Annotated in this window: 71 protein-coding genes, 1 tRNA gene, 2 rRNA genes and 5 pseudogenes (2 of these 79 running past the window's edge); 39 read left to right on the forward strand and 40 right to left on the reverse strand. The window is 59.2% G+C overall.

The window, feature by feature from the left end; genetic code table 11:
* Positions 1–769: the 3' portion of an ABC transporter permease gene (locus tag N1937_RS17500; RefSeq protein WP_222295764.1), read on the forward strand. The gene continues 230 nt to the left of window position 1, outside the view; only the last 769 of its 999 coding nucleotides appear in the window; its start codon lies beyond the left edge, outside the window; the stop codon is at positions 767–769.
* A 60-nt stretch (positions 770–829) separates the two neighbouring features.
* Here N1937_RS17500 and N1937_RS17505 read toward each other — a convergent pair whose 3' ends face one another.
* A complete protein-coding gene (locus tag N1937_RS17505; RefSeq protein WP_222295765.1) occupies positions 830–1,879 on the reverse strand; it encodes an ABC transporter ATP-binding protein in 1,050 nt (349 codons plus the stop codon).
* A gap of 13 nt (positions 1,880–1,892) precedes the next feature.
* Positions 1,893–2,057, reverse strand: a pseudogene (locus N1937_RS17510) (carbohydrate ABC transporter permease); the annotation flags it as partial.
* Here N1937_RS17510 and N1937_RS17515 point away from each other — a divergent pair.
* A pseudogene (locus N1937_RS17515) lies at positions 2,048–3,136 on the forward strand (MFS transporter); the annotation flags it as partial. The pseudogenes N1937_RS17510 and N1937_RS17515 overlap by 10 nt on opposite strands.
* Here N1937_RS17515 and N1937_RS17520 read toward each other — a convergent pair.
* From N1937_RS17520 to N1937_RS17530, 3 genes are all read right to left on the reverse strand, one after another.
* Positions 3,103–4,049 (reverse strand): IS630 family transposase gene (locus N1937_RS17520; RefSeq protein WP_222282285.1). Its coding sequence is split into 2 segments (ribosomal slippage): positions 3,103–3,708 and positions 3,711–4,049, totalling 945 coding nucleotides; the frame shifts between segments, so codons are not numbered across the junction. The pseudogene N1937_RS17515 and the gene N1937_RS17520 sit on opposite strands and share 34 nt — an antisense overlap.
* A gap of 409 nt (positions 4,050–4,458) precedes the next feature.
* A complete protein-coding gene (locus N1937_RS17525; protein WP_260056627.1) occupies positions 4,459–5,634 on the reverse strand; it encodes an IS91 family transposase in 1,176 nt (391 codons plus the stop codon).
* Between the two features lie 13 nt (positions 5,635–5,647).
* A complete protein-coding gene (locus N1937_RS17530) occupies positions 5,648–6,511 on the reverse strand; it encodes a tyrosine-type recombinase/integrase (protein WP_260056628.1) in 864 nt (287 codons plus the stop codon).
* Positions 6,512–7,143: 632 nt separating this feature from the next.
* On the opposite strand from N1937_RS17530, the gene N1937_RS17535 reads away from it, so the two are divergent.
* Complete coding sequence (locus N1937_RS17535; RefSeq protein WP_222386950.1) at positions 7,144–7,752, forward strand: J domain-containing protein; 609 nt, start codon at positions 7,144–7,146, stop codon at positions 7,750–7,752.
* A gap of 178 nt (positions 7,753–7,930) precedes the next feature.
* On the opposite strand, the gene N1937_RS17540 is transcribed toward N1937_RS17535, so the two are convergent.
* Together N1937_RS17540 and N1937_RS17545 are read right to left on the reverse strand one after the other, a co-directional pair.
* Positions 7,931–10,222, reverse strand: a complete 2,292-nt coding sequence (locus N1937_RS17540) for a PBP1A family penicillin-binding protein (protein ID WP_260056629.1) — start codon at positions 10,220–10,222, stop codon at positions 7,931–7,933.
* 147 nt (positions 10,223–10,369) lie between these two features.
* Positions 10,370–10,576, reverse strand: a complete 207-nt coding sequence (locus tag N1937_RS17545) for a hypothetical protein (RefSeq protein ID WP_026154474.1) — start codon at positions 10,574–10,576, stop codon at positions 10,370–10,372.
* Between the two features lie 523 nt (positions 10,577–11,099).
* On the opposite strand from N1937_RS17545, the gene N1937_RS17550 reads away from it, so the two are divergent.
* Positions 11,100–11,651 carry an ABATE domain-containing protein gene (locus tag N1937_RS17550; RefSeq protein ID WP_260056630.1) on the forward strand — a complete coding sequence of 184 codons (552 nt, stop codon included), beginning with the start codon at positions 11,100–11,102 and terminating at the stop codon, positions 11,649–11,651.
* Positions 11,652–11,673: 22 nt separating this feature from the next.
* On the opposite strand, the gene N1937_RS17555 is transcribed toward N1937_RS17550, so the two are convergent.
* On the reverse strand, positions 11,674–12,069 hold the full coding sequence (locus N1937_RS17555; RefSeq protein ID WP_170258925.1) for a response regulator transcription factor: 396 nt from the start codon (positions 12,067–12,069) through the stop codon (positions 11,674–11,676).
* A gap of 414 nt (positions 12,070–12,483) precedes the next feature.
* Between N1937_RS17555 and N1937_RS17560 the strand changes: the two genes are divergently transcribed.
* The 3 genes from N1937_RS17560 to N1937_RS17570 all read left to right on the forward strand — a co-directional run bounded on the left by N1937_RS17560 (position 12,484) and on the right by N1937_RS17570 (position 20,968).
* Positions 12,484–13,122, forward strand: coding sequence for a response regulator transcription factor (locus N1937_RS17560; protein ID WP_170258927.1), 639 nt, complete (start codon positions 12,484–12,486; stop codon positions 13,120–13,122).
* Positions 13,123–13,957: 835 nt separating this feature from the next.
* Positions 13,958–19,498 carry a trifunctional serine/threonine-protein kinase/ATP-binding protein/sensor histidine kinase gene (locus tag N1937_RS17565; RefSeq protein WP_260056631.1) on the forward strand — a complete coding sequence of 1,847 codons (5,541 nt, stop codon included), beginning with the start codon at positions 13,958–13,960 and terminating at the stop codon, positions 19,496–19,498.
* Between the two features lie 1,251 nt (positions 19,499–20,749).
* Positions 20,750–20,968, forward strand: coding sequence for a hypothetical protein (locus N1937_RS17570; protein WP_017967289.1), 219 nt, complete (start codon positions 20,750–20,752; stop codon positions 20,966–20,968).
* A 362-nt stretch (positions 20,969–21,330) separates the two neighbouring features.
* On the opposite strand, the gene N1937_RS17575 is transcribed toward N1937_RS17570, so the two are convergent.
* Positions 21,331–21,525 (reverse strand): hypothetical protein, encoded by a 195-nt coding sequence (locus N1937_RS17575; RefSeq protein WP_017967288.1) that lies wholly within the window; start codon positions 21,523–21,525, stop codon positions 21,331–21,333.
* Positions 21,526–22,031: 506 nt separating this feature from the next.
* On the opposite strand from N1937_RS17575, the pseudogene N1937_RS17580 reads away from it, so the two are divergent.
* Both N1937_RS17580 and N1937_RS17585 read left to right on the forward strand, forming a co-directional pair.
* A pseudogene (locus N1937_RS17580) lies at positions 22,032–22,319 on the forward strand (hypothetical protein).
* A pseudogene (locus N1937_RS17585) lies at positions 22,312–22,473 on the forward strand (type II toxin-antitoxin system HipA family toxin); the annotation flags it as partial. The pseudogenes N1937_RS17580 and N1937_RS17585, both read left to right, overlap by 8 nt.
* Positions 22,474–22,661: 188 nt before the next feature.
* On the opposite strand, the gene N1937_RS17590 reads toward N1937_RS17585, so the two are convergent.
* From N1937_RS17590 to htpG, 4 genes are all read right to left on the reverse strand, one after another.
* Positions 22,662–23,732: a lipocalin-like domain-containing protein gene (locus tag N1937_RS17590; RefSeq protein WP_222296007.1), complete on the reverse strand. Its 1,071-nt coding sequence runs from the start codon at positions 23,730–23,732 to the stop codon at positions 22,662–22,664.
* The gene (locus N1937_RS17595; RefSeq protein WP_260056632.1) at positions 23,722–26,124 is read right to left on the reverse strand and encodes an ABC transporter permease; all 2,403 of its coding nucleotides are present in this window, start codon (positions 26,122–26,124) and stop codon (positions 23,722–23,724) included. The genes N1937_RS17590 and N1937_RS17595 overlap by 11 nt, the downstream gene beginning before the upstream one ends.
* Positions 26,121–26,780 carry an ABC transporter ATP-binding protein gene (locus tag N1937_RS17600; RefSeq protein ID WP_260056633.1) on the reverse strand — a complete coding sequence of 220 codons (660 nt, stop codon included), beginning with the start codon at positions 26,778–26,780 and terminating at the stop codon, positions 26,121–26,123. Before N1937_RS17600 ends, N1937_RS17595 begins: the two co-directional genes overlap by 4 nt.
* A gap of 373 nt (positions 26,781–27,153) precedes the next feature.
* Positions 27,154–29,043 carry a molecular chaperone HtpG gene (gene htpG, locus N1937_RS17605; RefSeq protein WP_222296009.1) on the reverse strand — a complete coding sequence of 630 codons (1,890 nt, stop codon included), beginning with the start codon at positions 29,041–29,043 and terminating at the stop codon, positions 27,154–27,156.
* Positions 29,044–29,304: 261 nt separating this feature from the next.
* Here htpG and N1937_RS17610 point away from each other — a divergent pair, with 261 nt between their 5' ends.
* Both N1937_RS17610 and N1937_RS17615 read left to right on the forward strand, forming a co-directional pair.
* Complete coding sequence (locus N1937_RS17610) at positions 29,305–30,294, forward strand: AraC family transcriptional regulator (RefSeq protein WP_017967282.1); 990 nt, start codon at positions 29,305–29,307, stop codon at positions 30,292–30,294.
* Positions 30,295–30,351: 57 nt separating this feature from the next.
* Entirely contained in the window at positions 30,352–31,560 is a 1,209-nt protein-coding gene (locus tag N1937_RS17615) for an MFS transporter (protein ID WP_170258587.1), read from the forward strand.
* A 240-nt stretch (positions 31,561–31,800) separates the two neighbouring features.
* On the opposite strand, the gene N1937_RS17620 is transcribed toward N1937_RS17615, so the two are convergent.
* Positions 31,801–32,838 carry an HWE histidine kinase domain-containing protein gene (locus N1937_RS17620; protein WP_017967280.1) on the reverse strand — a complete coding sequence of 346 codons (1,038 nt, stop codon included), beginning with the start codon at positions 32,836–32,838 and terminating at the stop codon, positions 31,801–31,803.
* A 207-nt stretch (positions 32,839–33,045) separates the two neighbouring features.
* Between N1937_RS17620 and N1937_RS17625 the strand changes: the two genes are divergently transcribed.
* On the forward strand, positions 33,046–34,071 hold the full coding sequence (locus N1937_RS17625) for a sensor histidine kinase (RefSeq protein WP_017967278.1): 1,026 nt from the start codon (positions 33,046–33,048) through the stop codon (positions 34,069–34,071).
* Between the two features lie 54 nt (positions 34,072–34,125).
* Here N1937_RS17625 and N1937_RS17630 read toward each other — a convergent pair whose 3' ends face one another.
* Entirely contained in the window at positions 34,126–34,629 is a 504-nt protein-coding gene (locus N1937_RS17630) for a gamma-glutamylcyclotransferase family protein (protein WP_260056634.1), read from the reverse strand.
* A 323-nt stretch (positions 34,630–34,952) separates the two neighbouring features.
* Positions 34,953–36,122, reverse strand: coding sequence for a zinc-dependent alcohol dehydrogenase (locus N1937_RS17635; protein ID WP_026154471.1), 1,170 nt, complete (start codon positions 36,120–36,122; stop codon positions 34,953–34,955).
* A gap of 203 nt (positions 36,123–36,325) precedes the next feature.
* Between N1937_RS17635 and N1937_RS17640 the strand changes: the two genes are divergently transcribed.
* The 4 genes from N1937_RS17640 to N1937_RS17655 all read left to right on the forward strand — a co-directional run bounded on the left by N1937_RS17640 (position 36,326) and on the right by N1937_RS17655 (position 38,517).
* Positions 36,326–37,102 (forward strand): cytochrome c oxidase assembly protein, encoded by a 777-nt coding sequence (locus N1937_RS17640; protein WP_222296010.1) that lies wholly within the window; start codon positions 36,326–36,328, stop codon positions 37,100–37,102.
* A 190-nt stretch (positions 37,103–37,292) separates the two neighbouring features.
* The gene (locus tag N1937_RS17645; RefSeq protein ID WP_017967272.1) at positions 37,293–37,820 is read left to right on the forward strand and encodes a DUF4142 domain-containing protein; all 528 of its coding nucleotides are present in this window, start codon (positions 37,293–37,295) and stop codon (positions 37,818–37,820) included.
* A gap of 114 nt (positions 37,821–37,934) precedes the next feature.
* Positions 37,935–38,195, forward strand: coding sequence for a hypothetical protein (locus tag N1937_RS17650; RefSeq protein WP_026154469.1), 261 nt, complete (start codon positions 37,935–37,937; stop codon positions 38,193–38,195).
* A 73-nt stretch (positions 38,196–38,268) separates the two neighbouring features.
* A complete protein-coding gene (locus tag N1937_RS17655) occupies positions 38,269–38,517 on the forward strand; it encodes a hypothetical protein (RefSeq protein WP_409995803.1) in 249 nt (82 codons plus the stop codon).
* A 23-nt stretch (positions 38,518–38,540) separates the two neighbouring features.
* Here the strand turns inward: N1937_RS17655 and N1937_RS17660 are convergent, their stop codons facing one another.
* Positions 38,541–39,683 (reverse strand): Crp/Fnr family transcriptional regulator, encoded by a 1,143-nt coding sequence (locus N1937_RS17660; protein WP_260056635.1) that lies wholly within the window; start codon positions 39,681–39,683, stop codon positions 38,541–38,543.
* A 411-nt stretch (positions 39,684–40,094) separates the two neighbouring features.
* Between N1937_RS17660 and N1937_RS17665 the strand changes: the two genes are divergently transcribed.
* Positions 40,095–40,835 (forward strand): Crp/Fnr family transcriptional regulator, encoded by a 741-nt coding sequence (locus N1937_RS17665; protein ID WP_017967266.1) that lies wholly within the window; start codon positions 40,095–40,097, stop codon positions 40,833–40,835.
* On the opposite strand, the gene N1937_RS31580 is transcribed toward N1937_RS17665, so the two are convergent.
* The 3 genes from N1937_RS31580 to N1937_RS17675 all read right to left on the reverse strand — a co-directional run bounded on the left by N1937_RS31580 (position 40,819) and on the right by N1937_RS17675 (position 41,794).
* Entirely contained in the window at positions 40,819–41,070 is a 252-nt protein-coding gene (locus N1937_RS31580; protein ID WP_409518522.1) for a DUF6894 family protein, read from the reverse strand. The genes N1937_RS17665 and N1937_RS31580 overlap by 17 nt on opposite strands.
* Positions 41,071–41,189: 119 nt before the next feature.
* On the reverse strand, positions 41,190–41,546 hold the full coding sequence (locus N1937_RS17670; protein WP_260056636.1) for a hypothetical protein: 357 nt from the start codon (positions 41,544–41,546) through the stop codon (positions 41,190–41,192).
* Entirely contained in the window at positions 41,495–41,794 is a 300-nt protein-coding gene (locus N1937_RS17675; protein ID WP_017967263.1) for a hypothetical protein, read from the reverse strand. Before N1937_RS17675 ends, N1937_RS17670 begins: the two co-directional genes overlap by 52 nt.
* Before the next feature lie 256 nt (positions 41,795–42,050).
* On the opposite strand from N1937_RS17675, the gene N1937_RS17680 reads away from it, so the two are divergent.
* Together N1937_RS17680 and N1937_RS17685 are read left to right on the forward strand one after the other, a co-directional pair.
* Entirely contained in the window at positions 42,051–42,422 is a 372-nt protein-coding gene (locus N1937_RS17680; RefSeq protein WP_017967262.1) for a hypothetical protein, read from the forward strand.
* Between the two features lie 95 nt (positions 42,423–42,517).
* The gene (locus N1937_RS17685) at positions 42,518–42,745 is read left to right on the forward strand and encodes a hypothetical protein (protein ID WP_162115700.1); all 228 of its coding nucleotides are present in this window, start codon (positions 42,518–42,520) and stop codon (positions 42,743–42,745) included.
* 34 nt (positions 42,746–42,779) lie between these two features.
* Here N1937_RS17685 and N1937_RS17690 read toward each other — a convergent pair whose 3' ends face one another.
* Positions 42,780–43,499, reverse strand: coding sequence for a Crp/Fnr family transcriptional regulator (locus N1937_RS17690; protein ID WP_162115701.1), 720 nt, complete (start codon positions 43,497–43,499; stop codon positions 42,780–42,782).
* Between the two features lie 565 nt (positions 43,500–44,064).
* On the opposite strand from N1937_RS17690, the gene N1937_RS17695 reads away from it, so the two are divergent.
* Together N1937_RS17695 and N1937_RS17700 are read left to right on the forward strand one after the other, a co-directional pair.
* The gene (locus N1937_RS17695; protein WP_246709597.1) at positions 44,065–44,511 is read left to right on the forward strand and encodes a DUF2231 domain-containing protein; all 447 of its coding nucleotides are present in this window, start codon (positions 44,065–44,067) and stop codon (positions 44,509–44,511) included.
* Positions 44,511–45,857: a PQQ-dependent sugar dehydrogenase gene (locus N1937_RS17700; RefSeq protein ID WP_260056637.1), complete on the forward strand. Its 1,347-nt coding sequence runs from the start codon at positions 44,511–44,513 to the stop codon at positions 45,855–45,857. Before N1937_RS17695 ends, N1937_RS17700 begins: the two co-directional genes overlap by 1 nt.
* 52 nt (positions 45,858–45,909) lie before the next feature.
* Here the strand turns inward: N1937_RS17700 and N1937_RS17705 are convergent, their stop codons facing one another.
* On the reverse strand, positions 45,910–46,170 hold the full coding sequence (locus tag N1937_RS17705) for a hypothetical protein (protein ID WP_017967256.1): 261 nt from the start codon (positions 46,168–46,170) through the stop codon (positions 45,910–45,912).
* Positions 46,171–46,522: 352 nt separating this feature from the next.
* Between N1937_RS17705 and N1937_RS17710 the strand changes: the two genes are divergently transcribed.
* From N1937_RS17710 to N1937_RS17730, 5 genes are all read left to right on the forward strand, one after another.
* Positions 46,523–46,942, forward strand: a complete 420-nt coding sequence (locus tag N1937_RS17710) for a response regulator (RefSeq protein ID WP_017967255.1) — start codon at positions 46,523–46,525, stop codon at positions 46,940–46,942.
* Between the two features lie 59 nt (positions 46,943–47,001).
* Positions 47,002–47,154 carry a hypothetical protein gene (locus N1937_RS17715; protein WP_168724662.1) on the forward strand — a complete coding sequence of 51 codons (153 nt, stop codon included), beginning with the start codon at positions 47,002–47,004 and terminating at the stop codon, positions 47,152–47,154.
* Entirely contained in the window at positions 47,154–47,324 is a 171-nt protein-coding gene (locus N1937_RS17720) for a hypothetical protein (RefSeq protein WP_168724663.1), read from the forward strand. The genes N1937_RS17715 and N1937_RS17720 overlap by 1 nt, the downstream gene beginning before the upstream one ends.
* A gap of 114 nt (positions 47,325–47,438) precedes the next feature.
* Positions 47,439–49,241 (forward strand): thiamine pyrophosphate-binding protein, encoded by a 1,803-nt coding sequence (locus N1937_RS17725; RefSeq protein WP_170258594.1) that lies wholly within the window; start codon positions 47,439–47,441, stop codon positions 49,239–49,241.
* Positions 49,242–49,383: 142 nt separating this feature from the next.
* Positions 49,384–50,244 (forward strand): c-type cytochrome, encoded by an 861-nt coding sequence (locus tag N1937_RS17730; RefSeq protein WP_017967251.1) that lies wholly within the window; start codon positions 49,384–49,386, stop codon positions 50,242–50,244.
* Between the two features lies 1 nt (position 50,245).
* On the opposite strand, the gene N1937_RS17735 is transcribed toward N1937_RS17730, so the two are convergent.
* The 7 genes from N1937_RS17735 to N1937_RS17765 all read right to left on the reverse strand — a co-directional run bounded on the left by N1937_RS17735 (position 50,246) and on the right by N1937_RS17765 (position 58,473).
* Positions 50,246–50,653: a c-type cytochrome gene (locus N1937_RS17735; protein ID WP_017967250.1), complete on the reverse strand. Its 408-nt coding sequence runs from the start codon at positions 50,651–50,653 to the stop codon at positions 50,246–50,248.
* Positions 50,654–51,044: 391 nt separating this feature from the next.
* A complete protein-coding gene (locus N1937_RS17740; protein ID WP_162115705.1) occupies positions 51,045–51,647 on the reverse strand; it encodes a cytochrome c oxidase subunit 3 in 603 nt (200 codons plus the stop codon).
* Positions 51,644–53,557: a cytochrome c oxidase subunit I gene (gene ctaD / locus N1937_RS17745; RefSeq protein WP_170258596.1), complete on the reverse strand. Its 1,914-nt coding sequence runs from the start codon at positions 53,555–53,557 to the stop codon at positions 51,644–51,646. The genes N1937_RS17740 and ctaD overlap by 4 nt, the downstream gene beginning before the upstream one ends.
* Positions 53,554–54,546 carry a cytochrome c oxidase subunit II gene (gene coxB, locus N1937_RS17750; RefSeq protein WP_260056638.1) on the reverse strand — a complete coding sequence of 331 codons (993 nt, stop codon included), beginning with the start codon at positions 54,544–54,546 and terminating at the stop codon, positions 53,554–53,556. Before coxB ends, ctaD begins: the two co-directional genes overlap by 4 nt.
* A complete protein-coding gene (locus N1937_RS17755) occupies positions 54,543–55,148 on the reverse strand; it encodes a c-type cytochrome (RefSeq protein WP_162115708.1) in 606 nt (201 codons plus the stop codon). Before N1937_RS17755 ends, coxB begins: the two co-directional genes overlap by 4 nt.
* Before the next feature lie 134 nt (positions 55,149–55,282).
* On the reverse strand, positions 55,283–57,682 hold the full coding sequence (locus tag N1937_RS17760) for an FdhF/YdeP family oxidoreductase (RefSeq protein ID WP_222296020.1): 2,400 nt from the start codon (positions 57,680–57,682) through the stop codon (positions 55,283–55,285).
* A gap of 233 nt (positions 57,683–57,915) precedes the next feature.
* Entirely contained in the window at positions 57,916–58,473 is a 558-nt protein-coding gene (locus tag N1937_RS17765; RefSeq protein ID WP_170282042.1) for a DUF1003 domain-containing protein, read from the reverse strand.
* 205 nt (positions 58,474–58,678) lie between these two features.
* Between N1937_RS17765 and N1937_RS17770 the strand changes: the two genes are divergently transcribed.
* A complete protein-coding gene (locus N1937_RS17770) occupies positions 58,679–58,891 on the forward strand; it encodes a hypothetical protein (protein WP_170282043.1) in 213 nt (70 codons plus the stop codon).
* Positions 58,892–58,930: 39 nt separating this feature from the next.
* Here the strand turns inward: N1937_RS17770 and N1937_RS17775 are convergent, their stop codons facing one another.
* Both N1937_RS17775 and N1937_RS17780 read right to left on the reverse strand, forming a co-directional pair.
* Positions 58,931–59,953, reverse strand: coding sequence for a Gfo/Idh/MocA family protein (locus N1937_RS17775; protein ID WP_222296021.1), 1,023 nt, complete (start codon positions 59,951–59,953; stop codon positions 58,931–58,933).
* Positions 59,953–60,939 (reverse strand): MDR/zinc-dependent alcohol dehydrogenase-like family protein, encoded by a 987-nt coding sequence (locus tag N1937_RS17780; protein WP_222296022.1) that lies wholly within the window; start codon positions 60,937–60,939, stop codon positions 59,953–59,955. Before N1937_RS17780 ends, N1937_RS17775 begins: the two co-directional genes overlap by 1 nt.
* Positions 60,940–61,212: 273 nt before the next feature.
* On the opposite strand from N1937_RS17780, the gene N1937_RS17785 reads away from it, so the two are divergent.
* Genes N1937_RS17785 through N1937_RS17820 form a run of 8 tightly spaced genes read left to right on the forward strand, consistent with a single transcriptional unit; the run spans position 61,213 to position 70,649 of the window.
* Positions 61,213–62,319 carry an NAD-dependent epimerase/dehydratase family protein gene (locus tag N1937_RS17785; RefSeq protein WP_222296023.1) on the forward strand — a complete coding sequence of 369 codons (1,107 nt, stop codon included), beginning with the start codon at positions 61,213–61,215 and terminating at the stop codon, positions 62,317–62,319.
* Entirely contained in the window at positions 62,316–64,358 is a 2,043-nt protein-coding gene (locus N1937_RS17790) for an NAD-dependent epimerase/dehydratase family protein (RefSeq protein ID WP_162115714.1), read from the forward strand. Before N1937_RS17785 ends, N1937_RS17790 begins: the two co-directional genes overlap by 4 nt.
* 23 nt (positions 64,359–64,381) lie before the next feature.
* Positions 64,382–65,461, forward strand: a complete 1,080-nt coding sequence (locus N1937_RS17795) for a glycosyltransferase family 4 protein (protein WP_222296033.1) — start codon at positions 64,382–64,384, stop codon at positions 65,459–65,461.
* Positions 65,458–66,588 carry a CgeB family protein gene (locus tag N1937_RS17800; RefSeq protein WP_222296024.1) on the forward strand — a complete coding sequence of 377 codons (1,131 nt, stop codon included), beginning with the start codon at positions 65,458–65,460 and terminating at the stop codon, positions 66,586–66,588. Before N1937_RS17795 ends, N1937_RS17800 begins: the two co-directional genes overlap by 4 nt.
* Positions 66,585–67,673 (forward strand): CgeB family protein, encoded by a 1,089-nt coding sequence (locus N1937_RS17805; RefSeq protein WP_222280633.1) that lies wholly within the window; start codon positions 66,585–66,587, stop codon positions 67,671–67,673. The genes N1937_RS17800 and N1937_RS17805 overlap by 4 nt, the downstream gene beginning before the upstream one ends.
* Positions 67,670–68,788 carry a CgeB family protein gene (locus N1937_RS17810; RefSeq protein WP_260056639.1) on the forward strand — a complete coding sequence of 373 codons (1,119 nt, stop codon included), beginning with the start codon at positions 67,670–67,672 and terminating at the stop codon, positions 68,786–68,788. The genes N1937_RS17805 and N1937_RS17810 overlap by 4 nt, the downstream gene beginning before the upstream one ends.
* A gap of 10 nt (positions 68,789–68,798) precedes the next feature.
* On the forward strand, positions 68,799–69,854 hold the full coding sequence (locus N1937_RS17815; protein ID WP_162115715.1) for a UDP-glucuronic acid decarboxylase family protein: 1,056 nt from the start codon (positions 68,799–68,801) through the stop codon (positions 69,852–69,854).
* 33 nt (positions 69,855–69,887) lie between these two features.
* Positions 69,888–70,649: a TIGR04290 family methyltransferase gene (locus tag N1937_RS17820; RefSeq protein ID WP_162115716.1), complete on the forward strand. Its 762-nt coding sequence runs from the start codon at positions 69,888–69,890 to the stop codon at positions 70,647–70,649.
* Positions 70,650–70,693: 44 nt separating this feature from the next.
* On the opposite strand, the gene N1937_RS17825 is transcribed toward N1937_RS17820, so the two are convergent.
* Positions 70,694–72,091 (reverse strand): cytochrome P450, encoded by a 1,398-nt coding sequence (locus N1937_RS17825; RefSeq protein ID WP_260056640.1) that lies wholly within the window; start codon positions 72,089–72,091, stop codon positions 70,694–70,696.
* 175 nt (positions 72,092–72,266) lie between these two features.
* Here N1937_RS17825 and N1937_RS17830 point away from each other — a divergent pair, with 175 nt between their 5' ends.
* Positions 72,267–73,367, forward strand: coding sequence for a flavodoxin family protein (locus N1937_RS17830; RefSeq protein WP_170258604.1), 1,101 nt, complete (start codon positions 72,267–72,269; stop codon positions 73,365–73,367).
* A gap of 58 nt (positions 73,368–73,425) precedes the next feature.
* Here the strand turns inward: N1937_RS17830 and N1937_RS17835 are convergent, their stop codons facing one another.
* Complete coding sequence (locus N1937_RS17835) at positions 73,426–74,226, reverse strand: SDR family NAD(P)-dependent oxidoreductase (protein WP_017967229.1); 801 nt, start codon at positions 74,224–74,226, stop codon at positions 73,426–73,428.
* Between the two features lie 195 nt (positions 74,227–74,421).
* Positions 74,422–74,949 (reverse strand): sigma-70 family RNA polymerase sigma factor, encoded by a 528-nt coding sequence (locus tag N1937_RS17840; RefSeq protein WP_017967228.1) that lies wholly within the window; start codon positions 74,947–74,949, stop codon positions 74,422–74,424.
* 471 nt (positions 74,950–75,420) lie between these two features.
* Between N1937_RS17840 and N1937_RS17845 the strand changes: the two genes are divergently transcribed.
* A complete protein-coding gene (locus N1937_RS17845; RefSeq protein ID WP_017967227.1) occupies positions 75,421–75,921 on the forward strand; it encodes a YciE/YciF ferroxidase family protein in 501 nt (166 codons plus the stop codon).
* A 668-nt stretch (positions 75,922–76,589) separates the two neighbouring features.
* On the opposite strand, the pseudogene N1937_RS17850 reads toward N1937_RS17845, so the two are convergent.
* The 3 genes and pseudogenes from N1937_RS17850 to N1937_RS17860 form a co-directional block, all read right to left on the reverse strand.
* Positions 76,590–76,742 (reverse strand): annotated as a pseudogene (locus N1937_RS17850) (NADP-dependent oxidoreductase); the annotation flags it as partial.
* A 654-nt stretch (positions 76,743–77,396) separates the two neighbouring features.
* Positions 77,397–78,197: an ATP-dependent Zn protease gene (locus N1937_RS17855; RefSeq protein WP_260056641.1), complete on the reverse strand. Its 801-nt coding sequence runs from the start codon at positions 78,195–78,197 to the stop codon at positions 77,397–77,399.
* Entirely contained in the window at positions 78,194–79,645 is a 1,452-nt protein-coding gene (locus N1937_RS17860; RefSeq protein WP_260056642.1) for an AAA family ATPase, read from the reverse strand. The genes N1937_RS17855 and N1937_RS17860 overlap by 4 nt, the downstream gene beginning before the upstream one ends.
* A gap of 201 nt (positions 79,646–79,846) precedes the next feature.
* Between N1937_RS17860 and N1937_RS17865 the strand changes: the two genes are divergently transcribed.
* Positions 79,847–80,125 (forward strand): hypothetical protein, encoded by a 279-nt coding sequence (locus tag N1937_RS17865; RefSeq protein ID WP_260056643.1) that lies wholly within the window; start codon positions 79,847–79,849, stop codon positions 80,123–80,125.
* 57 nt (positions 80,126–80,182) lie between these two features.
* The gene (locus N1937_RS17870) at positions 80,183–80,872 is read left to right on the forward strand and encodes a hypothetical protein (protein ID WP_260056644.1); all 690 of its coding nucleotides are present in this window, start codon (positions 80,183–80,185) and stop codon (positions 80,870–80,872) included.
* 103 nt (positions 80,873–80,975) lie between these two features.
* On the opposite strand, the gene N1937_RS17875 is transcribed toward N1937_RS17870, so the two are convergent.
* From N1937_RS17875 to N1937_RS17885, 3 genes are all read right to left on the reverse strand, one after another.
* Positions 80,976–81,052 (reverse strand) — tRNA-Met (locus N1937_RS17875).
* A gap of 202 nt (positions 81,053–81,254) precedes the next feature.
* A 5S ribosomal RNA gene (gene rrf, locus N1937_RS17880) occupies positions 81,255–81,369 on the reverse strand.
* A gap of 260 nt (positions 81,370–81,629) precedes the next feature.
* Positions 81,630–83,782 (reverse strand): 23S ribosomal RNA (locus tag N1937_RS17885); it runs 722 nt beyond the window's last position.

An 83,782-nucleotide genomic window follows, 5' to 3' on the forward strand; every position in this document is an offset into this window, starting at 1 on the left:
CATTGATTTGTCCGTTGGCTCGGTGCTTTGCCTGTGCAGCATGGTGCTGGCGGTCGTCATGCATGCGGGATACAGCATTGAAGTCGGCATCGCCGCCTCAATCGGTACCGCTCTATTGGTCGGAGCTTTCAATGGCGTCTTGATTGCCTATCTCGGCTTCCCCCCTTTCGTCGTCACGCTTGGCATGTTGTCGATTGCGCGCAGCCTTGCGATGGTTGCATCCAACAATACTGTCGTTTTTGAGTTCGGGCCAGATCACGACAAGCTCCTGGCGCTGGGTGGCGGCGCCTGGGTTTTCGGCATCGCCAATCCAGTGCTTTATATGATCGTGCTGGCACTCGTTACCGGTTTCGTGCTGCGCTGGACCAAGTTCGGTCGCTATGTCTTTGCCATCGGCGGCAATGAGCACGCCGCGACACTGACAGGTGTTCCCGTGCCGAGGATCAAGGTCATCGTCTATATGATTTCTGCCCTTTCGGCGGGGGTTGCCGGCATCATTCAAACCGGCTGGCTCGGCGCCGTCACCACAAACATCGGCGCCGGGATGGAGCTTCAGGTCATTGCCGCCGCGGTTATCGGCGGCGCCAACCTGGCTGGCGGCGTCGGCACTGCTTTTGGAGCCTTGGTCGGCGCCGCACTCATCGAGGTCATTCGTAACAGTCTTGGCCTGCTCGGCATCAACGCATTCTGGCAAGGATGCTTTATCGGTGGGGCAATCGTGCTCGCCGTCCTTTTCGACCGACTTCGCAACTTGCGACAGGGCGAGTAGGCGAATCCGATCCTTGAGAGACTTCTGCGGTTCGCGCCCGCGCCAAGAGCGGCCGCACGTTCAAGCAGTCCGGCCTTGCTCAGTCCGCTTTGTTGTCTGCCCGTTGCCGTTGAAAAAGTGCACCTTCGAGACATCGGCGGTGAGCCCTATTTGGATTCCCGCCTTCATGTCACGACCGTCGTGCAGGACGAGGCAATCGTGCCCGGCCGGCAACTTGACGTGGAGCAGCGTTACCGCCCCGGTATATTCACAAAGCCCGACGGTTCCGCGCAGCGTCCCGTCTCGAGGCTCCACGACGCTCAGATGCTCCGGCCTTATCCCGATGGTCTCGGCTGCGGCATCCATTGCCGTTGCGCCTGCCAGCAAAGGCGCGATATCTGCAGGGAGCAGGTTCATTTTTGGGCTTCCGATGAATTGCGCCACGAAGGTATTTGCCGGCCGCTCGTATAGGTCCCGGGGGGAGCCGACCTGCTCGACGCGGCCGTCGCGCAGAACCACGATCTTGTCGGCGAGCGTCATCGCTTCGATCTGATCGTGCGTTACATAGATCATCGTCGTGGAGAGCCGCTTGTGCAGTGCGGCGATTTCAGAGCGCATGTGCACGCGCAACTCAGCATCGAGGTTCGACAACGGTTCGTCGAACAGGAAGACATCAGGATTTCCAACGATGGCCCGGCCGATCGCAACGCGCTGCCGCTGACCGCCGGAAAGCTCGCGGGGGTAGCGATCGAGCAATGCTTCGAGCTTCAGCGTGGCGCTAGCTTCATCGACACGCTTCTGACGCTCCTGTGCCGGAACTTTGCGGACCTTCAGCCCGAAACCCATATTCTCCCGGACGGTCAGGTGCGGATAGAGGGCATAGGATTGGAAGACCATGGCAACGCCGCGTTTCGAAGCCGGCACTTCGTTGACGACCCGGCCGCCAATCGCAAGTTCACCGCCGCTAAGATATTCCAGCCCCGAAATCAGCCGCAGCAAGGTTGACTTACCGCAGCCCGACGGACCGACGAATACGACGAATTCGCCGGGATCGATCCTCAGATCGACGCCGCGGATGACCTCCACCGCGCCGAAACGTTTTTCGATGCCTTTAAGCGATACACTGCTCATGAACGAAAATTCCTCATCCCTTCACGCCCGATAGCGCAAAACTTTCGATGATCTGCCGCTGGGCGATCAGATAGACGATCAGGATCGGCACCACGGCAAGGCTGGTAGCGGCAAGCTGCAGGTTCCACAGCGGCAAGCCGTAGCTGTCGTTGAAGTTCGACAAGGCCAAAGGCAGAGCTTGGTTTAACGCTGATAGGGGCTGCCATCGGCGCCTTAATTTCGTTGACCTTATCTTCGCCCTTGATCGCCCGGCTCGGCGCGCGTACGACGGCATTCATTACTGTTCTCGGCACGTCTGCGCTGCTGTCGCTGGTACCTTGGATCGGTGCGGCGCCGGTCGTGTTCTGTGTGCTTTTCGTCGAGGGGCTGCTCGCCGGAGCGCTGGAGATCAATCTCAACGTTGAGATCGACCGCATCGAAGCGCAGCTAGGACGCGGCGTGATGAACAGAGCGCATGGTTTCTGGAGCCTCGGCTTCTTCGTCACAGCACTTGTCTCCTCAATCGTCCGCCAAGCCGGCATTTCGATGCAACTCCATCTCGCGGTGACCTTTGTCGCGGTTCTTGTCATCGGTATCTGGACGATTGCCGGCATGCGGAATGCGCCGGCGCGGATCGCGTTGCATGAAGGCAAGGCACAGCCGGTAGCGCTTCCCACCTGGGGCCTCATGCCGCTCTGCGTGATCGGCATCGCGGCCTTTCTCGTCGAAGGTGCCGGGATCGACTGGTCGGCGATCTATATGCGCGACGTTTTTTCGGTCGAGCCCTTCATTGGCGGACTGGGATTGACGCTCTTTACCTTCTGCATGGCGCTGGCGCGCCTGTTCGTCGATCCGCTGGTCGATCGGTTTGGCGCGCGGGCCGTCGCCACGATGCTGCTTATTCTTTCGGCGATTGGCATCTGCGCGGTATCGGGAGCGCCGCATCCCTATATCGCGCTGGCGGGCTTTGCCTTGATGGGCGCTGGTTGCAGCGCGGTCTATCCCCTCGCCGTCTCGGCGGCGGCCCAGCGCATAGATCGAGCGGCGCATCTCAACGTCGCCGCCCTCGGCCAGATGACCTTTGTCGTTTTCTTCCTGGCGCCGCCGCTGCTCGGTTTCATTGCCGAGCATGCTGGAATCCGGATATCCTATCTGGTCTGCCTTCCGCTGATCATTTACGCACTCCTTTCGGCCAAGGCGCTTCCTACGCGCCGGGCTACCGGCGGAGCTAGAGCGGGATTGTTTTATGTCCGTTCATATCCGGCTTCCTTGAAGTAGTTTTGGCACTCTTTCGGCGAGACGGTTTGAAGGGTGGCTGCCAGTGCGTCGTCGATGGCCTGTCGGGTTCGGGCCTGCGCCTTGCGCAGCTCGTGCTTGATCTTGGCGAAGAGTTTTTCGATCGGATTGAGATCGGGGGAATACTGCGGCAGGAAGAACAATCGGGCGCCGGCCTTGCGGATGGCGGCACGGATAGCGCCGGCCTTGTGCGAGCCGAGATTATCCATGACGACGATGTCGCCGGGTTTGAGCTCCGGTACCAGCACCCTCTCGACATAGATGCGAAAGCGTTCGCCATTGATCGGGCCGTCGATGATCCACGGTGCGCTGACGCGGTCGGCCCTGAGGGCTGCGACAAAAGTCATGGTATTCCAGTGGCCGAAGGGCGCATGGCCCAACAGCCGTTCGCCGCGCGGCGCCCAGCCCCTGAGCGGCGTCATATTCGTCTTCGTCCAGGTTTCGTCGATAAAGACAAGGCGAGATGGATCGATGCGATGGCGATGCTTCAGCCAGCGCGCCCGCCGGGCGGCAACATCGGGCCGCTCGCGCTCGCTGGCGACCAACGTCTTTTTTTATAACTCAGCCCTTCCTCATGCACGAAGGTCCGGACGGCGCTGTAATCCACTTTCAGGCCGCGCTCTCCCAGTTCCGCCACCAACCCGCGCAAGGTGAACGCCTGCATGTGGCAGCGATCGATCAGCCAGACCCGATGTTTACCTGAGATCGCCCGTGGCTTGTGCCCGCCCATCTGGCCGGGAGCCGCGCTGCCCGTCTCACGCAAGCGCCGGACCCAGTCGATCGCGGTGCTGATGCCAATGCCGAAGCGCTTTGCCGCCGCTCGACACGACAGGCCCTCGCGCGTTACTGCGCCAACAACGCGTTCCCGAAGATCATCCGAAAAAGGTTTCGCCATCCAGACCAGCCTCCTGCACCGGCCGGAATGGTGAATCTGATTTGCACCAGAAAGGGAATCTGGAGGGTTCTGTGAGGTCCGGGCGCTGGGCATGCGGCATTCACTGATCGGACCTCATTGAAGCCGGATTGAGCGAAGGCGCGGGTTGTTTGGCACTATGGGGATTTAGCCGAGGCGGTGGATGGCATTTGGCAGGATCGAGTCCTGCCGGAACGCGTGGACAGGTCTGGAAGGAGATTGTTAGCGGTCATTGCGGTGTCGTTGACGAGCCTGTTGGTCGGTTTGCATCGACCGAACCCTTGGGGCCGTTGCGTCTCATGTCGCGTCGGCACATTTAGCCAAAGCACTCCCCTCGCGGTCCTTCGACATGCCGACGCTGATCGTTGCAATGATGCTGCGTCTGATATGATCATGAACTGTCGTTCCATGCTGACCGGCAGGTTGGTTGATGCGGCTTCCAGGTGCCGAGGATGCTCATCCTTCCGCCACAACAGGGGCAGCGGTGCGCCACAGATGGTGGCTTTGCGTCCGGCTGTTCGAGCGGCTGCTCCTGCGTTGGGACGTTGAGCAGGCTGCGGCACAAGTCCAGCTTCAATTGCCGATGGCCATTGGCAAGCAGACCATAATGACGAATGCGATGAAAGCCGTCCGGAACCGTGTGAAGCAGGAAACGGCGGATGAACTCGTGAGCATCGAGCGTCATCACCTTCTGCTTGCCGCCCGTTCGATAATCCTTCCATCGGAAGGTGACCTTGTTTCCATCGATGCTGACGAGGCGGGAATTGGAAATAGCAATGCGATGGGTGTAACGGCCGAGATAGGCCAGCACCTGTTCGGGCCCGGCAAAGGGCGGCTTGGCGTAGACGATCCAGTTGACACGCCGCGCTTCTTTGACAGTGCGATTGAATGCGGCTGGATCGGCCAAGCCGGCGATGTCGCCGAAGAACCGAAGTTGGCCCAGTTCGTAGGCCTGCTTCAGCTCGTCGAGAAACAGCCGCCGGAACAGGCGTGACAGAACCCGCACGGGCAGGAAGAAGCTTGCCCGGCAAGCAACCCAGCGGGACTGGTCGAATGACAACCCACCGCCCGACACGATGCAATGGATATGCGGGTGATAATGGAGGTTCTGTCCCCAGGAGTGCAGCACCGCGATGAAGCCGATCTCCGCACCCAGATGTCTGGGATCCGCAGCAAGCTTGCGCAGCGTTTCGGCGACGGCGCGAAACAGGATCGTGTAAACGGCATTCTTGTTCTGGAAGGCGATTGCGGCGATCTGCTGCGGTAGGGTGAAGACGACGTGGAAATAGCCGACCGGCAGAAGGTCGGCCTGCCGCGCGGCAAGCCAGTCACGGCTCGCCTGTCCCTGGCACTTCGGGCAATGCCGGTTGCGGCAGGAATTGTAGGCGATGCGGAGCGTCGCGCAGTCCTGACATTGCTGGACATGCCCGCCCAGGCGAGCGGTCCGGCACATCTCGACCGCACTCATGACCCGGCGTTCGACACGCCCGAGATGAGCGTCGTGTGTTTGACGATATCTTTCCCCGTGGCGGCGAAAAATGTCCGCCACCTCCAGTCCCGCCGCCATGGCGAAGCTATACTCAGCCTGGCGGCACCACCTCCAACGTCAGCCGGTCGAGCGGGCTGGTCGTGCTGCGGATCAGGGTATTGGAAACCTTCGTGTAGCGTGCCGTGGTGGACAGATTGTTGTGGCCGAGCAAGACCTGGATGATGCGGATGTCGGTTCCGCTTTCCAGAAGATGGGTGGCAAAGCTGTGACGCAGCGTATGGACCGTCACCCTTTTATCGATGCTTGCCGCAGCAGTGCACGCCGAACGGCAGGCAGAATACAGAACCTGGACGTCTATGGGCTTGGTCTCGTCCCGGCCTGGAAACAGCCAGACCTCGGGTCTCGCCAGCCGCCAATAGACCCGCAGGATCGCGAGCAACTGCGCTGACAGCATGACGTTGCGATCCTTTCCGCCCTTGCCATGCTCGACACGGATGATGCCGCGTTCGCCATCAATGTCGCGGACCTTGAGATGGACAGCTTCCGAGGCGCGCAGCCCCGCTGCATAAGCTGTCGTCAGTGCGGTGCGGGTTCTCAGGCTCGGAACTGCTTCCAGAAACCGCACGATCTCGTCGCCGTTTAGGATCGTCGGAAGCTTGGCGGGTGTCCGGGCATAGGCAATGCGCTCCGGTATCTCGCCATGACCGAGCGTGACGCCAAAGAAGAACCGCAGGGCACAAACTGTCTGGTTCAAGGCCGGCCACGATAGGCCCGATGATACCAGATGCACCTGAAACGCGCGCACGTCTTCCAGTCCAAGACGGTCTGGCGATCGCCCGAAATAACGCGAGAACTTGGTCACCGCATGCAAATACGATCGTTGCGTCGCTGGCGAAAGATTGCGGATCGTCATGTCATCGATCATGCGCCGGCGCAGCGGGCTTATCTCTGTCATCGTCATCTCCTGTTCAAAGGTTGGCTAAAACAGCCCAATCCTTCAAATCAGAAGCGCATCATGCAAATCCCGCACTCCAAGTGCCGCGAAAGCGGCTTCGTTCAATCCCTGTTCCGATTCCGACTAAAACAATCCCGCTCTAGCGCCGCGCTGTTCGGAGCCTCAACGGTTGACGGATTGTGCTGCCCGTTTCGGCGCCTCGACGAGTTCAGCGAAAAGCATAAGCGAGCACGCCGTGGAGGCGTGCTCGGCGTTCCCACAACGTGTATACGTTTAATGTCCGCGATGAAGTTTCACTTCGCTCAGCCCAAAGCCAGATATTCCTTGGTATTGCCCTTGGACGTTAACGCCTGGATTGCCGTCCTGAACGCGCGGCCGTCAAGATGTGCATCGCGCCCCGAACCTCTGCCAGTGTCTCGAGCCTGCTAGATGCCACCTGGGAGACACTTCGCAGGCATCAGAACACGGGAAATCGAGACGACCGTCGCTGCAGACACCGAGGCGGGTCAGGACGAGGATAAAGTGAGCGAGGCACTGAGGGCCGGTGACGAGCAACAAGTCAAGATGCCGAAACAGGAACCCCTCCTGCATGGTTGCTTGCCGCCTCTCTGCAGATCGCCATATAACGCGCGATGACGTTTGATTCGAAGATTTTCGTAGGCCTGAGGCCAACGCGCAAAAAATCAGCTCCGCTCAGCGAGCTTTACCAGCAGAAATGCCAGTGGGACGGTTGCGAAAGCGGCGGCACCAATCGTGCGCCCGTTGGGCGAGATGCAGAAGGTTTGTACCTGATGTTCTGTCCTCAACATGCGAGGGAATACAATAAGGGTTATAATTTCGCGAGCAATCTGTCTGATCCGGTGACCGCCCGCTATCAGAGGGAAGCAGCAAACGGCAGCCGAAAGACGTGGGGGACCCGCGTTGAGCCGGCGACAGAGACGCCGCTTCCTTCGACCGTTCGCTCCGGTACGGCAAAAACTCTTAACGCACGCAAGATTGCTGCACGACATCAGGCCACGAAAGCCGATCTCCAGCAGCGTAAGCTCAAGGTATTGGAAGCAAAAGCTTTCGAAACGCTTGGCCTTTCGCAGGACGCGACGCCTGTGGAAATTAGGCGACGCTACAAACTGATGCTCAAGATGCACCATCCGGACGCTAACCGAGGAGATCGAAACTCCGAAGATGAACTCCGGGCGGCAATCGACGCCCATAAGATCCTCAAGCTGAACGGATTCTGCTAGATCCGAGACACGCTCTTTGCGGTCTATGGTGAGTGTGAGCTGTAGGTTGTTGACAGATGGATGCAGAGCAACTGGGCAGCGCGACCGCTCGCAGCAAGAGGTCGTCGCATTAAACAATGACGTTCAGCCTGAAGGCGTGAGGCAAGGACGACCGGTGCTCAATCTCTGCCGGGCCACATCACTTTTCGCAAAGCCGTCGGCTTCCGGAATATGGCTGATAAGTACAATCGGACGGACGAAAGGAGCGGTAACTGCGCGAGCAGGCGGTTATATTGCAAGCTTGCGGTGCGCCTTGACCATCGCTCGCCGCTTCTGTCGATCGCACTCCGTTCAGCATCGGTTCGGTCGCCGCCTCGCGCATGAAATCCCGCCAAATATGCGCTGGCAGGGCGCCGCCCGTCACTCCCTTCATCGGCGCGTCATCATCATTGCCAACCCAGACACCGACGACGAGCGCTTCCGTGAAGCCGACGAACCAGGCATCACGATTGTTCTGGCTCGTGCCGGTCTTGCCGGCCGCAAACGTGCCGGGATCTGCCCCACGTCCAGTCCCGCGCTCGACCACCAACTGAAGGAGGCCGAGGAGATCGGATTGGTAGGGCGAAAGATCGACATTCGGCTTTGATTGTAAGCCAATTCGAAAGGCCTTAGGCTGCCCTGCCGCTTGAAAGTCGATGATGCCCCGGGGCTTGACGGGTGCCCTACCGAGCTGGACAGACGCATAGGCGCTGGTGAGGTTGAGCAGATTAACTTCGGATGTGCCAAGCGCCAGAGACGGCGTGTTGGCCAGCGGCGCATCGATGCCGAGTTCGCGCGCCGCGGCAATCACATTGTCCAGACCTACCTCTTCGGCAAGCGCCACTGACGCGGTATTGAGCGATCGCGCGAACGCCTCAGCAAGCGTCACCCAACCGCGATAGCTGCCGCCGGAATTTTCAGGCGACCAGCCATTGATGTCGATTGGCGCGTCCAAAACCTGGTCAGACAAGGTGAGCCCAGCCTTCAATGCTGCGTAATAGACGAACAGCTTGAAGGTAGAACCGGGCTGTCGCATCGCAGAGACCGCACGATTGAACTGGCTTTCCTTGTAGTCACGCCCGCCAACCATGGCAACGACCGCGCCATCGGGCATCATCGCAACTAACGCGGCCTGCGATGCTCCGACCGTCTTTCCCTGACTGTCGAGAGCACTTTTCACGACCCTTTCGGCGATCAGCTGCAACTGCGGCACCAGCGTGGTGCGCACCGTGGTCGAACCTGGTGAGGAGCCGGCGATTTCGCTCGCTTGCGGCGAAATCCAGTCGGCAAACCAACTTCCGGAGCGCGGCGTGGGCGTCGTAGGTTGCAGCCTGGCAAAGCTCGTCTTGGCCTGAGCCGCTTGTGGTGCGGTGATCTTGCCATTGGCCGCCATCGCGTCGAGAACGACCATGGTGCGCTGCCGGGCGCCTTCGAAATTGTCGATGGGATTCCATTGGCTCGGCGCCCGCAGCAACCCCGCCAGCATCGCCGACTCCGGCAGGTTGAGGTCACCGACATCCTTGTTGAAATAGATCCGCGCGGCCGCAGGCATGCCGGTGGCGCCGGCGCCGAGATAGACGCTATTGAGATAGCGCGTCAGGATTTCCCTCTTGCCGAGCTTCCACTCCAGCCAGACCGCGATGACAACCTCCTGAACCTTTCGTTTTATTGTTCGGTCGCTGTCGAGGTATTGCAGCTTGATGAGCTGCTGGGTGATCGTGCTGCCACCCTCCACCACGGAACCCGCCTCCAGGTTCCGCAGAAGCGCCCTCCCGATGCCCCTCGGATCGATGCCGAAATGATCCATGAACCGGCGATCTTCAATTGAAAGGACGGCATCGATCAGATGGGGCGGAAACTGGTCGTATCGAGCATATGGCCCTTGATAAGGTCCCTGTCTCACCAACGGCGTCCCGTCAGCGGTTTCCAGCACCACCACCGGCTTTAACGTTCCATCCCGGATTTCGCTCCAGGGCACGTCCTTGAGTGCCCACGCCAGCAGGCTTCCTGCGAGGAGGCAGACAAGAAGCGCGAATCCAACAGCGAATTTCCGCCAGCCGGCAACGAGCGAAGCGCTGCGGCGACTTTCACGCGGCTTTGAATGCTGATTGCGAAAACGGCGCCCTGCTTCGACCAAAGCAGTCGTAATCCATATGTAGGGAGATGACGTGAACGGCGTCCATGTCTTTAGCTTCGCCCCCCAAGCCAATGCGGCCGTGTTGATCTTTGTCAAAGCTGAACTTGCCTGCAGATCTTGGCGCAGCGCACGGAACAGCGTCCCGACGGCTCGTCTAGTTTGGCTAAAGGATCGATCGGGCGGTTGCGGGTCGTCGACTTGAATGGTTCCCGGCGAATCCGAGGCGGCCGCTTGCGCTGCCGAATCTACTGTCTGATTGCGAGCCGAGCTCGAGTTGCTAACGCTTTCATCTGAGGATTCGGGAGAATTGGGCATCGGTTACCGCTAAAAAGCCAACGCAGCATATCTTTATAGCCGGGCGATGACGTGTGTTCTACCGCAAAAGGCGTCACATGGTTCCGAGCGCCTGGCGATAAACCGAGTTGGTGGGGCACCGCCGCCGGGAACGACGTTGAGCGATCACTATATTTCCGCGTTGTCGTTGAACGGTAGGCCGCGAGTCCTCCATTCGTCCCTCAGTATATCTTCCAGGTCCTCGACAGTGAACTCGTCGAAGTGTGCCCAGAGTTGGACGGCCAGCGACTTCAAATTCGACGTTGTTGCTGGGTCGGTTTCGGCCACCGCGGCAAGCCGATAGATTTCCTCGCGGAGTGCGTCATTCCCCGTCATGTCGCTCCTCATGGCACTGCGCCATCACCTCCTGAGTGATGGCAGGCGGCCATCATGGTAATTCCTAATGCCCTAGGACAGTTCCGATGAAGCTGGCGATTTCAGATGTTGCCCGCTCTATGATCTCGGATCGGCTTTTTTGATCAGTGCCGACGGAGGCAAAGAGGCCGCCCCATGAGGCCGGGCCGGCTGAGGAGCCGGCAGCAACAGCAAACGTCAAGATCCACCGCGATTGAATAGGCCGAAATTCGACCCGCAATTTGTCCCTTCGTCTGTCGAATGCGCGGACGAGACTGCGGAATTTCGACGTCACCTGATGCGACAGGTGGATGCCGAGCTGAGTTCAGCCTTGAGCCCGGCTCGGCGCGTCAGGGGTGCAGTTTGCGACCTTTCCCGGAACGGCGGTGGGCATCCGCCCTGGATTTCGCCAATACGGTCGACAATCGGGGGGATCGACGGGGACCCGATCTCCTGCACTCGTATGATGATGTCGTCGTCCTCGCACCACGGCCCGGCCTCATAGATGAAGAACAAATGGCCGGACTTAGTGCGTTTGCTAAAGCTCATCCCCCGCAGAGCCGAGACCTCATTGAAAGAAGCGGTGATCCTTCGTGAAGCAATCTATACGCTCTTCCTATCGGAAGACGCTCGCCAGCCTTACCCGGATCTAGCTTCCGAAATCGTCCACGACATTGCCAAGAGGGCTCGCGCCCGGCAGGTGCTATCCAAAACCGAGGACGGTTTTCGGTGGCTGCTGCCTCTTAAGGACCCGGGCGACCTCGTTGCGCTGTTCGCCGTTTCGGCAAGTGATTTGATCACCGGGCGCAATGGGCGCCGCCTCATCCGGGAATGCAAAGGCGATAATTGCGGGTGGTTGTTTCTCGTTACGTCAAAGAGCGGACGGCGGCTTTGGTGTTTCCGAGGCCACCTGCGGTACGCACGCACGCGTAAAGCGGTTTTGAACGAAGCATCGATAGAGATGCGGAAGTCATTTGCTGCGGCTCTTGATGAGATACGAACCACGGGCTTCACAGCCTCTCTTTCCAAGATGCTGAAAGTCGGCCTTGTGGTGTAACCCACAACAGATCTCTGCGACCTCAAGAACCGCTTTCGCCTTCGCCGTTGGGAGCCAGCGCAGAACGGATGTAATCAAGCAAAAACTGTCCGTTGAACGGTTTTGTCAGGCAGCCGACGACATCCGCGTCCAATGCTGACGCGCCCATATTATTTTCCGGGAAGGCGGTGATCAGAATAGTCGGAATGCTCTTGCCCAGTGCGACGAGCCGGCGGTGCAGATCGAGTCCGCTCGTTCCGGGCATATTGATGTCCGTCACGAGGCAGGCCGTGCGGCGGATATGAGGCGACATCAAGAAATCATCAGCGGATGAAAAAGACTCGGCGTCAAATCCCATCGACCTCATGAGCCCCTTTATAGCGTCCCGCATCGACTCGTCGTCGTCGACGATCGCAATCAGAGGTCTCTTGATTGGCACTGCCGCCTCCCAACTTCGCCGGCCGGCATCGTGCCGAATTAGCGTTGTGGCGCGCTTGACTGGAGGGGTTTAGTATTGAACGGCGACAAAAGCGTCGCAAGCTATACAATCGTATAGATTGTCTAAGACTTGCGCGCGCTTCATCGCCGGACATGTGGCGCATCGGCAAGCCATGGCAGACTGCTGGACGCGCAAGCGCTTTTGCGGCCGCTCGCATCTAGCCTTGTGGCCGCGGTCGTTATCGCGCATTCTGATGTCCGAAAGAAGGCCCGTTTCGGCATTAGCGAAGGAGAGTGGAGGAGTGTTCTCATCGCGTGACCGGCCCTATGCTGGTTGGGCTTGGCGCGCTGCTGCTGCAGTGCGGGTAGATAGTATATATCCCAAAACGTCGATTCATCTTGGGAGTTCTGACGATTGACCGAGGCGCCAGCAACCATCATTGTCATCGATGATGACCCGGAGATCCGCGAGGCGCTTGGCGGTCTGCTGCGTTCCGTCGGCTTTGCCGTCAACCTCCTTGCTTCGGTCGGCGACTTCATCAGATCTGGGCGACCCAACGGACCGACCTGTCTCGTGCTCGATGTCCGCCTTCCGGGGCAAAGCGGTCTTGATTTTCAGCTTGAGCTGTCGCGAGAAAATATTCAGTTGCCGATCGTCTTCATCACCGGGCACGGCGACATTCCCATGTCAGTCAAGGCGATGAAAGGGGGCGCGGTCGAGTTCCTAACGAAACCGTTCCGAGACCAGGATTTGCTCGATGCCGTTCACGTCGGCCTGGCGCGCGACCGCGCGTGGCTTGAAAATGAAAAGTCCTTGGCGACGGTCAGAGCGCGTTTCGATAGCCTGACGCCGCGGGAACGCGAGGTGATGGCTTTGGTGGTGACCGGACGACTCAACAAGCAAATTGCAAGTGATCTAGGCGTGAGCGAGATTACCGTGAAGGTTCACCGCAGCCAGGTCATGCAGAAGATGGGTACCAGATCCCTGCCGGAACTCGCGCGTATGGCTGACAAGCTGATGCTCGCGCCGGGAAAGCCGCAAACGCACTCGTAAAAGTCTTGGCTCTGCGTATAGCTCACCCCCTCCCCATTGGTAATCGATCCTTCCTGGTGGCCGATAGCCCCGGCGAGAGCCCTCCTCTATGATGCGGGTTTTCGTCCTCCACCTCCTCCTCCCAGGCCGTATCGCTCCCGATCGGCCCACCTTGAGCCTCCCCACGCGGCGGGAGGCTCTGGCTCCCTTTAGGCCTCAGAGCGGGCAAGACACTTTCGTCTTCAACAGCGACAACGAATCGCAACCGTTGGCACGACACGCCGAAGCACGCCGATGTTGACCATGTGCTGGCCTTGTATCTTAGGCGACTCCGCGGCCGTACCACCTGCCCGGCTGCTGGGTAAGACAAGGAGAGAGACCGTCACCCCGATCGTCGTCGGACCCGGACGACGTCGCCGACATGTCGATCGCCGAGCGGAAGTTCGCTGATGGGTATCCGTGCCGGTATCCCAAGGTATCGCAAGACCAAACCACAGTATAATTTCCCGTCGTCCCTTCCGTCGCTAGTGTCTACTCGTTGCCTCGGGCAGGTAGCGAATCCCCCCGTTGCTACCACTAAGCTTCGGCGCTCCTCCATCCGAAGCTCTGTGGGGCCATGACCCGCCTGACCGCCCAGCAGCCGCTGGGCGGTCTTTCGTATAGGTGCACCACGAACGGGTGGGCGATGGCCGCTCGTTGTTGGGACGAACAGGCGAGATGTGCTAAAGAGGTGGGGAAGTGGCCGAGGTTCGTCATATGTGCTCGCTTTTGCCAATTTGACTGGACGGATCTCCGAAATGAAAGTGGCAGTGCCGGAAGCACATCCTCTTTCTTCGGCGTTGGTGGAGATAGGAGTTTGGAGGTTCTTTGGGAGGATGGTGATCGCGTGTTCCACCGTGAACGGCGCCGGGGTGCCGACGGCAAGTGGAACCAGGTACTGGTCGTACTTTCGGCGCTCGAACACCCGACACCTACGAGCCTCGGCCGCCTCGACCATGAATATGGATTGAAGGATGAGCTCGATAGCGCATGGGCGGTGCGACCGCTTGAGTTGGTACGCGAAGGCGGGCGTACCATGCTGGTGCTTGAAGATCCGGGGAGCGAGCCGCTCGCCGGGCGGCTCGGAACGGCAATGGAAACGGAGCTTTTCCTGCGCATTGGGATCGGCATCGCCGCCGCGCTCGGTGGGGCCCACCAGCACGGTCTCGTTCACAAGGACATCAAACCGGCCAATATCCTGGTAACGGGCACGGGCACCGAGGTGCGGCTAACAGGCTTCGGGATCGCCTCGCGTCTCTCCCGCGAGCGGCAGACGCACGAGCCGCCCCAAGTGGTCGCCGGAACGCTCGCCTATATGGCCCCCGAGCAGACCGGGCGCATGAACCGCTCCGTCGATTCCCGCAGCGACCTTTATGCGCTCGGCGTGACGCTCTACGAAATGCTGACCGGCAGCCTGCCGTTCTCCGCCTCCGACCCGATGGAATGGGTGCATTGCCACATTGCACGACGGCCGACACCGCCCGACGAGCGGGTGGCGGATGTTTCACCGGCAGTCTCGGCCATCGTCATGAAGCTGCTCTCCAAGACGGCCGAGGAACGATACCAGACGGCAGGCGGCGTCGAGCACGATCTGAGCCGCTGTCTCAGCGAGTGGGAAACGCAGCGCCGGATTGACGCATTCCCGCTCGGCGAACGCGACATCCCGAACCGCCTGCTGATTCCCGAGAAGTTATACGGGCGGGAGCACGAGGTCGAGACGTTGCTCACTGCCTTCGACCGCGTGGTGTCGAGCGGGGCGCCGGAGTTGGTGTTGGTCTCTGGCTATTCCGGCATCGGCAAGTCGGCGGTGGTCAATGAACTCCACAAAGCTCTGGTGCCGCCGCGCGGCCTTTTTGCGTCCGGCAAGTTCGATCAGTACAAGCGCGACATTCCATATGCGACCCTGGCGCAGGCGTTTCAGAGCCTTGTCCGGGAGCTTCTCGCGAAGAGCGACGCCGATTTGGCACTCTGGCGCGAGACGCTGAGAGAGGCGCTGGGGTCGAACGGACGACTGATGGTCGACCTCGTCCCCGAACTGAAACTCATCATCGGCAACCAACCGCCGGTCGCTGAACTTCCGCCACAGGATGCGGAACGGCGATTCGAGCTGGTATTCCGGCGGTTCATCGGTGTCTTCGCCCAGCCGGAACATCCGCTGGCGCTTTTTCTGGATGACTTGCAGTGGCTTGATGCGGCGACGCTCGATCTGCTGGAAGATCTCTTGACCCGGTCGGATCTGCAACACCTGATGTTGGTTGGTGCCTATCGCGACAACGAAGTCACCGCCGCCCACCCGCTCATGCGGAAACTTGACGCGATCAAAACCGCCGGTGGCAAGGTCGCGGAGATCACGCTTGCGCCGCTTACCAAAGACCATCTCCGGCAGTTGACTGTGGATGCGCTCCACTGTCAGACCGATCGTGCAGCCCCGCTCTCACAAATGATGCACGAAAAGACCGGCGGCAATCCGTTCTTCGTCCGTCAGTTCCTATTTTCGCTCACCGAAGAGGGAATGCTCGCCTTCGATCATGACACGGCATGCTGGTCCTGGGATCTCGGGCGCATTCACGCCAAGGGATACACCGACAACGTCGTGCACCTCATGGTCGGCAAGCTTGAGCGCCAGCCGCCCGAAACGCGGGAAGCGTTGCAGCAGTTCGCCTGCCTTGGAAACATAGCAGATATTGCGACGCTCTCACTCGTCCTCGGGATATCAGAGGAGCAAGTCGCCGGCGCCTTATCGCCTGCCGTCGCTCATGAACTGCTCGAGCAGTTGGCAGACGCATACCGGTTCGTCCACGATCGCGTTCAGGAAGCCGCCTATTCGCTGATCCCGAAGGAGCGACGCGGAGAGTTGCACCTCCGCATTGGGAGGCTGCTTGCTGCGAACACCGCGCCGGAGCTGATTGACGATTATGTTTTCGAGATTGTCAGTCAACTCAATCGAGGAGCCGCACTGATCACCTCAACTAAGGAGCGCGAGCAATTGGCCGAGTTCAATCTGCTGGCCGGCAAGCGCGCAAAGGCGTCGACGGCATACGCCTCGGCGCTCAACTATTTTGTAGCAGGCACGACGCTCCTGCCGGAAGACGCCTGGGAGCGCCAGCGCCAACTGGCCTTCGCACTTGAGCTGAACCGAGCCGAATGCGAGTTCCAACTTGGCGCGTTGCCGGACGCGGAGGAGCGATTAGCACAGCTTTCCAATCGTGCTGTCTGCTCCGACGATCAGGCTGCTGTCGCCTGCCTGCGCATCGAACTCTATGCTGCGCTCGGTCAGACCGGCCGGTCGGCCGCGGTCGGTCTCGACCATGTGAGGCAACATCTCGGCATCGACTGGGCGCCGCATCCGGCCGACGAGGAGGTGCAACGAGAATACGGCCGAATATGGTCGCAGCTCGGGAGCCGCGCGATCGAGGAACTCATTGATCTGCCGTTGATGAGCGACCCAGCATCCTCCTCGACGCTGGATATTCTCACCCGTCTGGTTGGGGCGGTATGGCATACGGATGCGAATCTGGCTTGCATGGCAATCTGCCTGGCTGTGAACCTCAGCCTCGAGCGAGGCAACAGCGACGGCTCCTGCTACCATTATGTGTCGCTTGGCTATATTGCCGGACCGCGCTTCGGCGACTATGAGGCCGGATTCAGGTTCGGTCAGCTAGGCTGCCATCTCGTCGAAAAGCACGACCTGAAGCGCTTTCAGGCCAGGACTTACAAAGACTTCGGGGCTCACGTCATACCGTGGACGAGGCATGTCAGAACCGGCCGCGACATCTTGCGGCGAGCGCTTGACATTGCCAACCAGAGCGGCGACCTCACGTTTGCCGGATACAGCTATGTCAGTTTGAATTCGAACCTGCTGGCGGCGGGAGATCCGCTTATGGAAGTGCAGCGCCAAGCGGAGATTGGCCTCACGTTCGCGCAGGAGGTGCGGTTCCAGTTCGTTGTAGATCTCGCCAGTGCGCAGCTCGGACTCGTCCGGACCCTGCGCGGGTTGACCCGCAAATTCGGCTCCTTCGACGACGAGCGATTCGACGAATTTGAGATCGAACGTCGGTTTTCCGAAAATCCGAATCTTGCGGAAACCTGCTACTTTGTCAGAAAACTGCAGGCGCGGTTTTTTGCCGGCGACTACGAGGCGGCCGTCGATGCGTCATTGCGGGCGCAGAGGCTGCCATGGACATCGGTGTCGCATTTCGAGGAAACGCCGGAGCATCATTTCTACGGTGCGTTGGCCCGGGCCGCATGCTGTGACCATGCTGTGGCTGAGCAGCGGGCGTGGCATACCGAGGCTCTGGTCGCCCACCACCGACAGCTTCAGATCTATGCGAAGAATTGCCCGGAGAACTTCGAGAGCCGAGCCGCGCTGGTCGGCGCCGAAATAGCACGCCTCGAAGCGCGCGAAATCGACGCCGTGCGTCTTTATGAACAAGCGATCCGCTCGGCGCGCGCTAACGGCTTCGTTCATCATGAAGCCCTCGCATATGAACTCGCCGCCCGCTTTTATGAACTGGGAGGCTTCGAGGATTTCGCTCGTCTCTATCTCCGCAACGCGCGTGGCTGCTATCTGCGCTGGGGCGCCGACGGTAAGGTGCGGCAACTTGACCAACTCTATCCCGACCTGAGAGGCGAAGAGCGCGCCTCCTCTCCAACAAGCACCATCGGTGCACCGGTCGAACAGCTCGATCTCGCAACCGTTATCAAAATCTCGCAGGCAGTGTCGGGCGAGATTGTGCTTCAAAAGCTGATCGACACCGTGTTGCGCACCGCCGTTGAGCAGGCGGGCGCCGAGCGCGGCTTATTGATCCTGCCGCGTGGCGGTGAGTCACGGATCACGGCAGAAGCCACGACGGGCGGCGAAACGGTCTTGGTGCAGATGCGTGACGAGATCGTGACAGGAGACACCCTGCCGCAATCGCTCCTTCATTATGTCTTGCGCACAAGCGAAAGCGTCGTTCTCGACGACGCCATTGCTCAGAATCGGTTTTCCGCGGACCCCTACATTTGTCAACACCGTGCTCGTTCTGTTCTTTGTGTGCCGTTGCTCAATCAGGGCCAACTGGCCGGGGTACTCTATCTCGAAAACAACCTCGCCCCTCGGGTCTTCGCGCCGGCCAGGATCGCGGTGCTGAAGCTGCTCGCCTCTCAGGCAGCGATCTCACTCGAGAATACCCGGTTGTACCGCGATCTCGCTGAACGCGAAGCCAAGATCCGTCGCCTCGTCAAGGCCAACATCATCGGGATCGTCATCTGGGATATCGAAGGTCGCATCCTCGAGGCCAACGACGCGTTTCTCCACATGGTGGGATACGACCGAGACGATCTTGCCTCGGGTCGGCTATGCTGGACGGAGCTGACGCCGGCCGAATGGCGCGACCGCGACGCACGGACCGTCGCGGAGCTGAAGAAGATCGGGTCAGTGCAACCGTTCGAAAAGGAATACTTTCGGAAAGATGGCAGCCGTCTGCCCGTGCTGATCGGCAGTGCTCTATTGGAAGAAAGCAGGGACGAAGGCGTCTCTTTCGTCCTCGATTTGACGGAGCGCAGGCAGGCCGAAGAGGCGTTGCGGGAGAGCGAGGAAGCATTGCGCGTGGCGCAGGGGCAACTGGCCCACGCAAACCGCGTCGCCACAATGGGTCAGCTCACAGCCTCTATCGCCCATGAAGTCAATCAACCGCTCGCCGCCTCGCTCACCAACGCCCAGGCCGGCTTGCGGTGGCTAGGTACCCATCCGCCGAATCTGGAGGAAGTGGCTCAGGCACTCGGCCGAATCGCCGAGAACGCCAATCGAGCCGGCGACGTCATTGGCCGGATCCGTGCCTTGGTCAAGAAAGAGCCGCCTCGCGATGGGCAGTTCGACCTCAATGAAGCCATTCGTCACGTCATTGCGTTGACCAGCAGTGAAGCGCATCGGCAAGGCGTCACGCTACAAACCGAATTCGCGACCAGCCTTCCGTCCGTGAAAGGAGATCGCATCCAGGTGCAACAGGTGGTCCTAAACCTGATCATGAATGCCATCGAGGCGATGAGCGGCATCGACGCAGAAGAACGCGAGCTGCTGATCAGCACCGAGTCAGAGTCCTCAGGAGGCGTGGTCGTCGGGGTGCGCGACTCGGGTCCAGGTCTCGACCCGCAGACCATGGACCGTCTATTTGAGGCTTTCTACACGACCAAATCCAGCGGCATGGGTATGGGCCTGGCGATCTGCCGCTCGATCATCGAGGCTCACGGCGGCCGGATGTGGGCAACCGCCAATGGAACTTGTGGGGCAATGTTTCTGTTCACCCTGCCTCTCGAACGAGACGAAACCATCGGCGCAAAGCCAGCCGACCAAATGGCGGCGTGGGAGACTGCGTAGGACTAACAACTGGCCGAAGCTCTCGCAGAAAGTAGGTCTCGGCGAAGTGTTTAGGCCTTAGGCAGAGCCCCTCGTCGCCATCACCAGACGACGAGGTGCAGCGGAGCTGGATTCACCTCTACGATGCCGCGATCGGGCCGATGGCACTGGCGAAAAGCAACGGTCGCATCGACCACCGTGCGAAATCGCGCAACCGGAAACTGGACGGGGTTGGAGAGCATCAACATGTCTGCACCAGCTAAAGGTGCCAGGCGCCAAGCTTGCTGCTCCTCAATTCTGCACGCAAGAGGCGGTCGGGCTTAATGCATGCTCACGGAAATCGCTGAAGGAGTGAGATTTCCGAAGTCGTCTAGAAGACGGACAAGCCCAGCGGAGTAGCAAAAAAGATCGAACTGGGTTCCAGTAACGTATAGGATGAAGGCAGATCTCCAGGCGTGCAAAGCTTGTCCCCAGGGACACTCCATCGTGGTGCGTGGCATGACGGAAAACATCATCAAATGAGCCTCCAAGTCCGTGGACGGCCGTGATGCAATATCTGGCGGCGTGTGGAGCGGAGAGCCTGGAGCCCACGGCCAAGCTTCCCCCGATGCTCTAGGAAAAAGCGTCAATGGAATCAGCTCGATTTGGATGCGGTGGAGGTCGTGTATCATGGTGTCAATCCTTCGAAAGAACGCTAGGGAGCGAAGAGGCAAACGGTCCGACCCGTCGGCTCGCCGGACACCTACCCCTGGCGAACTGTGCTCAAGTCTGTTCTTGATGCAGGCATCGCGAGGCGATGAACTCCTTTGCGACCTTGATGACATTGCCGCGCGGGAGGAAGTACGACGACCGTAACAGGGCGCAGTTCGACCTGCTATTGATCTTGAGGAAGGGTCGGGTAGCGAAGAGGGAGGGGATGCCTTATACAGGGGTTTAGGAGACGCCCGTCGGGGGCCACGGTCAGAAATCAGATAGACTACCACCCGCTCCTTCCCGATAAGATGCTCTCGTCGAGAAATGTATAGACGCTTCATGCTCGAAACGCGCGGCCGAGCCGAGCATAACTCTCTAGCAGCCCGCCTGGTGCTGCCTCCGTATAAGTTGCGCATACACAAGTATGATGGCGGACCTACGCGGTTTGTTTTAGATTTTTCTCATGAGTGCAGGCTTCCCTAGGCTGGTCATGTTCGCACCGGGCGTCGGCAGCCATTGACTAGACATTGGAACCTTGGCCAATTTTCAGGTTCCAAAACCGTTAAGAAGGGACGCAGAATGCCGACGGTATCTCCGACTCCTATCACGCCTGCGGACGAGCACGTTGTTACCGCCCGAGAAGCGCTTGAGCCCCTCTACGAGAGACTTGAGCTTCACACCGACGCCACCCTGCTGTCGGCGGCGATGGAAGCCGGATGGCCGGCCGACGAGGCAACGAAGGCGCTGGCTGCCCTTAGATTGCAAGACGCCCTCAATGTTCTTCGCCGAGGGAATTGAGGTCCAAGCACATCGATGCATGTCCAACGGCCGAAAAAAATGGCAGGCTTCGCAAATCTCTAAAGGAACTAATCCGACCAGGGACTATCCGGAATTGTATAATAGATGCTACCGCAACCGAAAGCGAAAAGTACGGCTTTCGGACGTGGATGGGGTCCTCAGGAAATGGGCCGGGAATCCTAGGTCTACTGTGCTCGTTCACGCCAGCGCCAATATTGATGATCAATCAAATGGCGGCTGCATTCTCCACACCGAATCATTTTTCCAGCATCCAAATGAACGCCGTGGTCGAAAGGACGTCGAGATTAAGGTTTTCAGTCTGTCGAAGTGCCGCACGAGCACGCCGGTATCGACCGTTGCTTCTAACACCGTTCGGCAAGACACCAGAGGCTCTCTTGGTTGCCACGATTTAATAGATCGACCAAGTTATCGGCCTCCTCGGCGGTGAGCATGTCCATGACAAACCCATCGATGGTAACCGCCTGTCCCATGACTTTGTCCAACACAGTCCAGTAAATATTGAGGTTCTTGCAACGGCTATATCTTTGAGCTGGCATTGTGAACGGCTTCCATGTGGTAACGACTTTCGTCAATTGTGAGCGGACTATCAGACATGACTGCCCGGCTGCTCTTGGACATCTGCGAGGCTCGTGACGCTAGTCGGCAGCTCGGCAGAGGAAGAAGCCCCGCATTCAGCGGGTGGTAAAGGAACCGTTGCACCACAAAGAGTTAGGCGGCTCGTTGCCTTTAAGCAGGCGCTCATAGTAGAGCATTTTTGTACCCGCTAATGAAGAGATGCGTTGGAATCAGGCATGCTATCTATTCGTATAGCCTTCCAAAAGCTTGCATCGTCTCCGTTGACGGCGAGCGGCACTTGGTGCCGCGGCCTGCGCCTCGTTCGCTGGTAGGTCTGGATGACCAAATCGAAGTGGCCTGCTGAGAGCCAGGAGTCTCGCACATTCGGACTTCGGCTCGGCACGACGAAGGGATCTGATCGTAGCCCCTAAACTTCCTCTGGAGTAAAAGGTGGCAAACGCCAACACCTCATAATCCTCCGGCCGCCGTGCTTCGCGCGCTACGCAAACAGGGCGCAGACGTACACGACGCTCGCCGGTGTCGCCGCCTGCCTATGGCTGTGGTGGCCGAGCGTGCCTTTACCTCGCGCTCAACGCTTCAAAAGATCGAAGCCGGGGACACCAATGTCAGCATCGGCATCTACGCAGGCGTTCTACAGGCACTCGGCTTGCACTGAGCCAGGTCGCCGACATTAGTAATCACAGCTGGTCAGTCGCTCGCCGGCGCGCAGTTCCGTAAACACGCCCACCTGAAGCGATCGTCGCGTGATGGCTGATTTCGAAGTTCATCTCGACTTACACGGCCGCACACGTCCAATCGGGCTGGCGCGGAGTAATCGCGTGCGTGGTGCCGAGACGATCATGTTCGAGTATGACCGAGCCTGGCGTGAGGACACTGACCGCTCCTCGCTTGAGCCCGCGCTACCGCTTCAGGACCTTCGTCAACGCTCGGCCGCCCGATCCATTCGGGCGGATCGACCCCTGAAACACTAATCAACACATCACCGGACGCTTCCTGAATAGGCGAGACTCCGATCGATCCTGCAGGAATTTACCGAAGGGCTGGCGAGCTTGCACCCTTCAACGAAGGAGCTGTTGCCCGTTGTGAAAGGTAACAGCTAGTAGCCGGTCATCTCAAGATATCCGACCCCTGACGTAGAGCCCGTGAAGCTAATCGGCCCCTCCCAATAGGGCGTTGAGGTCGCCATCCAGGACCGGTCGTTCAACGGTTTGGTCGTGATGTCGAGCGACTTACCCGGTACGCGTATACGCCACGCTACCGGCATTTGGCGGCCATCGACGGTTGCGTTCCGAGTTGGCTCCAGTTGGATGTCGTCTTTCGACAGAGGTGTCGTTCGTCCATCCGCGGATATCCAGTTCGCGGAGATGAATCCGTTGTTGTCGTCACGAAGCCGAAAAGCCATCAGTTTCTCGCCGGAATTCAGGTGCAGTGAGAACCAGTCCCAGCCCGTCTGATTGGACGCAAGCGGCTGCGACGACCACTCCTGGTCCAGCCACGCTTTGCCGCTGACCTTAACCGGCGATCCGGACGTCGTGATCGTCCCCGCCACTTCATAGAAAGGCTGTGAGTAATAGTAGCTCGCCTGTCCGTTCGCCGACTTCACGGAAAAGCCGTTGTCTCCCTGAAGAATGAGCGGGCCGTCGGCCTTGAGGTCTAGGGTGTAGCTGAAGTCCGGCCCGCCCGCAGAGACTGAAACGTCGCCAAGGACGTCCGAGCTGGTTCGCTCGCTACCCTCCATCCGCCAGTCGTCTATCCAAGCCCGAAATGGTGTTGCGGCCACACCCGCCTGCCCGACGCCTCCCCGCGCCAAGCGCTCCGCAACATAGTGATGGCCCCGAGTGGTGATCGCTGCGTGCCCGATCCAGGTCTGCGGATCCGCGAAACCTACCCTGTCTCCCGGAGCCAGCGCAGAGCGAAACAGCGTCCACTGCGCTCCATATTGCCTGCCATTCTCATCTTCGAGATTGGCGGTCACATACCACCACTCAATGCGATAATCAGGATGAGCACCATGATCGGCGGGGAAAGAAAGAATAGAGCCGCGCTCGGGGATCGCAAAACCTTGCGCATCCGATCCCAATCCGGCAAAGCCCTGCGCAAATGTCTGACCGTTCGCCCAGATCACAGCCGCAGCTATCAGGACAGATGCCGACAATCTACCGTTCATTGGCGAAAATCCTCAGCAGGTCCGCAGGATTTACCGAGGCCAGACGCCGAACCGGCACCAGCACCGATGCCAATGCAGCAATAAGAGCGATTGTTCCCAGCCAAAACCAGTCCATTGGAAACACCATCATTGGCAATCGCCAACCAAAAGCCTCTACGTTCACGATCGCAAGCAGAACCCACGCCAGGGCAAGACCGACCGGGATCGCAGCCATAAATGTCGCCAGCCAAAGAGCAAGTGTCCGGGCAACTTCGTAGAGCGCCAGATCCCGTCGCCGGACACCCATTGCCCACACCGGCGCGAGCTGCGGAAGCCGAATAGCAGACAGCGTCAGGAGACTTGAGAACATGGCAAATCCTGCCACAGCAAGGGTGAGGACATTCAACGCGCCCGTCACCTTGAACGTCTGGTCGAAAATCGCTCTCGATTGTCGCTTGAGCGAAGCCTGATCAACGATGGCGGTATCCGACAGACCAAACTCCTCGACCAACTGGCGCTTGAGATCATACGCTCGCTCGGGAGCCACTCGGACCCCGTAGCGAAGTTTCGGGACATCGGGGTAATGATCGACCAGCGTTTTGATCCCGATTATCACTTGCCCATTCGGATTTCCATAGTCCGAGTACACGCCGACCACGGTTAAGCTCCAACCTCCGGGCATGGCCAACGGCTGGCCGATCTTCGCTTCGCCACGACGCCACATCTGCTCGTTGATTAGTGCACCCTGCCCGGCGGCGACCTTATCCCAAACGTCATTGTCGGAAGCAATCAAGGGCCAGTGCTCTCGGTAAGTTGGATCGTCCGCGACACCAAAGATCTGGATCTGTTCGCCAAGCACCTCGCCATCCACGCTCCAGATGGGCAAGACCGCGCTCGAGCGTTTGGTAAGCCAGGCCCGGAGCCGCACAGCTTGCTCCTCATCCTTGGCAGTCAGGTAAAGCTCGGCGGCCAGGCGTTGATCCAGCCATCCGGTGAAAGTCAGCCGGAAGCTCGATACCATCGTGCCGACGCCGATGTTTGCCGACAACGCCAGCAGCAGAGCCATCAAAGCCAGCGACAAGCCGGGAAGCTGTATGCGGGTGTCGGCCCAGAACCATTCCATGAGGGCACTTCGCGACAATTGCTGCGCTTTGGTCAAGATGACCGCAATAAGTCCAGGTAGCATCAGAGCTGTTCCAAGCAGCAGGCAGCCAAGTGTCGCAAAACCCGCCAGCAGCCCGGACGCAGTAGTCGCCAGGATAGCAGCCAAGATCAGCAGAAATCCACCTATTCCCGCTTGAAAGGCAAGCGATCTGGCCGACTCTCTTGCCCACGCTCGCGGCTGTGCGGCAGCCAAAATCGGCAGTTTCCAAACCCGCCACAGGCTCTGAGCTGACGAGACAGCGGTTCCTCCGAGAGCAATCGCCAGTCCAGCCAACCACCACTCCGGCCGAATGGATAGCGAGCCCGATACATCGGCGCCGTAGAGGCCCCTGAGGGTCGCGGCGACGCCCGGCATGAGGAGCCATGCTATGACGTAGCCGAGTATGACGCCGATCAAGCCCGACATCAGCGCCAGCAGCGAAAGCTCGATCAGGAGCATCGTGGTCAATGCTTGAAGCGAGACACCAAGCGATCTGAGTGTCCGAAAAGTCCCTCGACGCTGTTCGAAGCTCAGGCCCGTGGCCGAATACACGATGAAGAGCCCGACGATGAACGAAAGGAAGCCGAAGGCAGTCAAGTTGAGGTGGAAGCTGTCTGTGAGGCGAGCGACGTCTGGTTGTTCAGGCGGTTCGCGGATCGTCAATCCCGCCTGGTCGATTGCTTCGGCGGAAATCTTTTGATTGCCTGCGACCACCAGGCGGTCGATTTTTCCATGCTTCTCGAGCAATCGATCGGCGACCGCTATATCGACGAAGGCGGCGCCGTCGGGAACGTTGCCATCGATTTTGATGCTCATGTTTGTGGCACCACGAAGCCGCTCGGCAGTGGCGCTCGACACGAGCAACTGTCCGCTGGCTGAAAAGAAGGCGGATAGATCTGAACCGCTGGCGATTGTCGCATTCGGGGAGTCCCTTGGCATCGTCAGAGGCTCGATCCCGACCAAACGGAGCCTTATGCTTCCGAAGCGGTAGCTGCCCTCAATCACGGGCGAAACATTGAGGCCCGCTCGACGCAGGCCGCCATAGGCCTCAGTCGCTATGCCATCACCGTCCTTGGCGACGATCTGCCGGAGGTTGCCTTGCTCCAGAACCGATGCCGCCCGGGCATAGCTCGCTCTCGCCTCGGCGTTGATAGCTTGAACGCCGGACCAGAGAGCTGTCGCCAGCGCAATGCCCATGACCAGCGTCAGCAGCTGGAGAGGTCTCCGACACCAGTGTGACAGCAAGGCTGCGAATGCAACGAAGGTCATTCGGCAATCTTCCCACCGCGAAGGATGACCTTTCGGTCCAAACGCGCTGCAAGCCTCATGGAGTGAGTGACGAGAAGCAGAGCCGATCCGGCCGTCCGAGCCAGATTGAGCATCAGATCGAGGACGGCATCGCCCGTTTGCTCATCCAGGTTGCCCGTTGGCTCGTCAGCAAGGATGAGAGGTGGTCGGGCAGCCAAGGTTCGCCCAATTGCAACGCGCTGCTGTTGGCCTCCGGAAAGCTGCTCGGGATACCGAGCGGTGTATTCGCGCAGTCCCAGTTTCTCGATCAACTGCGCTTCCCAAGCCTGATCGTACCGGTTCGCGAGCTTGGCGTGGAACGAAATGTTGGCTGCGACGCTCAGGGATGGGATGAGATTAAACTGCTGGAAAACAAGGCCAACGCTTGTTCTCCGGTATCGAGCCCGTTCGTTCTCTCCAAATAGCGCCAGATCGCTGCCGTTCATCACGACCGAGCCGCTGTCTGCGCGGTCGAGCCCGCCTGCCAGATGCAGCAATGTGCTTTTGCCACTGCCGGACTCTCCGGTGAGCGCGACGCTTTCGCCCGCAGCGACGTCCAAGTCGATGCCCCTCAGGATTTCGATCAGGCCCTCGGCCGTGGAATACGCTTTTTGAACACCTGAAAGGATGAGGATCATCTCGGTCTCTTAAGCACGGGGTTTGCACAATGCAGAGACCCTCGACCTAAGAACTTTCGAGAGGGATCGCAAGATCTTGAAGGCCGCGAGCGCTGGCTGCACCCGTTCTGCCGATGTATCGGTTATTCCGACAATCTCGGCGTCTGGGTGCTGGTTCGCCTCCCGCAGCAAATCTCCATGTTCATGTCATCGAAATTTATCCTGCAACGTGCCATTTTTTATCCCGCAGCGCCCCCAAGCCTAGTCAGAAAAAGCTCCAGTTGGTGTGGCTCTAACGCAACCTTATGCTTCTCGGCCGGGTAAGCGCCGCTTGCGACATCCGCCGCATATTCGCGAAAGGCTGGATCAGACCAACCCCACCCTCTGCTTGTTGCTACGACTGCACCGACCTCTGAAAGACCCGTGCAAGCCGCTCGGCAAATCGGCGTGGATCCGCTGGCCGATCTCCATCTAAAATACGGGCCTGGTCGAGCAATAAGAACGCGGCGTCCTCCTGGTACGAAGCATCACCCTCCACGCTCGCAATCGCTTTGATCAAAGGGTGCAGCAAATTGATCTCCAGGATCGGCTTGGACGCATGTTGAAGGCGACCGGCGTTTCGCAGGATTTTTTCCATCTGCCTGTCATAGCCGTCTTCGGGTGCTACGAGGCAGACGGCACTCTCCGTCAGACGGTCCGAAGCCCGGACATCGGCAATTTGGTCGGCAAGTTTTTGCTTGGCGAATGCAAGGAAGGTCGCCGTGCTGTTGTCTTCCGCTTCCTGCGTTGTCTGACCGTCAAGCTTCGCAAACTGTGCGAGATCCGCAGCACCCTGCGTGATGGACTTGAACGCCTTGCCTTCATAGTCTGGAGCATTCATCGTCCAGAAGCTGTCGATTGAGTCCGACAAAAGCAGCACTTCGATGCCGCGCGCCCGGAACCCTTCAAGCTGTGGTGATGCCTTAAGCTGATCAAGGCTGCCGCCCGCCAGATAATAGACCGCGTTCTGGCCTTCCTTGGCATCTTTAACGTAGTCGGCAAGTGAACGGTAGCCTTCGTTCGATGCGGACGTCCGAAACTGAGCAAGCGCCAAGAGTTGAGCGCGTCGTTCGAAGTCTTCGTAAATGCCTTCCTTGAGGACGGCACCGAAGTTCTCCCAGAACTTGAGGAAGGCGTCGGCGTCACTTTCAGCGACTTTTTCTATCGCGGTGATGATCCTGCTGGTGATGCCCTTGCGGATCGCCGCCAGGATAGGGCTTTCCTGGATCATCTCACGAGAAACGTTGAGCGGCAGATCGGCGGTATCGACCAACCCACGAACGAAGCGCAGGTATCTCGGCAGCAGATCCGCATCATCGGTGATGAACACCCGCTTGACGTACAGCTTCATCCTTCCTTTGCGTTCGGGATCGAACATATCGAAAGGCTGTGTTCCGGGTATGAACGCCAAAGTCGTATATTCCTGCCGGCCTTCAGCACGGAAATGTACGGTCAGCGCCGGTTCATCGTACTGCCCGGAGACGCCACGATAAAAGTCCGTATACTCTTCCTTGCTGACATCGCTCTTCGACTTCGTCCATAGTGCGGTGCCGTCCGTTATTTGGACTGGCTCTTTGCCCGGTTTCTCAATAAGGCGGATCGAAACTGGCACGTGGCCGGATTGTTCCTTGACGATACGCTCGATGGTCCAGCGGGAGGTATATTGCTTAGCGTCCTCCATCAGATGCAAGACGATACGCGTTCCACGGGATGGAGCTTCAGTGAGGCTCGTTGCCGAGCTCACGCTGTAACTTCCCTTGCCGTCCGAAGTCCATGTCCAGGCTTCCTGCGTTCCGGCTCGACGCGAGATCACATCGACACGCTCCGCCACCATGAAACAGGAATAGAAGCCGACGCCGAACTGCCCGATCAGTTGAGCACCTTCAGCGGCTTTGCTTGCTTCGATTCGCTCCATAAACGCCCGGGTCCCCGATCTCGCGATCGTTCCCAGCGCCTCGACCATTTCGTCGCGGCCCATGCCGATGCCATTGTCCTCGACGATAAGCTGCCGGTTCTCTTCGTCCAGCGTTAGCGTGATCCGGTTTTCGGCATCAGCACCGACGAGCGACGGTGTCTCGATCGCCTCATATCGAAGTTTCTCGCAGGCATCGGCTGCGTTCGAAATCAGCTCACGCAGAAACACATTCCTATCCGAATAGACGGAGTGGACCATCATGTGCAGAAGGCGGGCAACGTCGGCCTCAAAGACGTGGCTTTCGGCGGTCTGTTCTGCAGTCTTTGTCATGTGCTCGGGTTCTCCAGGAAAGCGAATTAGCGCCGATCAAATGGCGAAACAGGTTTGAAAAATCAAGGTGGGAACAGCCCTGATCGTGATGGAATCATGCGCCGCCCAATCCTCGCAGCGTCTCTTTGAGAACCGTCTGGCGACTTCGGGCTCCAGAAGGCATTAGCGCCTTTCACCGGAGCGGTGCAGTTTTCCAGAAGACAATTGCCTTGCGACACGATCGTACTTGCATGCCAGACGGTCGAGACCTAAATTGGCTGAATGCTTGACCATTCGTCTCGACCTTTGTCGCCGCCAAATATCCCAATGGATGCGCTAAGTGAAGTGCTACAGGACTTTCGCTTGAGTGGCGTCAACTATGGGCGCTGCGAACTCAGACATCCGTGGAGCATCGCCTTTCCGGAACATCAGCTGCTTCGTTTTCACTTCGTGAGCCAAGGTCCGTGCTGGATCCATACCGAAGCTCAGGGGTGGCAGGAGTTGAACGACGGAGATCTCGTTCTGCTACCGCAAGGTATCGCGCATCGATTAGCCAGCGCGCCCGATGTTGAGGGCGACTCCCTCAAAAGCTGTCAGATAACAAAGCTAGGCAGCAACGTCTGCGAAGTGGTGCGGGAAGGAACGGGTGCGACCAGTACCCTCTTCTGCGGCTCTATGGCTTTGAGAGCTTATGCGCTTAATCCTTTGATCGCCTTGATGCCGCCAATCATCAAGGGCTGCGATGTGGCCGGCAATGACCCGATCGTTGGTCCCCTGCTGGCGGCGATGACGGCGGAGGCTTCACAGCCCCAGATGGGCAGCGCGACGGTCCTATCGCGTATGGCAGACTTGCTTGCAGCGCGGCTGATCCGCTGCTGGGTGAATTGCAGCGGAGCCCCGACCATCGGCTGGCTCGCCGCCATCCGCGACCCCCACATCGGTCGTGTGTTGGCAGCGATGCACCGGGACCCCGGCCATAACTGGACCCTCGAAAGCCTCGCGGCCGTGGCAGGCCAGTCGCGCTCGATCTTTGCCGAGCGCTTCAGCGCTATCTTAGGAGAAGGCGCGGCACGTTATCTTAGCCGTCTGCGGATGCAGCTTGCCAGCGAGTTTCTTGGCCAAAGCGGCATGTCAGTTGCTGAAGTTGCTTCCCGTTTAGGTTATGAGTCGGAGGCATCCTTCGCTCGCGCCTTCAAGCGCATCACCAGCGTGTCACCCGGCATTGTGCGTCGCACAAGTTCCGGACGAATGGACATGAACTTCGGATTTTAAGATACATATCATCTTAGGAAGTTCGTCTATGAAATCTCCAGACGTGGAGATAATTCAATGACAGACACGACATCAGAACTCGACGACGCGGCGATAGTCTTTGATACCGCCGAGCCAGCCGCCTGGAGTGCCGCGACTTGGTTTGCCGTTCTTTCGATGGCCGCTACCAGCTTCGCGCTGGTATCGGCTGAATTCCTGCCGGCGGGCCTGTTGACCCCAATGGCGCGCGATCTCGGGATTACCGAGGGAACAGCCGGACAGGTCGTCACCGCGACCGCTTCCGTCGGCGCCGTGACGGCCCTATTGAGCAATGTTCTTATCGGCACACTGAACCGCAAGGCGGTGCTGGTCGGTCTTAGCGCGTTGGCGATCGGATCCAATATTCTCGCAGCACTAGCGACTGATTTTTGGCTATTGTTGTTGGGACGGGCTGGGCTAGGCATCGCGCTTAGCGGCTTCTGGGCGCTTTCAGTCGCGGTCGTGGCTCGGTTGGTTGGCGCCAATGCAACAGGTCGGGGCATGGCTGTTGTCACCCTTGGCGTCTCGCTCGCCACCATAGCTGCGCCATCGATGGGCGCTTTGATCAGCGATTGGCTGGGATGGCGCATCGCCATGGCGATGACCGCCGGGCTTGCCGCACTTGCCATGGTGCTGCAGGCGCTCAGCTTGCCAACGCTGCCCGCAAGCACAAGCAACAGGCTCGCCGACGTGTTCCGGCTCACAGGCCGGCGTGGCGTTCAACTGGGAATGCTTGCCATCCTTTTGCTAATGACGGGGCATTTTGCTGGCTCGGTTTATGTGCGACCCTTCCTCGAACAAGTGACGCTCCTTAAAACCGAATGGATCGCCTTAGCGCTGCTTGGGTTTGGCATCGCCTCTGTGATCGGCAACGTCGCCGGTGGCCGAATGGCCGACGCAAGTATCCGCCTGGCGCTTGGTGTTACCGCCGCACTGATGGCGATTGCGGCGCTCGCCTTGGTGCTTTGGGGTGCTTATATCGGCGTTGCGTTCGCCTTCGTTTCGCTTTGGGGTCTAGCGTTCGGCATGGCGCCGGTGGTGCTGCCGACCAATCTGTCCCGCGGAGCACCCGACGCTCTGGAGGCAGCGGGGAGCCTGATGGTCGTCTCTTTTCAGGTCGCCATCAGTATCGGCGCGGTTTTCGGCGGCTATGTCGTCGATCACTACGGCGCTGTCGGTCCTTTGACCGTTACCGCTGTCCTAGCCGCATCGACGGTCGCCTTGGCGCTGCTGCAGCCTCGCAGCTGATCTTCCCCTTCTGGGTTGAGCAAGTGCGACTCTCGTTGACAGGCAAGCGTCATCGAGAGCTGGACACCGTGCCCGACCTGAGAGGTAGGTGACATTTTGTACCGGAGACATGGGTAACACTTTCCGTTTTGAAGCGGGAGGTGTTGATGCCGTGGAGAGAGACTTCGGTCATGGAGGAACGTCTTCGATTTGTCGCCCGGCTGCTTGAGGGCGAGGGTATGAGGCGAGTGCACAGATCCGTCACACGGAGGTCGAGCCTGCCAATGGGATCTCAATGTCGATAAGCAGCCCTTCATCCGACCAGATTTTCTGAAGACGTCCTTTAAGCTGCTTTTCAACCATTGCGCCGACAATCACCGTGCCAAAACCTCGTTTGGCTGATCTAGGCGGAGTGTCGATGCCCACCTCCTGCCACCGGATGTTAAAGCCTGCCCCGGACGGTCTTGGCTTCCAACTGATTGAAAGCTTACCTTGCGTAGCGGCAAGCGCACCGTGGTGGGCTGCGTTGACAGCGAGTTCATGGAGCACGAGCGCAAGGGGCTGGACGACCGGCGCAGCCATTTTGATATCCGGTCCGCTAAAAAAAGCGCGGGTGGCCGCAAACGGCGACACCTGCTGGCGAATGAGTTCCTCAAGAGAAACGCTTGTCCATCTTCGTGCAGCAAGCAAGGTATGGGCACGGGCGAGCGCCTGCACGCGGTGTTGAATAGCGGCGGCGTAAAGGGCCGGGTCATCGGCATTGCTCAGACGGACAATGCTGTCAACGATTGCCAGGACATTCTTGGACCGGTGGTCGACTTCCATCAGCAGGCGGTGCTCGGAGGCCTCCAGTGCCTCGATCCGCCGATATTCCGTCATATCGATCTGAGATCCAAAGAAATACAGTATCCTTCCGTCATCCCCATGGATGGGACTTAGATGCAAGCGGTTCCAGAACTGCACCCCGCTCTTCTTATAATTGAGGATCTCTACGCTGACCTCACGCTCGCCGGCGATGGCGGCACGAATTTCGGCGACGGCGATCGGAGACGTCGCAGGGCCCTGCAGGAAACGACAGTTGCGGCCTAACACTTCATGGGCCTCATAACTTGTCAGTGCGAGGAATGCCTTGTTTGCAAGCACGATCGGCTGATCGGATTTACGCGCGTCGGTGACGACCATCGGCATCCTGGTGCGTTCAAACGCGATCGCTGCCAGCTCTTTCCGATCGGCGGAGGCTGCTTTTGAAGATGCGGAAGGCAAATCCCCATGCAGTTTTTCTCTCGAATGGCCTGTCATGCTTTCACGCTCACTAAGACGTCGGCTGATAACGCGGCTCGCGTATCTTTGTTTCCGAGAAGGTCGCTCGTTTGAGTGCGTGATTTACTCATCCGACACCTGCCCGGCGAAGAGCCACATCCGCATCTTGGCCAACACGACGGCCTCCGCTATAGAATCGGGATGTGGTCGATCGGCCTTGCAGCTCCGGAGGATCAGGCGCAACATATGATCATGAAACTCTTTTCCAATTCCAGCCGGTCACGGGAGCGCTTTCTCGAAGCCATCCTGCAAAGCGCGATCGAGTATGCGATCATCTCCACGGACTTGGATGGGCTGATAACCACATGGAACGAGGGCGCGCGCCGGATTCTCGGATGGGATGAGCCCGAGATTATCGGCCAGCCCGCGGCCATGATCTTCACCGAGGAAGACCGGCAGGCCGGGATTCTCCAGCGGGAAATGGCTGCCGCTTTAACGGAAGGTCATGGCAATGATGAGCGCTGGCACGTTCGCAAGGACGGCTCATCGTTCTGGGCATCCGGGCAGATGATGGCGTTGACGTCGGACAACGGGGAAGTCGAGGGCTTCGTAAAGATTCTGAGAGATCGCACCGAGCAGCGAGAGAATGAGGAGCGACAGCGCGTCCTGATGCACGAACTCTCTCACCGCATGAAGAATACGCTGGCCGTCGTTCAGGCTATCACCAGCCAATCCTTCCGAAACGCCAGCTCTATGGAGGATGCGGAGCAGTCGATCGCGGCACGCATCAATGCTTATTCGAAGGCGCACGACATTTTGCTTCAGCAAAACTGGCTGGGCACGACCATGGCGACAATCGTCGAGGCGACCGCGATCAATCTTGGGCTTGAGGCGTCACGACGTTTCGAAGCACGCGGTCCTGCGGTTGAATTGGGGCCCCAGGCGGCTCTTTCGTTTTCCCTCGTGCTGCACGAACTTGTCACCAACGCCAACAAGTACGGCGCGCTGTCGGTCGATACCGGGACGATTGAAATCGAGTGGTCTGTGCGCGGCGCGGTGGGCGAAAAGCGCCTGGACTTCAGGTGGCAAGAAGCCGGGGGCCCGGCGGTGGTGGCGCCGAACAACAAGGGGTTTGGTACGCGCCTCGTCAACTCCAGCCTGGCGGCCTTCGGAGAAGTCGCTCTCGATTACCCGCCGACAGGGTTCATCCTGAAGCTCGATGCGTCGCTCCAGAAGCTGCAATACAAGACCTATTCCGACGCCGAGGAATAAGTGGAATGTTGAGCGGGCATTGGGGAAACCACACGGCGCCAGGCTGCAGGCGTCTCAGTCTCTCCGATCGAAAGGGATAAACCGACTGTCCTCATAGACTCGCAGATAATTCGAGTGAACAGGCTCGGCGAGCCGACGCGATTTCATGTACGCCAGTGCTGAACATATTGGCCCGCCGGCGACTGGTTCCACCTCTAGCACTACGCGCAGGTTGCCGGGTATGCCGATCGATTCCAGCCGATCCAAACTTGCTATCGTATCCTCGCCGGGCTCGTAAAGTTCACCGACGACGCGATAGCCAATGCCCGGTTCATTGAACATCATCGGAGCGAACCAAGGGCCGGCAATCAGCATCGGATAACATTCCCGCGTCCGGAAAATTCCAAGAAACCTGGCGCGGAAAAGTCCCTGCTCATGAAGGGGAAAGCCTTTTTTTAAAGTTCCAAAAACGAACAGGTTCCGTGTCATCCGGGCCAGCCCCATGCGCGATCGGCTAATCCCCCAAAAGATTGGAGCGATCGTGATCGCCTGCGTTTCCATCAGGCCGAAGAGGATCACGCTCAGTCACGCTTCATCACGGGTGGCGCCGTCGCCAGGTTGTCTGCTGCGTCTGTTTCCGGCAATCCTTCTACCCTTTCATTGTCCGGCTGGGCGCGGCGCGTCGCCGATCTCTCCGAAGGACGGCCGGCTCGCGCTTTAACGCGCTTGCCGACAACTGCACCGGGGTCTTCACCTCCACCTTCGGACCGGATCGGCTCGAGCTCCATCTCCGGTGGGCGCAGCTTATTCCGGTCTTCGATAGGGTCGTTTGATTTCTTCTGCATGATCGATCGGGCCTTTCTTCAATGCCGGCGGTGATCCCAGGACGTCCGCGGCTTTCCCTACGGCTTGAGAACGACCTTTATGCAGCCGTCCTTCTTGTCGCGGAAAGTCTTGTAGAGCTCAGGACCTTCTGCGAGGGTCGCACGATGCGTGATAATGAACGACGGATCGATTTCGCCCTTTTGGATGCGTTCCATGAGTAGTGGCAGGTAGTGCTGCACCGGCGTCTGCGCCATTCGGAACGTCAGGCCGCGATTGATCGCCGAACCCATCGGGATCTTATCGAGGAACCCGCCATAGACGCCAACGATCGACACCGTGCCGAAGTTGCGGCAGCAATGGATTGCCTGGCGAAGAACGTGGGGGCGATCGGTTCCCATGAACGTAGCGATCTTGATGCGGTCAAGCCTTGAGTCCCAGCTCGCCGAGGGATCGGCTTCGGTGCCAACCGCGTCGATGCACGCGTCGGCGCCGCGCCCGTTGGTCAGCTCCATGAGCTTGTCGTAGATGTCTTCGTCCATGAAATCGAGGGTGGTTGCTCCCGACGCTTCGGCAAGAGCAAGCCGCTCCGGCACGGTATCGATTGCGATAACGCGTTCGGCGCCGAGGATGAAGGCCGACTTGATCGCCATCTGTCCGACAGGGCCGCAGCCCCAGATCGCAATCGTGTCCCCCGGCTGGATATTGCAGAAGTCAGCCGCCATGTAGCCCGTCGGAAAGATGTCGGAGAGAAAGAGCACCTGCTCATCTGTCAGTCCGTCCGGCACCTTTATCGGTCCGACGTCCGCATAAGGCACGCGCAGGAACTCCGCCTGACCTCCACTGAAGCCGCCAAGAAGATGCGTGTAGCCGAACAGGCCCGCGGGTGAATTCCCCCACATCTTCTTGACCTTCGACGGATCGGGGTTGCTGCGTTCACATCCGGAATAAAAGCCGCGCTGGCAGAAGAAGCATTCGCCGCAGGAGATGGTGAAAGGCACCACGACACGGTCACCGACCTTGAGCTTTTTATTGTCATTGCCGACTTCGACGACCTCGCCCATGGTCTCGTGGCCCATGATGTCGCCGCTATGCATATCCGGCATCACACCGTTGAACAGATGGAGATCCGACCCGCAGATCGCGCAGGCTGTCACCCTGATGATAGCGTCGCGCCCTTCCTCGATTTGAGGATCGGGAACGCTCTCGCATCGGATGTCATGTTTGCCATGCCAGGTAAGTGCTTTCATGTCTTCGCCTGCCTTTCGATCGGAACCGCAAAACCAACGCGCCGCCTTGCCCATTCGGCCTTCATCCCTCGGTCTGAAAATTCAAGACAGCCAAACCGTGATCCGCGGGAGTTGTTCCATCAGAAAGCGAGACGGACCCATTTGGCGGGAACAAATCCGCGTTAGGCTTGTTTAGCGGCCGAATCGACAATGGCGGGCATGAAATGACCTTCAATCTTGATCCGTATTGCGGCAGCGCGCCGGCACCTCAGTTGCTGATGTGGGATTGGAATTTCGATCCCTATCTGCTGCTTGCGATAGGCATTGCGACTGCGTTGACTTGGTTGCCGGCGCGTCGGGACAAGCGCGTCGGGCAGTGGCTTACCGCCATCGCTCTTTTCACCGTCGCCTTCGTTTCCCCGCTTTGTGCGCTCAGTTCAGCGTTGTTCTCGGCAAGGGCAGTTCATCATATCGTGTTGATCTCGCTCGTTGCGCCGCTTACGTGGCGCTTTCTCTTCAGCCACGCGATGCTCCTGGATCGAGTGCCGTCGATCTTCATATTCGTCTTTCACACGACGATGCTCTGGCTATGGCATTTGCCCCTGCCCTACGCCTGGGCTCTCTCTGGGAGCATTCCCTATTGGATCATGGAAATCCCGCTTTTCCTGTCGGCGGCTTGGCTGTGGAAGGAAATCCTCGATGCTCGACGGCCTTCAGGCGGCGCACTTGTGGTCTGCGCCGCAACCCTTCTGCAGATGACAGCGCTCGGTGCGTACCTGACCTTTGCATCCCATCCTCTGTTCAGTCCGCACTTCCTGGCGGCGCCGGCCTATGGCCTGTCGCCGCTTGAAGATCAGCAACTCGCAGGTCTGTTGATGTGGATTCCCGCATCACTGCCCTTTGCCGCGGCCTTCCTGTTCAGAATCGCTCAAGCCATCACCCGGCCAGACGGAGGGCTCTCAGCCGGACGGTACCCAGTCGCGGCGAGATTGCCTCGTTAGGCTTCGGCGCATGGCCGGAGCGTTTCGCCGAGGCAGCGCCGCGCCATCGTGGTCTCTTTGTGCAGCCGCCCGACGGCAGGCATGCCGTTTGCGTCTGATAAGGCCAGCGGGCGCCGTGACAATTGCTGAGCGGGCCGGGAACAGTTTGGCGCTTTTGAAGTTCTGATGCCACCAACCAGGAGACCAGACCATGAAGAAAATCATCATCGCCTCCATCGCGGTTTCGCTTGCTGGACCCGTTATGGCCCAATCAGCCGCGGAAAAGACCGGAGTCAACTCGCTGATCGGCGTTGCACCGAAGACGGCGGACTTCGTGAAGGAGGCCGCCACCAGCGACATGTTCGAGATCGAATCCAGCAAGCTGGCACTCGAGCGTGGCGATGCGGCAACCAAGACCTTTGCCCAGCAGATGGTGACGGACCATGAGAAAACGAGCAGCGAGCTCAAGGCGCTGATTTCCGGCGGCAAGGTTAAGGCGCAGCTGCCAGCCGCCATGACCAGCGCCCAGCAGAAAATGCTCGACAAGCTGAAGGGCCTTCAAGGTAGTGATTTCATCAAGCAATATCATTCCGATCAGGAATCCGCGCACGAAGATGCGGTCGACCTCTTCAAGCGCTATGGCGAAGGCGGCGACAATGCGGAGCTGAAAGCTTGGGCGGCAAGCACGAGGCCTGCGCTTGAACACCATCTGCAGATGGCGGAGGAGCTTAACAAATAAGATTGCGCCGAAGCTGCGATGGAGCATTTCCGTGACTTGGAGAGAACGGAAATGCTCCAGGAACCTTTCTTTCCCCTTCAGGGTTAGGCGGCCGGACATTGGGAGCCTATGCTGATGAATTATCTCTGGCTGTTTGCGGTGGCAGGAGGAGCAGCGCTTCTCGGAATTGCCCTTGCTTTCGGAATGATCAAGCAGGACGGGCGACGGTCTGTCTTCGCCATAGCCGGTGCTTTCATCGTGGCGATCGGCGCGCTAGGAGCGGGCGTCTATATTGCCCGGGCGCCGGCGGCCCCGGTGCGCGGCTCGGACAGGGAGCAGTCGCAGCAAAGGCTTCCAGGTGCTGCGACGACCGAGAAGGACCTGCCGGGAAAGTGACGCCCAAACAATTGCCGATCAGTGCTTTCTGGCTAAGGCCCAGAAACGCGCCATCGGCAGGAGGTGCATGGTGATGAAATTTGCGGCTGTCTCGGAGCGTGAGTTCGCCTTGGTTCTCGAGGCAATGACGGACGACGAGCTTTTCGAACTGATGGCTGATCTGGAGAAGCGGAGTGAAGCATTGAATCGAGCTTCGCCGACCGATGAGATCTTCGCAAAAATCGTTCTGACGGAGAACGCGATCGAAAGCCGGTTTCCCGGCCAGATGCTGTTGCCATACAAGGAATGGAAGGATCGGCCCGACCGGTTGACGCTGCAATAGCGCCCACATCTTATATCAATGAACTACTGAACCGCAGCCAATGAGCGATGGCCGGAATCCGGCCAACTGCGGCCTGATACTCCCGGAACATCGTAGGCGTCAGCTGCGAACGCTTCCAGGGATGTGCGATTGCGAACGATAACAAGCCCCCGGTGAGAATAGATGAAGTGCTCGCCTTCGAGGATGTGCAGCGCTTCGGTGACGCTGGAGCGGCGCACTCCGAGCATGGTCGCCATATATTCATGCGTCAGCTCGATTTCCTCGCCATCCATACGGTCATGGCACATCAATATCCACTTCGCCAATCGGACGTCGATCTTGTGAACGGCATTGGAAAGCGCAGTGTAGGCGACCTGTGCGAAGAAGCCTTGAAGAAAGCGTGCTAGCAGTTGCCGAACGGCGGGCTGATCAAACAGAAACCCTGCCAGAGCGCGCGCTTCCACGCGACGTCCCGCGCCACCGACCTGCATCATTACGTCAAACGAAAATGCCTCCGCCTCCATCGTCAGGGCCGGCGGCGATACGCCGTCTCTGCCGACCAGGCCGATCTCGGCTTTCTTGCCTTCGGGCGAAGTTGCCACCATGGAGGCGATGCCGCTTTCCAGGAAATAATAGTGGCTGACCGGCAGCCCTATAGAGGCGAGTTCGAAATCGCGCGGCAAAGCGAGCGGCTCGAGAATTGTCTCGAAAACCAAAAGCTGTGGCGTCGTCAAATGGAGCAGGAAGAGATTTTTGCTTTCGAAAGGAGGCATCGCCTTGCCCTCTTGTGTGGCAAGAGCGGATCGTCTCCCAGCCGTCGGCGCCAAGAATTCTGCCAACGATGATCGAAGTATGGGCCGCAAGAGACCCCATAGCAAGTCGTTTGTCCATCGGCCCCGAATGTGGGCGGGCCATCTATCGCTTTCCGCGTCGCGGTGCTGGTCGTTCCTATCTTTGTACGCAAACGACTTGCAGCGAAATCGCCGTAGGAGGTGCGAATGTAAGCCGGCGCCAGCCGCATACGAGACGGTGGATTTGGCGGACTTCCTGTCGAACCTCTGCCAATGCCTGCGGCAGTCTGCCTCCCAGCACACAGTATCCGTCGAGATGGAGCCACGCGCCGTCGATGCCGATCGCGCAATAGAGATCGCCCTTCTCATCAACGGGTTGGTGACGAACGCCTTCAAACACGCCTACCCTGATGTCCCCGGCACGGTTATCGTCAGGGCGCATAGTACCGACGACCAAATTCCTTGAAATCGCCGATGGCGGAAAAGGCCTGCCGCCGGAATTTTCCTCTTTTCAAACCGACGTCAAAAGCCTGGGAATGAGGGTGGTACGCGGTCTCGTGCAGCGGTTGAAAGCCAAGATCGAAGATCAACGGCCGAGTGCGCGATTTTTGATCCGCTTGCCTCGCAATCCATAACAATTGTCCCGGGCGATGAATCGGTTCTGGCGCCTCGTAGCGGAATTGTCAAAACCGCACAAAGCCCCTCCCGAATATGGCTATACCAGCCCTTTTGACGCATAAGCTGATCATTACCACGATCACGACGGCTGCTGGTATGAGCGCGGGCTCTCTCCCGAAGGAGACGTGCATGCCCGCACTCGACCAGCGTAACGTTCGTAACTTGCTGCTGAAGGCTCTGCCCGCTGACGCCTTCGACCTGCTCACTGCAGATGCCGAAACGGTCCACCTGCCGAGCAGGCATGTCCTGGTCGAATCCGATCAGCCGAATGAGCATGTCTGTTTCATCGAGGAGGGTCTGGCGTCGATGGTGGCGACCAGCGCCGAAGACGAAGCTGTCGAAGTCGGGCATGTCGGATACGAGGGCATGGTGGGAGCCCATGTCGTCCTGAAGACCGATACGACGCCCAACCGGACCTTCCTTCAAGTCGCCGGCTCTGGCCTGCTCGTCGCCGTCAAAACCCTCAAGCGGGTGTCGGCCGAATTTCCGGCGGTCAACGATCTGCTTCTCAATTACGTGCATTGTTGCGACATACAGCTGTCCCAATCGGCTCTTGCCAACGGGCGCTACAATATGCATGAGCGGCTCGCTCGCTGGCTGCTGATGTGCCATGATCGTCTGGTCGGAAACGATCTGCCCCTCACTCATGAATTCCTGTCGCTTATGCTTGGCGTACGCCGATCGGGGGTCACCAACGAGCTGCATATTATCGAAGGGATAAAGGCGATCAGGGCCACCCGCGGAAATGTCAGGATCATCGATCGGGCAAAATTGGAAGAAATCGCCGCGGGCAGCTACGGCATACCGGAGCGGGAATATGAACGCCTGATTGGCCTGCCGATCCGGCGATCGGTTACTCGAAAGGTCTGATCGTTTCCGTGAAAGGGACGATCAATAGAACAGCGCCCTCTTCGTTACAAACCTGGATTTCCCTGGCTGGGATATCTTTCCCAGAAAGCACTGCTTGGCTCATCAGCGCTCTGGCGTCGCGTACAGCCTCATGCCTGGCGTCCTCGAGCGTCGCTAGCTCGGTACCTTCGAAGTCGGCGATCGTCCCTGCGCCGGAAACGATGTTGAAATAAAATCGTGGCATCGCCCGCCCCATCGCTGCGGAATCAATGCCATAAATTTCTAGTCAGTTCCTTAGAAATATTCGCCTGCTGTCTCGGTTCGAAGATAGCGGAGGACGATCAAGAGGTCCTGCCCACGACTGTTTTAGGCGCCTCAATGGGAAATCCTGCTGCTCTGGCCGCCCTTCAAATCGACCATTGTCGCGCGAAGTTGTAGGAGCTCATCAACGATCCTCTGCCAACACTCGTCGTCGGCTCTGGCGATCGATAGCATCGAAGCGCGGATCGTCTGAAGCAGACGAATGAGCGCCGGGTATCGACCGGCACCGCCGCCTGCAGCGTCGCCATCGCAGATTTCCTGAAGTTCATCAACGATCTGCCCCACGACAATCTGCCGATCGACGGCATCGAGCGCGGCCGGATCCGCGGCGATCGCCTTGAAATAGAGAAGTCTGTCCATCATAGCACACTGGTTAAGCCAATATTGACGGCAGTACGCAGCGTTTCGCAATGCGGTGTTTTCGTCGAAGTCGATACGCTGTCGAAATCCATATGCATATATCGCATCAGGCCACTGAGTTTGCGCTGGTCTCGAATGCCGCACTCGAACCAAGATACAAGTTCCCTCGCGACATGCTGCGCCGCCGGACTGGAAATGCCATATGACTTCTCTTGACACCATCCCTGCAAAACAGCCTGCAACATGGCGATATCACCAGGCTGCAGAGCCGGCTTCGTAATTCCAGAGTGCTGCGTCATCGTGTTCCTCCCAAGCATATGAGGCGATCCTAAAATTCCAAATTTTCGATTTCAACCGCTGGTGCGGAACCGTACGAGTCCGGATCCCTTTCACCTTGCCGTCGGCCAGGGAACCAACGCGGCACGATCGGGTTCGGCGGATTAAATGAACGTGGTACGGCAAGCTTGAATATGATACCCACAGCCCTGCCAGAGCGGCCTGAAATGCCATTTGGCGGCATGATCACGGTCCAACCGACTTTTGCAGGCGTCCGCTATGAAATCGCTCAGTCCGGTCGCTGGAAAGACGATCGTCATCATCGGAGGCCCGGGCTTTGTCTCAGATGGCGTCAAAGAGGCATGGGCCGCCCGCCAAGCTGTGGTCGTCATCAGCAGCGTCGATGTGGTCGCGATGCATAGCTCAGATGAAACCTTGCCATACGACGCCGCGATCATCGACGTCACCATCCCCGACCAGGCGATGCTGACAATGAACGAATGGCTGGAGATGCGGCGAATACCCTTCGTCTTCGCGCAAGGGCATCGTTCCGAAGCGCTCTCAGCCGGCTTTGTCCTCAGCGATCGCCCTGGCGATATCAACGCGATCGTCGCCGCATTGTTCGGACCCGGTTCGGGTTATTATCACTAGATCCGTGCGCTTGCGTACGCAGCGTTGCGCTTGATGTGTGCGGACCTCATGATGATGGCTGCATAATTCGAAGCCTTTATTCGAGGAAAGGCACTATGCTCGATTCTCAGTCTGCTCACTTGATGGCCCTTGATTCAGCTGACCTCAGTCATCTGCAGGCGATTTTGAACACCATATGTCGCGAGACGGGAAAGCCTCTGCGAGCGCCTGAGACGCAGGAGATCGCGGCTTTGCTGATCAGCCTTTACCGACATGGAGTGGCAGACCAGAACAAATTGCTTTCGGTGGGTCGCCTGGCATCTGTCCGCAAGCGCCGCCGCTGAACGCCGATCACGCCAGTCTTGATCAAAAGATCACTCAGCGCCCAAGTGGACTGCCGATCAGCCGTCGATATTCCTCCTCCGCCGCGCCGTAGGAGCCATGCGCCTCTTCGATCAATCCGCGCCTGTTAAGAATGACGATCTGCCTTCGGGTGGACCTGATCAGACCTTTGCCTTCCAGCAGATGCAACGCAACCGTCACTCCGGCGCGGCGGACCCCCAGCATCACGGCGAGAAACTCGTGCGTCAGGGATATCGTCATGCCGTCCGTCCGGTCATGGACCATCAACAACCACCGCGCGAGCCGCTCTTCGAGTTTGGCGTGACCATTGGCCAGCACCGTCGACGTCGTTTGCGCAAGCAGCGTCTGGACATAGGCGAGAAGCAGGCTGCGCAAGGCGCGGCTTTCTTCCATGGCCGCGGAAAGGATGGGTGCCGGCAATTTGAAGCCATGGCCTGAGATCTGCATGAATGTCCGGTTGGCGGATTGATCACCGCCGAGCATCACGGCGGCACCTGTCATTCCCTCCCGGCCGACGATGCCCACTTCGATATCGCGCCCGCCTGGAAATCTTGCCACGATCGATGCAAGCCCAGACTCGGGGATATAGATGTCGCCGACCGGCGTATTCTCCATCTCAAGCATCAAGGGGACATCGAGAGTGATTGGCTCCAGATGAGGCACGATCAGATCGCGCTCTTGTGGGCCCAAAGCCCGCAACAGCTCATTTCTAAAATTCAATTGCTCGTCATCCATGTTTCGTCCACATGCGGCCGTCCTTCGCCCGTTGCTGCTGCGAACCTAACCATCTAGAATCGTTGAGCAATACACTGTGCCATACCGTACAGACGGTTCGAAGTCTGCGCGACCCTGTTCGCCGTGAACAAGAGGGCCTGACGGTTTCGATGGCCGAAACCACTCGAATGACGGCCCGTCGGCTACCCCTCGTCGGCAGCCCCTTTCCGGTGGAAGTGGCCAGGCGACGAGGGTTATTTTCAGATGGAGAGCGTGAGCCGGAGCAGTCGGTCTCAGCGTTGGATTGGGGAGCGCCAAGACGGCATCGAGATCAGGACCTCGGACAATCCGCCCTCCAGGTAGCACACCAAGGCAGAGCCAAACGCGATTTGAACCCTCGGCATGACTCTTCTCAGTCGCAATGATTAAACATCAGATTATGTCGGACTTCAAAGCGCAAGGCGCGCTTTACACCTCTCAAGGACCCGCGCCACCGCGCGGTTGCTCGATCCGCGACACCCTTTACGGGAACAATTCGCAATGGTGAGGGTTAGCTGCACCTGAGCGCCTCATGTGGATCCAAGACATGACCTATCCAACTCCTTCTTCGCGCGTACTCATCTATTCTCACCCGTTTCGCGCTATCCCACTTCATTTTTCAGCGGCCTGTTTTGTCGGAGCGTTGGCCACGGATATCGCCTATTGGCGGACGGCAGAGATGATGTGGACCAATTTTTCGTCGTGGCTGCTGACCGCCGGGCTGCTGCTTGGCGGAATTGCCGCAATCGGAGGCATTGCCGATATCGTGACAGGACAGCTGTCGTTGAGATGGGGCATCGGAGTGTTCTATACGCTCGGCAATCTGGCAGCCTTCATACTCGCGCTCTTCAACGCCTTCGTTCACAGCCGCGACGCATGGACATCCGTGGTTCCGACCGGTCTGACGCTGTCGGCGGTGACGGTGGTCGTCATTGTCATCAATGCGGTTCTTGGGCGAATGGTTCAGCGGCGGTATTTTAAGGTCATTGCGTGATGAGCCGATCTCTTCTCTCAAACAAACTCCGTGCCCTGGCCTTCTCGCTGCTTTGCGGTTGCAGCCTCGGCCTGGCAGCCTGCAGCGAGGATGAAGCCGATCCTAGCAGCGAAATCGGTGCCAATCCGAAACTGCCCGCACAATCGCAATATCTCCTTCCGCCGATGCACATCGCCTCGGTCGTCGGGTGGAATGAAAACGAGACGCCAGTGGTTCCGAAGGGCCTTCAGATCAAGGCTTTCGCCACAGGACTGAAGCATCCTCGTGCCGTCTACCTGCTGCCGAATGGCGACATTCTCGCAATCGAATCGGTCGCGCCGCCGGAGGCGGCCATCAAGCGTCCGAAGGACCTTATCATGGGATGGATTGAGGCAATGGCAACGTCAGGCGGCAAGGCGAGCACCGAAGGGAGCAACCGCATCACTTTGCTTCGCGATGCCGACGGTGATGGCGTGGCCGAGGTCAAGGAGACTTTTCTCGATCATCTCAACTCGCCATTCGGCGTGGCGCTTGTCGACAGCGATCTCTATGTTGCGGCGACCGACGCGATCATCCGTTATCCCTATCAATCGGGTGAAACCAAGATCAGCGCGCCGGGCACGGTACTGACGGAACTTCCTGGTGGACCGATCGACCACCACTGGACGAAGAGCCTCGTTGCCAGTGAGGACGGCAGGTTGCTCTATGTCGGCGTCGGTTCGAACAGCAATATCACAGAGAATGGCTTGGAGGCGGAGAAGGATCGTGCGTCGATCTGGGAGGTCGACAGACAGACGGGACGCCACCGCATTTTTGCAGACGGCTTGCGCAATCCCAACGGATTGAGCTGGGAACCACAGACCCATGCTCTTTGGACCGTGGTCAACGAACGTGATGAACTCGGCCCCAATCTGGTTCCGGACTACATGACGTCGGTCAAGGATGGCGGCTTTTACGGATGGCCCTACAGCTATTTCGGCCAGAATGTCGACCCGCGGGTCGAGCCGCAACGGCCTGACCTTGTCGCCAAAGCGACCATTCCCGACTACGCGCTGAGCTCCCATGTCGCGCCTCTCGGCATGGTGTTTTACACCGCCCAAAATCTGCCGGCGCAATATCAAGGCGGAGCGTTCATCGGCGAACATGGAAGCTGGAACCGTTATCAATTCAACGGCTACAAGGTAGTCTATGTGCCCTTCAAGGACGGGCGTCCGAGCGGCAAACCGGAGGATGTCGTCACCGGCTTCCTGCGAGGCGAGGACGAAACACACGGCCGGCCGGTCGGACTTGCCGTCGACAAGGCCGGGGCGCTGTTAATCGCCGACGACGTCGGTGATACGATCTGGCGCGTCACCGGCGCGCCTTAGCTCCTGGCGAACATAGAGATGGCAGCACGGCCTATTCGACGATGTCAGCCAATCATTTTCGACTGACGAATTTGTTGAACCGGCTTGTCCCATCCTCGGTCTTGTCCTGATAAAGAAAGGCCAGCTCGTTTTCATCGAAAATGGCGAAGAATTCGTCCCAGGAGATCTTTTCCAGGTTCTCTTCCGGCTCTCCGAAGTCAATCCGCAGTATGCCACCTTGCTTGGCGCCTTTGACACGGGAGGGTTGTCCCTTGCGCGCTTCCACCCATTTGCGAATTGCCGAATGATCGGTCGTTGTAGTTGCGGTTGTCATTGAAACCTCCGTTCGATTTCGGCCCCGCGGTCTCTCGCGGCACGGTGCCGAACCGATCTCACGAGGGAAAGTTCCAGGCGATAGCGTGCCTCAACATGACGCGGGCAAGAGGCAGAGATCGTCTCGCGCTGGAGCGGAGCTTCCGACACCTATGGAAAATCTGAGGAGGAATATGAGCGACTGATTAAGCCTCTCAGAAGATCGAAACGATGAAGGATCGCGATGGTACTGATATTTGATAACCGACATGCCGCAACAGATGCTCAGGTGAGATGACGGTGCGATAGCGCACGATCCCTGCATTTTGGCCGGAAAGGTTTATTGTATCACCCTGTATTTTAGGAGTTTGGCCATGAACGTTGCAGGGACGACGTCCATCCTTCTGATGGAGGATGAGATTTTCATCGCGATGGACGTGGAAGACATCCTTCATGGCGCCGGCTTCGATCGGATAGAGACAGTGTCGTCTTGTCGAGCAGCCGAAGAGTGGCTGACAGCGAACGATCCCGATCTCGTGGTGATGGACATCGAATTGACGGACGGGGTCGCTGGAGCGATTGCCAGATCTTTGCGCGACCGCAATATCCCATTCATCGTTTACACCGGTGCTCAGCGGAAGATGCACCCGGATGCCTTATCATTTTCCGAAGGCGTGTGGTTGGAAAAACCGTGCGAGCCGGCGACATTGCTGACGGAAGTCATGCGCTGCATACGTCAGGGGCCGACGTCGATTGTAGTCGATGGCTGCAGGGAAAGCAAAAAGACGCGATAGGGCCATCTGGCGGGAACATTGCCGTTGTTCTTTGGTTTGGCGAACCAAGGGAGAGGCAGATGAACCAGCAATCGGACGGTCGGGCTTTGATCATCTACATCGGCGCCATCACGTTAGTCGGGCTTTTGATCGTTTGCGGCTCAATAATCTCGTTTAACGCAAGCGGCAGAAATGACGAGCCTGTAAAGATTTCGACGGAAGTGAAGCCCTGATGGACAGGCCCGAAAACGATCCCATTCAGGCAACCCGTACCAGCGCTGAACAACAGCGAAATAGCCTTTCAGGTGGGCGGATTGCGGTCATCTTGATCGCGACCGTGGCCGCCATCGCCTTCCTGCTTTACACCATGATCCTCGTCTACGGGCTGGCGCACAGAACGTGACTGCATCCGTGGCGGATCTGCCTGGCATATTTGGGTGCTGGCCCAAGGACGCAAGCTCGGAACCTTTCATTGCGACAAAGGTTTGCGGTCTTTGACAAGCAGAGGACGAGTTCGATGCCCAATGCCGCCGATATACTGATAGACACGCTGATCGAGTGGGACGTGAAGGTCATCTTCGGCCTTCCTGGAGACGGGATCAACGGGGTCATGGAGGCGTTGCGCAAGCGCCAAGATCAGATCCGCTTCATCCAGGTCCGGCATGAGGAATCGGCCGCCTTCATGGCGAGCGCCTACGCCAAGTTCACCGGAAATCTCGGCGTTTGCCTTGCGACGTCTGGACCGGGAGGCACGCATCTGCTGACGGGTCTCTACGATGCCAAGCTCGACCAGATGCCGGTGCTTGCGATCACCGGAACGCAGTTTCACGACCTGATCGAGACCTTCACCCAGCAGGACGTCGACCTGACCCGCGTTTTCGACAATGTCGCTATCTACAATGCGCATGTCAGTGATGCCTCGCATATGGAAAATGTCGCCAGCCTTGCCTGTCGTTCTGCGCTTTCGCGCCGCAGTGTTGCGCATCTCTCCATCGCCAACGACATCCAGGAGATGGACTCGAAATCGCGCTCGAAACGCAACCGGCCAAAACACGTGCCGAACCGCTTTTTCGGCGGCCGCCAAGTGCCCGACGATAGCGAGCTCGATCATGCCGCCGAGATATTGAATAGCGCCCGCAAGGTTGCCATCCTCGCTGGCCGGGGCGCCGTCGGCGCCCAGGAAGAATTGCGCGAGACTGCCGACCTGCTCGCCGCGCCGGTCGCCAAAGCCTTGCTCGGCAAAACGGCTCTCGCCGACGACGATCCATTGACGACCGGCGGAATCGGAATTCTTGGCACTGGACCGTCGCAAGAGGTCATGGAGCAATGCGACTCCGTGCTGATCGTCGGCTCCTCCTTTCCCTATATCGAATATTATCCGCGACCCGAAGCCGCCCGTGGCGTGCAGGTCGACAGTGACCCCCAGCGGATGGGTCTGCGCTTCCCTATCGATGCTGGCCTAGTGGGCGACGCGAGGGAAACGCTGCGGCTCCTCAATGTCAGGCTGAGGAGGAAGACGGATCGCTCGTTTCTGGAACAGGCGCAAACAGCAATGTCCGGCTGGCGCCGAAAGATGGAAATGATGGAGACGGAGCGAAGTGCGCCCTTGAAGGCGCAGGCGGTGGTCCGCGCCTTCGGCAATCGCATTGCACCTGACGGTGTCCTCGTAGCCGATTCCGGACAGAACACCGAACTCGCGGCCCGCCATATTGATCTCGGCACGGGGAACCGGTTCGCCGTCTCGGGCGCGCTCGCCTCGATGGCCTCGGGCCTGCCTTACGCGATCGCCGCTGGCGTTGCCGATCCGAAACGACCGATTTACGCGGTCGTCGGCGATGGCGGGTTCGGCATGCAGCTCGGAGAGTTCTCGACGGCCGTCCGTCTCGCTCTCCCGCTGAAATTGCTGGTGATTTGCAACGGCATGCTCAATCAGATTGCCTGGGAACAGATGATGTTTCTTGGAAATCCGCAATTCGCCTGCGAGTTGGCACCGATCGATTTCGCCCTCGCCGCAGAAGCAATGGGAGGCCGCGGCTTCACGATCCGGGAGTTCGATCAGATCGAACCGACTTTGACTGAAGCTTTCTCAGTTGCCGGGCCTGTCGTCGTCCAAGCCTTCGTCGACCAATACGAGCCGATGATGCCGCCTAGGATGCCGAAAGACTACGCCAAGAACTTTCGCGATGCTCTTCCCGAGACGCCTGGTCATGAGGCGATCGAGGCAAACATATCCCGCTCGCCGCTTCGCGAGATGATGATCGCTGGCGAACAGCAACAGGAGATATCCGAAACTACGACCGATTTGCCGGGCACGCCGTGAACTGTGAGCTGGCGGAAAGAACATTGTGAGCAGTTTGTCTACTATCGATGACTGTCTTCGCGGCGTAGCGCATCGCTTGCGCAGCTTGTTGTCGCCCCTACCAATTGGGCTAATAGCCGGGGTTCTGGCTTGCGCTTTCGCCTTGGTTTTTCTCTTTCGCTACATCACCGATGCTGATCCGCACTTCGATTCAAAGACCGCCGCGTTAACGGCTGGCGACGCAACGAAAGGAAAATTGGTTTTTTTGGCCGCCGACTGCACGTCTTGCCACGCGACCCCGGGCCAGCCCGACCGATTGAAATTAGGTGGCGGTCTGGCTCTCGCCTCACCGTTCGGAATATTCAGGCCGCCGAACATCTCGCCGGATCCAACGGACGGAATCGGAGCGTGGTCGGTCGCCGATCTCGCCAATGCATTGATCGCCGGCGTTTCTCCCCGTGGCGAGCACTACTATCCGGCATTCCCCTATCCAAGCTATACCGGCATGTCGCTCGACGATGTGAGAGACCTTTACGCCTACCTGCAGACGTTGCCGCCGGTAGCCGGACGGCCGCCACCACACGATCTGGCTCTGCCGCTCAAATTTCGCCGTCTCCTTGCGTTTTGGAAGCTGCTGTTCTTCCGCGAGGGTAAGTCGGGGGCGACGGTCGGGGGCAACGCCGCTGATCGCGGCGCTTATCTGGTCGAAACGCTCGGCCACTGCGCCGACTGTCATTCGACCCGGAATGTGCTTGGCGCCATCAAGCCGTCGACACGCTTTGCCGGAGGCTCGGACCCCGAGGGCACCGGCTTTGTGCCGAACATCACTCCGCGCCGGATAGGCCACTGGTCTGAGGCGCAGATCGCCCTCATGCTTAGCACCGGTGAGACGCCGGACCATGGCCGGGTTGGCTCGTCAATGGCGGATGTCGTCATCAACACTGCACAGCTCCCGCAAGGCGATCGTGATGCGATTGCACGCTATGTCAAATCGCTGCCGCCTCGGCCGACGCCGCATCCGTGAGTTACTGCTCGTAGAGATAGGCGGCGAGATCCCTTGCCTCGGCCTCGGAAATCCCGGTTGCCGGCATGGCCGAATTCGCCGAAAACCGTTGCGGAAAAACGATCCATTGCACGAGGTTCTCCGGCGTGTTGTTGACGACGCCGCCGATGTAGACGCGTTGCCGTAGATCGGTCAGCGGCCCGCCGACCTTCCCGTCGGCGCCGGGAACGCCTGGGATAATGTGGCATCCCACACATCCATAGCGGCGAAATATCTCCGCCGCCCGCGTGGGGTCGCCTGATGTCATGGCGATGGCAACGTTCTGCCGCCTCTCCCGGTCTTTGACGATATTGGCTGCGACGCCGATCGAGACCAGTATCAGGACGACACCGGCCATGACGTAGCTAAGGCGAGCATAAGAGATCTGCATTGGCGCCTCTCTTGTCTATTGTATCGATCTGCAGCAACGCCATATCGAGCACCGCAGAACCGGGATCATCAGGATGAAGGTGATCAGTGCGCGCATGGATTCAGCAGCAGCGTCGCCGCCCCCTGTAGAATGAGAGCAAAGGCGAAGACGGCCCCAAACAAGACACCCACATTGCTGATGAAGCTGGCGCTGCGTGAGACAGCGGAGAGATGGCTCCGCCATGAGATCAGCGCGCCTGCCATAGCCAGAGCAGCTGACAGAAAAGTTGCGAATATGATCCATCCGGTTCCCGTGTCGCAATCTGCGGAGGGAAGCATCTGCCCGAGCTGGGTGCTTACGGCCCAGGCGGCCGGGGACAGTGTCAATCCTGAAATTCTTGCGATAGCGACACTCATTGGCGAGGCACCCAATAGATGCAGAGGTAGAGCGGAAGCCAGGCAATGACGACAAAGTTCCAATAAAGCGCGTTGTCCTGGACGTCGCCGTAACGACGGGCGTTGTCGCCGTGCCGGGAAAACATCAGACATGTCAGCACCAGCGTGTCGATCAGATCGGTAAGGATATGCGTCGTATGCAGTCCGAGCAGGGTCCAGACGATCGAGCCATAGGCGTTGTCATCCCAACTGATATGAAGAGCCGGAAATTCGAAAACGCGCAAAGCAAGCGGAGCAATGCCCAAGAGCGACATCACCACGAGGCCGAGCTGTACCCTTCTCAGTTTCTTATGCTTTGCCCAACGCGATACCATCATATTAGGGATGACGCTGATAAGAAGCAGGCCTGTCAGACACGTACCGGCCAGCAAGTCTGGCGGTGGCGCATCGATCGGCCACTGCGGTGCGAGGCTCATCAGGTAGAAGTAGACGGCAATCGCCAGGCCGAAGCCCGACCCTTCGATGAGCATGAAGGCTCCCGTCGCCCACCACGTCGGAGACGCAGTGCCCATCCCGTGCAGGGACAGTTTCGAGACGTCGAGCACAATCCGATCCTTCATGATTCATCCTCCGGGCTGCCCTTTGGCCAGAACCATCCGATCAATGTGACAGCAATCGGAATGGAGCCCCAGACGACGGCCCAAGGCGAGAACATCGACCAGATCAACATGACCGCTGTGGCGATCGCCGCCCAGAGCGGCCAGACGCTGTCACGTGGCGACGACTCGCGCGCTTCCGGCAGCGCTTCGACCACACTCGTCACCAGAAGCTCCCGACGATCCGTTCTCAGCCCGCTTGCAACCGCCAGCTCGCCATCGTTCGGCGAAAGCGCTTCGCGCGCATCCACGACGGGAATGCGGCGAAAATTATAGGACGGCGGCGGCGAAGATGTCGCCCATTCCAGGGTCGTTGCCTTCCAGGGATTGGGGCCGGCGGGCAGGCCGTTTCGCCAGCTGCGGACGACGTCGACGAAGAAAACGAGGAAGCCCAGTGCCAACAGGACCGCACTCAGACTGATGAACAGGTTCAGACCGGCCCAGGGCAGCTCGGGCTGATAAGTGTAGACGCGACGCGGCATGCCCAGCAGGCCGAGAAGATGCATCGGAAAAAACGTCAGGTGAAAACCGATGAAGATCAACCAGAACGCCCAACGGCCCAGCCGTTCGCTCATCATCCTGCCGGTCATCTTGGGAAACCAGTAGTAAATGGCGGCTATCAAGGGAAAGACAGCGCCGCCGATCAGCACGTAATGAAAATGTGCGACGACGAAATAGGTGTCGTGCACTTGGGTGTCAAAAGGAACCGACGCCACCATGACTCCGGTCAGACCGCCGATTACGAATGTGGCGATGAAGCCGATCACGAACAGCAGCGGCGTTCGAAAGACCGGTCGCCCCGCCCACATCGTCGCCAGCCAGCAGAAGATCTGGATACCGGCCGGGATGGAAATCGCCATGCTGGACGCAGTGAAAAAGCTCTCTCCGAGCCGCGGCAGCCCGACCGTAAACATATGATGCACCCAGAGCCCGAACGACAGCACGCCGGTGGCGATCATCGCCATCACCAGCGGGAGATAACCAAAGAGCGGACGCCCGACGAACGCCGGCAGGATGGTCGACACCATTCCGACGGCTGGCAGAAAGATGATGTAGACCTCGGGGTGGCCGAAGAACCAGAACAGATGCTGCCACAGCAGCGCATCGCCCCCTTCCGCCGGGTTGTAGAACTGCGTTCCGACGAGGCGGTCGAGGATCAGCGTCGAACTGGCGAACATGATCGCCGGCATGGCCATGATGACGAGGAACGACATGACAAGCATCGCCCAGACAAGCACCGGGATCCGGTCCAACGACATACCCGGTGCCCGTTGCTTAAAGACGGTGACCACGATTTCAACGGCGACCGCGAGCGCCGAGAGTTCGGTGAAGGTGATCATCTGCGCCCAGATATCGGCGCGTTTGCCCGCACTATATTCGGGTCCCGATAGCGGCACGTAGGCAAACCAGCCGACATCGGGGGCGGTGTCGAGCGCGAAGGACAGCCAGAGCAGGACTCCCCCGAAGAGGAATACCCAATAGGAAAAGGCGTTCAGCCTCGGGAACGCGATGTTGCGGGTGCCGACCATGAGAGGCACGAAGTAAACACCGATGGCTTCCATCACCGGGACGGCGAAGAGGAACATCATGTTCGACCCGTGCATGGTGAAAATCTGGTTGTAACGGTCGGGGCTGATGAAGCGGGCTTCCGGCTGCGCCAATTGCAGGCGCATGGCGAGCGCAAGCAATCCGCCGAGGATGAGGAAGATGAAGGCCGTCACGATGTAGCGTCGGGCGATGACCTTGTGATCGACGGATGCGACGGCGCCCCAGAAACCCGGGCGCGAGCCCCAGATTGTCGTAAGCTGGCGCTCGACCTCGGCATCGGCAAGCCCGGTATCGGCCGGAACCGCTGAGGCTTGATCCTTTTTCATCGGAGACTTTCCATGTAGGCGGAAAGCTGCCGCAGCTCATCGGTCGTCAGCGGTACCATCGGCATGTTGTTTCCGGGTTTCAGGGTCTGGGGATCGGCAATCCAGGCGGCGAACGAGCCGCGGGTGGTCTCAAGCAGGCCGGCTGCGATAGTGCGCCGCCCCGCGACATGGGTGAGGTCGGGTCCGGTTGATCCCGATGCGGACGTTCCGCGGATCGCGTGACAGGCGGCGCACTGTTTTGCCAGAAAGACCCCTTGCCCGGCGATCGCCTCGGCTTCGGTCGGCGTTGCGGCATCGAGGCGTTGCCTGGCCAACCAGCGCTGATAGTCCGCATCGTCTTCTGCAATGACGGCGAAGGCCATGTGGCCATGCTGAAGACCGCAGAATTCGGCGCATTGGCCACGATAGATACCTGGCCTTTCGGCCCGCAGAGTCAGGGTATTTTCTCGCCCCGGGATAAGATCCAACTTGCCTGCGAGGCTCGGCACCCAGAAGGAATGAATGACATCGACCGCCTGAAGTCGAAGGCGGATGGTTTTACCCACGGGGATGTGAAGCTCGTTCGCCGTCTGGAATATCTGCGTTTGATCGTGATCGGCATAAATGAACTGCCACCACCACTGCTGGGCCCGGACAACGACCGTCACATCGGCGTTTCCACCGCTGTTCAAGGCGCGGGTCGTATAGAAACTTGCCACGGTGAGGATGCCGATGATGAGCGCAGTGGCAGCAGTGGCCGTCGCAACGGCGATCGTCATCGTCCGCTCCGAGCGATTATCCGGGCCCGCGGAGTGGTTCCTGCGGGGCACCAGCGCGAATGTCAAAAAACCCACCACGGCGAGCCAAATGATGGCAGCTACCCACGCAATGAAGATGATCAGGTTCTTAAGCGCAATGGCCGCTTCACCATGAGCGTGGAGTACCGACTGCGCAGTGCTGCACCCGGAAAGCATGATCAATAGCGCGAGCGGCAGACAGCGGAGCTTCACGGCGATGGCCCCTGCTGAGGATGCAGCGGGATTGGACCTTCCTCGAAAAATTTGGCGGCGGGCGCTCGGTTTTCGGCCGGGCGCGTATATCGATCGTCGTTGCGGCCGGGGGCGACAGGGTTGGCGGAATAGGCTCCGATCGTCTTGACATAGCCGGCGAGCTGCCAGATCTGATCGATCGTCATCCTGTCTTTGAAGGCCGGCATCCCATGCGGCCGTCCGTCGCGAATGGAGGCGACGATCGACACCATTGAAGGGCCATAGAGCCACCATCCGTCGAGGAAGGACGGACCAGCCCCGCCTCTGCCGTCACCGTGACAGGACGCACAACCGAACCAGCTGTAGAGCCGCTTACCCTGGCTTAGATCGTAGCCAGTCGCCTCATAAGGCTTGTTGAGCGCAAAATAGATTTCCGGGGGCGCGCCGCTGATCCCGTTTGCCATCAACCGGATACCGTCCAGCGCCGCCGCTACCGGCGGGTCGACACGGTACTGCCTCGGCTCCCGCAGCCAACCGATAGCGGCGGCCAAGATGATGGCAAGGATTAAAACTAAGATGCTCGAATACCAGCCAAGGCTCCCCTTCAAAATCTTCTCCGGCATCGCTTGATCCTCTAGAGCATGATCCCGAACGCATGACCGGATTTCGGATGACATCATGCTCCAGCTATGTATTGTGAAACAGAATTCGGTCTTGGGCCGACTGATCTCCTAAAATCATCCTGTTTATAAGCCATTCACTCGAGTGGTGCTGTTTCACATCGACTGAGGCGGACTGGCAGCAGCTTGTAAGATGGCGTTTTGGCCTTCTCGTCGTGGTGGTCGAGTGGAAAGAGCGGATTGGCTTCAGGGTAATAGGCTGCGCAACATCCGACCGGAATGTCGTAGGGGACAATTCTGAAGCCGGAGATCATGCGTCTAGTCTCGGGCTCAATGGCCGTCGACAGATCGACAAAGTCTCCGGCGACAAAACCCAACCGGGCAATATCGGCGGCGTTCACAAAAACTACGCGGCGCGTACCGTCGATGCCCCGGAAGCGGTCACTGTAACCATAAATCGTCGTGTTGAACTGATCGTTTGACCGTAAGGTCATAAGGTGAAGAACTCGTTCGTCGCCAACGCCTTCGAACTGCGGAAACAGGCGTTGCGGAGTGATGAAATTCGCCTTGCCGTTCGGAGTCACCCAGCGGCGCTCCCTGGCTGGCAGCGGCCGTGGAAAACCGCCGGGCTGGAAGAGCCGCCGGTTGAATCCCTTGAAGGTCTCCGGATATGTCCGCTCGATGGCATCGCGAATCTCGGAATAATCCGCAACCCAGCTATCCCAAGGCACGGGGCTTTCCGGCAACGTCGCCTTCGCGATGCCGGCGATGATGGCCGGCTCGGACAGCAGGTCCGGGCTGGCCGGCGTCGCCCTGCCCCGCGAGCCGTGGAAATGTGCCACCGAACTTTCCATCGACACCGCCTGCGGGCCGCTTGCCTGCTTATCGATCTCCAACCGGCCAAGACACGGAAGAAGGTAAGCGATCTCGCCATGGATGACATGGCTTCGGTTAAGCTTAGTGGCAATCTGCACGGTCAGGCGTAGCTTTCGCCATGCAGCTTCCATCGCCTCCGTCTCAGGGGCTGCGCGCAGGAAATTGCCGCCGAGGCCGACGAAGGCCCGGCTTTCGCCGCCCAGAATGGCTTTGCAGACATCGACGGTCGTGTGACCCTTCCAGCGCGGCGGATCGAAATGATAAAGTTCCGCCAGCTTGTCCAGCGGTACAAGACCCGGCTTTTCGGTTATGCCGACCGTGCGCTGCCCCTGGACATTGGAGTGGCCTCTGACGGCGCAGATATTGGCGCCGGGCTTGCCAATATTGCCCCGCAACAGGGCAAGATTAACCACCATCTGAACATTTTGAACGCCCATGACATGCTGTGTCAGCCCCATCCCATAGACCATAAGAACCGCATCGGAAGCGGCATAGGTACGGGCCGCGTGCGTCATCTGCTCGCGGGTCAACCCTGATACTCGTTCCAATTCTGGCCACTGATAGCCCCGCGCGGCGGCGGCGAACTCCTCGAAGCCGGAGGTGTGTTCGGTGATGAAATCATGGTCCAGGACGTGTTTTCTATCGACCGCCCGCATCGAGGCCGCAAAGGCAACGGCTGCCGCATTGGCAGGATCGCCGGGCACTGCATCGGATCCAGCGACTCTGCTGAAACCGGAGCTATGCAGGGCGTCGTCGGCCTCTATCAAAGCCTTGCAGACGCCAAAGATGGCCGCGACGTCCCCACCGTTCTTGACTTGATAATATTCGCTGGAAATCGGTGTTTCCTTACCCGTCAGCATCTGGCTCGGCGCCTGCGGATTGATGAAGCGCAGTAGCCCCGGTTCTCTCAGCGGATTAAAGGTTACGATCTTAACACCACGGTCGACCGCATCCTGAAGGTCATGCAGCAGACGTGGCGACGACGTTCCGACATTCTGGCCGATATAGAATATGCAGTCGCAATTTTGAAAGTCGGAAAGAACCGCCGTGCCGACGGAAGCGCCGATGCTTTCCGGCAGCGCGACGGATGAACTCTCGTGACACATGTTGGAGGAGTCGGGCAGATTATTGCTGCCGAAGATGCGAGCGAAGAGCTGATACATGTAGCATGTCTCGAGCGAAGCCCTGCCCGACGTATAGAAGTCCACCTTCTCCGGCGAAATCGCCCGCAATTCGCGGCCGATCTCTTCGAAAGCGGCAGCCCACGAGACCGGAACATATTTATCCGCTGTCGGATCCCATCGCATCGGATGGGTGAGACGCCCCTGTTCCTCCAGGTCGTGGTCGCGCCAGCTTTCGAGTTCGGTCAGGGTATGCGCCGCGAAAAAAGCCCGATCTGCTCGTTGATTTGTCGTCTCCCATGTCGTCGCCTTGGCGCCGTTCTCGCAAAATTCAAGCGGATGGGTCTTGGCGGGTTTGGCCCAGGCGCAGCTTACGCACATATATCCATCCGGCTTGTTCTGATGCGCCAAGAGCGCTGGGCCCGAGAGGGGGATATGTTCGCGGACAAGGATTTCTCCCACCGATTTTGCCGAGCCCCATCCGCCCGCTGGCCCGCTGTCAAATCCGATCTTCGGTGTTCTTCTGGGTTTTGACGTCATGGTTTTGAACTATCCCGAGAGTTATCGCAACTGCTGCTGATGCCCTGCGGGGCAGCCGCCGGTCGGACATCCAGTCCTGACACTGGAAGGTCGAATCGACTGCCGCCAGTGTTGCTGCCAAACTCCCGAAAGGACCCGTTGTTCCGCGGTCGCGGAGATGCGGTTGGGACCCGCCGGAATTCTGCCACATCATGCGGTAGTGCACCGATGATCAGGCGGGCCTTGGGCCCCTTTTACGCTGGCGGCGGTTTTGTAGTTCCCCGCCGGTGCATTTTCTCTTCGATCTCGTCCAGTACCTCTTCCGGCCTCACCTGCTCCTTTAGTTCCTCGAGCTCTTCTGTCGTCTCGATTTCGATGCCGAGCTTCTCGGCAATGGCTGAGACCAGGGTCAGCAACTCCGTCGTCTCATGCTCTGCCAGAAGACAGATCTGCAGGTTGAGATCGGCGCGCTTGTCGTCAGCTTCCGCCATACGATTTTGGCTGATCAGCACGAATGTCGAGACGAAAATGGCTTCGACGGAAGCGACCATCGCCAGAATGACAAATGACGGGTCGAAGACCGGCATGAGCGGAAGCAGGCCGGTATTGAAGATGATCCAGAGCGTAACGACCAGCAGGTGCAGGTAGACGAACTTCATCGATCCCGCGAAACGGGTAATGGCATCGGCCACCCGCTCCTGCCGGCTCGATTGTCGCGCCTCCTCCTCTCGCCGCTTCAGCAGAGCCTCGATGTTGCGGTCGAGACGTCTCGATATCGTGCTTTGCTTCTGCTCGGATCTCGGCACCGACATTGAATCTTCCATATTGGGAAATCCAAACCTCCTTGAAAGCAGAGAGTTCCGCGCGTAGCAGTGCTGCTCATTTCACCGGCGAACCGGCGATTCGCGATGGCTTGGCTTCCCGCTCCCGCCGCTTTCACAGCTGTTCAGAGACGACCGGATGAATTCCACGGCCCGCTTACCTATGCCGGGAAGCGCCAGGAGTTCGTCGTCGGTCATGGAGGACAATTTACTGACACGCTTGATGCCGCTGGAAAAAAGCGCCTTGACGATCCAGGCAGGAATTTTGCTGCGGGCGAGCATATCGCTCGAGGCTCCCGGCGGCTTTGATGTCTTCCCTGCTGTTCGAGAGGCCATGTTCATCCCGCAGATGATTTGCGACCGCCAAAACCGGAAAGAGGCTCGGCGGTTCCAGCCGATTCACCGATGACCGCAAACAATTTCGTCCGGTCGCCCCGACGCCGCCGCTTCATCCGCGCCGATAGATGTCGTCGATGATTTCGGCGACCTCGACAAGGCGTTCGCAGGACGGATCGTAAGCCTGACCACTGGCGAGCCGGGCGGCCCAGTCCGCTGCCGCCCGGCCACCCCAATCGTCGGGAGGCCGGACAATTTCTTCGGTCGATGTGCCGCGGAAGCGATAGGCCGCAAAGTCATAGAACGACCCGCCGACGTTCCTGAAAGATGCACCCCCCGATGTTCCGAAGAAGTCGGCGCCGATGACCGCATCGCATCCTGCCTGCAGCCGCCAGGAGCAGGCGAGGCGGAGGACCGCGCCAGTCGCCAACGTCAGGGTGGCAACAGCGAAATCTTCGACATCCCCCGTTGCGCTGATTGGCTCGCCGCCTTTCATCAGGGTACTCGTGGTGTCGACCACCTCGGGAAAGTCGAGGCACCAGAGCGCCATGTCGATGAGGTGGACGCCGAGGTCGATCACGCATCCTCCGCCCGACAGCGATTTGTCGTAAAACCAGGATTTGTCGGGACCGTAGGCATTGTGGAAGACCAGATCGGCGGCGAAGACCGTGCCAAGCTCGCCTGATCTGAGCAAATCGCGGATGCGCTGCATGCCTTGCGTGTAACGATAGGAGAAATCGACGCTCAACAGCCTGTCGGCTGATCTGGCGGCGGCCACGACCGCTGCCGCTTCCGCGCCAGATCGGCCGAGTGGCTTCTGACAGAATACTGCAACCCCAGCCTGTAGCGCCCGGATCGACTGCCCGGCGTGCAGGGCGCTCGGAGTGGCGATGACGACGCCGTCGAGGTCGAGCGACAGGAGCGCATCGAGATCGGCGACGATTTCCGCATCCGGCGCAAGGCGCAGGGCTTCTTTCCGCATGTCTTCGGAGGGATCGGCGATGGCAACAGCTTTGGCCATCTGCGTGCGGAGGATTGCTTCCATTCTATTTCTGCCGATCCAGCCGACACCGAGGAAGCCGAGTCTGACAGGCTTGACCCGCATCTGCAGAGAGCGCTCTACCAACCTGTTCATCAGCACGTCACCATCGCCTTGAGGAAACCATCCGGCCTGTCCCGAGTGGCGTCGAGCGCCTCGCCCAGGCCCTCGAGCGGATAAACATGGGTATAGAGCGATGATGGATCGAGCCTGCCGGAAACGACCGCTTCGATCGCCTGGCGCATGCCGCTGATATAAATCCTTGGATCGCGTTCATGAGCATTGATGACGTCGAGGCCACGCCAGTTCCAGAGCTGCATATTGACCTGCCTCGGACCGTCCTGATGGTATCCGGCCACAACCAGCCGGCCGCGCTCCGCGGTCAGTTCGCCGGCGAGATCGAGCGGCCACTGTTTGCCGACCGCCTCTATGACGCGGTCGCAGAAAGCACCGTTGGTCAACACTCTCACAGCTTCGATGATCCGCCAGTGGTCGTCCATCGCCAGTACTTCGGCGGCGCCCATGCGCTTGGCGGTCTCGAGGGAAAACGGACGGCGCGAGATGGCGATGACGCGCGCACCGGCGCCGCTGGCAAGCTGCGTCAGCAAGGCGCCGAGAAATCCGATACCGATAATGGCGACGGTCTGGCCCGGCTCGATGCGGCTGCGCCGGAATATGTTCATCGCGCAGCCGAGCGGTTCGCCCGGAAAGGGTTGGCCGTCGAGCGCCGGCGGCAGCGGCACGACCATGTCGGCATCCGCGATATCGTGGGTTGCGTAGGCATGATATGAGAGTGCAGCGACGTGGTCTCCCAGGCTGAGGCCAGACACCCCTTCCCCAAGCGCATCGATCCTGCCCCATCCCTCGTGACCGAGACCACCCGGCTCCGTCGGAAAGGTCATCCATTCTGGCCCTGCCCAGGGCGCAAGATTGGAAGCGCACACGCCCGACCCTTCGATCCTGATCCTGACCTGGCCCGGCCCTGGCTGGGGAAGAGGCCTCTCTTCGACCGATATTTGTCCGGGGCCGGTGATGATTGCCGCCCGGATCGCTCCCTCGGTCGCCCTTGGCAACACGTTCATGAGTTGCTCCTTCATCTAATTGGCCGGCTTGGTGTTGGCAGACGTCGTTGCCGCAGTGTGGCTCCGATTCCGACCATCGACCTCTCACCAGGTCGCCGCTTCTCAATCTTCGAGACGTTATTTCGCTTATAGATTGGCCGCCGAACCAGCGACGCCGCCAGTTGTTCCGGACGATGTCAAAGAACATGTCAAAGAAGATGACATTGATGCAGGAACAATCTTCGCCTCGGTTGGTTCGGCAGGTCATCTTCAACTTGAGCGGACGGAAATCAGATGGCGATGATCCTTGTAACTGGCGGCTGCGGCTTCATCGGAAGACATGTTGTCGAGGAGCTTCTCGACAATAGGTATGAGGTACGGGTTCTCGATGCATTGATCGATCAGGTTCACGGCGATGCTGAAACGTCGCTGCCGGAGGCTGCCGAAATCATCCGCGGCGACGTCAGAGACAAGACTGCGGTCGAACGGGCTCTGTTGGGTGCCGATGGCGTCATCCACCTCGCTGCGGAGGTCGGTGTCGGACAGTCAATGTACGAGATCGCTCGATATGTCGGGGGCAATGATCTTGGCACCGCGGTTCTTCTGGAGGCGATGATCGGCCGCCGACCCAAACGCGTTGTCGTCGCCTCGTCTATGAGCGTCTATGGCGAGGGCCGCTATGAAACCGCCGACGGTGCGCAGCTCGACCTGGTCAGGCGGCGCAGCGACGAGATCAAGGCCGGTCAATGGAATCCGCGCGGCGTTGACGGCAAAGTCCTGAGGCCGGTTGCGACGGATGAAGAAAAGCCGGTGGATCTCTCCTCGATTTATGCGCTGACCAAGTATGCGCAGGAAAAACAGGTCCTGATCTTTGGCGAAGCCTATGGCCTCGAGGCGGTGGCGCTCCGTCTCTTCAACGTGTTCGGCGCCGGCCAGGCCTTGTCCAATCCCTATACCGGAGTGTTGGCGAACTTCGCTTCAAGGCTCGCCAATGGTCAGCCGCCGATGATCTTTGAGGATGGCGAGCAGCGGCGAGATTTCGTGCATGTGCGCGACGTCGCGCGCGCTTTCCGCCTGGCGCTCGAAAAACCCAATGCGCCGGGACATGTGATCAATATCGGCAGCGGTCAGGCCTATACGATCGCGGAAGTCGCAACGCTTCTCGCCGATGCGATGGGCGTGCCTGAGATCCTGCCCGAAATCATGAACAAGGCGAGGTCCGGCGATATCCGCAACTGCTTTGCCGACATTGCGAAGGCGCGTGAACTGCTCGGCTTTGAGCCGCGCTTCATGCTGGAAAACGCGCTCGGACCTTTCGTCGATTGGGTGAAACAGACCGGAGCGATCGATCGCGGCGCGGAAATGAAGCGGCAGTTGGAGGAAAGGGGGCTGGTATCATGACCATAGCCGCATTGTCCGCCGCGACCGGCACGTCCTCAAGATCCTATGGCTTCGTCGAATGGTTCCGCCCGGGCGAATACGAGCGGACGTCGCAGACGATCGCAGACGTCCGCATCAGCGGCGCCAGCTACTTGCGCACCCATCTGTCATGGGCCGAATACCTCGCTCCGGGTGGCGAAGCATGGTTTGACTGGCTGATCCCGAAGCTTGGCCGCGAGATCGATCTCCTGCCCTGCCTTCACTACACGCCGCCGTCCTTGTCGCGGACCGGAAGGTCCTCCGGCGCACCGGCCGATCTCAAATCCTATGCCGACTTCGTCGACCACGTGCTCACCCGATACGGTCAGTATTTCAGTCATATCGAATTGTGGAACGAGCCTAACAACCTGCTCGACTGGGATTGGCGCGAGGACAAGGACTTCCTGCTGTTTTGCGAGATGGTCGGCGCCGCCGCCTACTGGGCCAAACATCGCGGCTGGCAGCCGGTGCTCGGCGGGCCATGCCCCTTCGACCCCTATTGGCTTAACCTGATGGGCGAGCGCGGTGTGCTCGGCGTCGTCGATGCCGTCGGCTTCCACGGTTTTCCCGGCACGTGGGACAGTGAGGAAGGCACCTGGGGCGGCTGGGACATGCATCTCGGCGAGATGCGAAACATTATCGACCGCTTTAATGACAAGGCCGAGATCTGGATTACCGAAACCGGTTATTCGACCTGGCGCAACGACGAGATGGAGCAGGCACGGCGTTTCGTGAGGGCTCTGAGCGTGCCGGCCGACCGGATGTATTGGTATTCCTGGCGCGATGTGCCGCCGGACGTGCCGGTGCAGGAGGGCCTGTGGTTCGATCCGCGGCACTATCATCTTGGTGCCGTCACCCACGAGAATCAGCCGAAGCTGCTCGCGCGTTTGCTGATGGAAGGCGGCGTCGATCGGCTCGAGCAGGTCGCGCGGCTCGCCACGCCCAACCTCGACAAGGGAGCCGCCCCGATCGTCATCACCGGAGGCTGCGGCTTCATCGGCTCGAACCTCGCCGACAGCTACCTCCAGGACGGCGAAGACGTCGTCGTGCTCGACAATCTCGGGCGGCCCGGCGTCGACCAAAACCTCGGCTGGCTGACCGAGAGGCATGGGTCAAGGCTACATCCGGTGCTTGCCGACGTGCGCGACGCCAGAAGCATCGAGGCAGCCTTCGCCGACGCCAAAGCAGTCTTTCATTTCGCCGCCCAGACCGCGGTCACCACCAGCCTCATTCACCCGATCAATGACTTCGAGGCCAATGCGCGCGGCACGATCAATGTGCTGGAATCGGTGCGAAAGGCCGGTCGCCAGGCTCCGGTGATCTTTGCCAGCACCAACAAAGTGTATGGCGGGCTCGACGACCTTGCCATGCGGGAGGCCGAGGACCGCTACATGCCGGTCGATGAGACCGTCCGATCATACGGGATCGGCGAAGACAGGCCGCTTGATTTCTGCACCCCCTATGGCTGCTCGAAAGGCGTGGCCGACCAATACGTGCTGGACTATGCGAAATCCTTCTCCATCCCGACGGCCGTGCTGCGCATGAGCTGCATCTACGGCCCGCGCCAATTCGGCACCGAGGACCAGGGTTGGGTGGCGCATTTCCTGATCCGGGCGCTCGCCGGCGAACCGGTCTCAATTTACGGCGACGGCAAGCAGGTTCGCGATATTCTTCACGTCGCGGACGCGATTGCCGCCTATCGCGGCGTTCTCGATGGCATTGACGGGATCAAAGGCCGCGTCTTCAATCTGGGCGGCGGTCCGGCGAATGCCGTCAGCGTGCTTGCAGTCCTGCGCGCGATCGGCAGGCTGATTGGGCACCCGGTCGAAACCTCCTTCGACGACTGGCGATCAGGCGATCAGTATTTCTTCGTCGCCGACACCCGCAAGCTGCAACAGACTCTCGGCTGGAGTGCGCGTGTCGGCTGGGAAAGCGGACTGCAGCACCTTGCGGAGTGGCTTGTCGAAAATCGTTTCGGCGGCCGACCGCTCCTGCGCCGCGATCGGAGGGCCTCCGCATGATCCGTCGACGAGTCCGGATTTTGATGACCCTGGATGCGGTTGGCGGCGTCTGGCGCTATGCGATGGATCTCGCCGCCGGGCTTCGGCGCCAGGGGATGGAAATCGTCTTTGCCGGTCTCGGCCCCGCACCGTCGGTAGCGCAGACCGCAGAGGCGAAAGCGCTGGGACAGCTGGTATGGCTCGATGCCCCTCTCGACTGGATGGCGTCGAGCAGGACCGAAATATCAGCCGCGCCTACCGAAATCTCCCGCATCGCCAGGGATTATCACGTCGATCTGCTGCATCTCAACCTGCCGTCCCAGGCCGCCGGGATCGACACGCCGCTGCCCGTAGTCGTCGTGTCCCATTCCTGCGTCGTCACCTGGTTTGCCGCGGTGCGCCGGACGCTGGTGCCGCCGGATTGGGGATGGCAGCGCGATGCAAACAAAGAAGGTTTCGACCGCGCCGACGCCGTCCTTGCGCCAAGCATGAGCCATGCGGATGCACTGCAAGCCGCCTATGGTCCGCTCTCGCGGCTGAGGGTGATCTACAATGCGAGCCGCGTCGGATCCGACCAGCGTCCAAAGAAGACTTTCGTCTTCGCGGCCGGGCGCTGGTGGGATGACGGCAAGAACGGGGTCGTCCTCGACAGGGCGGCAGCAGCAATGCCCTTGCCCGTCGTCATGGCAGGCTCTTGCTCAGGTCCCAATGGGCAGCGATTGCAGCTCAATGACGCCGACGATCGTGGGCCGCTCCCCTATCCGAAGACCATCGCCTTGATGCAGAGCGCGCAAATTGTCGTATCGCCGTCCGTTTACGAGCCCTTCGGCCTGACCGCTCTCGAGGCGGCGCGATGCGGCGCGGCTCTGGTGCTGTCTGATATCCCAACCTATCGCGAGCTGTGGGATGGGTGCGCGCTGTTCTTCGATCCGCATGATCCCCAGTCCCTTGCAGCAGCGTGCATGCGCCTCTGCGAAGACGAGCAATTGCGCGCCGAACTCGTGGTGCGATCGCTGGAGCGCTCGCGAGCCTTCAGTTTGGAACGCCAGGCGGCATCGATGCTCGAAACATACGCGCGACTGATGAACGACATTTTCACCCCGGCAACGGCGGAGCAATCATGAAATTCCTGTTTTACACCCATTCGCTGGTTTCTGATTGGAACCATGGCAACGCCCACTTCCTGCGCGGCATCATGCGGGAGCTGACCCGCCGCGATCACCAGGCGCTAGCGCTCGAACCCGAGGAATCCTGGAGCCGGAGCAACCTGCTCAGCGATCAAGGGCCGAGGGCGGCCGAAAAATTTCACGAGACGTTCCCGCAGCTTCGTTCGCAAATGTACGGACCGCATTTCGATCACGAGGCGGCGATCGCCGAGGCCGACGTCGTTGTCGTCCATGAATGGACGGAGCCGGCGCTGGTGGAACGGATCGGCCGAGCCAGGCGCAGCGGCACCAATTTCACCCTGCTGTTCCACGATACACATCACCGCGCCGTGTCGGCAAAAAGCGACATCGCCGGACTGACGCTTGAAGATTATGACGGCGTGCTCGCCTTCGGCGAAACGCTGCGGCAGCGCTATCTGCGGGCCGGTTGGGGCAGATCGGTCTTTACCTGGCATGAGGCGGCTGACGACGCGCTGTTTCGTCCCCAACCGGAAATCGAAAAGACCGGAGATCTCATCTGGATCGGCAATTGGGGCGACGACGAGCGCTCCGCCGAGCTGATGGAATTCCTCGTCCGCCCCGCGCGTGAGCTCGGGTTGAAGACAACCGTTCGCGGGGTGCGCTATCCCAAGCCGGCGCTTGACGCTCTTAAGGATGCAGGCATCGACTATGGCGGCTGGATCGCCAATGCAGAGGCGCCGCTCGCTTTCGCCGGCCACAAAGCGACCGTGCATATTCCGCGGCGCCCTTATGTCGAAAACCTCCCCGGCATTCCGACGATCCGTGTCTTCGAAGCGCTGGCCTGCGGCATCCCGCTGATCTCAGCACCCTGGCAAGATGCCGAGGCGCTTTTCAGGCCGGGCAGAGATTATCTCGTCGCCGAGAATGGCCGGGAGATGATGCACCGGTTGCGTGAGGTGCTGGCGGACGATGCTCTCGCGGCTGCGCTGGTCACATCCGGTCTCGAGACGATCCGGGCGCGGCACACCTGCCGGCATCGCGTCGATGAACTCTTCTCCATTCTGGAACAATGCGGCACGGCGGGCGTCGTCGGCCAGCTGCCAGCCAAGGAGGCTGCCGAATGAAAATCGCCTTTTACGGATCAAGCCTGGTTTCCGCCTACTGGAACGGTGCCGCCACTTACTATCGCGGCCTGCTGCGCGCTCTGGCGCAGAAGGGCTACGACATCACCTTCTACGAGCCCGACGTTTACGAGCGGCAGAAAAACCGTGATATCGATCCGCCCGAATGGTGCAAGGTCGTCGTCTACCAAGGCACCGTCGAGGCGCTGAAGGAGGTGACGGCGGCTGCGGTCGAGGCCGATATCGTCGTCAAGGCCAGCGGCGTCGGTTTCGAGGACGATCTCCTGCTGCAGGAAGTCCTTCGCCATGCCAGACAAGGGGCTCTGAAAATCTTTTGGGATGTGGATGCGCCGGCAACGCTCTCAGAGCTGCGGCAGAGTCCCGAGCACCCGCTTCGCAAATCCCTGGGCCGGATCGACCTCGTCCTCACCTATGGCGGCGGCAACCCCGTGGTCGACGCCTATCGCAGCCTCGGGGCAGCCGACTGTGTGCCGATCTATAACGCGCTCGATCCTCAAACCCATTATCCGGTGCAGGAGGAGGCGCGGTTCACCGCGGATCTTGCCTTTCTCGGAAACCGTCTGCCTGACCGCGAAGCGCGGGTCGAGCAATTTTTCCTCGAGCCGGCTGCCCGCTTGCCACAGCAAAATTTCCTGCTCGGCGGGTCCGGCTGGAGCGACAAATCCATGTCTTCGAATACCGTTCACATCGGGCATGTCCCAACCCGTGACCACAATGCTTTCAATGCGACGCCGAAAGCCGTGCTCAATATTTCCCGCGCCAGCATGGCCGAAAACGGCTTTTCGCCGGCAACCCGCGTTTTCGAAGCCGCCGGCGCCGGCGCCTGCCTGATCACCGACTACTGGCAGGGCATAGACCTGTTTCTCAAGCCCGGTGACGAAATCCTGGTGGCGCGGGACGGCAAGGATGTCACCGATCTTCTGACCGGCCTGACATGGCCGCAGGCTAAGGCGATCGGACAGCGGGCGCTGAGACGCGTGCTTGCCGAACATACCTATAGCAATCGCGCCGAGACCGCCGATGCCATCTTCCGCGCCCGCGCCACGCGAGCGGAGGCTGCCGAATGACCAGTCCTCTTGATATCGTCATCCTCGGCCTCTCCTTGTCGTCGTCCTGGGGCAATGGTCACGCAACGACCTATCGCGCCCTCATCGGCGGCTTGCGCGCTGAGGGGCACCGGGTGCTGTTCCTGGAACACGATGTGCCCTGGTATGCAGCGCATCGAGATCTTCCCGACCCTGACTTCTGCCAGCTCGTCCACTACAGCGACATCGATGAGATGATCGAAAAACATGCCGATCGTATCAAGGCGGCGGACGCGGTCGTCATCGGGTCTTATGTGCCCTCTGGCGTGACGGTCATCGACAGGATCGCCGCCCTGAAGCCGCGGCGCCTTTGCTTTTATGACATCGATACGCCGGTCACGCTGGCGAAACTCGACCGTGGCGACGAGGAGTATCTGGCGCGCCGACAGCTTGCGACCTTCGACGGCTACTTCTCGTTTTCCGGCGGTGACGTGTTGGCTAGGCTCGAACGCAGATACGGCGCGCGCAAAGCGATCGCTCTCTACTGCTCCGTCGATGCGAGCCGATACAAATCGACCGGCGACGCCTTCCGCTGGGATTTCGGCTATCTCGGCACCTATAGCCCCGACCGGCAGCCAACGCTGGAGCGGCTGCTGATCGAGCCTGCCCGGCAGCTGCCGCATCTAAGCTTCGTGGTTGCCGGTCCTCAATATCCCGGGGATATCGACTGGCCGCCAAACGTCGAGCGCATCGAGCACCTGCCTCCCCCTGATCATCCGAGCTTCTACAGCCGGCAGCGTTTTACGCTGAACGTCACTCGAAGCGACATGATCGCAGCGGGCTGGTCGCCGAGCGTGCGGTTGTTCGAGGCCGCTGCCTGCGGCACGCCGATCATCAGCGACGACTGGCGCGGCCTGGACGAGCTCTTTGCCGACCGTCAGGCAATCATCATCGCCAAAGGATCGGGGGATGTCGTCGACGCCCTGACAACCACCTCTGCCGCAGGGCGTCGTGCGCTGGCTTCGGCCGCCGCGGCGACGGTGATACAGCGCCATACCGGCGAGGTGCGGGCTCGTGAACTCGCCGCCGCCCTGCGAGAACTGCCAGAAGAAGGGGTGAACGACAGCGCCCCCGAACCTCAATCCATTTCAGCCTAGGAGACGCATGATGCTGCAAAGGACGCGAAACGGAAGAGTGAAGACTGTGCTGGTCGCCGGAGGAGCCGGTTTCGTCGGTTCGCATTTATGCGATGCGCTGCTGGCACGCGGCGACCGAGTGATCTGTGTCGACAGCTATATCACCGGATCGGAGGACAATGTCCGGCCGTTGATCAACCATCCGAAGTTTCGTTTGGTCGAAAAGGACATCTGCCATCTCCATAGCCTCGACGAGCCTTTGGACCAGATCTACAACCTCGCCTGTGCGGCATCGCCCCCACAATACCAGGCAGACCCGGTGCATACGATGATGACCTGTGTCGCGGGCACCGGCAATTTGCTTTCGCTGGCCGAACAGCATCATGCCTCGCTCCTGCAGGCGTCGACGAGCGAGGTCTATGGCGATCCCGTCGAGCATCCGCAGACGGAGGACTATCGCGGCAATGTCAGCTGCATAGGCCCGCGCGCTTGCTACGACGAAGGCAAGCGGGCGGCGGAAGCGCTTTGCTTCGATACGCTGCGGGCCGGCAAGGTGGACGCACGTGTTGCCCGCATCTTCAACACCTATGGGCCGCGTATGCAGCCGAGCGACGGGCGGATCATCTCCAATCTGCTGGTGCAGTCCATATCAGGCGCGCCGCTGACGATCTATGGAAGCGGCGATCAGACGCGCTCCTTCTGCTTCGTCAGCGACCTCGTCGCGGGCCTGATGGCGCTGATGGATGTCGATCCCAATCCGGGCGTCCCGGTCAATCTCGGCAATCCCGGCGAATTCACGATCAACCAGCTGGTCGATATGGTGTTGGCCATGGTGCCGTCGACATCCGTTGTCGTCCACAAGCCGCTGCCGGAAGACGACCCTCAGCGCAGACGGCCCGATATCTCACGGGCAAAAGAACTTCTCGACTGGCATCCGACGATTCCGCTTGCCGAAGGTCTTCGTCTGACCGCCGAGTGGTTCATCGCCGCGGCCCGTCCTGACGGCGGCTTCGATGGCGCGCAGGTCACGCGGCGGTCGACTTGGCGGCGGCGTGCAAAAGCCGGACGCACCGCGATCGGCGTCTGACATGCGAGCGATAAATGACAAAGGAGAGCCGAGATGGATGCAGCACAGCCGACGAGAGATCAGGAGCTGCAAAAGCGGATTCAGGAACTCGGGCCGTGGTTTCAGAATTTGAACATCGGCGGCCACATGACAGCGGCCGATCATTTCCTCGGAGATTATCCCACCTTCAAATGGAAAGGGTTCCAGCATGTGCTGCCGGCCGATCTCAGCGGCTTCACCGTGCTCGATGTCGGCTGCAACGCCGGCTTCTATTCCCTCGAGATGAAACGCCGCAACGCCGCCCGTGTCGTCGGCATCGATCCCGACCCGCGCTACCTGGCGCAGGCCCGCTTCGCGGCGGAACAATTGCAAGCGGAAATCGAATTCCGGCAGATGTCGGTCTATGACGTCGCCCGACTAGGCGAGAAATTCGATCTGGTAATCTTCATGGGTGTGCTCTATCACCTGCGACACCCCCTGCTGGCGCTGGATCTTCTTTATGAACACGCTGTCGGTGACATGATGCTGTTCCAATGCCTCCAGCGCGGCGACGAGCGCATTCCCGACCTTAGGGAAGATTACGACTTTTCAGAATGGAACATCTTCGACCAGCCTGAATATCCGAAGCTTTTCTTTGTCGAAGAACGCTATGCATCCGATCCGACAAACTGGTTCATTCCCAACCAGGCGGCGGCCGAGGCAATGCTGCGCAGCGCCGGCTTTCGAATTGACGCCCATCCGGAACGCGAGGTCTATCTTTGCCGACGAGGCCAACGCCATTATGCGGTAGAGCCGCCCCTGGTAGTAATGATCTAAAGACTATCGTTGCTGCGGATCGCCACTGCGACGAGGAATGGATTTCAATGAGGCGGAAAGCCTGCCGCAGCATGCGGTGCACTGGCCCCAACCCGCTGCCTGCTGAGCCGTAGCCGAATATCGAAATGGTTGAGGGTGCCGGGCAGATCGTCGACTGTCAGAGATGGCTGAAGCAGCGTGACATCAGTCCCCGACAACAGCGTGCCAATGGCAAGGCTTGCAATCGTCGGTACGAGGTTGTGGGCTGGACATATGGCAGCGCCGGCGCTGAAAGGCACGAATCCGATCGCCGGCAACGCGTCGTTCGGTCCCCAGATACTCGGTTCCATGCGGTTGGCATAAGCCAACTCCGGATCCCGGTGAAAAAAAGGCGCGAAGATAACGACGCCCGTGCCGCGCGCCACGGTCCTATCGTCGGTTTTGATATCCTCCGTCAGCTCTCTGCGAATCACGGGGGTCGTCGGCCAGAGGCGCAGCGCCTCGAGCAGGCAATTGCGCGTGAAAGGACGATCAAGTTCGGGATCTTTGGCTTCGTCAACGGCTTTGGCCCAGTAGCTCGGATGGCAGGCAAGCAGCGCAAGCGTCCGGAAAACGGTAATTCCGGCAGCGTCGAAGGCAAACAGCCATTGGGCCACTTGGCTTTCCAAACCGAAATCGCTGCCTTTCGGCAGCCGACCGATCAGACTGCCCTCTCCCGGCTGGCGCAGATATTGGCCGAGCTGCTGCTGAAACTGCCGGCGCTTGCGCCGATCGATGGAAGCTGCAAAAGCCCAATTCGCCCGGCTTCGAAGATCGTTCAAGGTCTTGGTCAAAGTGACGTCGTTGCGTGCGAGATCGCCGAGTACGATCCGGCGGACAATCCGGAACCAGGCTTGCGAGAAAGCTGACCAATCGAGTTCGTTCCGGCCGCCGGAACCGATGCCGTTCAAAACCTCCAGGAGTTCGGTATCAACGATGGCCTTGAAGCGGGCCGTAGATGGATGCAGCCGGTCCGCGCTTGCCAAAGCATGTTCATGGATCGGCCGAAGCTCGGCTCGCTGCGAGGCGTCTGAAATGAGCACGTTTTCCGGTTCGAAATGCGCAAGAGCGGCACGCTTCTCCCGGGTTGCCGTGGCAAATGGCTGGGGCGAACACTGGAGCACCGTCGAGACGTCGACAGGGTCAAGGATAAGCAACTGCGGCCGGAATGGTATAGGCAAGAGGAGGGGTGCCCGACCATATTTTTTCACCAGCCGCTGCATCTGCTTGACGGCGCCGGTATCCAGACCCTGCCGCTGTGCCAGGCGTTCCATAATCGGGCGGCGAATGATGATGCCTTTGGCAGCCGTCGGAACCATGACAGCCGCAACCACGCGCAGTGTGTCGATCCAGCTGGCGCGATTTATGCGGGCGAAGCCGGCGGGTCTTGCATTGGAAAAGACGGCTTGGTTGCGAGAATTCATGACCGCAAAGCCCCTTGCTGCATGGGATATTTGATCGGCTTCATTTCCGAACCAGGACAACGGCCGATTGTTCCGGTCTGAATCACTGATCCTTGATACATGATGCAACTTGGAGACAGCGGAACAGAAGTCGGCTCACCGCGTTTTGTCGAGCGCATAAATGCGTGGAGTCCCCATGCCTGACGAACCAGCCGCAGACGCACCTGACCTCGAACCGCGAAAAGGCAGCCCAAGCCCTCGCCTCGACGAGAGCGAATTCAAGACGCGTTTCCTGAGCCAGTTCATGGATGCAGCGTATCAGCCCCTGGAAGCCGAACTCGGCAAACTCGCCGCGGCTGCCTGGGATGCTTACGCCCATTCGCGAAAGAGCCCCATAACCAGAAAGGCTGGACCAGGCTTTGCCGATCCAGACTATGATCTCGCCGTGGATTGGATTGTGGCCAGCGGCGAAATTCGCGCTGCGCAAGCGCGCTTCGAGGACGAGCGCGCGCCATCGCGCGTCCTTCTCATCAACGGTTCGTCGCGAAGCGAACATACCTGTCCGGGCGAGCTTTCGAAAAGTTTTCGGATGGTCGAAATCGCCAAGGAGGTGTTCGCCGCCGCCGGCGCCATCGTCAATGTCCTCGACCTCAGTCGCATCGCTTCCGAATACGGCCGACAGATCCATCCGTGCAAGGCGTGCTTCTCGACATCGGCCGCACTCTGTCATTGGCCGTGCTCCTGCTATCCGAATTACTCGCTCGGACAGATCCACGATTGGATGAACGATATCTACCCAATGTGGGTCGAGGCCCATGGCATCATGATCGTCAGTCCGGTGAATTGGTACCAGACGTCCTCGCCGCTGAAACTGATGATCGACCGGCTTGTCTGCGCCGACGGCGGCAATCCGGATCCGACAAGCACGCATGGAAAACATGCCAAGGAGGCCAAAGAGCTTGAGATGCAGGGATGGGACTATCCTCGCCATCTTTCCGGCCGCCTGTTTTCGGTCGTCGTCCACGGCGATACCGAAGGTGTCGAGAATGTCCGCCACAGCGTTTCGAGCTGGCTGACGTCGATGGACCTCATACCGGCAGGAGCATTGGCCGAGGTCGAACGCTACATCGGCTATTGGGAGCCCTACGCCACCAGCCACGACGCCTTCGAAAGAGATAAAGCCTTTCAGGAGGAAGTGCGCAATGCCGCCCGGACGCTGTTGGAAGGCATCACGTCACAACGCAACGGCAAGATGGTGACGGCGGGAAGGCGGTTGAAGCAGCCGCGTGAGAAATGAGCGGCCGCCCGACGGGTCTAGACGTGATTGCCGATCTCGTTAGACCCGTCGGGATAATCTACTCCTTGCCCGAACCTGGTTCAGCCATCTTGGCATGCTGATGCGCAAGAATGCTCGCCGGCGTCACGTTGGCAACGGCTGCCTGCAGCTTATTCTTCCAGCCGCTCACGACATCGCCTTCGCCGTCCATCATGGCGTCAAAGCCGATCTTGGCAACCTCGGCGGGATCATCCTTTTTGGCCTGTCCGACGGAGGTATCCATGAGGTCGGCGCGCCTGAAAAATTCGGTGTCGGTCGCGCCGGGCATCAGGCAGCTGACGGTCACGCCGGTCTCTTTCAACTCCTCGCGCAACGCGAAAGAGAAGCTGTTGATGAAAGCCTTTGTGCCATTGTAGACGGCCTGATAGGAACCAGGCATGAAACCGGCGATGGAGCCGGTCAGCAGAATGCGACCCTCGCCGCGGCTGCGCATCAGGTTGCCGATCTGTTGGACGAGATAAATGGTGCCGACGATGTTCGTATCGACGACTTTCCGGACCTGCGCAAAATCCTGGTCGAGGAAACCGTTGCCGAGGCCGCGCCCGGCATTGGCCATCAGCAGATCGACCGACCGCCCGGAAGCTTCGATGGCTTCCATCAGCCGGTCGACGCCTTCTTCGGTGGAAAGATCGGTTTCGATCGCCTCGACCGAAGTGCCAAATTCCTTGAGGCTCGCCGCTGCTTGCTGGATGCGTCTCTCGTCGGCGGCGATAATCACATCATAGCCTTCCTGCGCCGCGCATTTGGCAAGTTCATAGCCAATACCCGTCGAGGCGCCGGTGATCACCGCGAGACCTTTGCCAGGTTCATTCCTATCCATGTTTTGTCTCCTAGAGTTCGGAAAAGCTGCAGCCACCGAACCTGAAAAGAGAGGGTATGTTCCGGCGAGGGGCGGCGTCTCGAACGTGTGGTGCGGGAGCCTCGGTGGTGCGCCATGTGGCTCCCGATGTTCAGCCGCATAAAAGGACGGCTGTGTGATGATTGCTGATTGGCGGCTGGCGGAACAGGAGCGGCATCAGTCGATGAGTTGGTTCCCCAGCAGCGATTGCAGGGTTTCGCGGGCGCGGCTGACGCGGCTTTTCAAGGTGCCAACCCGGCAGCCGCAGATCCTGGCGGCCTCTTCATAACTCGTTCCGGCGGCGACCAGCGTCAGGGCACGGCGTCTGTCGTCGGAGAGGCGCGTCAATGCCTGTCGCAGTTCGCGCTCGCGAAGCGCCCACTCCTGGCTTGGCGCGATTGCGACTTGCTCCATCGTCACATCCATCCCGACCGGCTCGCGCTGCCGGCGACGATAGTTGCTGCAGAACGTATTTCGAAGGATGGTGAAGAGCCAGGATTTAAGAGAGGTGCCGGGATGGTAGAGATGAATTGAATTCAATGCCTTCAGCAGCGTTTCCTGCACGAGATCATCGATGTCGTCCTCACTGCGCAGGAACCTTCGGGCAAAGGCGTGCAACGCCGCTGTCAGTTCGACAATCTCCAGCTCGATCTGGGATGTTTCTTCGCAATGTGAGGCAGGACGCGGTGAAGATAGAGACGTCATTTTTTCTCTCCTGAGATGAAAAGGAAAGTCCCGAACTCCCGGATCGTTGCTGTGCGATATCGGACAGACATCTCGTTTCGCTCATCGGCAGACCTCTTCCAAAGCGACAGAACGCATGAAGATGCCGGGAACCGGTGGCGGATCGTCCACAGGCATCGTTCAAGGCGACACGTTCCGGACTCGGAAACGATGATCCGGCAAAAATCGTTCCTGCGCGATGCCGCACCATATTAATAACATTCAGTTATTCGAAGAGTTCCGTGTGTACGGGGCCAAATCTCGTGAAAAAGCAGAGAATTGAGGAACAACAAACGGCGACAAATGTTTGAACTATCGCCGACTGGAACCCTTTAAGTCGGTCTCGTCCTTGGCCGGACCGAGATGGCGCCTCCGATATCGGGGCGTCATCTCCGCGCTGAAACGTTCGACCCAGCGAGAGCTCATTTTATCAACACGCCATAGGAGGACTCAATGGCAACCGAGAAGACCCTGAACGATCTGTTCCTCGACACGCTCAAGGATATTTACTACGCCGAAAAACAGATCCTGAAGGCGCTGCCGAAAATGGCCCGCGCCGCCCAGTCGGAGGAAGGCAAAGCCGGTTTTCTGCAGCATCGGGACGAGACCCAAGCCCAGGTCGAACGTCTCGAACAGGTTTTTGAAATGATCGGCAAGCCGGCACGTGGCAAGACCTGCGAAGCCATTCAGGGAATCATTGCCGAAGCTGATGAGATCATGGAGGAGTTCAAGGGCACGGTTGCCCTGGATGCCGGACTGATCTCTTCGGCTCAGGCCGTGGAGCACTACGAGATCGCTCGCTATGGCACGCTGATCGCATGGGCAAAGCAACTCGGCCTCAAGGACGCCGTCCCGCTGCTGCAGGCAACACTTGCGGAAGAAGAGGCGACCGACAAGAAACTCACGCAGATTGCCGAGTCCACAGCAAATGCCAAGGGAAAGCGAGCGGCCTGATACGGTAACGCGCCTTCACGGCCGCCGCATGGCGGCCGTTTATCGTGCGGCTTTGCACCCGGCCTCGGCGATAGACGGCAAGCCATCATGCCCCAATGCTAGATGAGTTCGATATGAGCGTAATCAGTTTCGATAAACTCCGCGACAGGCGCGAACGGCCTGACGCTCAATTCGTCCGAACGGACGACCACGGGCAGGTAATGTATCTCTTCGCACTTGAATACGAGATGGGCCAATCGACTTGGTCTGCCAAGATCTGGGCCTATTCATTTGAAGATGCCGAAATGCGGGTGAAGGCAATGCGTGAGAGCCTTACGGTCTGCGGGCAGATGCATACGTCGATAGGCGCTTAATCGACCGAAAAGCAATCGATCGACGGTGGACAGCTAGATCCGCCGCTCCTGACTTTCCTGATAAGGCTGGCAACGCGGCGTCGCATGCCCTACCGAGAGCTGCAACACTCTCCGTTGCCTCGCGAACATATCGGCTCCGGCGGCTCATAGGCGAGTCGCGCGCGCAAGGCGCGATGCGTTTCAACAGAAAGATCACAAATGGTGACCGCCGGCAGTGACATCATCCTCTCACAAACAACAACGGACCGCTGACGCGCCTCCGGCGAACCGGACCAGCGCACTCGCGGCACAGTGCTCAGCGCCTTCCGTTGTTTTTCACGGGAGAATGCGGATGACCGTCTTTCCCGCGCGCCGCTCCGTCGAATTGAAGGCGGCGACCGCATCGTCCAGACTTGGAACTTTGCCGATGTTCGTCCGAACTCTTCCGTCCCGGACCCGCTGAACGAGCTCGGACAGCTGGGTACGATCGCCCGGTCCGACCGGAGAACGGGCGATGCGCTCGTCCAGGCGCGCCAATGCGAGGCCGGGGCGAGAAATCGGCCGCAGCAGCCGCAGCAGGGTCCGGGTCGGCAATTTTGAGAGATCGTAAGGCATTGAAGATATGGTAAATAAGCAATTAACCAGAAGCGATATGCGCTTTATCTTCCGCCATGCCCGTAAATTTTAAATCAGATCCTGACCAGCGATAAGTACTGGTTATCGATTGTTATATTTTCTATAATAAAAGGAGAAATTATATTAATTCTAGACGCTAGAACTTCTTCTATGGCTATTTTATTTAACTTTTCCCGAAATTCACCCTGAATTATTCTTAATATTATTATCTACCGGCGTCGGATCCGCGGCTGCCTCGCGTTCAGCTCGCGCTGAGACTGAGGTGCTAAGTGTTTCCCTCTTGTTGTCGTTGATAGCCGTCGATGGAGAGAGGACCGGCGCAAGGCGTTTGTCGCAGAAACGGAATCTTCAGGTTCTGAATCGGATTTCCGTGGCATTGAAATAAATGAGCTCAATTTGTTTCAACGTGCCCGCAACCAAAGGCGACGTGGATCGCAGGACGGCCAAGTCCTGATAGTGTTCGCACGCCGCCGTCTGAGCAGTGGCGTGCTGGTCTATGATAGCCTTTCAGGCCGGCGCGCCTAGAATCGCGGCGACCGCATCCCAATCGAGCGCCTGGTGATCAAAGAGTTCCCGCGCCAGCCGGTCGAAGGCGGCTCGGTTTTCGCGGATCACCTCGGTTGCCCTTGCCTGCGCAAACTCCAGCCGCCGATGAACTCGATCTGCGAGCTCGACGTCGCGCGTCAGGGCAACGGTTAGATCCCGGTGTGCGAGATAGAGCAAGGGATGATGACCGCCGAAGCCGAGGGCCTGCTCCATGTCGAGAGCGATCCATGTCGCACGGGCGAGATCGCTGTGCTCTGCGCCGCCGGAACCGGCCGACGCAGATTTGAGCACGATCAGTTCGGCCGCGCGTCCGGCTAGTAACATGGCGAGGAGCCGCTCATACCATTCCGCGGTATCCGGTGCGCCAGTCGCGAAAGACACCGCGTTGTGGCCCCCGTCCTTGGTATCAATCGTTAGGCCCTTGATGGATCCGAGACGCAGAGCGTGATGGACGATGGCATGACCTGCCTCGTGGATCGCAAATCGCCAGCGGACGTCATAAGGAACCGGCGGTCGATGACCGCGGATGCCGGCTTCGATATCGTCATAAGTCAGGCGCCGCTTTTCGCGTCGCGCCTTTAGCCTTGCCTCGGGCACGATGCGTTCAATGTCGGCGCCGGTGAGGCCCATCGCCCGCGTTGCCAGACGCAGGAGAGTTTGCGCAACGACGTTGTCTCTTTCATGCCGATCCGGCCCGTTACTTCCTTCCCGAGCGCTATCGGGCCGAAACGTTTCGCGTCTGGTTTCCGTGATCCTGATCATGGCTGCGCTCCTTCCAGACCTTCCACTCCCACGATGATGTCGAGATCGGGACCGAGTTGATGGGCGAGAATGCCAGCGAGCGGCAGAATGTCGGGCCGTGGGATGTCGATGTGCGTCTCCAGCCTCCCTGATCGACGGATCGCTTCGTCGATCTCATTCGGCCGGTTGGTGGCGCCGACAACGATGACGCCCTCGCTCTTCACCGCGCCATCGAGGAGCTCAAGCAGCTTGTTGACGCAAGCGTTCCAGTAGTCAGCGTACTGCCTCCAAGCGCTTACCCTCATGCCGATGCCATCGATCTCGTCGACGAAGAGGATGCACGGCGCCTGTGCCCTCGCTTGGGTAAAAGTGTCCGCCATACGATCAAGCACTGCATGAAGATACTCTCCTTGCAGCCAGGTCGAGACGGAGGTGACGACCAGAGGCACTTGCAGACTATTGCATAAAGCGCGTGCAAAGGTCGTCTTGCCGATTCCCGGTGGGCCGGACAAGAGAAGCTTGGTGCTCATATCGGACCAGGCAAGATCCCCGGCAAGATAATCCGCCAGGTCCGATTTCAACCCGAGCGCCCAGTCCTTTGCCGCGCCGTATCCGGTCAAGGTCTCGACCAGCAGCGCCGGTCCACCCTTTCCCGACACTCCACGGTCGGCAGGCTCTGGCTGGATGACCTCCGCACCGGTCGGCTTGCCTTTCGATCCGCCTTTGCGTTTGTCCGTCGATGAGGACGAGGCGTCGCCATCGGCGGTGCGCTCCTGCGATGTCTGGCGCGCTCGATCAGTGGGGCTCTGCATGATCAGCCGCCGCGCGGAGGCAGTAGTGTCTCTGTCTTTTTCACCGTCGCGATCCTCGCGATTGTGGTCCGCCAGCCCGGCCAGCGCATCAATGCTGGCAAGCAGCGCTCGGCCAGGCCGGATGGCGATGGCAAGATCGTCCAGAGTCAATGCGCCCGCGTCGATCTCGGCAATGGAGCCGGCACGGGACGAGACGGTGCCGCTTCCGTATACCGCTTCCAGCAGATCCGTGATGAGGATAGTGTCGATTCCGCTGCCGCTAAGCCGCACGTCGCAAGTCAGATCGATTTGATCCGGAACGCCCTGATCAGTCTCCGATACGGCAAGAACCGGCGAGCCGTGCGCCACGGCCCAGAGCAACTGGCGCCGCATGGACGAGCGGCTTGGGCGGTCAGTCCGGGCGACCGGAATCTGCAGGAAGACACGTTTGGTTTCGCCTTCTACCCACCTCCAGATTTCGTCAACAAAGGCAAAATCCGCGGCCATGCCGACATAGGGGCCGAACGGCATAAAGGCTGTCGCTTCGACAAGCTGCGGCAGCGCCCGCTCGAACCCTTCGACCAGCACCTCCACGGCGAAGACTGCAGCAGGCCGACGAAGGAGCGAGACCACATCGCGCAGCTCAACACCCGATTCCTCCATGGTCGCTGCGAGCAAAAGCACTGTCGCCATGTCTTTGATGCTCGGCACCTCACCGGCTTCGCCGACAGCCCTCACCGCATAGATAGGCGTCGTACCATCGACGCCGCTTCCGGTTGGAGAGTGTCGCTTGAGATGCGCCGGCCAGACAGATGCGGGGGACAGGAGGTCGGGCCGCCTGCTCGCGTCCATCGGGGCCTCGATCAGGAAGGATGCGAGATGATCGCGCACCCACTGCCGATCTCGCTCGGCCTCGCCCGTCAGATAGGACTGATCGAAGGCCGGCGTAAAGCGGCCGACGACATGGCCGTCGACGATGGCGGCGGTCATGGTCAGCAGGCCGGTACGGACGGCCAACCGCCGGGTCTTACGGCGCTGGACATGACGCAGGCGTCGAAGCAGGAAAGAAGAGAGACGATCCATCAGCCTTCCTCCATCGCATCAACCAAAGAAGCGGAAACAATTTCCGCAGCACCAGCACGAGGCATGGCAGCGTGAAGATCGCTCAAGGCGGCCCAATGGGTCCTGAACTGCATTCCGGTGGCGTTCTACTCGATGGAGATTTTCGATCGCATTTCGCAGAGGATGATTACGCATGAGGTCAACCTCCTGAAGCAGTCGCCTTCCCAACGGGATGAACTGACGGCCGCGCTGAAGGCGACCACCCAACGCCAGAACAGCATCATCCAGCAGATCAGCGATCGAGCTGCGGAAGGCCGCCCTCGCCTCGCCGCGCTCGACGATCAATTGGACGAACTGGAAGCGACGCGCGAGAAGCTGGCGGCGGACCTGAATGCACTGGCAGAGCCGGTGGAGGATTTTCAGGAGAAGATCGCCAAGCTCAAGGCGCAGTTCAATCCCACTAATATGGAGATCATCATCCGCAAGCTCATCCTCCTCGCTCGCCACAATGCCGATGAACAAGCCAAGCAGCGGCTGATGCCCATAGTGCGCGATTTGATCCAGACCGTCGTGATCGGCAAGACGCCGGGCCATCAGCCGGCATCCCTGCAGGTCCACGGATCAATCGCCAACATCATGGCATCCATGGAGGCGATTGACGTGCTCGAGCAGCAATTTCTGGCTGCCGCCCAGAACGACCTGATGGCGAAGATTGCCTCCGGCGAGATCGACACGGAAGCCAAAAAAAACAAAGCTCCTCGACGCTTACGCGGAGGAACTCAAGAGCAAATACCCGGAGTGGGCAAATTTGCAAGTTTCAGTGGTTGCGGGGGCAGGATTTGAACCTGCGGCCTTCAGGTTATGGTCCGCAGGACGAGGAGCTACCATCGCAAGCGAAGATGAAGTCTTCGCGCCAGCGATATTGCTCAGGATTGTATTTGGGATTTGGTTGCGGGGGCAGGATTTGAACCTGCGGCCTTCAGGTTATGAGCCTGACGAGCTACCGGGCTGCTCCACCCCGCGCCATGATGAGCTGTCTGGGGCAAGCCCGGACTTTTTGTTTGCCGATCCTCGAAGGCTTTGCCTTCTGCGGTTCCGGCGGGGGCTGCTCCACCCCGCGTTATTATATTACAGCAGAAAGGGCCGCTTGGGCGACCCTTTTTGTTCGGCATGGGCCGTTTGTTTTGTTTAGAGAAGATTGTTTTATCAAAGTTGCGTTTTGCAGACCTGGCAGCGACCTACTCTCCCGCGTCTTAAGACGAAGTACCATGGGCGCAGGGGCGTTTCACGGCCGTGTTCGGAAAGGGAACGGGTGCAGCCACCCCGCCATAACCACCAGGTCGGCAAAGCGCAACTTTGTTGTTTTGAGAAGCTGGATTTGGAGCGAATAGGGAGTAGCCAATAGCGAATAGCGCTATTTGGTTCTCTTTCGCTGGTTTTGAACACGTCTTTTGGAACCTCTTCCGGCTGCGGGTGCTTGTGGCACCGATACAGGCCAGAGGCCGTCGCCAATCGTTTGGCGGGCCGTCCGCAGCGCCATGGCGCGTCAGGACAAAGGTCTGGCACATCGAACTTTGTTCGATGAGCATAGTCAATGAGAACGATCAAGCCGATCGAGCTATTAGTACCGGTAAGCTTCATGCGTTGCCGCACTTCCACACCCGGCCTATCAACGTGGTCGTCTTCCACGGCTCTGATAGGGAATACTCGTTTTCAGGTGGGTTTCCCGCTTAGATGCCTTCAGCGGTTATCCCGTCCATATGTAGCTACCCTGCTATGCCCTTGGCAGGACAACAGGTCCACCAGAGATATGTCCATCCCGGTCCTCTCGTACTAGGGACAGATCCTGTCAATATTCCTACACCCACGGCAGATAGGGACCGAACTGTCTCACGACGTTCTGAACCCAGCTCACGTACCGCTTTAATTGGCGAACAGCCAAACCCTTGGGACCTGCTCCAGCCCCAGGATGCGATGAGCCGACATCGAGGTGCCAAACAACCCCGTCGATATGGACTCTTGGGGGTCATCAGCCTGTTATCCCCGGCGTACCTTTTATCCGTTGAGCGATGGCCCTTCCACGCGGGACCACCGGATCACTATGACCGACTTTCGTCTCTGCTCGACTTGTCAGTCTCGCAGTCAGGCGGGCTTATGCCATTGCACTCGACGACCGATTTCCGACCGGTCTGAGCCCACCATCGCGCGCCTCCGTTACTCTTTCGGAGGCGACCGCCCCAGTCAAACTACCCACCATACACTGTCCCGGACCCGGATGACGGGCCGCGGTTAGACATCCATGACGATAAGGGTGGTATTTCAAGGATGGCTCCACGGAAACTGGCGTCCCCGCTTCAAAGCCTACCACCTATCCTACACATGCCGACACGAATGCCAGTGTAAAGCTATAGTAAAGGTGCACGGGGTCTTTCCGTCTGACCGCAGGAACCCCGCATCTTCACGGGGAATTCAATTTCACTGAGTCTATGTTGGAGACAGCGGGGAAGTCGTTACGCCATTCGTGCAGGTCGGAACTTACCCGACAAGGAATTTCGCTACCTTAGGACCGTTATAGTTACGGCCGCCGTTTACTGGGGCTTCGATTCAAAGCTTGCACCTCTCCTCTTAACCTTCCAGCACCGGGCAGGCGTCAGACCCTATACGTCGTCTTGCGACTTCGCAGAGCCCTGTGTTTTTGATAAACAGTCGCTACCCCCTGGTCTGTGCCACCCCATAATAGTTGCCTACCATGGGGTCACGCTTCTTCCGAAGTTACGCGTGCAATTTGCCGAGTTCCTTCAACATAGTTCTCTCAAGCGCCTTGGTATACTCTACCTGACCACCTGTGTCGGTTTCGGGTACGGTCTATACGGTGGAGCTATTTCCTGGAACCGCTCCGCTGCCCTGATAATCCAATAAACCAGAACAACTTGTGCAATCCGTCACTACCACCAGGCCCACGAATATTAACGTGGTTCCCATCGACTACGCATTTCTGCCTCGCCTTAGGGGCTTAAACCCTGCTCAGATTAACTTTAAGCAGGAACCCTTGGTCTTTCGGCGAGAGGGTCTCTCACCCTCTTTATCGTTACTCATGTCAACATTCGCACTTCCGATACCTCCAGGAGCCCTCACGGGTCTCCCTTCATCAGCTTACGGAACGCTCCGCTACCACTTGCATTACTGCAAATCCTCAGCTTCGGTGCATGGCTTCAGCCCCGTTACATTTTCGGCGCAAAGACCCTTATTTAGACCAGTGAGCTGTTACGCTTTCTTTAAATGATGGCTGCTTCTAAGCCAACATCCTGGTTGTTTTGGGATCCTCACATCCTTTCCCACTTAGCCATGACTTGGGGACCTTAGCTGGAGGTTAGGGTTGTTGCCCTTTTCACGACGGACGTTAGCACCCGCCGTGTGTCTGCCGAGTAGTACTCCCCGGTATTCGGAGTTTGGTTAGGATCAGTAAGACGGTGAGTCCCCATAGCCCATCCAGTGCTCTACCCCCGGGGTATTCGCTCGACGCTCTACCTAAATAGATTTCGCGGAGAACCAGCTATTTCCGAGTTTGATTGGCCTTTCACCCCTAGCCACAAGTCATCCCAATCTATTGCAACAGATGCGGGTTCGGTCCTCCAGTTGGTGTTACCCAACCTTCAACCTGCTCATGGCTAGATCACTCGGTTTCGGGTCTAATGCAACAAACTAAATCGCCCTATTCAGACTCGCTTTCGCTTCGCCTACACCTACCGGCTT

Source organism: Rhizobium sp. WSM4643 (genome assembly GCF_025152745.1).
Lineage (GTDB): Bacteria > Pseudomonadota > Alphaproteobacteria > Rhizobiales > Rhizobiaceae > Rhizobium > Rhizobium leguminosarum_I.

Excerpts from the sequence above, each read along its gene's own strand:
- N1937_RS17820 (WP_162115716.1), top strand. The coding sequence starts at position 69,888 with ATGGATGCAGCACAGCCGACGAGAGATCAGGAGCTGCAAAAGCGGATT.
- N1937_RS17735 (WP_017967250.1), bottom strand. The coding sequence starts at position 50,653 with ATGCAGATCTCTTATGCTCGCCTTAGCTACGTCATGGCCGGTGTCGTC.
- N1937_RS17805 (WP_222280633.1), top strand. The coding sequence starts at position 66,585 with ATGAAAATCGCCTTTTACGGATCAAGCCTGGTTTCCGCCTACTGGAAC.
- N1937_RS17775 (WP_222296021.1), bottom strand. The coding sequence starts at position 59,953 with ATGAACAGGTTGGTAGAGCGCTCTCTGCAGATGCGGGTCAAGCCTGTC.
- N1937_RS17530 (WP_260056628.1), bottom strand. The coding sequence starts at position 6,511 with ATGACAGAGATAAGCCCGCTGCGCCGGCGCATGATCGATGACATGACG.
- N1937_RS17545 (WP_026154474.1), bottom strand. The coding sequence starts at position 10,576 with ATGACGGGGAATGACGCACTCCGCGAGGAAATCTATCGGCTTGCCGCG.
- N1937_RS17840 (WP_017967228.1), bottom strand. The coding sequence starts at position 74,949 with ATGACGTCTCTATCTTCACCGCGTCCTGCCTCACATTGCGAAGAAACA.
- N1937_RS17825 (WP_260056640.1), bottom strand. The coding sequence starts at position 72,091 with ATGAATTCTCGCAACCAAGCCGTCTTTTCCAATGCAAGACCCGCCGGC.
- N1937_RS17705 (WP_017967256.1), bottom strand. The coding sequence starts at position 46,170 with ATGACAACCGCAACTACAACGACCGATCATTCGGCAATTCGCAAATGG.
- N1937_RS17680 (WP_017967262.1), top strand. The coding sequence starts at position 42,051 with ATGAAATCGCTCAGTCCGGTCGCTGGAAAGACGATCGTCATCATCGGA.
- N1937_RS17790 (WP_162115714.1), top strand. The coding sequence starts at position 62,316 with ATGACCATAGCCGCATTGTCCGCCGCGACCGGCACGTCCTCAAGATCC.
- N1937_RS17655 (WP_409995803.1), top strand. The coding sequence starts at position 38,269 with ATGAAATTTGCGGCTGTCTCGGAGCGTGAGTTCGCCTTGGTTCTCGAG.
- N1937_RS17610 (WP_017967282.1), top strand. The coding sequence starts at position 29,305 with ATGCTTGACCATTCGTCTCGACCTTTGTCGCCGCCAAATATCCCAATG.
- N1937_RS17635 (WP_026154471.1), bottom strand. The coding sequence starts at position 36,122 with ATGAAAGCACTTACCTGGCATGGCAAACATGACATCCGATGCGAGAGC.
- N1937_RS17620 (WP_017967280.1), bottom strand. The coding sequence starts at position 32,838 with ATGACAGGCCATTCGAGAGAAAAACTGCATGGGGATTTGCCTTCCGCA.
- N1937_RS17780 (WP_222296022.1), bottom strand. The coding sequence starts at position 60,939 with ATGAACGTGTTGCCAAGGGCGACCGAGGGAGCGATCCGGGCGGCAATC.
- N1937_RS17765 (WP_170282042.1), bottom strand. The coding sequence starts at position 58,473 with ATGTCGGTGCCGAGATCCGAGCAGAAGCAAAGCACGATATCGAGACGT.
- N1937_RS17725 (WP_170258594.1), top strand. The coding sequence starts at position 47,439 with ATGCCCAATGCCGCCGATATACTGATAGACACGCTGATCGAGTGGGAC.
- N1937_RS17720 (WP_168724663.1), top strand. The coding sequence starts at position 47,154 with ATGGACAGGCCCGAAAACGATCCCATTCAGGCAACCCGTACCAGCGCT.
- N1937_RS17715 (WP_168724662.1), top strand. The coding sequence starts at position 47,002 with ATGAACCAGCAATCGGACGGTCGGGCTTTGATCATCTACATCGGCGCC.
- N1937_RS17810 (WP_260056639.1), top strand. The coding sequence starts at position 67,670 with ATGACCAGTCCTCTTGATATCGTCATCCTCGGCCTCTCCTTGTCGTCG.
- N1937_RS17795 (WP_222296033.1), top strand. The coding sequence starts at position 64,382 with ATGACCCTGGATGCGGTTGGCGGCGTCTGGCGCTATGCGATGGATCTC.
- N1937_RS17675 (WP_017967263.1), bottom strand. The coding sequence starts at position 41,794 with ATGACGCAGCACTCTGGAATTACGAAGCCGGCTCTGCAGCCTGGTGAT.
- N1937_RS17665 (WP_017967266.1), top strand. The coding sequence starts at position 40,095 with ATGCCCGCACTCGACCAGCGTAACGTTCGTAACTTGCTGCTGAAGGCT.
- N1937_RS17535 (WP_222386950.1), top strand. The coding sequence starts at position 7,144 with ATGACGTTTGATTCGAAGATTTTCGTAGGCCTGAGGCCAACGCGCAAA.
- N1937_RS31580 (WP_409518522.1), bottom strand. The coding sequence starts at position 41,070 with ATGGGGCGGGCGATGCCACGATTTTATTTCAACATCGTTTCCGGCGCA.
- N1937_RS17760 (WP_222296020.1), bottom strand. The coding sequence starts at position 57,682 with ATGACGTCAAAACCCAGAAGAACACCGAAGATCGGATTTGACAGCGGG.
- N1937_RS17640 (WP_222296010.1), top strand. The coding sequence starts at position 36,326 with ATGACCTTCAATCTTGATCCGTATTGCGGCAGCGCGCCGGCACCTCAG.
- N1937_RS17525 (WP_260056627.1), bottom strand. The coding sequence starts at position 5,634 with ATGGCGGCGGGACTGGAGGTGGCGGACATTTTTCGCCGCCACGGGGAA.
- N1937_RS17595 (WP_260056632.1), bottom strand. The coding sequence starts at position 26,124 with ATGACCTTCGTTGCATTCGCAGCCTTGCTGTCACACTGGTGTCGGAGA.
- N1937_RS17785 (WP_222296023.1), top strand. The coding sequence starts at position 61,213 with ATGGCGATGATCCTTGTAACTGGCGGCTGCGGCTTCATCGGAAGACAT.
- N1937_RS17615 (WP_170258587.1), top strand. The coding sequence starts at position 30,352 with ATGACAGACACGACATCAGAACTCGACGACGCGGCGATAGTCTTTGAT.
- N1937_RS17800 (WP_222296024.1), top strand. The coding sequence starts at position 65,458 with ATGAAATTCCTGTTTTACACCCATTCGCTGGTTTCTGATTGGAACCAT.
- N1937_RS17650 (WP_026154469.1), top strand. The coding sequence starts at position 37,935 with ATGAATTATCTCTGGCTGTTTGCGGTGGCAGGAGGAGCAGCGCTTCTC.
- N1937_RS17740 (WP_162115705.1), bottom strand. The coding sequence starts at position 51,647 with ATGAAGGATCGGATTGTGCTCGACGTCTCGAAACTGTCCCTGCACGGG.
- ctaD (WP_170258596.1), bottom strand. The coding sequence starts at position 53,557 with ATGAAAAAGGATCAAGCCTCAGCGGTTCCGGCCGATACCGGGCTTGCC.
- N1937_RS17865 (WP_260056643.1), top strand. The coding sequence starts at position 79,847 with ATGATCGCGCACCCACTGCCGATCTCGCTCGGCCTCGCCCGTCAGATA.
- N1937_RS17695 (WP_246709597.1), top strand. The coding sequence starts at position 44,065 with ATGACCTATCCAACTCCTTCTTCGCGCGTACTCATCTATTCTCACCCG.
- N1937_RS17685 (WP_162115700.1), top strand. The coding sequence starts at position 42,518 with ATGCTCGATTCTCAGTCTGCTCACTTGATGGCCCTTGATTCAGCTGAC.
- N1937_RS17770 (WP_170282043.1), top strand. The coding sequence starts at position 58,679 with ATGGAGGACAATTTACTGACACGCTTGATGCCGCTGGAAAAAAGCGCC.
- N1937_RS17710 (WP_017967255.1), top strand. The coding sequence starts at position 46,523 with ATGAACGTTGCAGGGACGACGTCCATCCTTCTGATGGAGGATGAGATT.
- N1937_RS17830 (WP_170258604.1), top strand. The coding sequence starts at position 72,267 with ATGCCTGACGAACCAGCCGCAGACGCACCTGACCTCGAACCGCGAAAA.
- N1937_RS17645 (WP_017967272.1), top strand. The coding sequence starts at position 37,293 with ATGAAGAAAATCATCATCGCCTCCATCGCGGTTTCGCTTGCTGGACCC.
- htpG (WP_222296009.1), bottom strand. The coding sequence starts at position 29,043 with ATGACAAAGACTGCAGAACAGACCGCCGAAAGCCACGTCTTTGAGGCC.
- N1937_RS17570 (WP_017967289.1), top strand. The coding sequence starts at position 20,750 with ATGCCGACGGTATCTCCGACTCCTATCACGCCTGCGGACGAGCACGTT.
- N1937_RS17700 (WP_260056637.1), top strand. The coding sequence starts at position 44,511 with ATGAGCCGATCTCTTCTCTCAAACAAACTCCGTGCCCTGGCCTTCTCG.
- N1937_RS17550 (WP_260056630.1), top strand. The coding sequence starts at position 11,100 with ATGAAGAACAAATGGCCGGACTTAGTGCGTTTGCTAAAGCTCATCCCC.
- N1937_RS17540 (WP_260056629.1), bottom strand. The coding sequence starts at position 10,222 with ATGCCCAATTCTCCCGAATCCTCAGATGAAAGCGTTAGCAACTCGAGC.
- N1937_RS17600 (WP_260056633.1), bottom strand. The coding sequence starts at position 26,780 with ATGATCCTCATCCTTTCAGGTGTTCAAAAAGCGTATTCCACGGCCGAG.
- N1937_RS17870 (WP_260056644.1), top strand. The coding sequence starts at position 80,183 with ATGGAGATTTTCGATCGCATTTCGCAGAGGATGATTACGCATGAGGTC.
- N1937_RS17625 (WP_017967278.1), top strand. The coding sequence starts at position 33,046 with ATGATCATGAAACTCTTTTCCAATTCCAGCCGGTCACGGGAGCGCTTT.
- N1937_RS17755 (WP_162115708.1), bottom strand. The coding sequence starts at position 55,148 with ATGCCGGAGAAGATTTTGAAGGGGAGCCTTGGCTGGTATTCGAGCATC.
- N1937_RS17505 (WP_222295765.1), bottom strand. The coding sequence starts at position 1,879 with ATGAGCAGTGTATCGCTTAAAGGCATCGAAAAACGTTTCGGCGCGGTG.
- N1937_RS17855 (WP_260056641.1), bottom strand. The coding sequence starts at position 78,197 with ATGATCAGGATCACGGAAACCAGACGCGAAACGTTTCGGCCCGATAGC.
- N1937_RS17575 (WP_017967288.1), bottom strand. The coding sequence starts at position 21,525 with ATGCCAGCTCAAAGATATAGCCGTTGCAAGAACCTCAATATTTACTGG.
- N1937_RS17835 (WP_017967229.1), bottom strand. The coding sequence starts at position 74,226 with ATGGATAGGAATGAACCTGGCAAAGGTCTCGCGGTGATCACCGGCGCC.
- N1937_RS17590 (WP_222296007.1), bottom strand. The coding sequence starts at position 23,732 with ATGAACGGTAGATTGTCGGCATCTGTCCTGATAGCTGCGGCTGTGATC.
- N1937_RS17690 (WP_162115701.1), bottom strand. The coding sequence starts at position 43,499 with ATGGATGACGAGCAATTGAATTTTAGAAATGAGCTGTTGCGGGCTTTG.
- N1937_RS17845 (WP_017967227.1), top strand. The coding sequence starts at position 75,421 with ATGGCAACCGAGAAGACCCTGAACGATCTGTTCCTCGACACGCTCAAG.
- N1937_RS17815 (WP_162115715.1), top strand. The coding sequence starts at position 68,799 with ATGCTGCAAAGGACGCGAAACGGAAGAGTGAAGACTGTGCTGGTCGCC.